This window comes from Bradyrhizobium sp. CER78 (assembly GCF_029846235.1).
Taxonomy (GTDB): Bacteria; Pseudomonadota; Alphaproteobacteria; order Rhizobiales; family Xanthobacteraceae; genus Bradyrhizobium.
On the sequence record NZ_JARVWP010000007.1, the window covers coordinates 109861 to 221269 of the forward strand.

Annotated in this window: 109 protein-coding genes (1 of these 109 cut by a window edge); 38 read left to right on the forward strand and 71 right to left on the reverse strand. The window is 64.8% G+C overall.

Features of this window, described 5'->3' with window-relative positions; translation table 11 throughout:
* The 6 genes in view from QDT69_RS17060 to QDT69_RS17085 are tightly spaced (at most 53 nt apart) and all read right to left on the reverse strand, a layout consistent with a single transcriptional unit that may run on beyond the window.
* A protein-coding gene (locus tag QDT69_RS17060) for a branched-chain amino acid ABC transporter permease (protein ID WP_279707632.1) crosses the window boundary here: on the reverse strand, positions 1-100 show its 5' portion. 824 nt of this gene lie to the left of the window's left edge; the window shows 100 of its 924 coding nt (coding positions 1-100); the start codon lies at positions 98-100; its stop codon lies off the left edge, out of view.
* Positions 100-999 carry a branched-chain amino acid ABC transporter permease gene (locus QDT69_RS17065; protein ID WP_279707633.1) on the reverse strand — a complete coding sequence of 300 codons (900 nt, stop codon included), beginning with the start codon at positions 997-999 and terminating at the stop codon, positions 100-102. Before QDT69_RS17065 ends, QDT69_RS17060 begins: the two co-directional genes overlap by 1 nt.
* Positions 1000-1035: 36 nt before the next feature.
* Positions 1036-2436 carry an ABC transporter substrate-binding protein gene (locus tag QDT69_RS17070; protein ID WP_279707634.1) on the reverse strand — a complete coding sequence of 467 codons (1401 nt, stop codon included), beginning with the start codon at positions 2434-2436 and terminating at the stop codon, positions 1036-1038.
* Between the two features lie 53 nt (positions 2437-2489).
* A complete protein-coding gene (locus tag QDT69_RS17075; protein WP_279707636.1) occupies positions 2490-2870 on the reverse strand; it encodes a cupin in 381 nt (126 codons plus the stop codon).
* 17 nt (positions 2871-2887) lie between these two features.
* Complete coding sequence (locus tag QDT69_RS17080) at positions 2888-4357, reverse strand: 4-hydroxyphenylacetate 3-hydroxylase N-terminal domain-containing protein (RefSeq protein ID WP_279707637.1); 1470 nt, start codon at positions 4355-4357, stop codon at positions 2888-2890.
* A gap of 20 nt (positions 4358-4377) precedes the next feature.
* A complete protein-coding gene (locus QDT69_RS17085; RefSeq protein ID WP_279707898.1) occupies positions 4378-4896 on the reverse strand; it encodes a flavin reductase family protein in 519 nt (172 codons plus the stop codon).
* A gap of 153 nt (positions 4897-5049) precedes the next feature.
* Between QDT69_RS17085 and QDT69_RS17090 the strand changes: the two genes are divergently transcribed.
* The 3 genes from QDT69_RS17090 to QDT69_RS17100 all read left to right on the forward strand — a co-directional run bounded on the left by QDT69_RS17090 (position 5050) and on the right by QDT69_RS17100 (position 7632).
* Positions 5050-5655: a MarR family transcriptional regulator gene (locus QDT69_RS17090; protein ID WP_279707638.1), complete on the forward strand. Its 606-nt coding sequence runs from the start codon at positions 5050-5052 to the stop codon at positions 5653-5655.
* Positions 5656-5778: 123 nt separating this feature from the next.
* Entirely contained in the window at positions 5779-6774 is a 996-nt protein-coding gene (locus QDT69_RS17095; RefSeq protein ID WP_279707639.1) for a helix-turn-helix domain-containing protein, read from the forward strand.
* Between the two features lie 135 nt (positions 6775-6909).
* Positions 6910-7632 carry an alpha/beta hydrolase gene (locus QDT69_RS17100; protein ID WP_279707641.1) on the forward strand — a complete coding sequence of 241 codons (723 nt, stop codon included), beginning with the start codon at positions 6910-6912 and terminating at the stop codon, positions 7630-7632.
* A 153-nt stretch (positions 7633-7785) separates the two neighbouring features.
* On the opposite strand, the gene dhaK is transcribed toward QDT69_RS17100, so the two are convergent.
* The 12 genes from dhaK to QDT69_RS17160 all read right to left on the reverse strand — a co-directional run bounded on the left by dhaK (position 7786) and on the right by QDT69_RS17160 (position 17889).
* Positions 7786-8769 carry a dihydroxyacetone kinase subunit DhaK gene (gene dhaK, locus QDT69_RS17105; RefSeq protein WP_279707643.1) on the reverse strand — a complete coding sequence of 328 codons (984 nt, stop codon included), beginning with the start codon at positions 8767-8769 and terminating at the stop codon, positions 7786-7788.
* A 36-nt stretch (positions 8770-8805) separates the two neighbouring features.
* A complete protein-coding gene (locus tag QDT69_RS17110) occupies positions 8806-9228 on the reverse strand; it encodes a hypothetical protein (RefSeq protein ID WP_279707645.1) in 423 nt (140 codons plus the stop codon).
* Positions 9221-10840 carry a phosphoenolpyruvate--protein phosphotransferase gene (gene ptsP / locus QDT69_RS17115; RefSeq protein ID WP_279707646.1) on the reverse strand — a complete coding sequence of 540 codons (1620 nt, stop codon included), beginning with the start codon at positions 10838-10840 and terminating at the stop codon, positions 9221-9223. The genes QDT69_RS17110 and ptsP overlap by 8 nt, the downstream gene beginning before the upstream one ends.
* Positions 10841-11152, reverse strand: coding sequence for an HPr family phosphocarrier protein (locus tag QDT69_RS17120; protein WP_194458348.1), 312 nt, complete (start codon positions 11150-11152; stop codon positions 10841-10843).
* 23 nt (positions 11153-11175) lie between these two features.
* Positions 11176-11568: a dihydroxyacetone kinase phosphoryl donor subunit DhaM gene (dhaM, locus tag QDT69_RS17125; protein ID WP_050419392.1), complete on the reverse strand. Its 393-nt coding sequence runs from the start codon at positions 11566-11568 to the stop codon at positions 11176-11178.
* Positions 11565-12188, reverse strand: a complete 624-nt coding sequence (gene dhaL, locus QDT69_RS17130; RefSeq protein WP_279707647.1) for a dihydroxyacetone kinase subunit DhaL — start codon at positions 12186-12188, stop codon at positions 11565-11567. The genes dhaM and dhaL overlap by 4 nt, the downstream gene beginning before the upstream one ends.
* 21 nt (positions 12189-12209) lie before the next feature.
* Positions 12210-13235 carry an ABC transporter ATP-binding protein gene (locus tag QDT69_RS17135; RefSeq protein ID WP_279707649.1) on the reverse strand — a complete coding sequence of 342 codons (1026 nt, stop codon included), beginning with the start codon at positions 13233-13235 and terminating at the stop codon, positions 12210-12212.
* Positions 13228-14325, reverse strand: coding sequence for an ABC transporter ATP-binding protein (locus QDT69_RS17140; protein ID WP_279707651.1), 1098 nt, complete (start codon positions 14323-14325; stop codon positions 13228-13230). The genes QDT69_RS17135 and QDT69_RS17140 overlap by 8 nt, the downstream gene beginning before the upstream one ends.
* Before the next feature lie 4 nt (positions 14326-14329).
* Positions 14330-14530, reverse strand: a complete 201-nt coding sequence (locus QDT69_RS17145; RefSeq protein WP_279707652.1) for a hypothetical protein — start codon at positions 14528-14530, stop codon at positions 14330-14332.
* The gene (locus QDT69_RS17150; protein WP_021076440.1) at positions 14527-15489 is read right to left on the reverse strand and encodes a carbohydrate ABC transporter permease; all 963 of its coding nucleotides are present in this window, start codon (positions 15487-15489) and stop codon (positions 14527-14529) included. The genes QDT69_RS17145 and QDT69_RS17150 overlap by 4 nt, the downstream gene beginning before the upstream one ends.
* Entirely contained in the window at positions 15486-16418 is a 933-nt protein-coding gene (locus QDT69_RS17155) for a sugar ABC transporter permease (protein WP_279707899.1), read from the reverse strand. The genes QDT69_RS17150 and QDT69_RS17155 overlap by 4 nt, the downstream gene beginning before the upstream one ends.
* A 112-nt stretch (positions 16419-16530) precedes the next feature.
* Entirely contained in the window at positions 16531-17889 is a 1359-nt protein-coding gene (locus tag QDT69_RS17160; RefSeq protein WP_279707653.1) for an extracellular solute-binding protein, read from the reverse strand.
* 1058 nt (positions 17890-18947) lie between these two features.
* On the opposite strand from QDT69_RS17160, the gene QDT69_RS17165 reads away from it, so the two are divergent.
* On the forward strand, positions 18948-19199 hold the full coding sequence (locus tag QDT69_RS17165; protein WP_279707654.1) for a hypothetical protein: 252 nt from the start codon (positions 18948-18950) through the stop codon (positions 19197-19199).
* A gap of 318 nt (positions 19200-19517) precedes the next feature.
* Here the strand turns inward: QDT69_RS17165 and QDT69_RS17170 are convergent, their stop codons facing one another.
* Positions 19518-20150 (reverse strand): TetR family transcriptional regulator, encoded by a 633-nt coding sequence (locus tag QDT69_RS17170; RefSeq protein ID WP_279707655.1) that lies wholly within the window; start codon positions 20148-20150, stop codon positions 19518-19520.
* A 106-nt stretch (positions 20151-20256) separates the two neighbouring features.
* Here QDT69_RS17170 and QDT69_RS17175 point away from each other — a divergent pair, with 106 nt between their 5' ends.
* Positions 20257-20922 (forward strand): class I SAM-dependent methyltransferase, encoded by a 666-nt coding sequence (locus QDT69_RS17175; protein WP_279707656.1) that lies wholly within the window; start codon positions 20257-20259, stop codon positions 20920-20922.
* A gap of 24 nt (positions 20923-20946) precedes the next feature.
* Here QDT69_RS17175 and QDT69_RS17180 read toward each other — a convergent pair whose 3' ends face one another.
* The 3 genes from QDT69_RS17180 to QDT69_RS17190 all read right to left on the reverse strand — a co-directional run bounded on the left by QDT69_RS17180 (position 20947) and on the right by QDT69_RS17190 (position 24132).
* Positions 20947-22284: a tetratricopeptide repeat-containing protein gene (locus QDT69_RS17180; RefSeq protein ID WP_279707659.1), complete on the reverse strand. Its 1338-nt coding sequence runs from the start codon at positions 22282-22284 to the stop codon at positions 20947-20949.
* Between the two features lie 12 nt (positions 22285-22296).
* Complete coding sequence (locus tag QDT69_RS17185; protein ID WP_279707661.1) at positions 22297-22824, reverse strand: hypothetical protein; 528 nt, start codon at positions 22822-22824, stop codon at positions 22297-22299.
* A 168-nt stretch (positions 22825-22992) separates the two neighbouring features.
* Positions 22993-24132: a patatin-like phospholipase family protein gene (locus QDT69_RS17190; protein ID WP_279707663.1), complete on the reverse strand. Its 1140-nt coding sequence runs from the start codon at positions 24130-24132 to the stop codon at positions 22993-22995.
* Positions 24133-24533: 401 nt separating this feature from the next.
* On the opposite strand from QDT69_RS17190, the gene QDT69_RS17195 reads away from it, so the two are divergent.
* Positions 24534-25958 carry a toll/interleukin-1 receptor domain-containing protein gene (locus QDT69_RS17195; RefSeq protein ID WP_279707664.1) on the forward strand — a complete coding sequence of 475 codons (1425 nt, stop codon included), beginning with the start codon at positions 24534-24536 and terminating at the stop codon, positions 25956-25958.
* A 40-nt stretch (positions 25959-25998) separates the two neighbouring features.
* Here the strand turns inward: QDT69_RS17195 and QDT69_RS17200 are convergent, their stop codons facing one another.
* The 3 genes from QDT69_RS17200 to QDT69_RS17210 form a co-directional block, all read right to left on the reverse strand.
* Entirely contained in the window at positions 25999-26736 is a 738-nt protein-coding gene (locus tag QDT69_RS17200; protein ID WP_279707665.1) for a hypothetical protein, read from the reverse strand.
* A 110-nt stretch (positions 26737-26846) separates the two neighbouring features.
* Positions 26847-27089: a hypothetical protein gene (locus QDT69_RS17205; protein WP_074125931.1), complete on the reverse strand. Its 243-nt coding sequence runs from the start codon at positions 27087-27089 to the stop codon at positions 26847-26849.
* 114 nt (positions 27090-27203) lie between these two features.
* Positions 27204-28181 (reverse strand): nitronate monooxygenase, encoded by a 978-nt coding sequence (locus QDT69_RS17210; protein WP_279707666.1) that lies wholly within the window; start codon positions 28179-28181, stop codon positions 27204-27206.
* Positions 28182-28267: 86 nt separating this feature from the next.
* On the opposite strand from QDT69_RS17210, the gene QDT69_RS17215 reads away from it, so the two are divergent.
* Positions 28268-29830, forward strand: coding sequence for an AMP-binding protein (locus QDT69_RS17215; RefSeq protein WP_279707667.1), 1563 nt, complete (start codon positions 28268-28270; stop codon positions 29828-29830).
* A 152-nt stretch (positions 29831-29982) separates the two neighbouring features.
* Here QDT69_RS17215 and QDT69_RS17220 read toward each other — a convergent pair whose 3' ends face one another.
* From QDT69_RS17220 to QDT69_RS17255, 8 genes are all read right to left on the reverse strand, one after another.
* Positions 29983-32115 (reverse strand): hybrid sensor histidine kinase/response regulator, encoded by a 2133-nt coding sequence (locus tag QDT69_RS17220; protein WP_279707668.1) that lies wholly within the window; start codon positions 32113-32115, stop codon positions 29983-29985.
* A 365-nt stretch (positions 32116-32480) separates the two neighbouring features.
* Complete coding sequence (locus tag QDT69_RS17225) at positions 32481-33254, reverse strand: thioesterase family protein (protein WP_279707669.1); 774 nt, start codon at positions 33252-33254, stop codon at positions 32481-32483.
* Positions 33254-34222, reverse strand: a complete 969-nt coding sequence (locus QDT69_RS17230) for a nitronate monooxygenase family protein (RefSeq protein WP_024579091.1) — start codon at positions 34220-34222, stop codon at positions 33254-33256. The genes QDT69_RS17225 and QDT69_RS17230 overlap by 1 nt, the downstream gene beginning before the upstream one ends.
* 299 nt (positions 34223-34521) lie before the next feature.
* Positions 34522-35058, reverse strand: coding sequence for a hypothetical protein (locus QDT69_RS17235; RefSeq protein WP_279707670.1), 537 nt, complete (start codon positions 35056-35058; stop codon positions 34522-34524).
* 42 nt (positions 35059-35100) lie between these two features.
* Entirely contained in the window at positions 35101-35421 is a 321-nt protein-coding gene (locus tag QDT69_RS17240; protein WP_279707671.1) for a hypothetical protein, read from the reverse strand.
* A gap of 110 nt (positions 35422-35531) precedes the next feature.
* A complete protein-coding gene (locus tag QDT69_RS17245) occupies positions 35532-36113 on the reverse strand; it encodes a DedA family protein (protein WP_279707672.1) in 582 nt (193 codons plus the stop codon).
* A 245-nt stretch (positions 36114-36358) separates the two neighbouring features.
* Entirely contained in the window at positions 36359-36760 is a 402-nt protein-coding gene (gene hisE, locus QDT69_RS17250) for a phosphoribosyl-ATP diphosphatase (RefSeq protein WP_279707673.1), read from the reverse strand.
* A gap of 122 nt (positions 36761-36882) precedes the next feature.
* On the reverse strand, positions 36883-37323 hold the full coding sequence (locus QDT69_RS17255; protein ID WP_279707674.1) for a hypothetical protein: 441 nt from the start codon (positions 37321-37323) through the stop codon (positions 36883-36885).
* Between the two features lie 265 nt (positions 37324-37588).
* Between QDT69_RS17255 and QDT69_RS17260 the strand changes: the two genes are divergently transcribed.
* The 6 genes from QDT69_RS17260 (at position 37589) to QDT69_RS17285 (ending at position 45500) form a co-directional block, all read left to right on the forward strand.
* Positions 37589-38644, forward strand: a complete 1056-nt coding sequence (locus QDT69_RS17260; RefSeq protein ID WP_279707675.1) for an ABC transporter substrate-binding protein — start codon at positions 37589-37591, stop codon at positions 38642-38644.
* Positions 38645-38933: 289 nt separating this feature from the next.
* A complete protein-coding gene (locus QDT69_RS17265; protein WP_279707676.1) occupies positions 38934-40712 on the forward strand; it encodes a glucan ABC transporter ATP-binding protein/ permease in 1779 nt (592 codons plus the stop codon).
* Positions 40713-40914: 202 nt separating this feature from the next.
* Positions 40915-42357, forward strand: coding sequence for a D-alanyl-D-alanine carboxypeptidase (locus tag QDT69_RS17270; protein ID WP_279707677.1), 1443 nt, complete (start codon positions 40915-40917; stop codon positions 42355-42357).
* A gap of 179 nt (positions 42358-42536) precedes the next feature.
* Positions 42537-44219 (forward strand): long-chain fatty acid--CoA ligase, encoded by a 1683-nt coding sequence (locus tag QDT69_RS17275; RefSeq protein WP_279707678.1) that lies wholly within the window; start codon positions 42537-42539, stop codon positions 44217-44219.
* Between the two features lie 28 nt (positions 44220-44247).
* Positions 44248-44805, forward strand: coding sequence for a DUF924 domain-containing protein (locus QDT69_RS17280; protein ID WP_279707679.1), 558 nt, complete (start codon positions 44248-44250; stop codon positions 44803-44805).
* 209 nt (positions 44806-45014) lie between these two features.
* Positions 45015-45500: a peroxiredoxin gene (locus tag QDT69_RS17285; protein ID WP_018269652.1), complete on the forward strand. Its 486-nt coding sequence runs from the start codon at positions 45015-45017 to the stop codon at positions 45498-45500.
* Positions 45501-45711: 211 nt separating this feature from the next.
* Here the strand turns inward: QDT69_RS17285 and QDT69_RS17290 are convergent, their stop codons facing one another.
* Positions 45712-47292 (reverse strand): MFS transporter, encoded by a 1581-nt coding sequence (locus QDT69_RS17290; RefSeq protein ID WP_279707680.1) that lies wholly within the window; start codon positions 47290-47292, stop codon positions 45712-45714.
* Between the two features lie 250 nt (positions 47293-47542).
* On the opposite strand from QDT69_RS17290, the gene QDT69_RS17295 reads away from it, so the two are divergent.
* A complete protein-coding gene (locus QDT69_RS17295) occupies positions 47543-48301 on the forward strand; it encodes an IclR family transcriptional regulator (RefSeq protein ID WP_279707681.1) in 759 nt (252 codons plus the stop codon).
* A gap of 214 nt (positions 48302-48515) precedes the next feature.
* On the opposite strand, the gene rnhA is transcribed toward QDT69_RS17295, so the two are convergent.
* Genes rnhA through ispH form a run of 3 tightly spaced genes read right to left on the reverse strand, consistent with a single transcriptional unit; the run spans position 48516 to position 50925 of the window.
* Complete coding sequence (gene rnhA / locus QDT69_RS17300) at positions 48516-48977, reverse strand: ribonuclease HI (RefSeq protein ID WP_279707682.1); 462 nt, start codon at positions 48975-48977, stop codon at positions 48516-48518.
* The gene (locus QDT69_RS17305; RefSeq protein ID WP_279707683.1) at positions 48965-49945 is read right to left on the reverse strand and encodes a homoserine kinase; all 981 of its coding nucleotides are present in this window, start codon (positions 49943-49945) and stop codon (positions 48965-48967) included. The genes rnhA and QDT69_RS17305 overlap by 13 nt, the downstream gene beginning before the upstream one ends.
* Positions 49946-49950: 5 nt before the next feature.
* On the reverse strand, positions 49951-50925 hold the full coding sequence (gene ispH, locus QDT69_RS17310; RefSeq protein WP_146989183.1) for a 4-hydroxy-3-methylbut-2-enyl diphosphate reductase: 975 nt from the start codon (positions 50923-50925) through the stop codon (positions 49951-49953).
* Between the two features lie 241 nt (positions 50926-51166).
* Between ispH and QDT69_RS17315 the strand changes: the two genes are divergently transcribed.
* Positions 51167-51859, forward strand: a complete 693-nt coding sequence (locus QDT69_RS17315; protein ID WP_279707684.1) for a cell cycle transcriptional regulator TrcR — start codon at positions 51167-51169, stop codon at positions 51857-51859.
* A 105-nt stretch (positions 51860-51964) separates the two neighbouring features.
* Here QDT69_RS17315 and QDT69_RS17320 read toward each other — a convergent pair whose 3' ends face one another.
* From QDT69_RS17320 to QDT69_RS17335, 4 genes are all read right to left on the reverse strand, one after another.
* Positions 51965-53056 (reverse strand): acyltransferase, encoded by a 1092-nt coding sequence (locus QDT69_RS17320; protein WP_279707685.1) that lies wholly within the window; start codon positions 53054-53056, stop codon positions 51965-51967.
* Positions 53057-53060: 4 nt separating this feature from the next.
* The gene (locus tag QDT69_RS17325) at positions 53061-53333 is read right to left on the reverse strand and encodes a hypothetical protein (RefSeq protein ID WP_050419358.1); all 273 of its coding nucleotides are present in this window, start codon (positions 53331-53333) and stop codon (positions 53061-53063) included.
* A 356-nt stretch (positions 53334-53689) separates the two neighbouring features.
* Positions 53690-55597, reverse strand: a complete 1908-nt coding sequence (locus tag QDT69_RS17330; RefSeq protein ID WP_279707686.1) for a propionyl-CoA synthetase — start codon at positions 55595-55597, stop codon at positions 53690-53692.
* Between the two features lie 92 nt (positions 55598-55689).
* Complete coding sequence (locus QDT69_RS17335) at positions 55690-56460, reverse strand: hypothetical protein (RefSeq protein ID WP_279707687.1); 771 nt, start codon at positions 56458-56460, stop codon at positions 55690-55692.
* Between the two features lie 147 nt (positions 56461-56607).
* On the opposite strand from QDT69_RS17335, the gene QDT69_RS17340 reads away from it, so the two are divergent.
* Positions 56608-58152 carry a sodium:proton antiporter gene (locus QDT69_RS17340; RefSeq protein ID WP_279707688.1) on the forward strand — a complete coding sequence of 515 codons (1545 nt, stop codon included), beginning with the start codon at positions 56608-56610 and terminating at the stop codon, positions 58150-58152.
* Positions 58153-58332: 180 nt separating this feature from the next.
* Here QDT69_RS17340 and QDT69_RS17345 read toward each other — a convergent pair whose 3' ends face one another.
* The 4 genes from QDT69_RS17345 to QDT69_RS17360 form a co-directional block, all read right to left on the reverse strand.
* A complete protein-coding gene (locus tag QDT69_RS17345) occupies positions 58333-59139 on the reverse strand; it encodes a glucose 1-dehydrogenase (protein WP_279707689.1) in 807 nt (268 codons plus the stop codon).
* A 101-nt stretch (positions 59140-59240) separates the two neighbouring features.
* Positions 59241-59618: a DUF1850 domain-containing protein gene (locus QDT69_RS17350; protein ID WP_279707690.1), complete on the reverse strand. Its 378-nt coding sequence runs from the start codon at positions 59616-59618 to the stop codon at positions 59241-59243.
* Positions 59615-61723: a TRAP transporter permease gene (locus QDT69_RS17355; RefSeq protein ID WP_279707691.1), complete on the reverse strand. Its 2109-nt coding sequence runs from the start codon at positions 61721-61723 to the stop codon at positions 59615-59617. Before QDT69_RS17355 ends, QDT69_RS17350 begins: the two co-directional genes overlap by 4 nt.
* 187 nt (positions 61724-61910) lie before the next feature.
* On the reverse strand, positions 61911-62858 hold the full coding sequence (locus QDT69_RS17360) for a TAXI family TRAP transporter solute-binding subunit (protein ID WP_279707692.1): 948 nt from the start codon (positions 62856-62858) through the stop codon (positions 61911-61913).
* Between the two features lie 147 nt (positions 62859-63005).
* Here QDT69_RS17360 and QDT69_RS17365 point away from each other — a divergent pair, with 147 nt between their 5' ends.
* A complete protein-coding gene (locus QDT69_RS17365) occupies positions 63006-64295 on the forward strand; it encodes an MFS transporter (protein ID WP_279707693.1) in 1290 nt (429 codons plus the stop codon).
* A gap of 363 nt (positions 64296-64658) precedes the next feature.
* Positions 64659-65873, forward strand: a complete 1215-nt coding sequence (locus QDT69_RS17370; RefSeq protein ID WP_279707694.1) for an EAL domain-containing response regulator — start codon at positions 64659-64661, stop codon at positions 65871-65873.
* Between the two features lie 14 nt (positions 65874-65887).
* Here the strand turns inward: QDT69_RS17370 and QDT69_RS17375 are convergent, their stop codons facing one another.
* Positions 65888-66790, reverse strand: coding sequence for a CoA ester lyase (locus QDT69_RS17375; RefSeq protein ID WP_279707695.1), 903 nt, complete (start codon positions 66788-66790; stop codon positions 65888-65890).
* Positions 66791-66809: 19 nt separating this feature from the next.
* On the reverse strand, positions 66810-67289 hold the full coding sequence (locus QDT69_RS17380) for a hypothetical protein (protein WP_279707696.1): 480 nt from the start codon (positions 67287-67289) through the stop codon (positions 66810-66812).
* 206 nt (positions 67290-67495) lie between these two features.
* Between QDT69_RS17380 and QDT69_RS17385 the strand changes: the two genes are divergently transcribed.
* Positions 67496-67795: a hypothetical protein gene (locus QDT69_RS17385; RefSeq protein WP_050419584.1), complete on the forward strand. Its 300-nt coding sequence runs from the start codon at positions 67496-67498 to the stop codon at positions 67793-67795.
* Between the two features lie 120 nt (positions 67796-67915).
* On the opposite strand, the gene QDT69_RS17390 is transcribed toward QDT69_RS17385, so the two are convergent.
* Together QDT69_RS17390 and QDT69_RS17395 are read right to left on the reverse strand one after the other, a co-directional pair.
* Positions 67916-69112 carry a hypothetical protein gene (locus QDT69_RS17390; protein WP_279707697.1) on the reverse strand — a complete coding sequence of 399 codons (1197 nt, stop codon included), beginning with the start codon at positions 69110-69112 and terminating at the stop codon, positions 67916-67918.
* Between the two features lie 145 nt (positions 69113-69257).
* Positions 69258-69887, reverse strand: coding sequence for a CoA pyrophosphatase (locus QDT69_RS17395; RefSeq protein WP_279707699.1), 630 nt, complete (start codon positions 69885-69887; stop codon positions 69258-69260).
* A gap of 94 nt (positions 69888-69981) precedes the next feature.
* Between QDT69_RS17395 and QDT69_RS17400 the strand changes: the two genes are divergently transcribed.
* From QDT69_RS17400 to QDT69_RS17415, 4 genes are all read left to right on the forward strand, one after another.
* A complete protein-coding gene (locus QDT69_RS17400) occupies positions 69982-70407 on the forward strand; it encodes a PaaI family thioesterase (protein ID WP_279707701.1) in 426 nt (141 codons plus the stop codon).
* A gap of 25 nt (positions 70408-70432) precedes the next feature.
* On the forward strand, positions 70433-71443 hold the full coding sequence (locus tag QDT69_RS17405; protein WP_279707702.1) for an aldo/keto reductase: 1011 nt from the start codon (positions 70433-70435) through the stop codon (positions 71441-71443).
* A gap of 114 nt (positions 71444-71557) precedes the next feature.
* Positions 71558-71698, forward strand: a complete 141-nt coding sequence (locus QDT69_RS17410; RefSeq protein WP_279707703.1) for a hypothetical protein — start codon at positions 71558-71560, stop codon at positions 71696-71698.
* Positions 71695-71895: a hypothetical protein gene (locus QDT69_RS17415; protein WP_279707704.1), complete on the forward strand. Its 201-nt coding sequence runs from the start codon at positions 71695-71697 to the stop codon at positions 71893-71895. Before QDT69_RS17410 ends, QDT69_RS17415 begins: the two co-directional genes overlap by 4 nt.
* 101 nt (positions 71896-71996) lie before the next feature.
* On the opposite strand, the gene katG is transcribed toward QDT69_RS17415, so the two are convergent.
* Positions 71997-74162, reverse strand: coding sequence for a catalase/peroxidase HPI (katG, locus tag QDT69_RS17420; protein ID WP_279707705.1), 2166 nt, complete (start codon positions 74160-74162; stop codon positions 71997-71999).
* A 118-nt stretch (positions 74163-74280) separates the two neighbouring features.
* Here katG and QDT69_RS17425 point away from each other — a divergent pair, with 118 nt between their 5' ends.
* Positions 74281-75237: a hydrogen peroxide-inducible genes activator gene (locus QDT69_RS17425; protein WP_279707706.1), complete on the forward strand. Its 957-nt coding sequence runs from the start codon at positions 74281-74283 to the stop codon at positions 75235-75237.
* Positions 75238-75494: 257 nt separating this feature from the next.
* On the opposite strand, the gene galU is transcribed toward QDT69_RS17425, so the two are convergent.
* Complete coding sequence (galU, locus tag QDT69_RS17430; RefSeq protein WP_279707707.1) at positions 75495-76370, reverse strand: UTP--glucose-1-phosphate uridylyltransferase GalU; 876 nt, start codon at positions 76368-76370, stop codon at positions 75495-75497.
* 224 nt (positions 76371-76594) lie between these two features.
* Between galU and QDT69_RS17435 the strand changes: the two genes are divergently transcribed.
* Together QDT69_RS17435 and QDT69_RS17440 are read left to right on the forward strand one after the other, a co-directional pair.
* Positions 76595-77977 carry a lytic murein transglycosylase gene (locus QDT69_RS17435; protein WP_279707708.1) on the forward strand — a complete coding sequence of 461 codons (1383 nt, stop codon included), beginning with the start codon at positions 76595-76597 and terminating at the stop codon, positions 77975-77977.
* A gap of 339 nt (positions 77978-78316) precedes the next feature.
* A complete protein-coding gene (locus QDT69_RS17440; RefSeq protein ID WP_279707709.1) occupies positions 78317-80041 on the forward strand; it encodes a DUF459 domain-containing protein in 1725 nt (574 codons plus the stop codon).
* A 140-nt stretch (positions 80042-80181) separates the two neighbouring features.
* Here QDT69_RS17440 and QDT69_RS17445 read toward each other — a convergent pair whose 3' ends face one another.
* Both QDT69_RS17445 and QDT69_RS17450 read right to left on the reverse strand, forming a co-directional pair.
* The gene (locus QDT69_RS17445) at positions 80182-80559 is read right to left on the reverse strand and encodes a CsbD family protein (RefSeq protein WP_279707710.1); all 378 of its coding nucleotides are present in this window, start codon (positions 80557-80559) and stop codon (positions 80182-80184) included.
* A gap of 282 nt (positions 80560-80841) precedes the next feature.
* A complete protein-coding gene (locus tag QDT69_RS17450) occupies positions 80842-81576 on the reverse strand; it encodes an SDR family oxidoreductase (RefSeq protein WP_279707711.1) in 735 nt (244 codons plus the stop codon).
* Positions 81577-81765: 189 nt separating this feature from the next.
* Here QDT69_RS17450 and QDT69_RS17455 point away from each other — a divergent pair, with 189 nt between their 5' ends.
* Positions 81766-82545 carry an SDR family NAD(P)-dependent oxidoreductase gene (locus tag QDT69_RS17455; RefSeq protein ID WP_279707712.1) on the forward strand — a complete coding sequence of 260 codons (780 nt, stop codon included), beginning with the start codon at positions 81766-81768 and terminating at the stop codon, positions 82543-82545.
* 102 nt (positions 82546-82647) lie between these two features.
* On the forward strand, positions 82648-83535 hold the full coding sequence (locus QDT69_RS17460) for a TauD/TfdA family dioxygenase (protein WP_279707713.1): 888 nt from the start codon (positions 82648-82650) through the stop codon (positions 83533-83535).
* A 171-nt stretch (positions 83536-83706) separates the two neighbouring features.
* Here the strand turns inward: QDT69_RS17460 and QDT69_RS17465 are convergent, their stop codons facing one another.
* Positions 83707-84366 carry a YqgE/AlgH family protein gene (locus tag QDT69_RS17465; RefSeq protein WP_279707714.1) on the reverse strand — a complete coding sequence of 220 codons (660 nt, stop codon included), beginning with the start codon at positions 84364-84366 and terminating at the stop codon, positions 83707-83709.
* 136 nt (positions 84367-84502) lie between these two features.
* On the opposite strand from QDT69_RS17465, the gene QDT69_RS17470 reads away from it, so the two are divergent.
* From QDT69_RS17470 to QDT69_RS17480, 3 genes are all read left to right on the forward strand, one after another.
* Entirely contained in the window at positions 84503-85339 is an 837-nt protein-coding gene (locus QDT69_RS17470; protein ID WP_279707715.1) for a protein-disulfide reductase DsbD domain-containing protein, read from the forward strand.
* Positions 85340-85571: 232 nt separating this feature from the next.
* Entirely contained in the window at positions 85572-86978 is a 1407-nt protein-coding gene (locus tag QDT69_RS17475; RefSeq protein ID WP_279707900.1) for an oligosaccharide flippase family protein, read from the forward strand.
* Between the two features lie 32 nt (positions 86979-87010).
* A complete protein-coding gene (locus QDT69_RS17480; RefSeq protein ID WP_279707716.1) occupies positions 87011-87295 on the forward strand; it encodes a hypothetical protein in 285 nt (94 codons plus the stop codon).
* 94 nt (positions 87296-87389) lie between these two features.
* On the opposite strand, the gene QDT69_RS17485 is transcribed toward QDT69_RS17480, so the two are convergent.
* From QDT69_RS17485 to cysG, 12 genes are all read right to left on the reverse strand, one after another.
* Positions 87390-88178, reverse strand: coding sequence for a 3-hydroxybutyrate dehydrogenase (locus tag QDT69_RS17485; protein WP_279707717.1), 789 nt, complete (start codon positions 88176-88178; stop codon positions 87390-87392).
* A gap of 12 nt (positions 88179-88190) precedes the next feature.
* Positions 88191-89375: a DUF3734 domain-containing protein gene (locus QDT69_RS17490; protein WP_279707718.1), complete on the reverse strand. Its 1185-nt coding sequence runs from the start codon at positions 89373-89375 to the stop codon at positions 88191-88193.
* Positions 89376-89579: 204 nt separating this feature from the next.
* Positions 89580-90077, reverse strand: a complete 498-nt coding sequence (locus QDT69_RS17495) for a CAP domain-containing protein (RefSeq protein WP_074131350.1) — start codon at positions 90075-90077, stop codon at positions 89580-89582.
* 232 nt (positions 90078-90309) lie between these two features.
* Entirely contained in the window at positions 90310-91359 is a 1050-nt protein-coding gene (locus tag QDT69_RS17500; protein ID WP_279707719.1) for a sulfate ABC transporter ATP-binding protein, read from the reverse strand.
* Positions 91349-92311, reverse strand: a complete 963-nt coding sequence (gene cysW / locus QDT69_RS17505; RefSeq protein ID WP_279707720.1) for a sulfate ABC transporter permease subunit CysW — start codon at positions 92309-92311, stop codon at positions 91349-91351. The genes QDT69_RS17500 and cysW overlap by 11 nt, the downstream gene beginning before the upstream one ends.
* An 8-nt stretch (positions 92312-92319) precedes the next feature.
* On the reverse strand, positions 92320-93156 hold the full coding sequence (gene cysT, locus QDT69_RS17510) for a sulfate ABC transporter permease subunit CysT (protein ID WP_279707721.1): 837 nt from the start codon (positions 93154-93156) through the stop codon (positions 92320-92322).
* 32 nt (positions 93157-93188) lie between these two features.
* A complete protein-coding gene (locus QDT69_RS17515; protein ID WP_279707722.1) occupies positions 93189-94178 on the reverse strand; it encodes a sulfate ABC transporter substrate-binding protein in 990 nt (329 codons plus the stop codon).
* Between the two features lie 196 nt (positions 94179-94374).
* Positions 94375-95103 (reverse strand): phosphoadenylyl-sulfate reductase, encoded by a 729-nt coding sequence (locus tag QDT69_RS17520; protein ID WP_279707723.1) that lies wholly within the window; start codon positions 95101-95103, stop codon positions 94375-94377.
* Complete coding sequence (locus QDT69_RS17525; RefSeq protein WP_279707724.1) at positions 95100-95615, reverse strand: DUF934 domain-containing protein; 516 nt, start codon at positions 95613-95615, stop codon at positions 95100-95102. Before QDT69_RS17525 ends, QDT69_RS17520 begins: the two co-directional genes overlap by 4 nt.
* Positions 95602-97257, reverse strand: a complete 1656-nt coding sequence (locus QDT69_RS17530; RefSeq protein ID WP_050425814.1) for a nitrite/sulfite reductase — start codon at positions 97255-97257, stop codon at positions 95602-95604. The genes QDT69_RS17525 and QDT69_RS17530 overlap by 14 nt, the downstream gene beginning before the upstream one ends.
* Positions 97258-97296: 39 nt before the next feature.
* Positions 97297-97614 carry a DUF2849 domain-containing protein gene (locus QDT69_RS17535; RefSeq protein WP_074131355.1) on the reverse strand — a complete coding sequence of 106 codons (318 nt, stop codon included), beginning with the start codon at positions 97612-97614 and terminating at the stop codon, positions 97297-97299.
* Complete coding sequence (gene cysG / locus QDT69_RS17540) at positions 97611-99062, reverse strand: siroheme synthase CysG (protein ID WP_279707725.1); 1452 nt, start codon at positions 99060-99062, stop codon at positions 97611-97613. The genes QDT69_RS17535 and cysG overlap by 4 nt, the downstream gene beginning before the upstream one ends.
* A gap of 244 nt (positions 99063-99306) precedes the next feature.
* On the opposite strand from cysG, the gene cysD reads away from it, so the two are divergent.
* Both cysD and cysC read left to right on the forward strand, forming a co-directional pair.
* The gene (gene cysD / locus QDT69_RS17545; RefSeq protein WP_050425832.1) at positions 99307-100101 is read left to right on the forward strand and encodes a sulfate adenylyltransferase subunit CysD; all 795 of its coding nucleotides are present in this window, start codon (positions 99307-99309) and stop codon (positions 100099-100101) included.
* A 49-nt stretch (positions 100102-100150) separates the two neighbouring features.
* Positions 100151-102070 carry an adenylyl-sulfate kinase gene (gene cysC / locus QDT69_RS17550; protein WP_279707726.1) on the forward strand — a complete coding sequence of 640 codons (1920 nt, stop codon included), beginning with the start codon at positions 100151-100153 and terminating at the stop codon, positions 102068-102070.
* A 161-nt stretch (positions 102071-102231) separates the two neighbouring features.
* On the opposite strand, the gene QDT69_RS17555 is transcribed toward cysC, so the two are convergent.
* Entirely contained in the window at positions 102232-103224 is a 993-nt protein-coding gene (locus QDT69_RS17555; protein WP_279707727.1) for an AraC family transcriptional regulator, read from the reverse strand.
* A gap of 79 nt (positions 103225-103303) precedes the next feature.
* Between QDT69_RS17555 and QDT69_RS17560 the strand changes: the two genes are divergently transcribed.
* On the forward strand, positions 103304-104533 hold the full coding sequence (locus QDT69_RS17560; RefSeq protein WP_279707728.1) for an MFS transporter: 1230 nt from the start codon (positions 103304-103306) through the stop codon (positions 104531-104533).
* Positions 104534-104815: 282 nt separating this feature from the next.
* Positions 104816-106978, forward strand: coding sequence for a malate synthase G (locus QDT69_RS17565; RefSeq protein ID WP_279707729.1), 2163 nt, complete (start codon positions 104816-104818; stop codon positions 106976-106978).
* 199 nt (positions 106979-107177) lie between these two features.
* Here the strand turns inward: QDT69_RS17565 and QDT69_RS17570 are convergent, their stop codons facing one another.
* The 3 genes from QDT69_RS17570 to QDT69_RS17580 all read right to left on the reverse strand — a co-directional run bounded on the left by QDT69_RS17570 (position 107178) and on the right by QDT69_RS17580 (position 108906).
* Positions 107178-107333: a Thivi_2564 family membrane protein gene (locus tag QDT69_RS17570; protein WP_279707730.1), complete on the reverse strand. Its 156-nt coding sequence runs from the start codon at positions 107331-107333 to the stop codon at positions 107178-107180.
* Between the two features lie 109 nt (positions 107334-107442).
* Positions 107443-108072: a DUF2865 domain-containing protein gene (locus QDT69_RS17575; protein WP_279707731.1), complete on the reverse strand. Its 630-nt coding sequence runs from the start codon at positions 108070-108072 to the stop codon at positions 107443-107445.
* A gap of 27 nt (positions 108073-108099) precedes the next feature.
* Positions 108100-108906: a L,D-transpeptidase gene (locus QDT69_RS17580; protein ID WP_279707732.1), complete on the reverse strand. Its 807-nt coding sequence runs from the start codon at positions 108904-108906 to the stop codon at positions 108100-108102.
* 223 nt (positions 108907-109129) lie between these two features.
* Here QDT69_RS17580 and QDT69_RS17585 point away from each other — a divergent pair, with 223 nt between their 5' ends.
* Positions 109130-110242: an AI-2E family transporter gene (locus tag QDT69_RS17585; RefSeq protein WP_279707734.1), complete on the forward strand. Its 1113-nt coding sequence runs from the start codon at positions 109130-109132 to the stop codon at positions 110240-110242.
* Positions 110243-110381: 139 nt separating this feature from the next.
* The gene (locus QDT69_RS17590; protein ID WP_279707735.1) at positions 110382-110753 is read left to right on the forward strand and encodes a DUF883 family protein; all 372 of its coding nucleotides are present in this window, start codon (positions 110382-110384) and stop codon (positions 110751-110753) included.
* A gap of 7 nt (positions 110754-110760) precedes the next feature.
* On the opposite strand, the gene QDT69_RS17595 is transcribed toward QDT69_RS17590, so the two are convergent.
* A complete protein-coding gene (locus QDT69_RS17595; protein WP_279707736.1) occupies positions 110761-110895 on the reverse strand; it encodes a hypothetical protein in 135 nt (44 codons plus the stop codon).
* Between QDT69_RS17595 and QDT69_RS17600 the strand changes: the two genes are divergently transcribed.
* The gene (locus tag QDT69_RS17600; RefSeq protein WP_279707737.1) at positions 110895-111344 is read left to right on the forward strand and encodes a hypothetical protein; all 450 of its coding nucleotides are present in this window, start codon (positions 110895-110897) and stop codon (positions 111342-111344) included. The two genes, QDT69_RS17595 and QDT69_RS17600, sit on opposite strands and share 1 nt — an antisense overlap.
* Positions 111345-111409: the final 65 nt, after the last annotated feature.

A 111409-nucleotide genomic window follows, 5' to 3' on the forward strand; every position in this document is an offset into this window, starting at 1 on the left:
CCTTGGCGATCGCGAGCGTCAACACGAACTGCAGCCACGGCGCGGCGACGGGAAGGACGGCGAGCGTGAGAACCGCGGCGGCGGTCAGGATGATCCGCATCATATCCTCCGCGCCGTGACCGATCCGAACAGGCCGTAGGGGCGGATCAGAAGCACGACCAGCATGGCCGCATATGGCGCAACGGCGTCCAGCGAAGGCGCGAGATAGATCGCGAGCACGCGCGCCAGACCGACGATCAGCGAGGCGACCGCGGCGCCCTCGATCTGCCCGAGCCCTCCGATCGCCGCCACCGCAAAGGCAAGCACCATGGTGTCGGCCCCAAGCCCCGGTGCAATGCCCGATGTCGGCGTCGACAGGGCTCCTCCGAGCGCGGCGAGGAACACGCCGAGTGAGAACGCCAGGACGAAGATCCGGTTGGTATCGATACCGATCGACTGCGCCATTTCACGGTCGGTCACGACGGCGGTGATCAGGCGCCCGAGCCGCGTGTGGTTGATCAGGAGCCGCAGCCCGACGACGACCAGGACCGCCATGCCGACCAGCAGGATCTGGTAGTTGAGATAAACCACGCCGCCGATGCTCGACGTGCCAAGCAATCGCATCGGCGCGTCCTCGTAGAGGGATTGCACGCCGAAGACCAGCCGCTGCAAGTCCTCCAGGATGAGGAACAGTCCGAACGTGATCAGGATCTGGACCGCCTCGGACTTGCCGTATGTCCATCGGACCAGGCTGCGCTCGATCAGCGGACCGAAGATGGCGGCGACGAAGACCGCACTGAACAGCAACGCGGCAAACGATAAATAAGAGTTGAGCTGCCGGCTCGCGATGAACAGGCAGGCCGACGCTGCCGCATAGCCACCGATCGAGTAGAGACTGCCGTGAGCCACGTTGAGGACGCGCAGCACGCTGAACACCAGCGTCAGGCCCACCGCCGCGAAGAAGATCAACGCGGCGCTGGCCAGGCTATCCAGCAGCAGGGGAATGATTGCATTCGACATCGGCTTAACGCCTGCGTGATGGGTTGCGAGTGGACGCTATCGTTCGCCGATCTTGTAGCTCCCCGGCTTCGGAAGGCTTTTGGCGAATTCGGGCTTGAGCGTCGAAATCCAGGCCAGCGGATCCTGACCGGCCTGCGGCATCAGGCTGTCGCCCTTGTAGCGGACCATGTCGCCGATCACGGGAAACGGCTGCGCCGACGTCTTCATGGTCACTCCGACGATCTGGTCGACGAGACCGTCATTGTCGGCCCGCGTCTGCGTGATGCCGGTCAAGGTGGCGACCTTGCTCCCCTTCATGGCGGCCGCGAGCTCGGCACGGGTCGGCCACTTTCCGCCATTCTTCTGCATGGCGCCCTCGTAGGCGGCCTTCACGTAGATCAGCGCATTGGCCATCTTGATGGACGGAAACACCGGGTACTCGCCGAAGCGCGACTTGTAGGCCTCGGCGAACTTCACCGTCTCGGGATTGACCTTTGCGTCCGGCGACATCCACCAGCCATCACCCAGGACCCCAACGATCACGCCATCCGGCAACGGTACGCGCTGCAGCACGGTTTCGCCGAGCGCGAGGACCACCTGACTGGATGTGAACAGCGCGCGCGGCGTCGCCTGGCGAACGAAGTTTTCGAGGTCGGCGCCCCAGAGATTGGAGAAGACGACGTCCGGGCGCGCGGTGGTGAGGCGTGAAATCTCGGTCTGGTAATTCGGCGAGCCGAGCTTCGGATAGAGCTCGGCGACGATCTCGACGTCCGGCTTAAGCGCCTTGAGCGCCGCGGTGAATATCTTGGCAGCATCATGGCCGAACGCATAATCCGGATTGATGATCGCCACCGTCTTCACGTCCGGCTTGCGATCCAGAAGATAGATCGCGTAGGCGATGAACTCGGGCACGGTGTTGCCGTTGGGACGGAACACATACTTGCTCTTGCCGTCCATGAGCAGCTGGTGGGTATCGCAGTTCCAGCCGACGGTCGGAACCTCCAGCTGCTCGGCGATCGGCGCCAGCGCAAGACAGGTGGCGCTCGACAAGGCAGCGACCATCACCTGGTTCTTCGCATCTCCGGCCAGCCGGCGATATTCCGCGATCACGCCTTGCGCGCCCTGCGCCTCGTCGACGAAGGTCGCGGTGACCGGAACGCCTCCGATCCCGCCCTTGGCGTTAATCTCGTCAATCATGAGATCGGCGGCGTTCTTGCCGGGCATGCCATAGGCCGCGGCGGGACCGGACGTGAACGTGAAGATGCCAAGTCCCACCGAGCCCGGCTTGTCCTGCGCAGCGACCGGAGTTGCCGCCACGACGCAAATCGCAAGAGCGCCCGCAAGGCCATCGACCACCACGCGGAGATTGGCGCGGGGCAATTCCCAATTCAACCGGAAGCGCGGTTGAAGCGAGGACAGGCAACGCGCGAATGCGAGCGAGATATTCTTGAACGCCATATTTTCCCCCTTGGAGCGGTCGAACGATGTTTGTCGGTGCTGGCGGACCGGCCTCAAACCGGATCGAAATAATGCATTTCGAGAAGCAGGCAGCCGTTGACGGACTTGAACGGACCGTGCGGCGCGTGTGGCGGCCGGCAGGCATAGGTGTTGGGCGGGAAGCTCTTGCCGCCCTCGCCCTTCTCGTCATTGCCGACGATCAGGTCGCCGGAGACGAGATAGACCTCTTCCCAATACTCGTGCGAAAACGGTGCGGTCGTGTAGACGCCCGGTGCAAAGCGCAACAGCCGGGTTCGCGTCCCGCGCCGGTTCTCCTCGTCGAGCGCGCCCGCGAGGATCTTCTGCTGGATGCCGGCAGGATAGCCTGCGGGCGTTTCCCAACCGGTGCTCATGTCGAGCGTATAGAATTCGTCGTGCTTCTTGTTGACGGGCATATGTCGTCTCCGTTGGTTCAGGCGGCTTTGCTGGCGATCGAGATGCCGTTGAGGTCGTAGGAATCGAGCATCGTCTGGACCAGACGATCGGCGCCGGACCAGTCGTAGGTGCGATAGGAGTGCCCCTTGGTGACGAAGGTCGCGCCGGCGTAGAACATCTCGTACTGCTGATGGCGAGACCCGAACTCGGATCCGACCGCATCCCAGGCGAGCTTGTAGAACTTCACCCGGTCGTGCGAATTGGCCTTCGGCGACTGCTGGGTCTTGCCGATCAGGGCCGCAATCTCGGGGTTATCGAAGTCGGCGACCGACGACGGAAGCATGATCATGCCGCCGCCGGCGAGTTCGCGCAGCGTATTGATGATGTGCGCGTAGAGCTGCTGCGTCAGCACCTGCGCGGAATAGAGCGTATGCCGGTCCGGGATGAAATAGGGACCGACCTGCGCGCCCTTCGCCTCCATCGCTGCCACCAGGGCGTCGACCATGCCGGTCTCGGCTGCAAGCTGACCGAGCATCTCGCGCACCTGCGGGAACTGGGTGACGCCGTTCATTTCAGCGGTGCGATGCGCGAGGCCGGCCAGGAACTTGAGCTTCACGCTCAGCCGCACCATCGCCTGGTAGTTCTGATAGACGTGGCAGGGCGTAGCGTGAAACTGTTTCTGGCACATTTCGACGTTGCCCTCGATGAAGACGCGATCCCAGGGAACCTTCACATCGTCGAAGTAGAGGACCGAGTCGTTCTCGTCGAAGCGGCTCGACAACGGATTGTCGAACACCGCGCCGGCTGCATCCTCATAGGACTTGCGCGACAGCATCTTGAGGCCCTTTGCGTTCATCGGGATCGCAAAGGACATCGCATAGCGCTCTTCGCCCGGACGCATCGGCTGGATGGTCGTGACGAAAACCTCGTCGGCGACCACGCCTCCGGTGGCGAGCATCTTGGCGCCGCGGATCGTGATCCCTTCTGCATCGCGATCGACGACGCCGGCGGTGAGGAACGGATCCGCCTGCTCGGCGGCCCCCTTCGAACGATCGGCCTGCGGATTGATGATCACGTAGGTCAGGTAGAGGTCGTTGTCGCGCGCATAGCGGTAGTAGCTCTCCAGTGCGCCCGCTCGGGCCGGATCGTACGCCTTGAAGACGTCGAGCCCCATGTAGAGACCTGAGATGCACGAGGCGACATGGTCCGGGGCCCGGCCCATGAAGCCGGCATGCAGCGCAGCCCATGCTTCCAGTGCCTTCCGCCGCTGGACGAGATCGGCGTAGGACGTCGGCAGCTGCCAGATCCGGTTGGCACGTCCGGCGTCGGTCTCGAACGTCATGAGATCGACGTTCTCCCTGGCGCTCGCGAAGTCGAACAGACCGGCCATCGAGCCGGCGAGATTTCGATAGGCATGATGAGCGGTCACGTCGCCGACCGCAGCCCCGTTGATGTAGATGGTCCGTCCGTCCTTCAGGCCAGACAGATATTCCTTTGCGCTACGCATCGCGGTTCTCCGGTTCGAAGCTAGTAATGAATGGGAAGCGGCCAGGTCGGCTCGCGCTCGGTTTCGTCGACGAGGTCGCGATAGCGGCCCCGGAAGAAGATCAACGGCGCGGCCGGCTCGCTGCGCGCGGAGTGACGGACGACGCGGACCACGAAAATCACGTGATCGCCACCGTCGTAGCTTGCAAATGGGGCGCACTCGAAATGAGCCAGGGCACCCGATATCAGCGGGGCTTCGGCGTGGCCGACCGACGTCTTGACCTGATCCCACTTGTTGGAAAGGGCGCGCGCGAACTGATTGGAAATCTGTTCCTGATCGCGGGCGAGGATGTTGACCGCGAATCCCTTGGCATCGAGCATCGCGGGCAGGCTTTTTGCCTTGCGGTCGACGCTGAACAGGACCAGCGGCGGATCGAGCGAGACGGAGTTGAACGAGCTCATGGTCATGCCGATGAGCTCTTCGCCCTGGCCGCGCGCGGTGACCACCGCAACGCCCGTTGCGAACTCACCCAACACTCGCCTGAATGCACGGTCCTCCATGGGACGCCTGCCTCGCTGCTTCGACCCCGATTTATAATTTTCAGATAGCTTTCTGACAAAGCTATTTAGGAATGTCAAGCCCTCTTGATGGGCACGCGCATGCGTGCTTCTTAGGCAAATTCGCAAGCCTATGATTTCGCGGGGAGAACGACCGTGACCGAAGCGCTTTTGACGGCGTCGAAGCCCGAACTGCTCGACAAGGAGGGGGACCGAACGCTTCGCGGCGTCCTCTACGACTATTTCGCCTTCGGACGCAGCCTTGAAGCCTGCCGTGAGATATTCGCGAACTTCGTCGACCTGTCGACCACTCAGTATCTGATCCTGATCGCAATCAAGAATTCGACGGCGGAAGAGCCGATGGGAGTCAATCAGGTCGCCGAACGGCTGTATCTGAGCGGCGCCTTTGTCACCAACGAGATCAACAAGCTGGTCTCCGACGGCCTTCTCGAGAAGAGCCCGCATCCGGACGACCGGCGGCGCGTGCAACTCACGCTCACCCAGCACGGCCTCGGTCTATTGACCCGTCTTGCCGCCCTGCAACGCCCCGTCAACGATGCGCTGTTCGGGATGCTGACGCGCGATGAGTTCAAGGTACTGTCTCAATTGCTATCGCGTCTAGCGTCGAACGCGGACAGCGCGCTGAAACTTGCGGAGCATGTCAAGGCGACGCTCAAGTTTGAGGAGGATCAGCGGGCCTCCGCAGCAACGTCACCGGAGTCTCGCAAGAAACGGCGCGCGACGATTCGAAAGGCTCGGTGACGCCAGCAGGCGGCTGCCTCACGTCTCAGAGGCTGCCCGATGGGCAACCTTCAAGAACAAAGGGCGTGCAAAGGCCGGGGGAGAACCGGTAGTCTACCGGCACGGGGTTACACGAGGTGACCGATGGCGATGCCCACAGTGCAACTGGCTGACAGGCTTTTCCAACGAGAGTCGCTCGTCCTGAGCAGCGACGATCTCGATGAGGTCGTCGACGGCTGCACCCGGGCACTGCGACCGCACCAGCTCCGCATCATGGACCGGAGGGCGACACTCTCGACAACACTTCATCATCTCCCGATCGGCACGTTCTCGCTCAATCGGCTGCACTACGGCGCCGATGTGATTGTTGCTCCGGCGGTGCCGGAGGAAGACAATTTCCTGATCACACTGCCCTTGCGAGGCAATGCGCGGTTCGCATACGGATCGGAGGATGCGTCGGTCTCGCCGGGGCATGGCGCCATTGTCAGCCCCTATCGTCAATTTCGCTTCGAGATCGGTGCTGCATTCGACCAGGTCGTGCTGAGACTGAATCGTCGCCGCGTCGAAACGATTTGCGCCGCGATGATCGGCGCTGCGAAGCCTCAATCTGTCGACTTCCAACTCCCGGTCACCGGTATGCCAGCCTTCTGGCTGTACCTCCTCGAAGCAGCCGCGAGCCTTTCGATAGCGGGCTCGGCGCTTGATCGCGCAAGGCTGTCCGTCCAGCTTGAAGAACTGATCATTCAATCCCTGCTGCTTTCGCTGCCGAACAATTTCACCAATTCGATCTTGGCCGCCAGCCGCCACGCATCGACCGCGCAGGTGCGCCGCGCCATCGAGTATATGCGGGATCATATCGAGGAGCCTATCCGGCTCACGGATGTCGCGCGGCACGCCGGCCTGAGCTTGCGGAGCCTGCAACTCGCCTTCCAGCGCGAATTCGGCACCTCGCCCGGCCGTTGGCTGCGGACCGAGCGGTTGGACAGGGTTCATGCGATCCTGTCGTCAGCCGCGCCCGGGAGCGTTTCTGTCACCGACGTCGCGTTGCGCTGGGGCTTCCTCCACCTCGGAGAATTCGCCGCACACTACAAGACGCGCTATGGCCGAAGGCCATCCGACGTTTTGGCAAAGCGGACGTGAACGACCGCAGCGTCAGCACAAATTGCGCGTTTCCGATTTCGAAATTCGTAAAGCCGCTAGCGACGTTGCCTCGATCGACGGAGCATCTGCCGACCCGACGCCGTGATCAGGACGGCGGCAACGATGGAGCGGCTCATGCGGTTTGTGCTTGTTCATGGCGCCTGGCATTACGGCGAACTCTGGGATCCGGTACGCAGCCACCTGGAAAAGGCCGGCCACGAGGTTCACACTCCAACCGCCGGAGGGCTAGGCCCGCATGACGACAAGCAAGTCGGTCTGCACGGCGCATCGGCGCCGATCATCGACTACATCAGAAAGCACGACCTGCGCGACTATGTGCTGGTCGGACATAGTTGGGGCGGCTATCTGATATCGCGTGTGGCGATCGAAATGCCAGAGCGCGTCCGCCGCCTTGTTTTCTTCGCCGCGTTCGTGCCGGGGCACGGGCGCGCGCTCGTGGACGAAATCCCGCCGCACCTGCGCGCGGCGCTGCAGGCAAGCGCCGACGAGCGTAGAGATGGCTCCGTCGTGCTGCCGTTCATGGTTTGGCGCGATGCGTTTTTCAATGACGGAACGGCCGAACACGCCCGGGAGGTCTACGACGTGCTCCGGCCGCAACCGTTCGGAGCGTTCACCGACAAGGCCGACATGACCGGCTGGGACAAGGTGCCGCCGGCGTTCAGCTATCTCGCGCCCTACGAGGACAACGATATTTCGCAAGGCGAATGGGGCCGTCACCCGCGCTTGTCCAATCGGCTTGGTGTCTTCCGTCTGGTCGGCATGGCGGGGAGTCACGAAGTGCTCCTGACAAATCCCGAGCTGACGGCGGACAAGTTCATTGAGGCCGGCCGGGACTAGAGCATGATCCGGAAAAGTGCGAAGCGGTTTTCCGAAAAGATCATGCGCAAACAAAAGGCTAAAGCGCGATGACGATTCAACCCAATCTCATCGCGCTTTAGGCCGCTCGCTAAAGCGCGGCGGGCGTGAAGGCGCTTCTCGTCGCAGCGACGATCACCATTTCAATGCTGGGGTACGCACTGGGGCGTCCCACAGCGCGGCCGTCTCGGCATCGAGCAGGCTCACCGTGAGCGAGCAGCCGGCCATATCCAGCGAGGTGACGTAGCTGCCGACCAGCGAGCGCGCGATGCGCAGGCCGCGCTGCTCGAGCATGCGGCGGGCCGCATTGTACATCAGATAGAGCTCGATCGTCGGCGTGCCGCCGAAGCCGTTGACCAACAGCAGGGCCTCGGAGCCCGTGGGGGCCGCGAGATCGTCGGCGATGGCGGTCGTCATTTCCGAAGCGATCGCGTCGGCCTGTGCGAGCTTGACACGGCGACGGCCCGGCTCGCCGTGGATGCCGACGCCCATCTCCATCTCGTCCTCGCCGAGCGCGAAGGTCGGCGTGCCCGCGGCAGGCACCGTGCAGCTGGTCAGCGCCACGCCCATCGAACGCGTCCGCGCGTTGACGCGCTCGCCGAGCGCGACGCAAGTCGCAAGATCGGCGCCCTTCTCGGCGGCGGCGCCGACGATCTTCTCGACGATCAAGGTGCCTGCGACGCCGCGGCGCCCGATGCTGTGGGTCGATTTCTCGACCGCGACGTCGTCGTCGGTCACGATGGTGGCAGTTTTGCCTTCCGCGATCTCGGCCGCCATCTCGAAGTTCATGCGGTCGCCGGCATAGTTCTTGACGATGAACAGCACCCCGGCATCGCCCGCGACCGCCTGCGCGGCCTCGACGATCTGGTCCGGCGTCGGCGAGGTGAACACCTGTCCGGGACAGGCGGCATCCAGCATGCCGTGGCCGACGAAGCCGGCATGCAGCGGCTCATGCCCGCTGCCGCCGCCCGAGACCAGCGCGACCTTGTTGCGGTTCAGCTCGCGGCGGCGAACGAATTTGCGCTCGGCGCCCAGCGTGACCAGATCGGCATGTGCCGCCGCGAAGCCGTCGAGGCTTTCGCTGAGCACGTTGTCGACTGCATTGATGAACTTCTTCATGGTGTCCTCCCCGCTTCGTCGGTCCGGCGTTTTCGCCTATTTTTCCCGCATGATGCCGATCAGGCGCCGCGTGAATTCCTGCAGCAGCGCGTCGAGCTCGGCATTGCGCTTGGCGCTGCCGAGATCCGGCAGATGCAGCGTCAGCGTCCGCTCGTGCGAGCTCTCGCTGAGCCGACCGACGCGCCGCGGATGCGCCCGCGCATAGGCGCGAAGAAAGGCGGCCTTCGCCTGCGGCGGGAAGTGGCAGACATCGAAGATCGTGTTGAGATGCTGCACCGGGATCGGCACCGGATAGGCCGGATTGCTGATCTGGCTGACGAAGCTGCGGTTCTTGCCCATGGCATGGGCGAGGCGCAGCCGCATCCCCGACGGGCGGCTCTCCAGCACCTCCTTGAAGATGCGCTTGTAGGCCGCAACCGCGCCGGCTTCGGGCGCTTCATCGGCCGCCGTGTCAGCCAACACCGCCTCCGCTGCTCAGCCGGTCGATGGTCTGCTTGATCTGCGCTAGCGCCGATGCGTTCACCGACAATTCGCGCAGGCCGCAGTTCAGCAGCGCGGGAAGACAGCGCGGATCGCCGGCCATGTCGCCGCACAGGCTGACACTGACGCCGGCGCGGCGGCCGTGCTCCGCGGTCCGCGAAATCAGTTCGAGCACTGCAGGATGCAGGGGGTCCATCAGAGGGGCGAGAGCTCCGTTGGAACGATCGCAAGCCAAAACATATTGCGCGAGATCGTTCGAGCCGATCGAGAAGAAGGAGGCCTTGAAGCTCGAGACCGCCAAGGCCGCCGCGGGGACTTCGACCATGATTCCCAGCTCGGGAAGCATCGCGGCAATGCCGTCCGCCTGCAAGCGCTGCACGACGTCGGCGAACAGCTTCCGCCCCGCCTCGAGCTCGTCGGCTGAGGTCACCATCGGGAACATGACCTTGAGATTGCCGCGCACCGCGGCGCGGGCGAGCGCGCGGAGCTGGACGGCAAAAATCTCGGGCCGGGCGAGGCAAAGCCGCAAGCCGCGCACGCCGAGGAACGGATTGGCTTCGCCGTCGAAGGTAAAGCCGGGCACCGGCTTGTCGCCGCCGGCATCGAAGGTGCGGATCGTCACGGGCCGCTGGCCGGCCCAGCGCAACACCGCATCATAGGCCTGGAATTGGGTCTCCTCATCCGGCAGCTCGCTGTGCCCGGCGAGCAGGAATTCGGTCCGCATCAGGCCGATGCCGTCGGCATATTGCGCATCCGCATGCTCGAGATCGTCGACCCGCTGGATGTTGATCAGGAGCTTGATGTGCTCGCCGCGCCACGAGGCGGTCGGTCGCCGCAGGATCGCGCGGGCGGATGCCCGGCTCTTGCGATGGCTCTCACGCCGCTTCTCGAAGATGCGCACCTGCTCGGCGCTGGGATCGAGCTCCAGCGTCGCGCCTTCGCCGTCGAGCAACGCCGTCGCGCCGGCATCCGGAATGGCGCCGAGCTGCACCACCATCGGGATGCCGCGCGCGCGTGCCAGCATCGCGACATGGCTGGTCGGACTGCCGTGCAGCAGCGCCAGGCCGCCGCCGCCGGACCAGTCGATCTCCAGAAAGCGCGACGGCGGCAGGTCGTCGGCACAGACGACGCCGCCGCTCGGAATCTTCAGCGGCTCGCCCTCGTCGCCGCGCAGGATGTGGACCACGCGGTCGCGCAAGTCCGCAAGGTCCGACGAGCGGGCCTGCAGATACTCATCCGCCGCCGCATTGTACTCCGCGATCTGCTCGTCGAGCGTCGAACGCCATGCGACGTCGGCCGGACGCCCTTCGCCGATCGACGCGAAGATCTGTTCGATCAGATCCTCGTCCTCCAGCAATGCGACCTGGAATTCGAGGATCTGCGCGGCTTCACCGCCGGCGCTGGCGGCAAGATCGGCGATCTGCCCGCTGGCGAGATCGATCGCCTTGCGCAGAGCGAGCGCCTCCTCGACCAGCGTGCCGGCCACCCGCTCGCCGCCCGCGCCGGCATCAACGCGAACCAGCGGGCCATGGGCAAAGCCGATCGAGGCGGTCCTGCCGCGGTAAGCCGATCCTGCAGCGCCGCCCTGCATCTAGCCTGCTCCATCCGGGAAATCGCTGGCGACCAGATCGACCAGGGCCGCGACGGCGGCCTCGGCGTCGCTGCCGGAGGCCTTGATCTCGATCGTGCTGCCGTGCGCGGCGCGCATCGCCATGATCTTGGCCACGCTCTTGGCATTGATCCACTCGGGCGCACCCGCGACGCGCACCGAGATCTGGGCCTGGAACTTCTTGGCGAGCTTGGTCAGCTTGACCGCCGGGCGCGCGTGCATGCCGACCGCATGCACCAGCCGCACATTGCCGGTGAAGATCTGTCCGTCCGCTCTATCAAGCATGCTCATCATCCATTCATCGCATCGCCGACATTTCAGTCGGCAGAGAGTTCCTCGGCCACCGCCTTGACCTGGGCCAGCGAGCTACCGCCTGCCGCCTCGGTCGCCGCCATCACGGCGCCCTCGACGATCGGCGCGTTGCAGACGACAACGAGATCGCGCCGCGCCGGCTCCAGCATCTCGACCGCCATTTCGCTGTTGGTCTCGGCACCGCCGAGATCGACCAGCACCGCGACGCCCTTCGGCGACCAGGCGGCATTGATGGCGTCGATGATCAGCGGCACGCTGGTGCCCAATCCGCCGTCGGGATTGCCGCCGCAGAACGCCACCTTGACCTCGCTGCCGACCATCTGCCGCACCATGTCGGCGGTTCCCTTGGCGATGTCGCTGGAGTGCGAGACGATCACGATCCCCACGGTGTCGGTCATGCTCGTGCCTCCAGGCCCGCGCACACCGCCTGCACCAGCACGCAGCTCGACCGCGCGCCGGGATCGACATGTCCGACGCTGCGCGCACCGAGGAACGACGCCCGCCCCTTGGTGGCCTGCATCGGCGCGGTCCGTTCGACCGCCTCGGTCGCGGTGGTGCGCACCCGCGCGATCAGATCCGGCTGGCCGGCCGCCGACTTCAATGTCTCGAGTACGGGAACCAGCACATCCAGCATCGTCTTTTCGCCGACATGCGAGCGGCCGCGCGCGCTCACCGCGTTCACCGCGCTGCCGAACACATCGGCAAGATCCTCGGGCAGGTGCTTGTCGTGCGACAGTGCCTCGCCCGCGGCCAGGAAGAAGCTGCCATAGAGCGGCCCGGAGGCGCCGCCGACCGTCATCACCAGGGTCTTGCCGATCATCTTGAACGCTTCGTCGAGCGGCTGCGCCGAGATCGCATCGAGCTTGCCGAGCACGGCCTCGCAACCGCGCTTCATGTTGGTCCCGTGGTCGCCGTCGCCGATCGCCTGATCGAGGCTCGTCAGCTCCGGCGCGCTGGCGATGACCTGCTCTGCGGCCGCCTTGACCAACGATTTGAATGTCTCTGATGGCACCGACATCTATTCGATCCTCTCGCCCCTCTAATGAACCGCCGCAGCTATGCGCTGCCCTTCACGGTCGAAACACAACGGACGCACCAGATGCAAGTCGACCTCCTGGCCGGCCTGCAGCGGCTGATGCGGATCCGCCAGCGTCACCAGCGTCTCGCCCTTATAGTCCAGATGAATATGATTCTGCTCGCCGAGGTGCTCGACCCGGTGCACGCGGCCGACCATCTGCCCGCCATTGCGCGCGGCGAGCTGAAGATGCTCGGTGCGGATGCCGACCGTCTCGGTTCCCGGCGGCACCGCGACATCGGCGAGCAGGCGCGCCGGCAGGAAGTTGATCTGAGGCGTCCCGAGCCGCGAGGCGACGTAGCTGCTGGACGGGCTCTCGTAGATCTCCCGCGGCGTGCCCAGCTGGAGCAATTGGCCGTCTCTGATCACGCCGATGCGCGAGGCCATCGTCATCGCTTCGACCTGATCGTGCGTGACATAGAGGATGGTCGCGCCGAGCTCGATCTGGATCCGCTTGAGCTCGAGCCGCAGCTCGCTGCGAAGCTTTGCGTCCAGCGAGGACAGCGGCTCGTCCATCAGATAGATCGAGGGATCGCGGACCAGGGCGCGGCCGATGGCCACGCGCTGCATCTCGCCACCGGAGAGGCGGGTGGCGCGGTTGTTCAGCTTGCTTGCGATATGTAATAGCTCCGCGGTCTGCTCGACGCGCTTGCGGATGATCGGCTCGGCCACCCGCCGCGCCGGCGAGCGCAGCGGAAACGCCAGATTGTCGTAGACCGTGAGATGCGGGTACAGCGAATATTGCTGGAACACGAAAGCAATGTCTCGCGAGCCGGGCGGATCGTGGGTCACATCGCGCCCGTCGATCACGACGGAGCCTGCATCAGGGCTCTCCAGTCCGGTGACCAGCCGCAGCGTCGTGGTCTTGCCGGCGCCGCTCGGTCCGAGCAGCACCAGGAATTCGCCGTCGCTCACGGTCAGCGAGAGGTCGCGGACCGCTTCGACTGCACCGAAGCGCTTGGTGACGTTGCGCAGGGTGACGTCAGCCATGGCGTGGGCCCTCCTCGCTGGCGGTCCGGATCGCAAGGCCGCTGCCGATGTCGAACAGCGCCAGCCGGTCGGCGTTGAATTCGAGACCGATGGTCTCGCCGATCTGAACCGATGCACTGGACGGCAGCCGCGCGGCGACCCGACCATAGGCGGTGTCGACGGTGACGATCTGGGTGGTGCCGAGATATTCCGCCCCGAACACCTCGCCGCGCACGGCGCCCGCGTCGGCGAACCGGATATGCTCCGGACGGACGCCGAGCGCCAGCGGCGCGCTGGCGCGGTCCTCGCGGATCTCCGGCACCACCAGCCTGGTGTCATGGAAGCTGACGGCGCGATCGCCGGATCGCACGCCGCCCTCGAAGCGCAAGAAGTTCATCGGCGGTGAGCCGATGAAGTCGGCGACGAACATACTGGCGGGCCGGTCATAGACCTCCTGCGGCGTGCCGATCTGCTCGACGCGCCCCTTGTTCATGACGGCGATCTGGTCGGCCATCGACATCGCCTCGAGCTGGTCGTGCGTGACATAGACCGTCGTCGCCTTGATGCGATCGTGCAGGTCGCGCAGCTCGCCGCACATCAAATGACGAAACTCGGCGTCGAGTGCGCCCAGCGGCTCGTCCATCAGGAACGCCTTCGGCCGCCGCACCATGGCGCGCCCGAGCGCGACGCGCTGCCGGTCGCCGCCGGAGAGCTTCGAGGTCTTGCTCGACAGCAGATGCTCGATCCGTAGCATCCGCGCGGTCTCCTGCACCCGCTCGCGGATCTCGCGCCTCGCCATGCCCTGGCATTTCAGGGGAAAGCCGATGTTCTCCCCGACATTCATGTGCGGGTAGAGCGCGAACAGCTGGAACACGAACGCGATATCGCGCGCGGCCGCGCGGTGGAAGGTGACGTCCTCGCCGTCGAGCAGGATCTTACCTTCGGTCGGCAGCTCGAGGCCGGCGATCATGCGCAAGGTCGTGGTCTTGCCGCAGCCGGAGGGCCCGAGCATCGCGAAGAACGTGCCGTCGTCGATCGTAAACGTCGAGCCTTCCACCGCGGTGAACCGATCGAACGACTTGCGCAGGTTTTCGATGCGGATCTGTGCCATGGCCCTATTCCGGAAAATGGCTGACGATGACGAAGCCGACCGTGCCGGCCAGGATCGTCACGAAGGAGTAGCTGTAGAGATCGATCGACCAGGGCTGCACCAGCATGATGATGCCGCCGCCGATCAGGGTCATCGCGGCGGCCTCCCACGGCCCCCGGCGAAACCAGCGCGCTGCGCCACCTTTGGCAACCACAGAGCCGCTCATTTGCGCACCGCTCCGAAGGTGATGCCGCGCAGCAGATGCTTGCGGAGCAGCACGGTGAACATGACGATCGGGACGACGAACAGCGTGGTCGCGGCGGCAACCGCCGGCCAATCCTGCCCACCCTCGCCGATGATGAAGGGGATGAACGGCGGCATGGTCTGCGCCTCGCCGCTGGTCAGCAGCACGGCGAAGGCATACTCGTTCCAGGAGAAGATCAGGCAGAAGATCGCGGTCGCAGCGATGCCGGTGACGGCCTGCGGCAACACCACCTTGCGCAGCGCCTGCAGCCGCGTATAGCCGTCGACCAGCGCCGCCTCCTCATATTCGCGCGGGATCTCGTCGATGAAGCCCTTGAGCAGCCAGACCGCAAGCGAGACGTTCACCGCGGTGTAGAGCAGGATCATGCCGAGCCGCGTGTCGGTCAGGTTGAGCTGCCGGTACATCAGATAGATCGGAATCGCCACCGCGACCGGCGGCATCATGCGCGTCGAGAGGATGAAGAACAGCAGATCGTCCGCCAGCGGAATGCGGAAGCGCGAGAATGCGTAGGCCGCGAGCGTGCCGAGGAAGACCGCAAGGAAGGTCGAGCCGAAGCCGATGATCAGCGAGTTGACGAAGCGCGGCACCACCTTGGACGGCCCGGCGATCACCATGTCCCGCTTCCGCACCAGCTGGTCGTACCAGGTCTCCGGTGGCGGCAGCTTGGCGATGAAGTCAGGCGTCTGGCGCGTCCGCACGGTGAACAGGTTGACATAGCCTTCGAGCGTCGGCTCGAAGATCACCTTGGGCGGATAGGCGATGGCGTCGCTCTGCGACTTGAAGGCGGTGGCGACGATCCACAGCAGCGGCAGGATCGTGATCACTGCATAGAGGATGACGAGGCCGCCGGCGAACGCCTTGGTGCGCGGCGAGGCTTCGACGATGGAATGCGCGGTGGATCTGGTGGCGGCAGCGGTCATCGTTGCTTCACCTTGTTGAGCGTCTTGACATAGATGTTGGCGGCGCCGAACACGGTCACGAACAGGATGATGGCGAGCGCCGAGGAATAGCCGGTGCGCCACTTCTCGAACGCCGCGCGCTTCAGCGAGATTGACACCAGCTCGGTGGTCGAGCCCGGCCCGCCCGAGGTCAAGAGATTGACCATGTCGAACATCTTGAAGTTCTCGATAGCGCGGAACAGCACCGCGAGCATCAGGAACGGCACCGTCATCGGCAGCGTAATCGACCAGAACTGCCGCCATGCCGAGGCGCGATCGACTTCCGCGGCCTCATAGATGTAATCGGGGATCGAGCGCAGCCCGGCGAGGCAGATCAGCATGACGTAAGGCGCCCACATCCAGGTATCGACCAGCACGATGGTCCACGGCGCCAGCGCCACCTGCCCGGTCATGCTGAACGAGCTCGGCGGCACGCCGGTGAACAGGCTGATCAGATGGTTGAACGGCCCGATCTGCGGCTGCAGCAGCAGCGTCCAGAAATTGCCGACCACCGCCGGCGACAGCATCATCGGCAGCAAGATGATCGTGGTCCAGAAACTGTGGCCGCGAAACTGACGGTTGATCAGGAGCGCGAGACCGAACCCGACAACCACCTGCAACACGACCGACGAGATCACGAACTGCGCCGTGGTCTGCAGCCGGACCCAGACATCCTCGTCGGTGAGGATGTCCCTGAAATTGTCGAGGCCAACGAACCGCAGCGGCAGATAGGACATGCTGAGGTTGAGGTTGGTGAAGGACAGCCTGATCATCCAGATCAGCGGAAAGATGTTGATCGCAAGCAGCAGCGCGATCGTCGGCGCGACGAACAGCCAGGCAATGGCCCGGTCCGACAGGCCGCGGACGCGCCGGGCGTCGCGGGATTTGGCAGGCGTGCTCACGCCTGGCATCGTAGCATGATCGGGTTGCAGGATCGTCGTCATCGTGTCCATCGGCTGGGCTGGTTCGGCTTCCCCGGGGCGGCCCTCGGGGAAGCCGGTTCAGGTGGAGTGTGGGCGCCTGCTATTGCGAGGCGACTTCCTTGCCCTGCTCCTTGAACACCTTGGTCCAGTCCTTGACCAGGAGATCCAGTGCCTGCTGCGCCGTGCCCTTGTCGGCGACGACGTAGTCATGCACCCGCTTCTGCATGTCGAGCAGCAACTGCGCGTAGGACGGCTCGGCCCAGAAGTCCTTGACGATCCCCATCGACTCCAGGAATTGCGGCGCGAACGCCGCGCTCTTGGGGAAGTCGGGCGCGTCGACCACCGCCTTCAGCGCCGAGTAGCCGCCGATCTGCCACCATTTCTGCTGCACGGCAGGCTGCGCGAACCACTTGATGTAGGCGAGCGCGTCGTCCTTGCGGTCGGAGGTCGCCACCACCGAGATGCCCTGTCCGCCGAGCTGGGTGAAATGCCCCTTCGGACCGGCCGGATTGACGAAGAAGCCGATCTTGTCGCCGCCGACATTCGGATCCTTGTAGAGGCCGGGGAAGAACGCGAACCAGTTCATCTGCATCGCGACCTGGCCGGACTTGAAGGCATCGAGGCCTTCCTGCATGTAGGCGTTGGTCATGCCCGGCGCGGTGCAGCACTTGTAGAGCTCCTTGTAGAACTCGAGCCCCTTGGCCGCGTCGGCGGAATTGACGATGCCCTGCATCTGGTACGGCTTCTTCGGATTGTCGTAGGCGAAGCCGTAATTGTAGAGCACGTTGGTCACGCCCATCGTGATGCCTTCCGAGCCGCGCTCGGTGAAGATGTAGGCGCCGTAGACCTTCTTGCCGTCGATCTCGCGGCCCTGGAAGAACTCGGCGATCTGCTTCAGCTCGTCATAGGTCTTCGGCGGCGCTAGGTCGCGGCCGTACTTGGCCTTGAACGCGGATTGGATCTCGGGCCGCGAGAACCAGTCCATGCGATAGGTCCAGCCCACCGCATCGGCCATCGCCGGCAGCGCCCAGTAGTTCGGCGTGTTCTTCGGCCACTGCGAGTAGCCGACCACGGTCGCCGGGACGAAATCGTCCATCGAGATCTTCTCCTTGTCGAAGAAGTCGTTGAGCTTGACGTACCACTTGTTCTCGGCGGCGCCGCCGATCCACTGGCTGTCGCCGATGATCAGGTCGCAGAGCTTGCCGTGGGAGTTGAGCTCGTTGAGGAAGCGATCAGCGTAGCTCGTCCAGGGGACGAACTCGTATTTCATCTCGATGCCGGATTGCTTGGTGAAGTCCTTGCCCAGCTCGACCAGCGCGTTGGCCGGATCCCATGCCGCCCAGCACAGCGTGAGTTGCTTGCCTTGTGCCGCGGCTTGCCCGCCGCCGAGAACTCCGAGTGCAGCAACCGCAACGACCGCGGACGCCGCCGTACTACGCAACCATCTCAATGTTCGCATAATCCATTTCCTCCCTATCGTTGAAGCACCTGACCCGCTCGGCGCATCCTGCCGGATTGACGCCGACACTCCGAAACCGAGTTGATGAGCGATGATGGAGAGCGAGACGAAACGCGCCCGGAAATCGAGATCCGGACGACTGGGCTCCTCCCACACATCGGCTCGATGCGCGATGTTTATCGTTCTTGTAATACTAAACGTATTACTAAATTCAGGAGCCCGTCAAGCCGGTTTCTTGGGAGCCGCGAAGAAGGGCCGATTGAGTGTATCTGCCCGGGCGTTCGCTCGCACTGCAGCAACGCCGGATGATGGAAGACACCAGAGCAGGCTCGGTTCAATGTTTAGTACCACGTTTTACTGAACGTTCAGCGCGAGAATAGAACGCCTTGCCCCCGGCGCATTGCGCCATCTGAAACGAGCGATGGCCGACACCCACACGCGTCTCGCGTCAGTTCGTCAAAGCGAGGCTCCGCGATCGACCCCAACCGATCGCGGAGCCTGCTCGACAGTTGTGTCTCAACAGTTGTCTGCTGTGTCGCGTGGCGCCGCCACGCCTTGGCTGCGAGCGCGAAGCGCGTCCGGCGAAGCCAAATCAGCGTGGGATTTGAGGCAATGCGATCACGCATTGTTACGCGCGGTGCAAATTGCACCGACGGCCTCAGCGCTGCGCGAGACTGTTGAGATGGGCGCAGAACATCGCGGCCGTCGCATGCCCCCATCTGACGTCTTCAGCAGTATCGCGACCGCCGGACGGAAATTGCCGTCATATTTTGGCCATAGCCCGTTTCTTAAAGGCCCGGGCGGGCCATGTCCCGCCTCTGTTTTGCGTCGTCCGGCCGATGCGGCCGCTTCGCAACCAAATCGCAGATCATCGCTGCGCCTCCCCCACAACACGGATGGTCTGCCAACAACAAGAGGACTTTGTAATGCGTAAAACTCTCGCGGCTGTCGCCGTGCTTTTGGCCTTCGCCTCGTCCGCTGCTGAAGCGCGCGGTCGTCATCACCATCATCGGCATTATGCACATTCCGGTCGCCCCGCTGCGTGGTGCGGATGGTTCATGCGCACGCAGGTCGGCAGCGATCCGGGTCCGCAATACAATCTGGCGCGATCCTGGGCGCGATACGGCAGCAATGCCGGCGGCCCTTCGATCGGCGCGATCGTCGTCTGGCGTCATCACGTCGGCAAGATCGTGGGCCACGAGAACGGCCAGTGGATCGTGCAGAGCGGCAACGATGGACACGCCGTGCGCACGCGGCCGCGCTCACTGGCCGGCGCCATCGCGTTCCGCAACGCCTACGCCCAGTTTTAGGGAACTTCGCTTCAGCGCTGACATCCATGCGTGCGACACCGAGCGGTATACGAACCGTTCATCATCCCGGCCTACGCTGAGTTAGGGTTTCGCCCTGAAGCCCTCAGACGGGCGCCGTCACCTGTGTTGACCAGGTGGCGGCGCTTTTTCAGGAATGCACCAGCTTGCCTCAGAAACCGAAAAAAGCCGCGGCGGTCTCCACGACTGCTTCCTATTGGTCAGCCGCTTACGTCAGTTTCCGCAATGGCGTGACCGTGTTCGCTGTGACAGGTGGCGTTCTCGGGTTTCTGCTGGTCGCCAGGCACTATCTCTGAACCGTCAGCGCTTTCCGAGACTCTTCAGATACGCGCAGAACATGTCGGCCATGGCCCCGGCATAGCTCTCGATCTCGGCCTGACTTCGCGGGCTCTCCGAAAAATCCTTGCCCACCGTGCTGAGCGTCGTCGTGATCAGATCGCCCGCCATCGCGCGCACCGCATCAGACGCCTTCGGTAAAGCCTCGCGCATGAACATCTCGACGATGCGCTCGCCGGAGGCCCGCACCTCGCGAGCTTCGGGCGCGTCGCGATAGAGCGGCGCGGCGTCGTTGAGTGCAACGCGCACCGCAGCCTCCTCGCATTCGGAGCGGATGAAGGCGTGCACCAGCGCGCGCAGCCGGTCCAATGGCGGCCGCGCGGCGTCCTCGAGGATGTCGCGCAGCAGGCTGATGTTCTGCCGCCACTCGTCGCTCTGCAGCCGGAACAGGATCGAGGCCTTGTTCGGAAAATACTGATACAGCGAGCCGACGCTGACGCCGGCCTTCTCGGCCACACGCGCCGTCGTGAAGCGCTGCGCGCCTTCCTTCGTCAAAACCTGAACAGCAGCATCGAGAATAGCCGCGACGAGCTCCGTCGAGCGGGCTTGTTGCGGCTGTTTTCGTGAGGAAATTGAAGAGGCTCGCCGTTCAGTCATGGACGCCTGATGGTCCCCTCGGGGAATGCGATTAGCGAATGCGAATAATTATTCGTATTTATGGCGAGGCGCAAGGACGCGCCGTTTTTTTTGACCGGAGACTTACATGACGACCCTCACCTCACCCCAACTCGCAGGCCTGCTCGACCGCTTGTTCGCGCAAGCTTCCGCCGCGGTGGAGGAAACCCAACTCGCAGTGGCCGACCTTTCCGACGAGGAACGTACGCGCCTGATGCGGAGCAGGACCGACTACCGCGCACTGTACGGCCGCTTCAACAATGTGCCGCTCGCGGTCTCGCGCGAGACCGGTGCGCTGCTCTACATGCTGGCGCGCGGCACGCGGGCACGGAGCATCGTCGAGTTCGGGACTTCGTTCGGCATCTCAACGCTGCACCTGGCCGCGGCGCTGCGCGACAATGGCGGCGGCCGGCTGATCACCAGCGAGTTCGAATCGTCAAAGGTGGTGCGCGCCCGGGACAATCTCGTCGCCGGCGGCCTCAATGATCTGGTCGAGATCCGCGAAGGCGATGCGCTGGAGACGCTGCGCACGGGTCTGCCCGATGCGATCGATCTCGTGCTGCTCGACGGCGCCAAGGCGCTCTATCCCGACATCCTCGATCTCGTGGAGAGCCGCCTGAAGCCGGGTGCCTTCATCGTCGCCGACAATGCCGACCACAGCCCCGGCTATCTGGCGCGGGTGCGTTCGCCGGCGAACGGCTACATCTCGACGCCGTTCGGCGGCGACGTCGAACTGTCGATGCGCCTGGGCTGAAGCCGACGTGCAAGAAGCGCGCGATCAGGCCGCCTTGATCTTGTCGATGACGGCGGACAATCGCGCGCGCTTTGCGGCGTCGGTGACCTGCGTGACGCTGGCCTCGAGATCACCGAGAACGCTGTCGATCTTCCAAGCTGCGGGGCCTTCATCGATCACCGCGTCGGCCAGTTCGTCGGCCTTGTCAGGATCGCCGAGGTCGAAGGCCGCAGCGAGCAACGTCTGACGCGTCCATTCGTCGCCGACCTGAAGCCGCCTGGCGCGCTCGCAGGCGGCGATCGTCAGCCGCAACGCGGTCAGCGCGCGCTCCTCGTCGCCTGCCCGGGCACGCGCGCGATAAAGACGCGGCAGGTTGCTCGAGCAATAATAGGCATTGAGGTCGATCTGCATACCTTGCTCATAATATTCGATCGCCTTCGCCTGGGCTTGCCGCTTGTCTGCGGCCAATGTGGCTGCTCTCGCCAGGCGCTTGTAGCGACCGCCCATCAGACCGAGGCGTTCCGGTGTCGGCCCCGCCGTCCTGATCAGCGTCTCAAGCGCCGCAATGGCCTGGAGATTATTGCCGGCATAGGCGGCGGCGAACTCACGGATCTCCTGGATTTCAGGGACGTCCTTGAACTTCTTCGGAAGGCCCGCCGCAAAGTCGAGGACGCAGCTCCAGTCCGCGGTCTTGTCCACGCTGTCGCGCAGCAGCAGCAGCAATGCGAGCGCAATCGGATAGGTCGCGGGCGGCGTGCCTTCGCCGGCGATCAGCGCCTGCGCGCGCTGCATGCGCTCGGCGTGCGGTGCGGCACGCACCTCGCGCACCTTGGTCTGGAACGCCGCGAGTTCGGCAAGCTGCTCCTTGGTCGTCGTCGCCTTCGTCGGATCGACATCCTCGGGATAGCCGGGGATCGATTGGGGCATCGGCGAGAGCCCGTCGCGGAGCGACACGATGCCCTCCTTGATCCTGGGGCGGAGACCGGCTGCGGTGTCGTCGGAGATGTTGCCCTCGGGGAGCGGGTAGCGGACTGTGCGCATCTGCACGACGTCGAACAATTGCTTCGACCAGTCGGCGGCAAGCAGAACACAGCCGGTCTTCTGCGCCGCATGACGGATGCCGACCTCGTAATAGACGTTGCCGTTCGGGATCGTCATATCCGCCAATACGAGGTCGGCGAAATAGAGTCGCTCCAGCATCTGGCCGACGATCAGCGCACCGGTGTCCTGGTCGGCGCGAACCGGTTCATAGCCCAGCTCCTTGATCACCGGAACGTAGCCGCGGTCCCACAGCGCGTTAAAATCGATTTCGGCCGGACCAAGCTTGGACTCGGCCTGGGTCGGCTTGCGGCCGTAGGGCATGATCATGAAACACGACGGCATATTGCAATCCCTTCAGTCCCATAATTTTCGCGTATCCAGCCAGTAGACCCACGTCGTCCTGCGCCCCGCTTCATCCATCAGGTGCTTGGCGCCGCCGGGACCATCGCCGCCTTCGCCGTTCCACAGGCAGACAAAGGCGAGCTTCTCGTCGCCAAACCGGGCGGCCCGCTCCAGCATCCATTGATTGTCGCGCTCATAGGCGTTTTCGCCGGCCGACAGCGGGCCGAGTTCGTCCGGCATGACATGGAGCGTCGCGCGCGATTTCGCGGCGAGATAGCGCGCGCGCCAATTGCCGCCGGCGAAATCGACCGAGCCGGCGAGAAAGGTCGGCTCGTCGAATGGAATGTAGATCTCAAGCTGCATACCCTTCGCGAGTGCAGCTTCCGCAAACAGCAGGTCGCCGCCGCAAGCGCCGCCGCATATCGCGAGGTCGCCTTTGGCGACGCCGATCTTCGCAAGCGCGTCGGCGATCGCAGCGGCCGCGACAGGCTCCTTGTCCGGCGGAAAGCGAGGCGTTTTTCGATCTGGCGCATCGATCATGTGACCGCTGAAGAGAACCACTATGTTAGGTGATCCGGCGCGTTGGTCCGTGGTCATCGTGACACCCGACTGATGATTGGATCATTGTGTCTCGATGACAAACTTAGCTGAAGGCGAATCTCCTGTCGAAGCCGGGACCCGAGTGTCAGGACACCGCGCTGCGCGGCATCAATTGATATCGAAGGCCGGCGGGAAATGTTCCGGCTTGACCTGCACCTTCGCGGCGAGCGCTCCGATCGCGGCGAGCTCGTCCATGTTGGACGGGTCGTCCATCGCGGCGATCTTTGCCAGCGCCTCCGGCGTACGGTCGATGGCAACCGTCGTCTTCAACCAGCCCGTCTCCAGCAGCACGTTGTAGCGCGCATAGGTCGCAAGTTGCGGCCCGCCCTGGCTGTCCGCCGCCATGTCTTCCACCGCGCGATCGATCGGCCATGGCGTCAGGCAGTTTGTCAGCCATTGCAGCATGCCGTGATTGAGCCGTCCGCAATCGTCCATGAGCGATTGCAGCGACCGCACGCCCTGCTCCGCCGCCGGCATGTGGACGATCTGGTCAGTCGAAAATGTCGACTTGAACACGCCGGTCCCTGCCGAGACCAGCAGGAGCTTGTCCTTGCCGCTATGCCACCGGAAACCATGGCCATGAAGTGAAGCGAGCATTAGCAGCTGCAGCGCCGGATCGTTGAACGGGCTGACGCCGCCGTCGACGAAGGCGCCGCTGACGGTGTGACCGTCGCGCGCGGAGATCTTGATCTCCTCGGGCTTGAAATAGGTTGGGGCCGCAGTGCTGGCGCGAACCACTTGCGTCAGCCGCAACGCGCCGTCCTGCCTGGCGTAGGGCGCGTCCGGATGATTGTGCAGCGGCCAGGGACTGCCGGTATCGAGCCGCTTGGTCATGATCATCAGGCCGGTGCGGACGTGATCGCCGCCGAGCGCCGTGTCGGCGCCGAGTTGCGCATCGAGCGCGTGCTGCAAGGCGTCGGAATTGAATTTCGGCGCCAGCAGTCCCCGCCGCCAGAACGATTCCTGAAAGATGTCGGTGCCAATCCCACGATAGAGCTTCTTCAAAGCGTCCGCGGTCATCCCGCAGGCAAGCCCGGCCGCGATGATCGATCCCGTGGAGGTGCCGCCGATCAGATCGAAATAGTCGCAGAGCAGCAGGTCATCCTTGCCGAACCGCTTGCGCAGCATCGCCTCGATGGCGCCGACATATTCGAGCGTCAGAATGCCGCGAATGCCACCGCCGTCGAGCGCCAATATCCGCTTCGGCCCGGCGTCACGATCGAGATGCTGCTGCTTCGTCTTCGGCACGGCTGGCCCTCCGACTATGACTGTTGCTGATCTCGATACGGCCGACCGATCACGGCCGAAGGCTCAATTGGTCGCGCCCTCGCGCGTACGGCGCCGGGGGCATGAAATGAAGCAATGTGCCCACGTCAACACATCGGCTGATGTTTTTCGAAAAATTTTAGTCAGTGCGTTCCGGAGCAGGACAAGCACCGCGCGCCGGCTCCCTGCACATGTTGCACATGATACACCCTAAGGTATAGTGAGATAGTTCACTGGCAGGCGGTTTTTCTTTTTCGCGGCCGGCGATCGCAATTTTCAGAGACGCGCTATCATCGGTCCGCGGCGAGACGTGCAGCCGCGGCATCCGGCCGACCAGTCACGGCCAGCCGTCGCATTAGATTCATGCAGATCGGATTTTTGCCATGCCGAACGATTTCTCAGTCTTTATCAGCCATCGTGCCGAAGACAGGTTCCTCGCGCGGCTTTTGAAAGCACGGCTCGAATATCTCAGCAGCCTGGACGGACAACGTTCGGTGGAATGCTTTGTGTGCGAGGAAATTCCCGGCGGCGCGGAGTGGCGCCAATGGATGATCGACAACACGGCGAAGGCCGACTGCCTGATCTTCATCCACACCAACGCCGAACATAACTGGACGTGGTGCGCGTCCGAGATTTCCCAGTTCGACGGCTACAAGCGCGCGCTGAAGCTCACGTCAAAGGTGCTGTGGTTCTCGGTCGACAGTTCGCCCTCGTTTCCGATGCTGGCGGAGAACGAGTTCTACGGGATCGGCGACGACGAGGTGCGGCGGTTTCTCGAGGATCTGTTCGTCCGGCCGACCTTCGGTCCCGTCCCGCTGCGGCCGAAACTGAACGCCAACCATGCCCGCGACTTCAACGAAGCGGTGAAGGATCTGCACGCGCAGTTCATGCAGATCACCCGCCCGGAAGAGCTGTTCCGCCTTCGGCTTCGCGTCGTGTTCAGCGACGAGCTGTCGTTCCGGCAGAAGGCCGATGCGCTGAAGGCATTGCCGCCTGCGGAGCGTGCACGCGGATTCCTGACGGATGCCAGGCTGGAGGCGGATCCCGCCACCACCACGCTGCTGTCAGGTCCCGATGCGGCTGATCTCGACTGGGAGGACCTGCTCCGCGCCCAGAACCGCTACGACAGCGGCGCCTGGCTCGACGAACTGACGAGCTATGTCGCGAACTCGTTCTCCGACGTGGATATCGCCAGCCGGCGAAGCCGCGAGCAGGTCCTCAGCCCGATCTTCCGCGATCTGAAGCTGTATCAACCGGTGATCGCCCGGCTCGAATATCTCGACAACACGCCGTTCTCGGTCGTCATCATCTTCGTGCCGATGCCGCCGTTCAGCGAAGATCCAAGGCTGATGGTCGCGCAGAACATGCCGAAGGACATCGTGTTCCTGTCGATCCTGCTGCGACTGGCACGGCGCTTCCGATGGTCGTTTCTCGAGCCGCTCTACAACGCGGTCGAGGACCTCGACGATGACTTCAGCGCCAAGCGATGGGACGACCTGCTGCAGCGCTACCACGAATGCCTGGAAAACCTCGATTCGATCCTGCGACAGGGCAACATGCGCGAGCTCGAAACCGTCGGCGACATCAAGTCGACGATCAACATCTCCGACGATGCGCTTCTAAAGGAGATGTTCAAGGATTGGGGAACGTTTCAGAGCCGGCTCGCGCAGGCCATCGAGAAAAAGTCGCCGGGCGACGTGCGGCAAACGCTGGAGCCCTGGCTGAAGCGCAACAAGGACTTCATGAAGCAGCTGCTCGTCGAAACCCAGGGCAAGGTGGAGAAGCTGCGTCCGCTGGAGGCCCGCTGATGCCCGCCGAGGGCAGGCTCGGCCCGGCCGCCGCCTGCGCTCAGATCATCGACGCGACGCGCTCGAGGCCGATCAGGCGCGCCAGCGAACGGACCTCATTCTTCTGGTCCTCGCGAAGCTGGAACAGCAGCGGCATCGCCGCCGACTTCAGCTGCTGCACCTCCTCGGAATCCGGATCGATCGGCATGGTACCCGCCGCCGGATCGCCCTGGCGCTTGGCGTGGATCTTGCGGGCGACGGCGCGCAGCGCGGTCTCGACCGCCGGCCAGTAGTATTCCTGCGATGACGACAGCTTGAGCCGGTCCTTAATGCCGGCGATCTGCGCATCGCTGAGCAGGGCGTAGGTCTTCTGCGGCGCCGGTTTGGCGGCCGCCTTGGGCTTCGGCGGCGCGACCGTGGCCGGCGCGGCGGCTGGAGCGGGCTCGGCGATCTTCGGCTGGGCCGCATCGACGGGATCATTGAGCTTCGGCAGGCCGATATCGGCGGGCTCGGCGGAGGCATAGGCCTGGCGAACGGTATCGGTCGCACCCGGGATAGCGGCTTGTGCCCGCAGCAGGAGCGGCGACGGACTGGCTGGAGGCTCCGCCGGCTGCGGCGCTTCAAAGGAGGCAGCGGCAAGCGTCGTAACCGCGAGCTTGTCCTGCTTGCTGGCGCGGTTGGCGACCGGGCCGATGTCGGCCTGCGCCGCCGGCAGGCTGTCGCGGCCCAAAATGGCGGTGATCGCGGCACCGGCGAGCAGGAAGCATGTCAGGGCGGCGAGGGTGATGGCTCTGGTCAAAAAGTTACTCCATTGCCGGCCGGTGTCACCGCAAACTGCGCGGCAAATGCGGCGTTAGCGTGCCATGACCGCGCCAAATAGGTGAAATCGTCCCGAAACGGCCCGAAAAATCAGGCCGCGGCGTCAAGCTCATAGGCTTCCTGGATGTCGGCCACGATCTCATGGGCCGTCCAGAGGGCCCCGGGCTGGACCGCATGCATGCTGACCGTCCAGTTGGTCCGGCGGGTGCGCGGCGTGCTGACGATGTCGAATTCGACCTGACGGCACAGCGGATGCCGCTGCAGGGCATAGAACACCCGGGTCCGGAGCTCATTGAGCGAGGCCGGGGTCTTGGAGAGCACCTCAAAAGCCATGTCGCATTCCCACAACTGCCGGGCGGCCCGCCGTGGCGGCGGACCATCCCGTGACGCATAGTTGGGACTGGCATGGTTAATGCCGCGTTAAGCGGACAGGCGGGGTTTGACCGATCAGCCGAGCCGCACCCGCGCGCTCGCCGCCTCGTATTCCGCCGCCGTCTGGGCCACGAGTTCGTCGACCGCGAGCACCCCCGTCACCCCCGACGTGGAATGACCGCCGCTCCAGATGTCGCGCCAACGTTTGGGGCGGCTTTCGCGGGCGCCGATGTCGATGTCCTTGCCGATGTCGATCGCGCCGCGTGCCGGCAGGTCGTCAGGATCGAGACCGGCGGCTTCGATCGAGGGCCGCAGCATGTTTGTCTGCAAACCCGTGAAGGCGGTCGTGAGCAGGATGTCGTCGGCGGTCGCCTCGACCAGCATCTGCTTGTACCTCGCATCCGCCATGCTCTCGCGCGTCGCGATGAACTTGGTGCCCATATAGGCGAGATCGCAGCCGAGCGCTTCCGCGGCGCGCAGCGCGTGGCCATCGCTGATGCCGCCGGCCAGCACGATCGGGCCATCGAAGAATGCGCGCACCGCGCGGACGAACACGAACGGATTGAGCCAGCCGGTCTGCCCGCCGGCGCCCGCGGTGAGCAGCACGAGCCCGTCGGCGCCGGCTGCAGCCGCGCGCTCTGCATGGCGGATCGAGGCAACGTCGGCGAACACAAGCGCGCCGGCATCGTGCAGAGGGCTCAGCACCGGCGCGGGCGAGCCGACCGAGGTGATCACGAGCTCAGGCTTGTGCCGCAGCAGGACCGCGAGATCCTGCTGCAGCCGCGTGTTGGAGCGATGCACGATCAGGTTCGGGCAGATCGGCGCCACCGCCCTGCCGTTTGCATCTTCATGGGTCTGCAGACGACGTGCGATGTCGCCGAGCCATGCATCGAGCTGTTCCGTCTCACGGCAATTCACCGTCGGAAACGAGCCGATCACGCCGTTGCGGCAGGCAGCTACCACCAGCTCGACGCCCGATACCAGAAACATCGGTGCTGCAATCAGCGGCAGCCGGAGGCGATCGCGAAATCGCGCGACAAGATCTGCGGACAAGTTGTTTCTTCCCATCATCATTGTGTTAGCGTTGCGCCAACATTGGCACGCAAGAGGCCAAACACAAAGCGGGAGGAGACCACCACATGAGCAATCCGCTCTATGCATTTCCGGCAACGTGCGAGCAGACCTTGCGGGCGCTGGCGCGTTATCCGACGCGCACCGCCTTCGCATGGCCGGGCGGCTCGCTCAGCTATCAGGGCGCAACCGATTTGATCGGGCGGATGCAGAGCGTGTTCATGCGGCTCGGCTTTGCGCCGGGCACCCGCGTCGCCTTCCTCACCGCCAACCGAGCCGACAGCTGGTGCGCCGGCGTCGCCGCGCAATTGTCGCGGCTCGCTATCACCTGGCTGCATCCGCTCGGCTCGCTCGACGACCAGCTGTTCCAGATCGAGGACTCCGAAGCGCAGATGCTGATCGTCGACGGCATCACGTTTCGTGACCGCGGCGGCGAGCTTGCGGCGAAGGCGCAGGACCTGAAGACCATCTTCACGCTCGGCCCGGCGGATTACGGCGCCGACCTGTTGCAGGTGGTAGAGGATGCCGGCAGCGCGACCGCGAAGAATTTTGCCCGCGAGGACGATATCTCGACCCTGAACTACACCGGCGGCACGACCGGCAAATCCAAGGGCGCGCTGCGCTACCATCGCGAATATGGCGGCTTCGCCGCCGCGATCCTCGCCGACTTCGAAATTCCGGAGACGCCGCGCTATCTCACCGTGGCCCCCATCAGCCATGTCGCGGGTACAAAAGTGCTGCCGACGCTGATGCGCGGCGGCACCGTGCACATGCTGAAAGGGTTCGATCCGGAGGCGGTGTTCAAGACCATCGAGCGCGAGAAGATCAACTTCACGCTGTTCGTGCCGACCATGATCTATGTGATGCTGGATCATCCCGCGCTGCCCAAGACCGACCTGTCCTCACTCGAACTGTTGCTGTACGGCGCATCCGCGATGTCGCCGAGCCGGCTGGTGGAAGGTATCGAGCGGATCGGTCCGGTGTTCTCGCAGCTCTACGGCCAGACCGAATGCTATCCGGTCTCGGTGCTGCGCAAGGCGGACCATGATCCGAAGACGCCGGAGCTGTTCCTGTCCTGCGGCTTCCCGATCGCCGCCTGCCAGGTGAAAATCCTCGATCAGGACGACCAGGAGGTCGCAACCGGCGAGGCCGGCGAGATCTGCGTGCGCGCGACGCATGTGATGGCCGAATACTGGAAGCGGCCCGACATCACCGCGGAGACGCTGAAGAGCGGCTGGCTGCACACCGGCGACATCGCGCGCAAGGACGAGCGCGGCTACATGTTCATCCTCGACCGCAAGAAGGACATGATCGTCTCCGGCGGCTTCAACATCTTCCCGCGCGAGGTCGAGGATGTCTTGTCGCAGCACGCCGATGTCGCGATGGTCGCCGTGGTCGGCGTGCCCGACGACAAATGGGGCGAGGCCGTCACCGCCGTCGTGGTGGCGCGCGAGGGCACAACGCCTGACGCCGACGAGCTGATCGGCCTCGTCAAGGCGAAGAAGGGCTCGGCGCACGCGCCAAAGCAGATCCAGTTCGTCAAGGAGCTGCCGATGACCGGCGTCGGCAAGGTCGACAAGAAAGTGCTGAAGGCAGGCTTCTGGACCGGCCGCGACCGCATGGTGGGGTGAGAGGCTCGCACAACCCATTGCCGGTCCCGTCATCCTGAGGTGCGCGCTCTTGCGCGCCTCGAAGGATGCACGGCCCGCATACTGCGGCACGCCCTGTCTCCGCTTGCGGCAACAGCCGGGCCGTGCCCTTCGAGACGCCGCTTCGCGGCTCCTCAGGGTGACGGGGAAAGGGTCGATGGCGCAGCAAGACTATCCGCACTGGCACTGCTAGCTGCAATCTGCCGTCCGTCACGCTGCCCCAGTAACTGATCGAGCCGCTCGCGAAGTTGATCCTGGTGATAGGGCTTGGCCAGCCGCGGCAGGTCGACGTGGGTCCCGTCGGGCAGTTCGGCATAGCCGGTGGCGAGCAGGACGACGAGCTGCGGCCGGACCTCGCGGGAGGCCGCGGCGAGCTCGATGCCGGTCATGCCGGGCATCACGTGATCGGTCATCATCAGGTCGATCTCCTGGTCGCTCCTGAGGATATCGAGCGCGTGCGGTCCGGAATTGGCGCCGATCACGCGATGACCGAGGTCTTCCAGCATCTCCATGGTCGACATTGCGATCAGCGGATCGTCGTCGACCAGCAGGATCACCGCCGAGCGCTTGACCGGCTGCGCCACGGGCACGGGACTTGCCGCTTCCGGCGCGGCGGTTGCGACCGGAAGCACCAGCACGGCCGTGGTACCCTTGCCGACCGCGCTCGACAGCTGCAGCGCGCCGCCGAGCTGCACCGCGAGCCCATGCACCATCGACAGGCCGAGCCCGGTGCCCTTGCCCACCGGCTTCGACGAGAAGAACGGCTCGATCGCGCGCTTCAGTACGTCCGGCGACATGCCGGTGCCGCTGTCGACCACCGACAGTTTCAGGTAGTTGCCCGGCCGCAGCGCCGGATCGTTCCTGGCCTGCCAGGCCGCGAGACGGATCTCGATCACGCCGCCATCCGGCATCGCATCGCGCGCATTGATCGCAAGATTGAGGATCGCGAGCTCGAGCTGGTTGGTATCGACGCAGGCCGGCGGCAACCCCTCGGGGATGTCGAGCCGGAGCACGATGCGCGGACCGAGCGAGCGCTCGAGCAATTCGCTCATGTCACGCACCAGCGCGCCAAGATCGACCGGCACCGCGCGCAGATCCTGCTGCCGCGCGAATGCCAATAGCCGCTGCGTCAGCGAAGCGCCGCGCTCGGCGCCCTGCAACGCGCCGTCGACCAGCCGTTGCAGCCGCGGGTCCTCCGGCATCCGCTTGCGCAGCAGATCGAGATTGCCCATCACCGCCATCAAGAGATTGTTGAAGTCGTGCGCCACGCCGCCGGTGAGCTGGCCGATCGCCTCCATCTTCTGCGCATGGCGGAGCTGCTCCTGCGCCCGCTCGCGCGCCGCGACCTCCTTCATCAAATCGGCGGTGCGCTGCTCGACCCGCTGCTCCAGCGTCGCGGTGAGTTCGGCAAGCGCGGAGCGCTCGGCGGCGAGCTGCGCCAGCAGCGCCTCGCGCTCGATCTCCGCGGTCTTGCGCGCGGTGATGTCTGAACAGACCCCGACCAGCGACCGGATGTTGCCGTCCGGCCCGCGCACCGCGCGGGCGCGCACGTCGACCCAGTGCTGGCTGCCGTCGGGCCAGATGTTGCGATACTCGATCTTGTAGTCGGCGCCGGTCTTGAGCGTGTGCTCGACGACCTCCTGCCGCCGCGCGCGATCGTCGGGATGAACCGCCTCGAGCAGCTCCTGATAGGTGAACGGCAGGCTCGCGGCGCGCCCGAAGAAGCGCTTGCAGGTCGCGGAGGCCTCCAGCTCGAAGCCCGGAACGTGCAGTTCGAGCGCGCCGAGATGACCGGCATTGAGCGCCGTCTGCAGCAGGCTTTCGCTCTCGGTGAGGTCCTCGAGAATCGCGCGGGTCTGGTATTGGCGGCGGCGGCCGCGCACGGCCGCCCCGACCAGGCTCACCAGCGTGGTCGGATGGAACGGGCGCTCGATGAAGGTCACATTGCCGAGCGCGCGGCCGAGCCGCGCCGCGTCGGGACTGCGTTCGGACCCACCGCCCTCGCTCATCAGCACGATGGGGAAATCCGACCATGACGGCTGCTCGTTCAGCCAGCGCGTCAGGCCGGCAAGGTCGGCGGCCCTGATCGCCTCGTCGGCAATGATGGCAAGGCCCGCCCCGCTCGCGACCTGGCGCTCCAGCTCGGCGAGGTCGCCGCAGATATTGGCGTAGTAGCCGGCTTCCTTGATGAGGTGGGCAGTCTTGACGGCATCCCGTTCGCTCGCGGCAAGGATGACCGCGCGTTCCGAGGACGGGCCGGGCTTCATCGCGTCTGTCCCTGCGACGGCCGGGCATCGGCAGCGGCTGAGACGGCACAATGCTGCCGGGTGGCCATGACCACAGTGCCGGCGGCGGGATCGATAGGCGTCATGGGGCCCCCTAACCGGAACGAAACTCGTTCGTGCGGCCACCGTTCCCGCAGCGCGAAGTTATTTTTACCGCAAGAGGCATGGCTCGCCGCGACCGCGCGGCAAAAATATCGAAAACAACCCCATGCAAAGGCGCCGGCGGCTGCCGGCCTTCACCACGGCAACTTGACACGTCGGGCAAATCGGGGATATATTTCTAATATTCCGAAATCGTGTAAGTACTGCCTCGCCCGACCCGAAAGGTGGGAGAGGAATAACCCTGGTCAGCGCTGCTCGATGACGAGGCTCTGCACCGCCCGGCCGAAATAGCCCTGCACGTCGGCGAGCCGCGACATCGCAAGCCCGGCGCCGTCAGGCCCGATCCAGGACTCGCCGTCGAGCAGAATCCAGTCGCCGACCGGCTCGCGCGCCAGGCTCACGGTGAGATCGGCGTTGATGAAGGTCCATTGGTTGAAATCGAGCGCCGGCGAGGTGCCGTTGGAGAAGTCGGAGGCGACCACGGCGCGCATCGCCTGCGAGACGGCGGCGCCCGCGATCAGCGGCTGGTTGACGCGGAACCAGATCGCGCCGGGTCCCATCACGCCGAAACGGCCGCGCGCCGCGCGCATCGAGATGCATTTGACGAACGGGCTGTTCGCAAGATTACCCGGCTCGACCAAACTTTCGTCGGGACCCGGCAGCTCGACCGGAAGCGCGGCGATGTCGGGCGGCAGTTCGGCCGGCTGCTCCTTGATCTTCAGCACAGTGGCCGAGACGACGAGGACGCCGTCGGCGAGCAGCCTGACGCCGCAGAGCTGGATCTTGCGGCCATCGCGCAGGATCTCGCTCGAGACCGTCAGCGGCGCCACCGGCACCGGGCGCATCAAGTCGATGGTGAGCCGCGCGATCCGCATCGGCGCCGGCGTCGGGATGGCCTCGGCGGCCCACACCACCAGCGCCGCCGGCGCGGAGCCGTGCTGCATCCGCGGGTCCCACGGACCCGCGGCATCAGGACTGGTGACGACGCGGTCGCCGTCAACGCGAAAGATCGGGTCCATCAAAGCGCCGGATCGACCGCTTCGTCGTATTCCTTCTTGAAGCGGCCGATCAGCTCGGCGGCAGGCACTACCTTGGAGATGCTGCCGACGCCCTGGCCGGAGCCCCAGATCTCCTTCCAGGCCTTCGGCTTGGCGCGCTCGCCGGATGAGTCAGTGCCGAAGCTCATCTTCGAGGGATCGGATGTCGGCAGATTTTCCGGATCCATGCCGGCCGCGACGATCGACGGCTTCAAATAGTTGCCGTGCACCCCGGTGAACAAATTGGAGTAGACGATGTCCTCGGCCGACGAATTGGTGATCATGCTCTTGTAGCCCTCGACCGCATTCGCCTCCTTGGTCGCGATGAAGGCGGAGCCGATATACGCGAAGTCGGCACCGATGATGCGCGCGGCGCGAATGGCGCGGCCGTTGGCGATGGTGCCCGACAGCGCGATCGGCCCGTCGAACCACTGCCGCGTCTCCGATACGAACGGGAATGGCGACAGCGTGCCGGCATGACCGCCGGCGCCGGCCGCGACCAGGATCAGGCCGTCGGCGCCCTTCTCGATCGCCTTGTGGGCGAACTTCTGGTTGATCACGTCGTGGAACACGATGCCGCCCCAGCCATGGACGGCCTGGTTGAGCTCCTCGCGTGCGCCGAGCGAGGAGATGATCATCGGCACCTTGTGCTTCTCGCAAAGCGCCATGTCGTGATCGAGCCGGTTGTTCGACTTGTGCACGATCTGATTCACCGCGAACGGCGCCGACGGCCGCTCCGGATGCGCCTTGTCATAGGCGGCGAGCTCTTCCTTGATCCGGTACAGCCATTCGTCGAGCAGTTCCGGCGGCCGCGCATTCAGCGCCGGAAACGAGCCGACCACGCCGGCCTTGCACTGGGCGATGACGAGGTCGGGCACGGAGATGATGAACAGCGGTGCCCCGATCACGGGAAGAGACAGGCGGCCCTTGAACAGAGCAGGCATGGACATTGGCGGCGGATCCTCAAAGGTTTGGTCGGTTGGTTTTAGCTCGAATGCTGACCGTCATACCAACAAGGCAATCTTTCCAGTGTCAAGTATTGCGTTTTGGCGCTGCAAAAAGATGACAAAACCTCATCTAAAGGGCGCATTTTCCGGGCGCATCTGGCATCCCAGACGCAAGATGAGTTTTGATTGAATCGGCTTGGCGCGGTCTTGGTTCACCTCTCCCCAGCGGGGAGAGATGAACCTCCGCCGTTAATCCAGTTCGACCCAATCGCATCACTCTCTACACGCAAGCTTCGCTGCTGCTATTGGCAGACGGCCCGTGTCACGAAATTTTCCGTCTTGCAGTCGTTCGGGCCGCGCTTGTGGCCCGGCAAATAGACCAGCGGCGAGCATTTTTCCGACGTGTCGATATCGATGCCCTTGCCTTCCTTGAATCCCTTGCTCTGGCACAGCCGGTCGGCGCCGACCTTGCAGTCGGGCGCACCGTTCGCGGCCACCACGCAGGCGGCGCGCCCGCTCACCATGCTCGAAGGGCGCGCCAGGTTCGACAGGTCGTCGAAGGTCTCGCTGGGGCTCTTCAGCTGTGGCAACACCGACTTCGACTTCTCGAACAGTTTTCCGATTTCGTCGATCAGCCCGGGATTCTCACGCTCGACCGGCGCCGGCGGCAGTTCGATCTGCTGCTGAGACTCAACGGGCTGCTGCGCCGGCGACTGCACGCCGAGCGTGGGTGGTGCAGATTGCGAAAGGGCGGGATCAAGACTGAAAGCCATCGTGAGACAGGTAGCGAGCCGTGCCGCGATGGTCGCTTTGGGGAACACCGGAAAAATGTTCAGCACTCGCGGTTGCACAGCCCGTCCAGTCTCAGTGAGCTTAGTCGATCAAAATCTCGGATACACAATCTTCCAACCGGTCGCCGCGTACAGCCGACCAAAGTTTTCGTCCAGGCCCGCCGTCATTCCATAGGAAGTTGCCGTGATCGACGGGACTGGCTGCCTCGCCTCGAAATAGAACTCGACCGATCCGCCCTTTCCGTTCTCGAAGTAACCCTGACGCCTCGGGTAGGAAGTATCCCTGCCGAAAAAGAAGAGCCATATTCGTAGCAGAATTGACATCTGTGCACGCGCCGCGACCGCTGCAGGAGGCTCCTCCGCCTCGTAATGGAAGCGGATGCCCGGAAACGCGTCGGACAGACGGAGCATAACCTCCTCTTCAGGTCCTAAAGGACCTCGATCAGGACGCTGTATAGTGCCGGTCAAAGCCATATACGTCAGCGTACCCGAAGCCTTGCCATCGGCAAAGCCGCGGGGAGCTAGATCAGCTTGAATGCGGCAACAAAGCCCAGCACCAGCACGATCGCGCCGATCGCAACCCACAGGCCGAGCCGCTTCTCGAGCTCGGCGCGGATGACATCGCCATAGCGATTGAGCAGCACCGCGACGAAGAAGAAGCGGCCGCCGCGTGCGACGATCGAGCACAGGATGAACAGCCAGATGTTGTAGCCGGCAAAACCCGAGGTGATCGTCACCAGCTTGTAGGGGATCGGCGTCAGTCCCTTCACCAGGATGATCACGGCGCCCCACTCGGCATAGGAGGCGCGGAACGCGTCGACCTTGTCGGAGAGGCCGTAGAGATGGATCAGCCACTGCCCGACCGAGTCGTAGAGCAGCGCGCCGATCGCATAGCCGAGCACGCCGCCGGCAACCGAGGCGATGGTGCAGACCGTCGCGAACCACCATGCCCGCTTCGGCCGCGCCAGCGACATCGGCAGCAGCATGATGTCGGGAGGGATCGGGAAGAAGGAGCTCTCCGCGAAGGCGACGGCCGCGAGAATCCAGAGTGCGTAGGGCTTGTCGGCCGCGTCGACGCACCACTCGTAAATCCGTTTCAACATGGGCGCGATGAACCATCATGGAGCCGATTTGTCCATGCCGGGATTGGGCCGAATAGGGTCGATTTTCAACGATATCGGATCGCCACAGCGAGCCAACCTCTCTGACCGTCATCCTGAGGAGCCGCGAAGCGGCGTCTCGAAGGGTGAATCGGCCACCAGCCGGGCCGTGCATCCTTCGAGACGCGCGCAAGAGCGCGCTCCTCAGGATGACGGGGCATCGGGCGTTCCAGCCTTTCTTGTTGGGTTTACGGCTGCCGTTTACGCAGCCGGCTCTCCAGCGCGACAATTCGACGCCGAACCACCGGGACCGGCGCGGTTTTGGAGACCTTGACCGGTGACTTCGGCAGCTTCTCGGCGATCCCGAGCAGCCGCTCGCGCCGCTCCATCTCGCGCCAGACATCCTCCGGCTTCACGCCGGCCGACGCCCACAGAACCGTGAGATTGTAGAGCAGGTCCGCGCTCTCGCGGACGACGGCATCCGGCTTGCCGCTGATGGCGTCGATCACGACCTCGACCGCTTCCTCGGCGAGCTTCTTGGCCATCTTGGCCGGCCCGCGCTGGAACAGCCGTGCCGTGCGCGACGTAGCCGGATCAAGATCCCTGGCCGCGATCACCGCCTGGTAAAGCCGTTCGATCGAATCACTCATCCTTCGAGCCTAATCGAAACGCGTCGCCAGCGTGTTAACGGCCGGACCGACAACGAAAAATCCACCGGCCTTGCGGCCGGTGGATCGATGCTTTGTGACAGTTCTGAGAACCGACGACGATGTCAGTACGGCGTATAGGGCAACGCCGAGCGGCGCCCGTAATAGCCGTGATAACCATAATACGGCCCGCCGCCGTAGTAGACCGGGCCACCACCATAATAGGTGGGACCACCGTAGTAGCCGGGGCCGTCATAGTAGCCGTAGGACTCGTAATAGTCGCGACGGTTCTGGGCCGCGGCGATCGCAAGGCCCGTGCCGACGATCCCGGCGAACACGGCCGCAGCAGCCGCACCACCACCGCCGCCACGATAGTAACGACGGCGCGCGCTGATGTCGGTCGCATCGCTCGTGCCGTGCGATGTGGTCACGGCGGCCGCCTTGCCCGCCGAAGCAGAGCCTGCGAACGCCATCGTCGGCTCAACGGCCGTCAACGCCACCGCGGCAACCGTTGCCAATGTGGCTGCGCGGCCAACAGACGAAAAAACACCTTTTCGCGCAAACATTGCAGTCATCCTTTGTGGAAGCCGGCCCCGTCGGGCCTTGGTAAGCTAACCACACTCTCCAGATTAGGTTCCCGAAACCGAATGCAAGCTGAACAACCCAAGGTGAAATCGAGGCAGTCATCGGCCGTTCACCTTGCCCGGGGCAGAATGCCTGCAGATCACGCCTGAAATTGCAGCTTGAAATGACGGTTGCCTTGGCGCATTCGATGTCATGTACAAGGCGCGCAGCCGGCGCGGCACTTTGTCTCGCCTCCCGGATGTCACGATGCAGGTAAGTCGCACCACCGTTCTCCGCTGGATACTGGCCGGCACGATCGGCCTTTTGGGCGGCGTGTGGCCGGCGTTGATGCCGCTGCACGCCGGCGATCAGCCGCAGCCGCTCACCACCCAGTTCACGCTCGACCGTCCGCTTGACGCCGCCGCCGCCCCATTCGTGATGGCGTCGGTCGGCGGCCTGTTCAGCGCCGAGGGCCTCGCGGTCGGCACCAACGTCGCCACCAGTTCGGCGGACGCGATCGCGCGCGTCGCCGACGGCTCGAGCGATTTCGCCCTCGTCGACATCAACGCGCTGATCCGCTTTCGCGACAAGCCTGGCGCAGCCCCCGTCAAGGCGGTGTTCGTGCTGTTCAACCAGGCGCCCTACGCGATCATTGCCCGCAAAAGCCGCGGCATCAACGCGCTGGCGGATATCGAGGGCAAGAGCCTCGGCGTTGCCGAGGGCGACCTCTCGATCCGGCTGTGGCCCGCGGTCGCCAAGCAGAACGGCATCAAGCTATCGAGCGTGAAGCAGAACACGATCAGCGCCGCGGTGCGCGAGCCGATGCTCTCCGCAGGCCAGGTCGATGCCGTGACCGGCTTCTCCTATCTCTCGGCGATCAATTTGCGCGATCGCGGCGTGCCCGCCGACGATCTTGCGGTGCTGCGCTTCGCCGACTATGGCTGCGAAGCCTATGGCTTTGCCGTGATCGTCAGCCCGCACCTTGCCGCAGCCAAGCCGGACGCGGTGAAAGGCTTCGTGCGCGCGGCGGTCGGCGGCACCAACCTCACGGTCAAGGACCCGGCCCGCGCCGCAAGCGAGGTGGTGAGCCGGATGGACGGCGGTTCGCGCGATCTGGAGCTCGAGCGGCTATCCGCCATCATCCGCGACAACATCCTGACCGGCGAGGTGAAGCGCAACGGCATCGGCGGCATCGAGCCGGAGCGCTTCGAGCGCGCGCTTGACCAGCTCGCGGAAGACGTCAAATTCCAGAAGCGGCCAAACGCCGCCGACATCTTCGACGACCAATTCCTGCCGCCGATCGACGGCCGCCTGGTGAATTGAGCCGCGTCCTCCGCCAAGAGATCGGCCCCTCCGCCGTCATTGCGAGCCACCCGGTCGGCGCAGAGCGCCGCCGGATGACAGGCTCCGCGAAGCAATCCATCTGTCCCCGTGCGTGGATGGATGGATTGCTTCGTCGCTGTCGCTCCTCGCAATGACGGGCTGCATTTGTTCACCAGCACCTCAGGACTGGGCGTCAGAGTGTGTGGACCGAACAAGGAAAGTGGGTAGTTCTCCGTTGTAATCCCGGCTTACAATGACCCGGCGTCCACCGCTTACGAGTCCCGCCGGCATGTCCATGCTCCGCCTTTATACCCGCGTCCTCGAACTGCTCGGCAAGGAGGCGCGGCTCGGCTGGATTCTCGCCGCCGCCAACATGCTGCTCGCCGGCGCGCAATTCGCCGAGCCGGTGCTGTTCGGCAAGATCGTCGACGTGCTTTCGGGCCGGCCGGTCACCGGATTGTTCGCGACGAATTCGGCATGGCCGCTGCTGGTGGCCTGGGCGGCGTTCGGCCTGTTCACGATCGGCTGCAGCGCGATCGTCGCATTGCAGGCCGACCGGCTGGCGCATCGCCAGCGCCAGGCGGTTCTGACCGATTATTTCGAGCACATCCTGCAGCTGCCGCTGACCTTCCATTCCGGCACCCATTCCGGACGGCTGATGAAGGTGATGCTGAACGGCACCGATGCGCTGTGGCGGCTCTGGCTCGGCTTCTTCCGCGAGCATTTCGCCGCGATCATGTCGCTGGTCGTGCTGCTGCCGCTCGCGCTCTACATCAATTGGCGGCTCGCCATCCTGCTGTTCGTGCTCTGCGTCGTGTTCACCGTGCTGACCACGATGGTGGTGCGCAAGACCTACGGCATGCAGAGCGAGGTCGAGGCCTATTACAGCGACCTCTCGGCGCGCGCTTCCGACGCGCTCGGCAACGTCGCGCTGGTGCAGAGCTTCGTGCGGATCGATTCCGAGGTGCAGGGCCTGCGCTACGTCGCCGACAAGCTGCTCGCGGTGCAGATGCCGGTGCTGTCATGGTGGGCGCTGGTCACCGTGATCACCCGCGCCTCGACCACCATCACGGTGCTCGCGATCTTCACCGTCGGCATCGCGCTCCACAATGAGGGGCTCACCACGGTCGGCGAGATCGTGATGTTCGTCTCGTTCGCCACCATGCTGATCCAGAAGCTCGAGCAGGTGGTGAGCTTCATCAACAACGTGTTCATGGAAGCGCCGCGGCTGCAGGAATTCTTCGACGTGCTCGATGCGGTGCCGGCGGTGCGCGACCGGCCCGGCGCGGTCGATCCCGGCCGGCTGTCGGGCCTCGTCGAATTCAACGACGTCTCGTTCTCCTATGACGGCAAGCGGCCGGCGATCGAGGACCTCAGCTTCACCGCGCTGCCCGGCCAGACCATCGCGCTGGTCGGCTCGACCGGTGCCGGCAAATCCACCGCGATCGCGCTGCTGCACCGCGCGTTCGATCCGCAATCCGGCATCATCAAGATCGACGGTATGGACATACGCGCGCTGAAGCTGACGGCGCTGCGGCGGAACATCGGCGTCGTGTTCCAGGAGGCGCTGCTGTTCAACCGTTCGCTCGCCGACAATCTGCGCGTCGGCAAGCCCGACGCGACCGACGAGGAACTGCGCACTGCCGCGGCGCGCGCGCAGGCACTGGATTTCATCGAGCGCAGCGAGAAGAAGTTCGACACCCATGCCGGCGAACGCGGCCGCATGCTGTCCGGCGGCGAACGCCAGCGGTTGTCGATTGCGCGTGCGCTGCTCAAGGACCCGCCGATCCTGATCCTCGACGAGGCGACCAGCGCGCTCGACGCCGTCACTGAGGCCAAGGTGAACGCTGCTCTCGACGAAGTGATGAAGGGCCGCACCACCTTCGTGATCGCACACCGTCTCTCGACCATCCGCCACGCCACCCGCATCCTGCTGTTCGACCAGGGACGGGTGATCGAAAGCGGAACTTTCGATGAACTGGTGGCGAAAGGCGGGCGTTTTGCCGAGCTGGCGCGGGCCCAGTTCATGGTCCAGGAACAGGCGCGCGCCGGCATCGAGGCACCATAATTCTCCCCTTTCCAATTGAGGCGGCTGCCGAAATTCAGCCGATTTCGTCCACGATATAATCGGCCGGCCTCTGTTCTCTGCTGGCAAGCCGGTATAGGGTTTGCATCGCCGCGACGCGGCGCCGGACACGCTTGAAACCCGTACGTCACATCGCAAGACCTCCTTTTCTGAAGGCGGGTCTCAAAGGACCGGAACCGGACTCGTGCATTTTCCTCGCCCGCTGCGCCCGTCGTTGAAATGGATTCTGGCCGTCGCGATGCTCGCCGTCGCAACGCCGCAGATGGCGCAGGCCGAAGCGCTGCTGGTGGTCGAGGCCGATACCGGCAAGGTGCTGCAGGCCGACAATGCGACGATGCCGTGGTATCCGGCTTCGCTCAGCAAGCTGATGACGGCCTATGTGACGCTGAAGGCGGTCAAGGACGGCCGCGTCTCGCTCGACACGCTGCTCACGGTGTCGCCGACCGCATCATCGCAGTCGCCCTCGAAGATGGGCTTCCGGCCCGGCACCCAGGTCACCGTCGACAACGCGCTGAAGATGATGCTGGTGAAGTCGGCCAACGACATGGCCGTGGTGCTGGCCGAGGGCATCGGCGGCTCGATCGACGGCTTTGCCGGCGAAATGAACCAGACCGCGCAAAAGCTCGGCATGACGCAAACGAGCTATGTCAACCCGAACGGCCTGCCCGCCGACGGCCAGATCACCTCGGCGCGCGACATGGCGATCCTGGCCCGCGCCATCATCCGCGACCTGCCGGAATACGAGTATTTCGTCCACATCCCGTCGATCCGCTTCGGCCACCGCATCACCCAGAACTTCAACAAGCTGATCGGCCGCTATCCGGGCGCCGACGGCTTCAAGACCGGCTTCATCTGCGCCTCCGGCTACAACCTCGTGGCTTCGGCGACGCGCGACGGCAAGCGGCTGATCGCCGTGGTGCTCGGCGCCTCCTCGGGCCGCATGCGCGCGATCCGCGCCGCGCAGCTGTTGGATCGCGGCTTTGCCAATAACGGGCTGGCGTGGCTGCGGCCCTCGCTCGGCACCGTCGACAATCTGGTGCCGATCGATTCCACCCCACCGAACCTGCGCGAGGAGATGTGCGGCGCCAAGCACAAGCGGCCCGCCAGCGACGAGGACGGCGAAGACACCGTCGCCAGCGCCGGCGCGAGCACCAACGGCGACAGCGGCGTGAGCTTCTTCGCCTCGGGCCTGCAGGCCGCGATGCCGACCAAGCCGGCCGACATGCTGGCGCAGCCGGCGGCGGCGTCCGAACCGGTCGTGGTTTATACCGGGCCGACCAAGACCGGCGCGGCGCTGATCGCCGCGGTCGAGGCCGACACCGAGAAGGTGCAGCCGGCCAAGCGCACCAAGGGCAAGCACACCCGCGTCGCGGGCAAGAAGTCCGATACGGCCGATGACGCGAAGGGCGACGCCAAGAGCACCGCAAAGAGCGCAGCCAAGCCGGACAGCAAGCCGGCGGCCAAGCCGGTGCGTCACGCCAACGCCAAGCCGGATGCCGCAGCTGCGAAGCCGGACAAGCCGGCCGCCGCAAAACCTGCCGGCAAGCCGGCTGCGGCAAAGCCGAAGGCTGCCGATAAGCCAAAGGCCGACGCCAAGCCCAAGGCCGACGCCAAGCCGGCCGGCTAGCGGGGCGCGTCACCCCCTCCGATCTCCCAATGCGTCGATAGCGCGCAGCGGCTTGCCATTGGCCGCGGCATCGCTCAATACTGCCTGAAATACCGCGTCCAAGAATAATACGACCAAGGGTCGAGAAACCCGGAAACAATCCGGGACGTCAGCCAAATTTGAGAGAGGGAAAGACCATTATGGAGCGCATCTGGCTCAAGCATTATCCGGCCGGCGTGCCCGCCGATATCGACGTCACGCAATATTCCTCGCTGGTCGAATTGCTGGAAGAGAGCTTCAAGAAGTTCGCCGATCGCAAAGCGTTCATCTGCATGGACAAGGCGATCACCTATCGCGAGCTCGACGAAATGTCGGCGGCGCTCGGCGCCTATCTGCAGAGCAAGGGCCTGCAGAAGGGCGCGCGGGTCGCATTGATGATGCCGAACGTGCTGCAATATCCGGTCGCGACCGCAGCCGTCTTGCGCGCCGGCTATGCCGTGGTCAACGTCAATCCGCTCTATACCCCGCGCGAGCTCGAGCATCAGCTGAAAGATTCCGGCGCGGAAGCGATCATCGTGCTGGAGAACTTTGCCACCACCGTGCAGAAGGTGTTGCCCAACACCGCGGTCAAGCACGTCATCGTCGGCAGCATGGGCGATCTGCTCGGCTTCAAGGGCGTGATCGTCAATCTGGTGGTGCGCCGGGTGAAGAAGATGGTGCCGGCCTGGTCGATCCCGGGCGCGGTCTCTTTCAACGACGCGCTGTCGGCCGGCCGCGCCGCCAGGCTCAACAAGCCGGCGCTGACGCTCGATGACGTCGCGTTCCTGCAATACACCGGCGGCACCACCGGCGTCTCCAAGGGCGCGACCCTGCTCCATCGCAACATCCTGGCCAACGTGCTGCAGAACGACGCCTGGCTGCAGCCGGCGCTGGCGAAGCCGCCGATCGTCGAGCAGATGGTCATCGTCTGCGCGCTGCCGCTCTATCACGTCTTCGCGCTCACCGCCTGCTATCTGCTCGGCATGCGGTGCGGCGGCACCAATCTGCTGATCCCGAATCCACGCGACATGGCGGGCTTCGTCAAGGAACTGTCGAAGTACCAGGTCAGCTTCTTCCCGGCGGTCAACACGCTCTACAATGGCCTGCTGAACACGCCCGGCTTCGACAAGCTCGACTTCTCCAAGCTGAAGATCGCCAATGGCGGCGGCATGGCGACGCAACGGCCGGTCGCCGAGAAGTGGCTGAAGGTCACGGGCGTCTCGTTGTCGGAAGGCTATGGCCTGTCGGAGACGTCGCCAACCCTGACCTGCAATCCCGCGACGATCGAGGAATTCTCCGGCACGATCGGCCTTCCCGTCCCGTCGACCTGGCTCTCGATCCGCGACGACGACGGCAATGAATTGCCGATCGGCGAGGCCGGCGAGATCTGCGCCAAGGGTCCGCAGGTGATGTCAGGCTACTGGAACAGGCCGGACGAGACCGCGCGCGTGATGACCGCCGACGGCTATTTCCGCACCGGCGACATCGGCGTGATGGACGAGAAGGGCTATACCAAGATCGTCGACCGCAAGAAGGACATGATCCTGGTCTCGGGCTTCAACGTCTATCCGAACGAGATCGAGGAAGTGATCGCGAGCCATCCGGGCGTGCTGGAATGCGCCGTGATCGGCGTGCCCGATGCGAAGTCCGGCGAGGCGGTGAAGGCCTTCGTGGTCAAGAAGGACCCGAACGTCACCGCCGAGGACATCATCAAGTTCAGCGCCACCCAGCTCACCGCCTACAAGGTGCCGAAGCAGATCGAGTTCAGGACCGATTTGCCGAAGACCAATGTCGGCAAAATTCTCCGTCGCGAATTGCGCGACGAGAAGAAGGCCGCAGCCTGAAACCACGCGATGCGAGTGCTAGACAGACATGACTGACGCTCGCATCGCGACGCCTGCCGACATCCTCGCGTTCTGGCTGAAGGCCGGCCGCGACCGCTGGTACAGTCACGACGAGGGCTTCGATGCCGAGATCCGCAACCGCTTCCTTGCCACCTGGCAGAAGGCGGCTGCCGGTGAATTGTCGTCGTGGGAGACGAGCGACGAGGGCGCGCTGGCGCTGACCATCGTGCTCGACCAGTTTCCGCGCAACCTGTTTCGAGGCGACGCCAAGACCTTCTCCAGCGATGCGCTGGCCCGTGGCGTGGCAAGCCGCGCCATCGGCCGTGGCGTCGATACGCGGACCGCCCCGGTGCTGCGCGAATTCCTCTATCTGCCTTTCGAGCATTCGGAGGATCTCGACGACCAGCAGCGTTGCGTGACGCTGTTCCGGCAATATGACTGCCATCCCGACAACCTCAGATATGCCGAGGACCACGCCGACATCATCCGCCGGTTCGGCCGCTTCCCGCACCGGAATCGCGTGCTGGGCCGGCAGACCACCGCCGAGGAGCAGACCTTCCTCGACGCCGGCGGGTTTTCCGGCTAAAGCGCGATGAGATCGGGCTGAATCGTCATCGCGCTTTAGATTCTTGTTTAAGCATGATCTTTTCGGAAAACCGCTTCGCACTTTTCCGGATCATGCTCTGATGACGGAACGGTGAATGCGCTCCGGCATTGCCGTTCTCGCAGCAGCTCGTATTGTGCGGTCCAACCGCCGGGTTTAAGACAATTCCGCTTCACCGAGGGAGAACACCGATGACGATCAATGTTGGCGACAAGCTGCCGGAAGCCAAGTTTCGCGTGATGACGGCCGAGGGGCCGCAGGTCAAAACCACAGACGACATTTTCAAGGGCAAGAAGGTCGCCCTGTTCGCAGTGCCCGGCGCCTACACCGGCACCTGCCACAAGATGCATCTGCCGAGCATCTTCCTCAACGCCTATGCCATGAAGAACAAGGGCGTCGACACCATCGCGATCGTCTCGGTCAACGACGCCTTCGTGATGAACGCCTGGAAGCGCGACACCGACCAGCGCGACGAAGCCGTGTTCCTCGCCGACGGCAATGCCGACTTCGCCAAGGCGATCGGCATGGAGCTCGACGCTTCCGGCAACGGCCTCGGCATCCGCTCCAAGCGCTACTCGATGCTGGTCGAGGACGGCGTGGTCAAGAAGCTCAATCTCGAGCCCGCCCCGGGCAAGGTCGAAGTCTCCGGCGGCGACACGCTGCTCGGGCAGCTCTGAGCTGGCACTTCCCTTCTCCCCCTGTGGGAGAAGGTGGCGCGGATGAAATCCGCGCCGGATGAGGGGTCTCTATCCGCGGAAACAGACCCCCAACCGTCCCATAACGATCAGGCCAGAACTGGCCTCGATTGCGGATATCACGATCCCCCTCCCCTCATGGGAGAGGGGGACGCGATGCGTATCGACGCAAATTGCCCCAGGGCGATATCTCCTAATCGATCGTGCGATCCTTGGTTTCCGGCAGGAAGATCAGGCCAACGACTGCGGTGGCGAGCGCAATGCCGACCGGGTACCAGAGCCCGGCGAATATGTTTCCCTGGTAGATGACGAGCGCCGAGGCTGCGAACGGCAGGAAGCCGCCGAGAATGCCAACGCCGAGATGATACGGCAGGGATAGCGACGTCGTGCGAATGCTGGCGGGGAACATCTCCACCAGGAAGGCGGCCATCGGGCCGTACACCATCCCGATCAACGCCGAGAGCCAGACCACGACCGCAACCGCGCCGGCCAGATTGATGGCCGCGGGTGCAGCCCTGAATCCGGCGTGATCGAGCGCCTTCTTGTAAGTCGCCTCGTCGAAGCCGATCAGCTGCGTATCCCCGATGCTGGTGACGACACCACTTCCCGGCACGGAGACATATGACAGGCCGTTGCGGCTGAAGAAATTGCGCGCCCGGTCGCAGTCCGACACCGGCTTGGCGAACAGCGAGAAGGTGCAGTCACCGCCGGCGATGGTGATTGGATTTTGTCGAGAGAAGGCCACCAGGCCCGGATTGGTGAAATCGGCGAGCGCATGGAAAGCAGGGACAAGGGTCACCGCGCCCAGCAGCATCCCGGCGACCATCACAGGTTTGCGGCCGATGCGATCGGACAGCGCGCCGCATATCACGATCAGGGGCATGCCGACGGTCAATCCGATCGCAAAGATGGCGTAGCTCGTCTTGTAGTCGACCTGGAGCACGCCCTGCATGAAGAACAGCGCATAGAACTGCGAGGTGTACCAGATCACCGTCATGCCTGTGGTGATGCCGAACAGCGTGATCAGCACGCGCTTGAGATTATTCCGATCGGCAAAACTATCCTTGATCGGCGCGCTGGAAATGCGCCCCTGCGATTTCATCCGTTCGAAGATGGGCGATTCCTCGAGCTTGAGTCGGATGTAGAGCGAGACGAGGAGCAGGACGGTCGACGTCAGGAACGGAAGCCGCCAGCCCCACGCCCTGAACGCGTCGTCGCCGAGTGCGACCCGGCAGACGAGGATCACGACAAGCGACATCAGCAAGCCGATCGTCGCCGTGGTCTGCAGCCAGCTCGTGGCATAGCCGCGCGATCCGGCAGGTGCATACTCCGCCACATAGGTTGCAGCGCCGCCATATTCGCCGCCCACCGCGAGGCCCTGTGCCAGTCGCGAGGCCACCAGCAGGATCGGCGCCCATAGCCCGACTTGTTCATAGGTCGGAAGCAGACCGACAATCAGGGTCGCAAGACCCATGATCACCATCGTGATCAGAAAGGACCGCTTGCGTCCGATGCGGTCGCCCAGCGCTCCGAACACCAACGCGCCGAGCGGCCGCACCGCGAAGCCCGCGCCGAACGTCGCAAGACTAGCCAGAAAGGCTGCGGTCTCATTGCCCGGCGGAAAGAACAAGGCGCTGAAGAAGACGGCAAGGCTGCCGTAGAGGAAGAAGTCATACCACTCAAAGACCGTTCCGAGAGACGCTGCGACCACCACGAGGCGCATCCGGCTGGCATCGTCACCACGACTTTCCTCGACCAGACCAGCGATGGTCATGTTCATCCTCCTGGCGTTCCCCCTGCGGCGCCGATGACGAGACCGGAGATCACGGTCTTTTCGCCGGTTGATCTAGCGCGCTGCACGCGCGCGGCAGGCCTTTGCCATTAAGCGCCGGCGCGAGGGACCGAGCGAGGAATTTTCGGGATAGCCGTTCCTCAATGCGGAACACCGCACTATGCTGCGCTGGCCGATTTCCAGGGAATGGTGCCGCAGCGTTTCGCATTGCGATATGCCGGAGGAGTGCTGGATGAAGGGCGAAGATCGTAGGGGAATCAAGGCGGTCGAGGTCGCCGGACATATCCTCGACCATCTTGCGCGCGCGCAGGCGCCGGTCGCCCTGCGCGAGCTCGCGGCGGCCGGCCACATGTCTCCCGGCAAAATCCATCGCTACCTGGCCAGCTTTCTCGTCACCGGTCTGGCGCGTCAGGATCCCGATACACGCCAGTACGCGCTTGGTCCGCTCGCCATGAAGCTTGGACTTGCGGCGCTCAACTCATATCAGCCGCTCCGCGATGCCATTGCGCTCCAGCGCGAGTTGCGCGACCGCATCGACGAAACCCTGGTCCTGTCAGTGTGGGGCGCACAAGGCCCGACCATCGTCCACATCGAGGAAAGCAGCCAGCCGATCATCATGACGATGCGGATCGGCGCGGTGCTGCCGATACTCGCGACCGCGACCGGGCTGGCCTTTGCTTCGTTCCTGCCGCGACATTTCAGCGAACCCCTGATCAGAACCGAACTCGAGGCCGTCGGCGGCTTGAACCTGTTTGCGCGCGATCCCGCTGCGATCGATCGGTTGATCACAGAGGTCCGTGACCAAGGTTACGCCTACAACGAGGGACACTTGATGCAAGGCGTGAGTGCTGCCGCGTTCCCCTTGTTCGATCGAACGGCAACACTGGTTGGGGTGCTCGCGGTGATGGGTCGGCAGGAGCGGGTCAATCCCCGCGACGGCGCGCAAATGATCGCGTGTCTAAAGAAGGAGACGCGAAACTTCAGCCACTGAACATCGACAGGTTTAACCAGCACGTCGCGGCCTCTCGTTTCAGTCACCACCGTCTCTGGAACACTGGATCGCTTTTTGCGGACGGCGATCACCGGATGGCGGCCCGTGATCTTGTAGGATGGCAAGAGCGCAGCGAAACCCATCGCCTTCGTGCCCGCGGATGGAGGTCGTGGGTTTCGCTTCGCCCCACGCTACACGGCCGGCAAGCGCGCCCCTACCCCTTCAGCCTCGCCATCGCCACGCCCTCGCGCGCCAGCTCATCGGCGCGTTCGTTCTCGGCGTGGCCGGCATGGCCCTTGATCCAGTGCCAGCGCACCTCGTGCGGCTTCAGCGCGGCGTCGAGGCGCTGCCATAGCTCGACATTCTTGACCGGCTTCTTGTCGGCGGTGCGCCAGCCGTTGCGCTTCCAGCCATGGATCCAGCCGGTGATGCCCTGGCGGACATATTGGCTGTCGGTGGTGAGGTCGACCACGCACGGCTTCTTCAGCGCTTCCAGCGCCGAGATCGCCGCCATCAGCTCCATGCGGTTGTTGGTGGTGTGCGCCTCGCCGCCCTTCAATTCCTTCTCGACCTCGCCGAACCGCAGGATCGCGCCCCAGCCGCCCGGTCCGGGATTTCCGGAGCAGGCACCATCGGTGAAGACCGTCACATGCGGCTTGTCGCTCACGCCGCGCATCCGGCCGGCGTGATGCCGTAGTCGTTCAGGCTCGCGACATTCTGCTGGAAGCGCAGCTTGCGGACGTATTCCAGCGGGTCCTTCGGCTGCACCAGCGCGCCCTCGGGCACGTTGAGGAAATCGACCAGCCGCGTCAGCAGGAAGCGCATCGCGGCGCCGCGCGCCAGCAGCGGCAGCGCGGCCTCTTCCGCCGCCGACAGCGGGCGCTCGCGGCCATAGGCGTTGAGCAGCGCGCGCGCCTTGGTGACGTTGAAGGAATGATCCGGCTCGAAGCACCAGGCGTTGAGGCAGATCGCGACGTCATAGGCCAGGATGTCGTTGCAGGCGAACGGGAAGTCGATCAGGCCCGACAGCTTGTCGCCGAGAAAGAACACGTTGTCCGGAAACAAATCGGCATGGATCACGCCGACCGGGAGATCGGACGGCCACGAGGCTTCGAGATGATCGAGCTCGCGCGCGATGAAGTCGTGCAAGCCCGCCTGCACGCTGTCGGCACGCGCGGCGGCGAGTGCGAACAGCGGCCGCCAGCCTGACACCGACAGCGGATTGTTGCGGACCAGCGGAAAGTCGCGGCCGGCCAGATGCATCTTGGCCAGCGCCTCGCCGACCCCGGAGCAATGCGCCACGTTCGGCCGCCGCGGCCACACGCCCTCGAGGAAGTTGATGATCGCCGCGGGCCGGCCGGCGAGCCGGCTGGTGACCTCGCCCTTGCGGTTGCGCGCCGGCTGCGGGCACGACACGCCGCGCTCGGCGAGATGCGCCATCAGCGACAGGAAATACGGCAGGTCGTCCTCCGCCACGCGCTTCTCATAGAGCGTGAGGATGTAGGCGCCCTGGCTGGTGTGCAGCAGGAAGTTCGAATTTTCGACACCCTCGGCGATGCCCTTGTAGGAGAGCAATTCGCCGATGTCGTAGCTTTTGAGGAATTCCGCGAGGTCTTCGGCGGCAACGTCGGTGTAGACCGCCATATGGTCTATTCCGCCGCGGCAGCGTCGGGCCGCAGCGAGCGCGGCAGCGGGAAGAACTCGTTCTCTTCCGCAGCCGAGACCGTCTCCACGTGCAGTTCGTAGCGCTCGGCGAAGGCGCCCATGATCTCCTCGACGATCACCTCCGGCGCCGAAGCGCCCGCGGTGATGCCGAGGCTCCTGATGCCTTCAAAGCGCGCCCAGTCGATGTCGCTGGCGCGTTGGGCAAGAATCGCAACCGGGCAGCCCTCGCGCTCGGCGACCTCGCGCAGGCGCTGCGAGTTCGAGGAGTTCGGCGCGCCGACCACGATCAGGGCATCGACCACCGGCGCCACCTTCTTCACCGCAAGCTGGCGGTTGGTGGTGGCGTAGCAGATGTCTTCCTTGTGCGGGCCGTTGACGTTCGGGAAGCGCTCCTTGAGCAGCGCCACGATCTCCGCGGTGTCGTCGATCGACAGCGTGGTCTGGGTCACAAAGGCGAGATTGTCGGGATCCTTCGGGACGAAGGTTTTGGCATCCTCGGCGGTCTCGATCAGGGTCACGGCGCCCTCCGGCAGCTGGCCCAGGGTGCCGACCACCTCGGGATGGTGGGAATGCCCGATCAGCAGGATCTCGCGGCCCCGCTTGAAATGGATCGCCGCCTCGCGGTGGACCTTGGTCACCAGCGGGCAGGTTGCGTCCAGCGAGAAGAAATTGCGGGATTTGGCCTCGGCCGGAACCGACTTGGGAACACCATGGGCCGAGAACACCACCGGGGCGTTGGTTTCGTCGGGAATTTCGGACAATTCCTCGACAAAAATGGCGCCTTTGGTCTTCAGGCTGTCCACCACGTACTTGTTATGGACGATCTCGTGCCGGACATAGACCGGGGCGCCATAGATGGTGAGGGCGCGCTCGACCGTGTCGATGGCGCGGACCACCCCGGCGCAAAAGCCGCGGGGGGAACAAAGCACGATTTTAAGATCGGGTTTTTTCGCTGACATCGGGCTGGTCTCGGGGCTGTCTCGGGGCAATTTCGGGACCGAATCACCCCTCGCCGGCGGGCGGGGAACGGCCAGTTAAGGTAAGGACTTGGGACTGCTTTCGGGCGCTGTCAAGGCGATTTTGCTGGCCCATTGCGCCATTCCCCCCGGAGGGCTTATATAGGCCGCATAATTCCCGTCATCGCCGATGACTACCAGCTTCGCCTCGACAGAGGTGGGCGAAGCACAAAGGAGATTTGCCATGAGCAACGCACCGCTGATGCCGAAGGCGACTGCCGTGTGGTTGGTCGATAATACCGCCCTGACCTTCGATCAGGTGGCCGATTTTACCAAGATGCACCCCCTGGAGGTCCGTGCCATCGCCGATGGCGACGCCGCCCAGGGCATCAAGGGCATGGACCCGATTTCCAACGGCCAGCTGACCCGCGAGGAGATCGAGCGCGGCGAGCGCGACCAGAACTACCGCCTCAGGCTCCAGGAGAGCAAGGTGGTGCTGCCGACCGCCGCCAAGAAGAAGGGCCCGCGCTACACCCCGGTGTCGCGCCGCCATGAGCGGCCGAGCGCGATCCTCTGGCTGGTGCGCAACCACCCCGAGCTGAAGGACGCCCAGATCATGCGGCTGGTCGGCACCACAAAGACCACGATCGCGAGCGTGCGCGACCGCACCCACTGGAACGCCTCGACCCTGACGCCGATGGACCCGGTGACGCTCGGCCTGTGCTCGCAGATCGAGCTCGATTTCGAGGTGCAGCGCGCCGCCAAGGAGAAGCCGACCACCACCGTGTACGGCGGCGCCACGCTGCTGCCGGCCTCCGAGACCACGCGCAAGGAAGAGGACGATCAGCCGATCGAGCGCCACGACGACCTCAACGTCGATGCCGTGTTCGCCAAGCTGAAGACGATCGGCGGCAAGAAGCCCGACGAGGAAGAATAAGCGGACGTCGCAACACGGCGAGCGGAATACCAAACGCGGCGGGCCAAACCCGCCGCGTTTCCATTTGGGGACACGAATAGCCTTGATCGCTGCGCGCGCTTTCGCTCAGTCGAACGAGAAGCGCCGATGGGCGAAATCGAGCAGCGGACGTTCGAAATATCGATAGCTCAGGGCACACAGCCCGAAGGTCAGCACGAGCGCGCCGAAGGTCAGCGAGATGCCGGCGAGGCTCTCGATCGTTCTCGGCTCATGGAGCACGGCGAACAGCAGGTACACGATGACGTGGTGGGTGAGATACGCCGCGTAGGAGGTTCTGGCGAAGAAGGTCGCGGCCGAACTGCGCAGCAGTGCGAGTCTTGGCGAACCGCGATTTTCCAGCACGACGAACAGCAGGGCACCGAAGAAAATCTCGACCTGGGTGTGCGAGAACGCCACCGACCAGCGCTTCCATCCGAACAGCCACAACAGCGGAAGCGAGAGGCTCGACCATTTGAGGATGTTGACGACAAGCCTGGAGATCTCGGCATCCGGCTTGCGGTAGAGGCGCCACCAGGCGATCAGCGCGCCGATCGCAAGCGAATCGATCCTGAACTGCGGCAGCACGTACCAGCCGTAGGCGTCCGGAAGCGCGCTATCGATCAGGCGTCCGATCGGGCAGATCAGGATCGGCACCAGCAGGATCGCGAACAGCTGCTCGGGCGGGATGTTCCGGACCAGCAGCGGAAACAGCAGATAGAACTGCTCTTCGATCGCAAGCGACCAGGTGACGGCGAGCCAGTAAGCGCCATCGGTCTGGGCCTTGGCCATCCCGAAATTCTGCAGGCCGAACAAATACAGCCAGCCGGGCACGCCCCTGGTGTCGAACAGATCGGGGCTTAGCGAGAAATACCAGCCGATCAGAGCGCCGCCGCACATCAGATAGTAAAGCGGCCAGATGCGGAACGCGCGCCTGCCGTAGAACGCCGAGTAGTAACGTTCGGCCGTGCGGTGGCGCAGCAGGATATCGGTGATGAGATAGCCGGACAGAATGAAGAACAGGTCGACGCCGAAGCGGCCGACATGCAGCAATTTCCACGGCAGGCCCTGCGGCCCGTCCGGCGCGCCGAAATAATGCCAGATGACGACGATCAGAATCGCGATCGCGCGCAGTCCGTCGAGCTCGCCGATCCTGTCACGTTCCGGCAGGGCCGCAATCACCGCGCTAGTGCCGGTCCGGATTGTTCATCATGTATTCGCCGAGATCGCGCTGCCGCCGGTCGCTACGGACTTCGGCGTTCTGGCGCTGGACGTCGCGGTCCTTGCGGCAGGCGACATATTCGGGCGAGCCGACCGCAACCTTGCCGCCCGCCTGGCAATACTGATCGTCGTCGCCCATGCTCTCCGCGATCGGCGATCGCCCGCGTTCGAGGCAACCTGCCAGCAGCGGCAGTGCGAGCAGCAATGCGAGAGGCGCGCGTGCGGAAATGGATCGCATCCGGTGGTCCGTATCTCGTGGTGGTATGTGCTGCCGGGGATGACCCGGCAATCCATCAAAATCAAGGCCATTTTGCTTCCGGATGCGTTTCGAGCGTGGCCCGATTGCGCGATGGCGCGCGTATCGGTGATCTCGCCCGGCGCCACCCCTCTCCCCACCCTCCCCCGCAAGGGGGGAGGGAGCCTGACCAGCGTGCTCGCCTCACATGGCGCAGCATCGACTGCACGCTGGCGCTCAACTCGTCCTGCGTGAGAGTGCCACCGGCGGAAGGGTTCCCTCCCCCCTTGCGGGGGAGGGTTAGGGAGAGGGGTGCCGCACGGGCGGTCTATCCGGAAGCGCGCAGAGCAACGTTCGCGCTACGCCTTGCCCTTCAGCGCGTCGCCGATCTCGTCGAGCACCTTCGGGTCCTCGATCGTCGCCGGCATGGTCCAGGGCTCACCGTCGGCGATCTTCTTGATGGTGCCGCGCAGGATCTTGCCGGAGCGGGTCTTCGGCAGCCGCGCCACCGTGATCGCGAGCTTGAAGGCGGCGACCGGGCCGAGCTTCTCGCGCACCAGCGCCACCACCTCCTTCTCGACCTGGTCCGGCGCCTTGGTGACGCCGGCCTTGAGCACCAGAAAGCCGCAGGGCACCTCGCCCTTGATCGCGTCCTTGACGCCGAGCACGGCGCATTCGGCGACATCGGGATGCGAGGCGAGGATCTCCTCCATGCCGCCGGTGGAGAGCCGGTGGCCGGCGACGTTGATGATGTCGTCGGTGCGGCCCATCACCCAGACATAGCCGCCCTCGTCCTTGTAGCCGGCGTCCGAGGTCTTGTAGTAGCCGGGGAATTCCGAGAGGTAGGCGTCGCGGAATCGATCGTCCTGCTGCCACAGCGTCGGCAGGCAGCCGGGCGGCATCGGCAGCTTGATCACGATCGAGCCCATCGTACCGACGGCGACCGGCTTTGCCGCCTCGTCGACGATGTCGACCTGATAGCCCGGCATCGGCACCGTCGGCGAACCATGCTTGACCGGCAGCATGCCGAGGCCAACCGGATTGCCGGCGATGCACCAGCCGGTCTCGGTCTGCCACCAGTGATCGATCACCGGCACCTTGAGCTGCTGCTCGGCCCACTCCACCGTCGGCGGATCGGCGCGCTCGCCGGCGAGGAACAAAGTGCGGAAGCTGGAGAGATCGTAGTTCTTGATGAACTTGCCCTCGGGATCTTCCTTCTTGATCGCGCGGAACGCGGTCGGCGCCGTGAAGAAGGCGACCGCCTTGTGCTCCGAGATAACCCGCCAGAATGCGCCGGCATCCGGCGTACCGACCGGCTTGCCCTCATACATGATCGTGGTCGCGCCGTGGATCAGCGGGCCATAGACGATGTAGGAGTGGCCGACCACCCAGCCGATGTCGGAGCCGCACCACCAGATCTCGCCGGGCTTCACGCCGTAGAGATTTTCCATCGACCATTTCAGCGCAACCAGATGGCCGCCATTGTCGCGCACCACGCCCTTCGGGATTCCGGTCGTGCCCGACGTGTAGAGGATGTAGAGCGGATCGGTCGCGGCGACCGGCACGCAGGGCGCGGCCTTGCCGGCATCGAGCGCGGCACGGCGGAGCGTCGCCCAGTCATGGTCGCGACCCGCGGCGAGCTCGCACGCCTGCTGCGGCCGCTGCAGGATGATGCAGGTCTCGGGCTTGGCGCCGGCGAGCCGGATCGCCTCGTCGAGCAGCGGCTTGTACTGCACGATGCGCCCGGGCTCGATGCCACAGCTCGCCGAGAAGATCAGCTTCGGCTTGGCGTCGTCGATGCGGGTCGCGAGCTCCTTGGCCGCAAAGCCGCCGAACACCACGCTGTGCACCGCGCCGATCCGCGCGCAGGCGAGCATCGCGACGACGGCCTCCGGCACCATCGGCATATAGAGGATGACGCGATCGCCCTTGGCGACGCCAAAATCCTGCATCACCGCAGCGAGCGCCTGCACTTCCTTCAGCAACTCGGAATAGGTGAATTTGGTGATTGTGTTGGTGAGCGGGGAATCGTGGATCAGCGCGACCTGGTCGGCTCTGCCGCCGGCGACGTGGCGATCCAGCGCGTTGTGGCAGGTGTTGACCACCGCGCCGGCGAACCAGCGTCCATAGGCACCCACGGAGGGATCGTAGATCTTCTTCGCCGGCTCGATCCAGTCGATCTCACGCGCCGCTTCCGCCCAAAAGCCCTCGGGGTCCCGAAGCGAGCGGGCATACACCTCATGATACCGGCCCTGCTGAATGTTCATCGCGTTTCTCCCTCGCGCGGTCGCGCGTCATTTGCCGACCATTGTCACGGGATGTGGCGCGGTTTCAAGCCGTAAACTGACCGACCTTGGCACTAGTAGCCATCGGCTCCGTTGATCTGCTGCAGCCGCTCGCGCATCGCCTTTTGCAGGTCGTAGCCCGGCTTGCCGAATTCGGCATTGCGGCGGGCAATGAAATCGTCCTGCGCGCGTTGCAGCTCGCGCGCCTGGCGCGGATCTTTTGCCTCGCGCACGGTGCGAAAGGTCGATGCGACGATCTCGCGATCGAGATCGGCGAGCGCGGGATTGTCACAGATCGCTTTCTCCACCGGCCGGCGCGCCTTGCGGCAATCGAAGCTCGGCTTGCCGGCGACCGCCATCATCGCGCCGATCCGCTCCAGCTCCAGCGACAGCGATTTGTAATTGGCCTTGGCAGCGGCGTGATCGGGGTTGAGCTTGACGGCGGCGCCGAAATCCATGATCGCCTTCGGCCGGTCGCCCTTGCGCCGCCACAGCTCGCCGCGCGCATTGTGCGCATCGGCAAGCTGTGGATCGAGCCGGAGCACGGTGTCGTAATCGGCGATCGCGCGGTCGATCATCTGCTTGCGGTCATAGGCGCTCGCACGCGCCAGCAGGGCCTTGACGCGGTCGGGCTTGGCGGCCTTCTCATTGTCGATCAGCGCGCCGCAGACCTCGATGATCTTGTCGTCATCCGTCGCCGCAGCGGCGGCAACGCAGGGTCCGGCATCGGCCTGCACATCCTTGCCGGGCTCGCTGCTGGTCGCGCGCGCACCGCCTGAGGTCAGCGCGACTGACAGGCAAGCGCACAGCAGCGCCACAGCCAGATTTCGAGAGTTGCGTCGCATTCCCATCACCGACAAGACATCCCGCGCCTGTACCACCCGATTTCGAGCGGTGCCATTTGCCGCAAAACCACACGCTGGATTATACGTCAATTGCGACGATCGGCTGCACTTCGAGCCGCATCTGAAGCCGCACCTTGGGGGGGCGCCTTGCTGACATTCGAATGGATCATCGGCCTGTTGCTCGCAGCGGTGGCGCTGTCGGCGCTGGCGCGGCGGATCAAGGTGCCCTACCCGACCTTCCTTGCGCTCGGCGGCGTGCTGCTGACCCTGCTGCCGTGGGCGCCGACCTGGGCACTGGAACCGAAACTGGCGCTGGCGCTGTTCGTGGCACCAGTGCTGCTCGATGCCGCCTTCGACACCTCGCTGCGCGATCTGCGCAACAACTGGCTGCCGGTCTCGACGCTGGTGGTGGTCGCGGTCGGCGTCACCACGACGGCGGTCGCCGTGGTCGCGCATTGGCTGCGCCCGGACATGCCCTGGGCGGTCGCGATCGCGCTCGGCGCCATCGTGGCGCCGCCGGACGCGGCTGCGGCCACCGCGATCCTGCGCCAGGTCAGCCTGCCCTACCGGATCCAGAAGATCCTCGAGGGCGAAAGCCTGCTCAACGATGCGACCTCGCTGTTGATCTATCGGGTCGCGGTCGGCCTCGTCGCCGCCGAGCACATGAAGATCCGCGAATTCGTGCCGTCGATCACGATCGCACTGGTCGGGAGCCTTGCCGCCGGCTATCTGTTCGCGCAGGTCTGGATGATGATCACCCGCCGCATCACCGAGGCGCCGAGCGCGATCATCACGCAATTCGGCGGCACCTTCATGGTGTGGATCGTCGCCGAGCATCTCGGCCTGTCCGGCATCCTCACCATCATCGCCTATGCGATCACCATCGCCCGCACCGCGCCGGCCAGCACCTCGGCGCGGCTGCGCGTGTCGTCCTATGCGGTGTGGGAGACCGTCGTGTTCGTGCTCAACGTGCTCGCCTTCATGCTGATCGGCCTGCAACTGCGCCCGATCTGGTCCGAGCTCGACGCCGAGGTGCGATGGAAATATTGCAGCTTTGCCGCCGCGATCCTCGCCGTCGTGATCCTCGCCCGCATCCTCTGGGTGATGCCCTACGGCGCGCTATTGCGCACGCTGAAGGCGCGGCATTGGCTGCCCGCCCATGTGGTGGACGCGGTGCCGACCCCGAAGCGCGGCTTCATCGTGTCGTGGTGCGGCATGCGCGGCATCGTCACGCTCGCGGCGGCGTTCGCGCTGCCCGAATGGTTTCCGTATCGCGACCTGATCCTGCTGACGGCGTTCGCCGTGGTGCTGGGCTCGCTGGTGATCCAGGGCCTGACCTTGCGGCCGCTGATCCTGGCGCTGAATTTCGCTGACGACGATCCGGTCGGACGCGAGGCCGCACACGCCCGCAGCGTCGCGTTTCGCGCCGCGCTCGACGAGATCGACGCGGATCCTTCGGAGGAAGCGGAAATCCTTCGGCTCGAATACCGCGCCGTGTTGCTGCGCGCCGAGAGCGACCCCGACGGCGGCCTGACCTCGCGCGAACTGCCGGCCGATCCGATACGCCGCCGCGCCATCGCGGCGGCGCGGCAGGCGCTGCTCAGTCTGCGCCGCACCGAGACCATCGGCGACGACGCCTTCCATCTGGTCGAGGAAGAGCTCGACCGCGCCGAGCTCAGCGTCGAGGCGTAGCGCGTGAAGAGGTTGGGTTGAACTGGATCGGCAGCGGAGGTTCACCTCTCCCTTGGGAGAGGTCGGCGCGTGGCGCCGGGTGAGGGGTAACGGTCTCTCGTTAGAGCTGCGCCCCTCACCCGATTTGCTTCGCAAATCGACCTCTCCCCAATGGGGCGAGGTGAAGCGAGCACTCGTTGCTCACGCACCCGACTTGGAGGTGATGCCGCCGTCGACCACGAGCTCGATGCCGGTGACGTATTTCGATTCGTCCGACGCCAGGAACAGCGCGGCATTGGCGACGTCCCAGGCGTCGCCCATGTGGCCCATCGGCACCTGCGCGTCGCGGGCGCGCCACATCGCCTCGACATCACCCTTGGCGTAGCTCTGCGCGAGCCCGGCCGAGTGCGCGACCATCGGCGTCTTCATCAGCCCGGGCAGGATCGCGTTGACGCGGACATGCTTGGAGGCGAACTCGACCGCGGTCGAGCGCGTCATCTGGTTCATCGCCGCCTTGCTGGCATTGTAGCTGACATAGGAGATGCCGACATGGCGGATCGAGGCGATCGAGGAGATGTTGATGATCGAGCCGCCGCCCTGCTTGATCATGATGGGAATGACGTGCTTCATCGACAGATAGGCGCTCTTGAGATTGACCGCGAAGACGCGGTCCCACTCGGCTTCCGCCACTTCCACCACGCTGCCGACCTCGGCGATGCCGACATTGTTGTCGAGCACGTCGATGCGGCCATAGGCCCTCAGGCAGGCCGCGACCATCGCCTCGACCTCGCTGGCGCGCGAGACATCGGCGGTGAAGGCGGCCGCCTTGCCGCCCTCCTCGGTGATGATCTTGACCGTCTCCTCCGCCGCCGCGCCGTTGCGATCGACGCAGAACACGCTGGCGCCCTCGCGCGCGAAGGTGACGGCGGTCGCCTTGCCATTGCCCCAGCCGGGCCCGATCGAGCCCGCCCCGACCACCATCGCAACCTTGCCCTTGAGCCGATCCATCGCCTGTTCTCCTTGTTGTTCTTGCAAGAGGACCGTAGCCCGGATGAAGCGCAGCGAAATCCGGGGTTACTGTTCCCGGATTTCGCTTCGCTCCATCCGGGCTACGGATCTCGGCAAACACTCATCGTGGTGACATTAGCACCGATCGGATGCCCGAAAATCTCCGATAGCGTCTGGCAGCGTCCCGCATGGCACAGATGCCATTCACCCGCAGCGCCGGAATTGCCGAGCACGACCTCCGGCCTGGGCACCGGTTGTGGCGTCCATTGAAACCAGCCGTCAACGAGGCGCGCCTCCGGCGGCGGCTCCATGCCGGCGCCGGTGCCCTTGATGCGCGCCTGTTGCAGCGTGAGCCCGGCCGACGTGACCAGCCAGTCTTCCTGCCAGGCGGTCTTCTCGATCGAATGCGTCCAGGCGAGCGTGAAGGCTGCGACCTGCAGCGCCTTCACGACACCCGCGGACGCAAGGCAGAGGCTCAAGCCGCAGCCACCGCATCACGCGGGCGCTGCCGCCATTGCCACAGCACGACGGCTGCGGCGAGTGTGAATCCCGCCGTATCCGAGAACTGGAAATCGCCGAGCAGACAGAGCGCGGCCCCGAACGCGACCGCGATCTCGATCAAGGTCAGCCGCGTGAACAGGAAGCCGATCGCGACGATGCCGAACAGCCCGATCGCCACCAGCGCCTTGAAGGTCGCCAGCGCCACCGCGCCGTAGAAGCCGAGCTGCGCGGCCATCGGGTCGTTGGTTTGCAGCATCAGCGCCGGCGAGTAGACGAAGATGAAGGGAATGACGTAACCGGCAAGCGCGATCCGCATCGCCTCCCAGCCGATCTTGTCCGGATTCTCCTTGGCGATCGGTGCCGCCGCGAGTGCTGCGAGCGCCACCGGCGGCGAGAGGTCGGCCATGATGCCGTAGTAGAACGCGAACATGTGGCTTGCGATCAAGGGCACGCCGAGCTTGGCGAGCGCAGGGGCTGCGAGTGCGGCGGTGATGATGTAGGTCGGGATCGTCGGGATGCCGGTGCCGAGCAGGATCGACAGCAGCATGGTCATGATCAGCGCCAGGAACAGGCTCTTGGCGCCGAGCCCGATGATCCAGCTGCCGAAGATGGTGCCGACGCCGGTCTGCGTCATCATGCCGATGATGGTGCCGACGATGGCGCAGGCCATGCCGACGGTCAGCGCCGACTTGGCGCTGTCGGCGAGCGAGTCGCGGCAGGCCCTGAGCGTGGCGCGGCCGCCGCGGGTGATCGCCGCGATCACGATCAGGCCGGCGACGACACCGGCCACCGGCACGATCTCGAGCCCGTGGCGCGAGACCGCGGCAACCACCAGCGCAAGCCCGATCCAGAAGATATAGCGCACGACGGTGTTGGAGAAACCGAGCGTGATGCTGGCGCCGAGGATCAGCGCCACGGTCAGCGCGAGCCCCATGCTGCCGGCATAGAGCGGCGTGAAGCCTTCGAACAGCATGTAGACCAAAGCTGCGAGCGGCAACACCAGGTACCAGCGCGCCACCAGCGCTTTCCAGGCGCTCGGGATCTCCGAGCGCTTCATGCCGACGAGGCCATGCTTGCCGGCTTCCAGATGCACCATCCAGAACGCCGAGGCGAAATACAGGATCGCCGGAATCACCGCCGCCTTGACGATCTCCGAATAGGCAACGCCGAGCGTCTCCGCCATGATGAAGGCAACCGCACCCATCACCGGCGGCATGATCTGGCCGCCCATCGAGGCGGTGGCCTCGACACCCGCGGCAAAGGCACGGCGATAGCCGAACTTGATCATCAGGGGAATCGTGAACTGGCCGACGGTCACGACATTGGCGACGCCGGAGCCCGAGATCGTGCCCATCATGCCCGAGGCGAACACCGCAACCTTGGCCGGGCCGCCGCGGGTGCGCCCGAACAGGCCGAGCGAGACGTCGGTGAACAGCTGGATCATGCCGGCACGCTCGAGGAACGAGCCGAACAGGATGAACAGGAAGATGTAGGTCGCCGAGACGTAGATCGGCACGCCGTAGAAGCCTTCGGTGCCGAACGAGAGATGGGTGACGATCTGGTCGAAGTCATAGCCGCGATGGTTGAACGGCGACGGCAGATACTGCCCGAAGAACCAATAGAGCAGACAGGCGCCGCACATCAACGGCAGCGCCGCGCCCATCAATCGCCGCGTGCCCTCGAAGATCAGGATCGCGAGCAGCGTGCCGACCGCAAGGTCCATGCCGGTCGGATCGCCGTCGCGGGCGATCAGATCGGCATAGAAGATCCACTGATAGAGCCCGCAGAGGAAACCGGCAGCGCCGACGATCCAGCTCACTGCGCGGCCGAAATCGGTTTTCGCGGTGAAATTGCCGATCAGGCCGAAGGTCAGGAGGATCAGGAAGCCGACATGGACGCCGCGCACCACCTGGCTCGGCAGATAGTTGAACGCCGCGACGTAGAGCTGGAACACCGCGAAGGCCAGGCCGATGGCGTAGGCCAGATGCCCCCAGGCGCCCGGGCCAAATCCTTCCGGAAAGCCATGCTCGAAATTGTCGAATTCAACCTTGATGGGCTCTTCGCCCGCAACCTGCTGCTGCATTGAATAAGTCCCCCGCCGTGCCCGCGACGCTTATATCTACTGAGTCCGCCCGCCGAAAGCCGCGTCAGGAAAAGCGGGTCCCGTCATTGCGAGGAGCGAAGCGACGAAGCAATCCATCTCTCCGCTTGCGGCGCGATGGATTGCTTCGCTTCGCTTGCAATGACGGTGGAAGCCGAATCTCGAGCCCCTACTTGATCAGGCCCTTTTCCTTGTAGAACCGGATCGCGCCGGGATGCAGCGGCACCGGGCTGCCGGTCGCGGCGGCCTCGAGCTTGATCTCCTTGCCCGCGGCATGGGCATTGGCGAGCTCCGGCAGCGATTCGTAGATCAGCTTGGTCATCTGATAGGCGAGATCGTCCGACACCGCGCTCGAGGTGACGAGGTAGTTCACGACCGCGGCGGTCGGCACGTCCTTGTCCTGGCCGGTATAGGTGTTGGCCGGGATGATCACGGAGACGAAGGGCGAACCGATCTTGTCGACGGTCTCCTTCGGCACGGCGACCACGGTGATGTCGCTTGAGGTCGAGAGGTCCTTCAGCGAGGCGACGCCGAGGCCCGCAGACTGCAGTGTGGCGTTGAGCTGACGGTTCTTCATCAGGTCGACCGATTCGGCGAACGGCAGATACTCGACCTTGCCGAGATCCTTGTAGCTCATGCCGGCGGCCGCGAGGATCGCGCGCGAGTTGAGCTCGGTGCCGGATTTCGGCGCGCCGACCGACAGGCTCTTGCCCTTGAGATCGGCGAGCGTCTTGATGCCGCTTTCGGCGGTCGCGACGATCTGGATGTAGTTCGGATAGATCGCGCCGATGGTGCGTAGCTTGTCGAGCTTGGTCTTGAAGCCGGCCTCGGCGTCGCCTTCCCAGGCCGCCTTCAGCGAATCGCCGAGCGTGAAGGCGATCTCGCCGCGACCCTGCTGCAGCAGCACCAGGTTCTCCACCGAGGCCTTGGTCGCCTGCACCTGGGTCTTCACGCCTGATATCTTGTCGCCGTAGATCTTCCCGATCGCGACGCCGAGCGGATAATAGACGCCAGAGGTGCCGCCGGTGAGCACGTTAATGAACTGCTCGGCCTGCGCGACGGGCGCAGCCAAAACACTGGCTGCCACGATCGCGGCAGCCATCAACCTCGAATTCATGAGCATTATTCTCCCCTAAGCCCGGCCGGAAATTGGCCGCACACCCCCGCCGGGTCAACCCATCCAATTGACGCATGCGTGGCCAAAATGCCTGATGGCAGCACCACTTTACCTGCGCGAGAACTCTGCGCGAGCAAGCGGGTTAAGATGCGCAATCTCGCCGCGAGGTATGACTTGCAGCCGTCCGGGACGACGACCGTTGAGCGCGCGCTTGATGCGTTGAACTTCTTCCTCGCCGACGTGCGGGACGGGCTCGGCCCCTATCTTGCGATCTACCTCCTGACCGAACGGAAGTGGGACGAGGCCTCGATCGGCTCGGTGATGTCGATCGCCGCGATCGCGGGGATCGTCGCACAGACACCGGCCGGTGCTCTGATCGACGGCAGCCGCGCCAAGCGCGCCCTGATGATATCAGCCGCGGTCGCCGTGACCGCCGCGTGCCTGCTGCTGCCTCTGCTCGACCGTTTCGCGTTGGTCGCCGCGACCCAGGCGGTTGCCGCCTCGAGCGGCTCGGTGTTCGCGCCGGCGATCGCCGCAGTGACGCTCGGCATTGTCGGCCCCAAGGCGTTCGCGGCGCGCACCGGCCGCAACGAGGCATTCAATCACGCCGGCAACGCCGTGGCCGCGGCGATCGCCGGCGGCACCGCCTACTGGTTCGGCCCTGTCGTCGTATTCTGGCTGCTGGCCGCGATGGCGCTCGCCAGCATCGCCGCGACGCTGTCGATCCCATCAGCCGCCATCGACCACCAGGTCGCGCGCGGGCTCGACGACACCGCCGAGGAGCACAGCACGGCGCATGACCGGCCAACCGGCTTTCGCGTGCTGCTGACCTGCAAGCCGCTGCTGATCTTCGCGGTCTCGACCGTGATCTTTCATTTTGCCAATGCAGCGATGCTGCCGCTGGTCGGCCAGAAGCTCGCATTGGTCAATCGCAACCTCGGCACATCGCTGATGTCGGTCTGCATCATCGCGGCCCAGATCGTGATGGTGCCGGTTGCGATGCTGGTCGGACGCAAGGCCGACGTCTGGGGCCGCAAGCCGATCTTCGCTGTCGCGCTCGCGGTGCTGGCTGTGCGCGGCGCGCTCTATCCATTGTCGGACAACCCGTATTGGCTGATGTCGGTGCAACTGCTCGACGGCATCGACGCCGGAATCTTCGGCGCGCTGTTCCCGCTCGTGGTTGCCGATCTCACGCACGGTACCGGGCATTTCAACATCAGCCAGGGCGCGATCGCCACGGCGACCGGTCTCGGCGGCGCGCTGAGCACGGCGGTTGCCGGATTCATCATTGTCCACGCCGGGTACAGCGCCGCATTCCTGTTCCTTGCAGCCGTCGCTTGTGCAGGGCTCATCGGCTACTGCGCGCTGATGCCGGAGACGTTGCGAACGGCAACGGCGACATCACACGCAGCTGCACTGGCATCACACAACGGATGATCCGTGATTCGCGGTTGGCGCATCGCGGATCAGCGCGCGTGAAGCGATCCGATGTCCGACAATGATCCAGTTCCGCATCTGCATCGACGCGACAACACAGTCATTAACGCCGTCTCTCGATGACACACGCGCGCAATGTTTCCGCGTACGTCCAAAGTCGAGCGCAATCGCGCTCATGAAGCTCAGATGACGCATTTGTTGCGCGTGTAACCGCGGCAAGACGCAGCGATTCCAGCATCATTTGATTCGAATTGAATCCTTTAAGGTTAGCGAGCCAATCAATGTATGAACCAGAAATTTCCATGATTGCCGGGGTTCTTAGATGTACGAGTCAAGCCGGGGTAATTACGGACAAGGCGGGGCATGAATCACATCAGCCACATCACACAAACACGAGCCGGATGGTTCGGACATCGCAAGCTGACCCCGCGCGCATGCATTGCGGACAGCAAAAAACATCTTCGAACCTTCCTTGCGGAGGCGCTGGACGACCTCGGCTTCATCACCAGCGAATGCGGCCAGGCGCTGGAACTCGACACTGTCCTGGACGCGGAACAACCCGATGTTCTGGTGCTCGGCGTGTCCGTGGACGGCATCGAAGTCAGTAAAATTCTCGAGACTTTGGTGAGAAAGGACTATCGCGGCAAGGTCCTCGTCATCGGGCAACCGGACTCGATCATCGTCAAAGCGGTCCGGCAGATCGGCGATGAGTACGGCATCGCCATGCTACCGGCCCTGTCCACCCCGTTCAGCGCCGGAACCCTTCGTGACAGCCTTGCCTCGTTGCTGCCGCTCGAGCCGGCGCCGAGCCCGGCGGTGGACGTGCCTGAAGCGCTGAAGGCCGGCTGGCTCGAGCTGTGGTATCAGCAGAAAATTCATCTCCGGACGCTGGTTCCGAGCGGAGCCGAGGCACTGATCCGCATGCGCCATCCCGCATGGGGGGTCGTGCCGCCGGCCTACTTCATCCCCGACGAAAGCGATCCGCATTTTCACGCGCTGTCCGAGTTCGTGATCGAGCGCGCGATCGAGGACTGGCGCTATCTCCTCGAACAGATCGGGCCGGTCAATCTCTCGATCAACCTGCCGATCTCGTTTCTCGCCGACGATCATGCGGTGCGCGAGCTGTGTTACCGGATTCCGGACCATGCGGCCTTCGCTGGCCTGCTGATCGAGATCGACAGCACCGAGGTGATCGACAATCTGGATCTCGCGATCGAGGTCGCGAGGCGCGTTCGCCTACACAACATCGGCATCTCGATCGACAATGTCGGCGCGAACTGGCCGTCTTTGCTCGGACTGCCGAACTTTCCGTTCGTCCAGCTCAAGGTCGATCATCAATACGTCACCGGCTGCGCCGATCAGCGCCTGAAGCAGACGGTGTGCCGGCGCATCGTCGAGCTCGCCCACGATGCCGGCGCGCAGGTCGTTGCCCAGGGTGTCGAGACGCGCGCGGATTTTCTCGCCGCGCATGAGATGAACTTCGATCAGGTCCAGGGCTACCTGTTCGGCAAGCCGATGGGCGTCAAGAAGTTCGCCCGTTCACGGATGCACTTCTCGGAGAAAGAGCCGGCCTCCTGAGGCATCGCCTCCGGTCAGGACCGAGCTTCGCGATCGATCGCGTACAGCGCCTCGCCGCGCGCGATCAACCGCTTTGCGTTGGAATAGGTCGGGACTTCCAGCAGCGAGCCGTCGAGCTCGACGCGCCCAAGGCCCTGCGTCCGCGCCGCTTCGAAGGCCGCAACGATCCTGCCCGCCTGGCGTAACTCGTCCTCGCTCGGCGTGAGGACGCCGTTGACGATGGCCGCATGCGCGGGATCGACCAGGCTCTTGGCGGTGTATCCCAGCCGTCGCGCCCAGATCGTGTCACGCGCGACGCCCGCGGCATCGCTCCAGGTGTAGGGACAGTCGACCGCGGCGACGCCAGCGGCGCGACATTCCACGATGAAGCGCTGCCGCGCGTAAGCGAGCTCCAGGCCGTCGCTGCCGCGCTCGGCACCAAGATCGGCGGCGAGATCCTCGGAGGCCATCAGGCAGCCGATGGTGCGCCGGCTCGCCGCCGCGATCGCGCCGGTCTGCACCAGGCCGCGTGCAAACTCGATGTTCGGCAGCAGTGACGTGGATCCCTCGGCGATGCCATAGTCGCGCTCGAACCGCGTCACCGCCTCGTCGAGCCTGACAACATGGTGCGGCTCGGCGACCTTCGGCAGCGCGACAATATCAGGACGGCCTCGCATCACGGCGGCAAGATCGTCCATGCCGTCCTGGTCCAACGGGTTGACGCGGACCGCGACCACCGCGCTCTGCTCGCGCCAGGTTGCGTAGAGCTCGGCCGCCAGCGCCCGCGCCTTCGGACGCAGCGACGGCGGGGTGAAATCCTCGAGCTCATGGATCAGCACGTCGGCGCCGCTGGCGGCCGCGTGCTGCAGCACCTGTTCGTTGGCGCCTTCGAGAAACAGCCAGGAGCGGCAGAGCGGGGCTGGGCGCAGCTTGCGCATCACACGGCCCGCACCGCCGTCACTGAAACGTCATGTCAAGGCACTTCGAAATGTCGGAGCCGAGGCCGGACGAGATGGTGATGCAGCCGCGGATCTTCTGGGTGGTGGTGTCGTTGGCCCAGATCGCATAGCCGCCGGTGCCGAAGAACGAGTTGGTGTTCGGCGGCTCGGTCTCGGTGGCATCGAACGTGTAATTGCCATCGGTCTCGAAGATGCGCGGCTTCTTGGTGCAGCTGCCGTCGGCCTGGACGTTGATGACCTCCTTGTTGTCCTGCGTCAGCGCCAGCGAGACCTGGCAGCGGAAGTATTCCGAGGTCTTGGCGTTGAACAGATAGGCGTAGGACTTGCAGGTTGACGTCTTGAGCTTGCCGGCGGACAGGCCGCGGCTGCAGGAGATGCGCTGGTTGTTGGAGAGCTTGAACTCGTCCGCCTGCGCGACTGACGCCAGCGCCATGAACGACAGAGCGACACCGATACCGATCTTCATGACGTGGTTCATCGCGATCACCCCCAGGTAGTGTTTCCGCCAATCAAAGCGTTTGTAAACGGAAACGCGAAGATAGTCGCCAAGCTTGATGCGGGAAATCACAAAGTCGCTGATCTCTGTGAGCGGCCGCGCCGATTGTCGTATTGACGCCCGAATACCGTTCGTGATTTGTTCAGAACCGTGGGGACGATGCCGTTTTTTTCGGCCGGAGGTGGATCATGACGCATTTTTTGACCAAGACCTTTATTGCGACCGCGACCCTTGCTGCGATGACGACATGCGCATTCGCGCAGGAGGCTGCGCCTTGGGAGTTGAAGTCCGACATGGGCTACGCCTATGACAAGGAGGGCAAGACCTGGGCCTACAAGATGGGGACCAGCAATGCCGGCACGCTGCTGAAGGGCGCCAAGAAAGTGCCGAAGGGGACGCTGTTCTTCATCGGACAGAACGGTCAGCTCTACATGCGCTCCGGACCCTATCTCGAGGGCGACGGCAAGTTCATGTTCGGTTCGAAATAGAGCGTTTTCGAGCGAAGTGGACGCCGGTGCGCGTGAAGAAAACGCGTCAAAAGAAGAGTTGAGCGCTCCGGTTCTGATTCAATCAGAACCGGAAATACCCTGACGTCATTTCGGCAGACCTCAGAACGCCCCGGCCAATTCCCTTGCGCCGGGCTTGTTGCTGTTGAAGTCCATCCGCTCGTTGGTGACGGCAAGCAGCCTGGCCACGGTGTTGTGGCGGATCGCGACCGGGTTGCGCTCATAGCCCGAGCGCTGGAAGAAGTTCGCGGTCGGCACCTGCTCGCGCATCGCCTGCGGCATGGTCACCATGTCGAGCCCGGTGCCGTCGCCGGTCAGATTCATCATCTCGAGTTCGGCCGCAGTCAGCGGCCTTGTGTAACCCTTGTTGCGGGCGAAGATCACCGAGGTCAGCAGCTTGTGGGTCTGCAGCATCGGGCCGACGTCGATGTCGAGCACCATGGCGTGACACGCCCAGCCTTGCGCGGTGTCGGCGAGGCGCTGATGCGCCGACCAGTCGTCGGGCACGGTACGGGTGAACGCGACCATCTTCTTCAGCACCGCGAGCTTGTGCTCCATGGCCTTGCGCGCCGGCCCCTGCGTCCGCGCAACGCGCTCGGTCAGATCCCGCACGAATTCATGGCCCTGCTCGGCCAATAGCTCTACGGTGTTGGTGGTGAGCAGCTGGTTGTAGCCCATCGCCGTGGAGATGGCGCGCTTGCCGCCATGCTCGATGCCGGCCTGCACGTCGTAATTGCCGGTGCCGCCGGTCTCGAATGAATAGACCCGCACCGCCTGCTCCGGGGTCAGGCCCGCCGCGCGCGCGTAGCGGGCATAGGCGCGCTTGAACTCCACCTCGCTCGACGGCCGTTGCGGCGCGAACTGGAATTGCTCGGCCGCCGCCCTGACGAGATCGGAGACCACCGGGATCGTCTTGGGTGGACGCGGCGGCTTGCCGCCCTCCTCTTCGGGAGCCGGATTGACCGGCCGCCTCGGCCCCTCATAGACCGGAGGCTGCTGCAGCACGTAATCGTCGAGCGTGATCTGCACGCGGTCGCGGCGCTTGGCGTTGCGGCCGCGCCGCTTGTCGGCGATCGCGCTCCAATAGGCACCCGCATCCTGCTCGAAGGCGGCGCGCGCCTCCTCGTACTCCTGCAGCTTGCGGCGATATTCCATGATCGCCTGCGGCGAGGCCTGCGCCATCGCGTTGGCGACGGACGGCGGCAGCGTATCGGCCTCACCGGCCGATACTGACGGCGCGCTGGCGACAAGCGCGAGCGCGACAAATCCTGACGAAAGGCGAATCAATTGCGGGCGCATGGCCTCGTTGTAGCAAGCACTGCTGCGAAGTCAGCCCGGAAATGTCCGGATCGAAGGCGGCCGGATGCCGCGATCAGGCCCAGAATTTTCGCCACAATGCGGTATTCTCCGCGCAAAAGCCGCGGAGACGACGGGGTGACGACAGTCACTTCCATGCGAACACCGGCTGCTCGAGATCGGCGACGCGGGTGTTGCGGCCGGCGAGCACCTCACGGAACTGATAGATCAGCGCGGCGGTCGGCGCATGGATCTGCTGGCCGCCGAGCCGGAAGCGGATCACCCGCCGCGCGCTCTCGGGAATCGTGACGAAGCTGAATGCGTCGTCGATCTCGATCGCATCGAGACCGATGCGGTGGACGGACGCCACCTCGTCCGGGTTCGGCGCGAGCGCCGCATGCGCGCCGGCCCAGACCACGACTGGCGTGATCAGGTAGCCGGAGCGCGTCGGATAGTCGTCGAGCATGCCGAGCACGTCGCGCGGGCCAAGCGCAAGGCCAAGCTCCTCGTGCAATTCGCGCAGCGCAGCCTGGGGCTGCGTCTCGCCGGCATCGCAGCGCCCGCCCGGCAATGCCCATTGCGCGCTGTGGGCGCGCAGGCGCGCGCTGCGCCGGGTCAGCAGGAACGCCGTGCCGTGGCCGTCATCACCTTCGGTCAGCGCGATCGCGACCGCGGCGCGCTTCAGCGCCGGCGCGGCATCGGCCGGCGCCAGGCGCGCAAACGCAGCACAGAGCTCTGCGATATTCCGCCGGGTGGCATCGTCAAATGTGCGGGCCATTGAGCTTGACTACAACACAACAGCGTTTGATGAAATGAGCTGAACGACATGCCTCCTGCGATCAATCATAGCTAAAGCAACGGATCCTCACCTCATGACGGCCAAGGCCGCGGACAGACTCAAATCCGACGGCTGGAAGGTCGCCGAAACCACGGGTTTCCTGACGCTGATCGGTCCCCTGTGGGAACGGTTGAAGGACGGCGCGCTCGAGCTCGCACTGATCACCGAGGACAAGCACCATAACCGCCGCGGCCTGGTGCAGGGCGGCGTGATCATGACCTTCGCCGACCGCGCCTGCGGCATGGCCGCGCGCTTCGTCTCGGGCAAGCCGACGCTTGCGACGGTGCAGCTCGACACCCATTTCGTCGAGGCCGGCAAGATCGGCGAGATCCTGACGACGCGGCCGCGCGTGGTACGCTCGACCCGCAGCCTGATCTTCATCACCGCCGAGGTGACCGTCGAGAAGCGCTGCATCGCGATGGCCAACGGCGTGTTCAAGATTCTGAAGAACGAGAGTTGATCCTGTCATTCGGGAGGAACGATCGATGCAATACCGCCAGCTCGGCCGCAGCGGCCTCAAGGTTTCGCCGATCTGCCTGGGCACCATGATGTTCGGCGGGCCGACCGATGAGGCGACCTCGTCGCGGATCGTGGCCAAGGCGCGCGAGGCCGGCATCAACTTCATCGACAGCGCCGACGCCTATAATGGCGGCAAATCCGAGGAGGTCGTCGGCCGCGCGATCTCCAACAGCCGATCGAACTGGGTGCTCGCGACCAAGCTCGCCAATCCGATCGGCGAGGATCCGAACCATGGCGGCCTGTCGCGACGCTGGGTGTTGCAGGCCGCCGACGAGAGCCTGAAGCGGCTCGGCACCGACTACATCGACATCTATTACCTGCACAAGGAAGACCACGCGACGCCGCTCGACGAGACGGTGCGCGCGATGGGCGACCTGATCCGCGCCGGCAAGGTGCGCTACTTCGGCGTCTCCAACTACCGCGCCTGGCGTGTCGCCGAGATCTGCAACATCTGCGACCGGCTCGGCATCGATCGTCCGGTCGCGAGCCAACCCTACTACAATGCGATGAACCGGATGCCGGAGGTCGAGCATTTCCCGGCCTGCGCCTATTACGGCCTCGGCATCGTGCCCTATAGCCCGCTGGCGCGCGGCGTCTTGACCGGCAAATATGCGCCCGATGCGGCGCCGCCCGCCGACACCCGTGCGGGGCGCAACGACAAGCGCATGATGCAGACCGAGTGGCGGCCGGAATCCTTGCAGCTCGCGCAGGAGATCAAGCGCCACGCCGAGAGCCGCGGCATCACCGCCGGGCAGTTCGCAGTGTCCTGGGTGCTGAACTCGTCGTTCGTCAGCGCCGTGATCGCCGGCCCGCGCACCGAGGCGCAATGGGACGACTACATCCGCGCGCTCGACTACCGCTTCACCGCCGAGGACGAAGCCCTGATCGATCGCCTCGTCGTGTCAGGCCATCCCTCGACGCCGGGGTTCAACGATCCGGCGTACCCGATCGAAGGGCGCCGGGCGCGGACTGGATAGCCGCAGCGACCGTACGACTAGAGTCTGACGCTCGCTGTCATTGCGAGAGGAGCGAAGCAATCCATTGTGCCGCAAGCGGAGAAATGGATTGCTTCGTCGCTATCGCTCCTCGCAATGACCGGTGTCCTGTATCAGTTCCGTACGGACAACCCGCTCGGTTTTGCCGAAGTCACGTTTCGTAGCTTCCGAATTGCGCAAGCCCCGCGCCGGCTGCACCATCGGCGCATGGAAATGCTGATGCCGGTGCTGCCATGACGGCAACCAATGTACTGGACTGGATCGTGGCGCTCTTCGTCTGCTGGGCGAGCCTGACTGCAATCCTCGAGCCCCGGCGCGACGCCTCGCAGTGCGATGTCCCCTACGCCATCAATAGCGCGCCGCAAGTCGCGTTGACTGCGTCGACGCAGGCGGAGTTCGACGAGATGATCCGCCACATGAAACTGCACGACTGAGCAAAACGCCGAAAGCCCTTCGTCTTCCAATTGCATCTCCCAAATGAAACAGGGCGGCGCCGAAGCGCCGCCCTGTCCTATCGATTGCCGTTGTCCGCCGCTTACTTCACGAGATCGAAGCGATCGGCGTTCATCACCTTCGCCCAGGCCGCGACGAAGTCGTTCACGAACTGCTCCTTGGCATCCGACGCGCCGTAGACTTCGGCGAACGCGCGCAGCTGCGAGTGCGAGCCGAAGATCAAGTCGACGCGGGTGCCGGTCCACTTCACCGCGTTGGTTTTGCGGTCACGGCCCTCATAGAGGCCCTCGCCGACATCGCTCCACACCGTGCCCATGTCGAGCAGGTTGAGGAAGAAGTCGTTGGTCAGCGTTCCCGGCTTGCCGGTGAAGACGCCGTGCTTCGACTTCTTGGCATTGGCGCCGAGCACACGCAGTCCGCCGACCAGGACCGTCAATTCCGGTCCGGTGAGCCGCAACAACTGCGCGCGATCGACCAACGCCTCCTCGGGCAGCATGGCCTGGGGCTTGCCGCTGATGTAGTTGCGGAAGCCGTCAGCCCGCGGCTCGAGCGGGGCGAAGGAAGCGGCGTCGGTCTGCTCCTGCGAGGCGTCGGTACGGCCCGGCGTGAAGGGGACCTTCACATTGGTGCCGCCGTCCTTCGCCGCCTTCTCGATCGCAGCCGCGCCGCCGAGCACGATCAGATCGGCCAGCGAGACCTTCTTGCCGAACTCCTTCTGGATGGCTTCGAGCTTGGACAGCACAGTCTTGAGCTGCGCCGGCTCGTTGACCTCCCAGTCCTTCTGCGGGGCGAGACGGATGCGCGCACCGTTGGCGCCGCCGCGCTTGTCGGAGCCGCGGAACGTGGAGGCCGAAGCCCAGGCGGTCGATACCAGTTCGGACACCGACAGACCCGAGGCGAGGATCTTCGCCTTGAGCGCCTCGATATCCTTGTCGTCGATCACGGCGTGATCGAGCGCCGGCACCGGGTCCTGCCAGATCAGGGTCTCCTTCGGCACCAGCGGGCCGAGGTAGCGCTGGATCGGGCCCATGTCGCGATGCGTGAGCTTGAACCAGGCGCGGGCGAAGGCGTCCGCGAACTGATCCGGATTCTCATAGAACCGGCGCGAGATCTTCTCATAGGCCGGGTCGAAGCGCAGCGAGAGGTCGGTGGTCAGCATGGTCGGGACATGCTTCTTCGACGGGTCGTACGCGTCCGGAATGTCGGCCGCCGCGCCCTTCGCCTTCCACTGCTTCGCGCCTGCGGGGCTCTTCGTCAGCTCCCATTCATACTTGAACAGGTTGTCGAAGAAGTGGTTGCTCCACTTGGTGGGCGTCTGGGTCCAGGTGACCTCGGGGCCGCCGGTGATCGCGTCGGCGCCGACGCCGGTGCCGAACTTGCTCTTCCAGCCGAGGCCCTGCTCCTCGAGCGCGCCGCCTTCCGGCTCCGGCCCGATCAGCGACGGATCACCCGCGCCGTGGGTCTTGCCGAAGGTGTGGCCGCCGGCGATCAGCGCAACGGTCTCCTCGTCGTTCATCGCCATGCGGAAGAACGTCTCGCGGATGTCCTTCGCGGCAGCGACCGGATCGGGGTTGCCGTTCGGGCCTTCCGGGTTGACGTAGATCAGGCCCATCTGCACCGCACCGAGCGGCTCGGAGAGCTGACGCTCGCCGCTGTAGCGCTCGTCGCCGAGCCAAGTGCCTTCCGGACCCCAATACAGCTCTTCCGGCTCCCACACGTCGGCGCGGCCGCCCGCAAATCCGAACGTCTTGAAGCCCATCGATTCCAGCGCGACGTTGCCGGCGAGGACATAGAGGTCGGCCCACGAGATCTTGCGGCCGTATTTCTGCTTGATTGGCCAGAGCAGCCGGCGCGCCTTGTCGAGGTTGGCGTTGTCAGGCCAGCTGTTGAGCGGGGCGAAACGCTGCTGACCGGCACCCGCGCCGCCGCGGCCGTCGCTGATGCGGTAGGTGCCCGCCGAGTGCCAGGCCATGCGGATCATCAGGCCGCCGTAATGGCCGAAGTCCGCCGGCCACCAATCCTGCGACGTCGTCATCAGGGCCGTCAGGTCCTTGATCACGGCGTTGAGGTCGAGGGTCTTGAATTCCTTGGCGTAGTCGAACCCCTTGCCCATCGGATCGGACAGGCTGGAGTTGTGATGCAAGACCTGAACGTCCAGCGACTTCGGCCACCAGTCACGATTCGTGTGTCCGCGAGGGGCTGCCGTGAATGGGCATTTGCCCGCGCCTTCGTCGGTTTTTGCGTCCATGTTTCTTCTCCGAGGTGATGGATTCTGGAATGTGCTGGAGCTCTTCCAAGAACGATTCTACGCGCCTCAATCCATCAGGTGAAATTGACTTTAATGATCGCGGCAATAAGATAATCTGATGATAAATGTCACATTCCGGCAATTGAGGTATTTCGATGCGCTGGCCCGCCACGGCCATTTCGGGCGCGCCGCGGATGCCTGCGCGGTGTCGCAGCCGGCGCTGTCGATGCAGATCCGCGAGATGGAACAGGCGGTCGGCGGCGTGCTGATCGAACGCAGCGCGCGCCAGGTCACCCTGACGGCGTTCGGCGAGGAACTCTTGCATCGCGTGCGCGACATCCTGCGCTCGGTCGACGAGCTCGGTGACTTCGCGCGCGCTTCGCGCGACAAGCTCGCCGGACGGCTGCGCGTCGGCATGATCCCGACCATTGCGCCCTATCTGCTGCCGAAGGTGATCGAGACCCTGGCGCGGCTGCATCCCGAGCTCGACATCCATGTCCGCGAGACGCTGACGCCGAAGCTGATCAAGGAAGTCGCCGAGGGCCGGCTCGACACCGCGATCGTGGCGCTACCGGTGTCGGAACCGTCGCTGACCGAGGTCGCGCTGTTCTCCGAGAATTTCCTGCTGGTGCGGCCGGGCGAGGATGCCAAGACGCCGGTGCCGAGCGCCGAGATGCTGCGCGAGATGCGGCTGTTGCTGCTCGAGGAAGGCCATTGCTTCCGCGACCAGGCGCTGTCGTTCTGCAACATGCAGTCCTCGCCGCCGCGCGAGGTGCTGGATGCGAGCTCGCTGTCGACGCTGGTGCAGATGGTCGGCGCCGGCATCGGCGTCACCCTGATTCCGGAGATGGCGGTGACGGTGGAGACGCGCTCGGCACCGGTCACGGTGTCGCGCTTCAAGCACCCGCAGCCCTCGCGCACCATCGGCATGGTCTGGCGCAAGACCTCTCCGCTCGCCTCGCAGCTCCAACAGATCGCCGACGTTGTCAGCCTCGCCGCCCGTGAGTTGCGCGCGCCGAAGCAGGATGGCGCGAAGGAGCCGGCTAAGCGTGCGGGGCGACGGAAAGCTGGGTGATTGCGATTGCGTTGCTGAAGGCTCGTGCTGAGTTTGACCGCGCCACACTCACCACTGTCGTCCCTGCGAAAGCAGGGACCCATACTCCGCGGCGGATGTTGTGAACGGAACTCGTCGTTCCAGCGTCGCTCACCAATAACCATTCGTGGTTATGGGTCCCTGCTTTCGCAGGGACGACAGAGAATATGTGGCGCGCGCACGAGGCTTATTCAGTGTCATCGCCCGCGCATGCGCATGCGAGTGACCTGCCCGCCCCCTCACTTCTCCAGATACTTCTTCATCTCGGCGATCAGGCCGTCGCGCAGCTCGGGGCGCTTGAGGCCGAAGGCGATGTTGGCGCGGAGGAAGCCGGGCTTGGAGCCGCAATCGTGGCGCTCGCCCTCGAACTCGACGCCGTAGAATTTCTGCGTCTTGGCAAGCCCGATCATCGCGTCGGTGAGCTGGATCTCGCCGCCGGCGCCGCGCTCCTGCGTCGCCAGGATGTTGAAGATCTCCGGCTGCAGGATGTAGCGGCCGGTGATCGACAAATTGGACGGCGCGGTGCCCTGCGGCGGCTTCTCTACCATGCGGTCGACCTCGAAGATGTTGCCGGTGCGCTTGCCGACACTGCAGATGCCGTATTGATGGGTGACCTCGTCGGGCACCGCCTCGACCGCGATCACGTTCGACTTCTCGCCGAGCTTGTTGGCGGCGTCGATCATCTGCTTCAGGCAGCCCGGCGTGTTCAGCACCAGCTCATCCGGCAGCACCACCGCGAACGGCTCGTTGCCGACGATGTCGCGCGCGCACCACACCGCGTGGCCGAGCCCGAGCGGCGCCTGCTGCCGGGTGAAGCTCATCGCGCCGGCCTCCGGCTGGTTCTGCGCCAGGATGTCCTGCTCGGTCTTCTTGCCGCGCTGCGCGAGCGTGGTGTCGAGCTCGAACATGCGGTCGAAGTGATCCTCGATGACGCCCTTGTTGCGGCCGGTGACGAACACGAAGTGCTCGATGCCGGCTTCCCTCGCTTCGTCGACCACGTACTGGATCAGGGGCTTGTCGACGATCGTCAGCATCTCCTTCGGCATCGCCTTGGTGGCAGGCAGCACGCGGGTACCGAGACCGGCGACGGGAAAGACGGCTTTGCGGATCTTCATGGGATTATCGGGAGCCCTTGAAATGGGTGGGACGACGGCGCGAAATGAATCGCACCTTGGTACCTCGTTTTGCAGCCGCCAACAAAGGCGGATGTGTGGTGCGGCTTAATTCCGCCGTTCCCGTCAGCCAATGCGGGCCACGACGAAATCTCGCCCATGTTAAGTTATTGGAAACCGTCCCGGGTCCTTCTGGAACAGCACGTTTTTTGACAGGCACACGACAAATGCGCTCGATGGGAACATCACGGACCAGGCTTTTCAGCGCGAGCCTGATCGCGCTGGCGCTGCTGCTGCCCGGCAGCACGCAGGCTCAATCGGCGGGCAACGGCCTGACCAACCTGATCGACAGCATCTTTTCGGGACCTAACGCCACAACACCGCCGCAGGCCGCGACCGGGCAGGACGGCGCAGCGCCGCCCTGGAGCGGCGAAGACGGCGCCTCCGGCCATCCGCTGATGACCGCCGCCGCGATCCGCCAGGCGGCCTCGGACTTCCCGAATTGCGTCGCCGCGATGTGGCCAGATGCCGCACGGCGCAACATCACGCAGCAGAATTTCGAGCGCTTCACCGCGGGCCTGCAGCCCGATCTGCGCATCATGGACCTGTTGGATTCGCAGCCGGAATTCACCAAGGCGATCTGGGACTATCTCGACATCCTGGTGAGCGATGCGCGGCTCGCCAAGGGCCGCGAGATCCTTGCCAAATACAAGCCGCAGTTCGACGCGACCGAGAAGGCCTATGGCGTCGATCGCTATATCATCGCGGCGATCTGGGGCATCGAGTCGAACTACTCGACCCAGATGGGCGATCGCAGCGTGGTACAGTCGACCGCGACGCTTGCCTGCATCGGACGGCGCCAGGCCTATTTCAAGGACGAATTCCTGTCGGCGCTGGAGATCCTCAACCGCGGCGATCTCAGACCCGAGCAGATGCGCGGCTCCTGGGCCGGCGCGTTCGGCCCGACTCAGTTCATGCCGACCGCGTTCAAGCGCTACGCCGTCGACGGCGATGGCGACGGCCGCCGCGACGTCGTCGACAATCCCAGCGATTTGATCGCCTCGACCGCCAACAATCTGAAGAAGGACGGCTGGCAGCCCGGCGCGAGCTGGGGCTACGAGGTCGTGCTGCCGCAAGGCCTGAATTACATGCTGGCCGACCGCGCCAAGGTGATGCCGCTGTCGCAATGGGAGCAGCTCGGTGTCAAGCGGCCGAACGGCCAGCCGTTCCCGCGGCCGTCCGACAAGGCCTATCTGCTGGCGCCGGCAGGCGCCGAGGGTCCGGGCTTCCTGATGCTGCAGAACTTCCGGGTGATCATGAAGTACAACCCGGCCGAGGCCTATGCGCTCGCGATCGGCCATTTCGCCGATCGCCTGCGCGGCGGGGCGCCCTTCGTGCAGCCCTGGCCGCGCCAGGAGCGGGTGCTGTCTCGCGCCGAGCGGCTGGAACTGCAGCAGTTGCTGGCCCAGCGCGGCTTCTACAAGGGCACGCCCGACGGCCAGTTCGGCGGCCAGACCCGCGAGGCGCTGCGCGGCTTCCAGGTCTCGATCGGCGCCCCGGCCGACGGTTTTGCCACGTCAGAGGTACTGGAACGGCTGCGGGGGCGGTAGAGCAGCGGGTTACGGCTCTTGCTCCCACCTCTCCCGCTTGCGGGGAGGTCGGATTGCATGGAAGATGCAATCCGGGTGGGGGCTTTCTCGGCAGAATGACTGGTCCCATCGCGGTGAGACGCCCACCCCGGCCCTCCCCCGCGAGCGGGAGAGGGAGTGCAGTTCCGTCGCGGCAACCGCCCTGTACCCCCTCCCCCGAAAGTAACCGTGAAATCCGATATTTGCCGCCCGCCTTGACGGCGGCCGGAGGCACCCGATTTATGGTGGAAAAGCTGCCCGCTTGCGGCCCGATTCCGCTAATATGCTCACGTACTTCCAGATCATTTGCGACCGAACCCGATGCGAGAGCCGAAGTCCTTCCTGCGCGTATTCACAGAAGCCGGGCCGCTGGTCGCGCTGGCGGTGGCGCTCGCGCTGTTGATCGGCATCGCGCAGCCGGCCTCGGCGCAGTTCTTCGGCTTCCCCGGCTTCGGCGGCGGACCACCGCAGCCGCAGCGCCGCGCGCCGCCGCAGCATGGCGGTGGCGGCGGCTGGTTCGGGGGCGATTTCTTCGCGCCGTTCCAGCAGCAGCAGCCGCAATCACAGCCGCAGCGGCCGCGCGAGGATTTCTCCCGTGCGCCGCCGCCGGCCAAGCGCGAAGCCGCAGCCGAGCGCAACGTGCTCGTGATCGGCGACGCGATGGCCGACTGGCTCGCCTACGGCCTGGAGGATGCCTATTCCGACCAGCCCGACATGGGCGTGATCCGCAAGCACAAGACGGTCTCCGGCCTGATCCGCTATCAGCCGAAGGGTGACCCGGCGGACTGGGCGGCCGCCGCCAAGGGCATTCTCGCCACCGAGAACCCCGACGCCATCGTCGTGATGCTCGGCCTCAACGACCGCACCTCGATCCGCGAACCGGTCGTGGAGAAGAAGGTCGACAAGAAGGACGAGAAAAAGGACGCGCGCGGCAAGCCGGACGCAAAGCCTGGCGACAAGCCCGATGCCGCTGCCAAGACTGACGGCAAGACCGACAGCAAGGCCGACAATAAGCCCGCCGAGACCGAGCCGCCGGCCGACGACGCCGACACGGACTCGCAGGCAGCGCCGGAGAAGACCGCGCGCTCACCCAACGGCCTCTATGACTTCCGCGACGACCGCTGGGTCGAGCTCTACGGCAAGAAGATCGAAGAGCTGATCAACGTGCTGAAAAGCAAGGGCGTGCCGGTGCTGTGGGTCGGCCTGCCCGCGATCCGCGGCCAGAAGGGCACATCGGACATGCTGTTCCTCGACGCGCTCTACCGCGACGGCGCCGGCAAGGCCGGCATCACCTATGTCGACGTCTGGGACGGCTTCGTCGACGAGGCCGGCCGCTTCATGCAGAAGGGCCCGGACTTCGAAGGCCAGCCGCGCAAGCTGCGCTCCGATGACGGCGTGTTCTTCACCAAGGCCGGCGCGCGCAAGCTCGCGCATTACGTCGAGCGCGAGGTGACCCGGCTGCTTGCGGTGCGCAGCGGCCCGATCGCGCTGCCAAGCGAGCCGGCGGCGCCCGAGACCAGCACCGAGCCCGGCAAGCCGCCGCCGCGGCCGCTGGCAGGCCCCGTGCTGCCGCTGGTCGCCTCCACAGTCGGCACCGATCAATTGCTCGGCGGCCCCGGCTCGCGGCCCGCCGCGGTCGATGCGCTCGCCGCGCGCACGCTGGTGAAGGGCGAGGCCTTGGCGCCGCCCGCCGGCCGCGCCGATGATTTCGCCTGGCCGCGCCGCGAGATCGGCCGCGAGCAGGCCAAGGGCGACGTGCCGGTTGCTGCGGTGGCGCCGGCTGCACCCGCGGCGGGGGGACCTGCGAACCCGCCGCCCTCGACCACGGCGATCGCGCCCGACGGTTCGATCATCACCGCGCCGAAGCCGCAGAAGCGTGTATTCCGTCCGGCGCAGGCCCAGCCGCAACAGCAGCAGCCGCAGCCCTGGCTGCGCGACTTCTTCGGCTTCGGCGCGCCGCAGCAGCGTCCGCTGGTGGCTCCGCCACCGCGTCCGCCGCGCAATGTCGGACAACGGGCCGCAGCGCCGGGGAATCCCTGGCAGTAAGCGGCGCGTGAGAACGCGATCCTGAACAATGGCTAGAAATTTGTAGGGCGGGTTAGGCGAAGCCGTAACCCGCCGATGTCTTGCGCGGCAAGATGGCGGGTTACGCTTCGCTAACGCGCCCTACGGGTTTATCGCGGATCTCAGCCGTAATAGCGCCAGCGTGACGGCGGCGGGCGGCGCGGCTGGCGCGTCATCAACAGCGCCAGCGCAAAGCCGATACCGCCGGCGATCAGGAGCGCGCCGAGCGGATTGTCCTGCACCGATCTTGCCATCGCCTTCTGCCCGCCGCGGATGGTCTCGCCGCGATGCTCAAAGGCGTCCTTGGCGTAATTGACCGCGGTGTCGGCTGCATCCCGCGCGGCATCCTTGGCCTGGCCGTAGAGATCCTGCACGGTGCCGGCGGCTTCGCGCGCGCGGCCCGAGGCCTGCGTCTGCTCGTCGCCGGTCGCATCGCCGACGGCACCTTCGGCCTTGCCCGCAAACTCCTTCGCCGTTCCGAAAATCCGATCCTTGTCCATCACGATTGCTCCCTGAAACTGTCAGGGAGCCAACCGCGGAACCTTGCGCAGGTTCCTGGAGCTAAGAGCGGGGTGAAGTAAGGTTGAATCGGTCGAGCCGCAGACTAGCTCACCTCTCCCGCTTGCGGGGGAGGTCGCATCGCATCGAAGATGCGATGCGGGTGGGGGCTCTCTCAACGATGCGGCTCGTGGAGAAAGCCCCCACCCCAACCCTCCCCCGCAAGCGGGAGAGGGAGCACAGTTCCTTCGCGGTTGCCTTCAAACCTCAATTCATCATGCTCTCTAGAGAATGAGCCCGCCGTCGACCACGATGGTCTGGCCGACGATGTAGGACGCAAGCGGCGAGGCGAGGAACAGCGCGGCGCCGGCCATGTCGGCGGGCGTACCGAGACGCTTCAGCGGAATGCGCCCGAGCGCGCCTTCGAGCCGCTTTGGATTCGCGGTCGTCGCCTTGGTCATCTTGGTGTCGACGAGGCCGGGCGCGATGCCGTTGACGCGGATGCCGTTCTCCGCCCAGGCCTCACCGAGCGTGCGCGTCAGCCCGACGGCGCCGGTCTTCGAGGCGTTGTAGGCCGGATTGCCCATGGTGGAATGATACGCCGCGGTCGAGCTCACGATGATCAGCGATCCCTGACTCGCGCTGAGCATCGCGTGGAATTTGGTGGCGCAGGCCATCAGGCTCATCAGGTTGACCTCGAGCACCTTGCGAAAGCCCTCCATCTCGAATTCCCCGCGGCGGTAAATCACCGCGCCCTGCGCCAGCACCAGGACGTCCAGGCGATCGAACGACGGCTCGAGGTGATCGATCGCCTGCGGATCAGAGACATCGAGCTGCGCATAGGCAAGGCCCTCGAGATCCGAGCCTTCCTCTTTCGAATAGTCGCTCGCCTGCGCGCGGGTGCCGTACACGGCGACGCGCGCGCCCTTGGCGCGGAAAGCCTGCGCGATGCCATTGCCGATGCCGCTGGAGCCGCCGACCACCAGTACCTGCTTGCCGCCGAAATCGAGCTCGTTCATCGCGTTTCCTCTCTTGCTGTTTTCTTGATTGAGCACGATCCTTTGCGAAAAGCCAACGCAAAAGCCCACGCAAAACTTGCGTTAACGCGCTGCGCGCGTGCCGATCAGGGATCGCCGGTTTGACGTCTCGGCGGATCGGTGCCAGCGTTGCAGCTCGCACAACGCAAAAAAATCAACGGGAGGTCCGTCGTGTCCGAATTCAAACAGCTCAGCCGTTCGGTGAAGGGCCTCACCGTTCTCGTCACGGGAGCCGCCAGCGGCATGGGTCGCGCCACCGCACGCGTGTTCGCCGATGAAGGCGCCAATGTCGCGGTCACCGACCTCACTGAAGAAGGCACGCAAGCGGTGGCGAAAGAGATTTCAGCGAGCGGCGGCTCGGCAAAGGCCTGGACGCTCGACGTCAGCGATCGCGACGCCATCACCAGGGTCGTCAACGACGTCGCCGCGCATTTCGGCGGGCTCGACATCATCGTCAACAATGCCGGCATCTCGGTGCGGGTGCCGATCGACGATCCCGGTTATGAGGACGCCTGGGCCAAGGGCATCGCCGTGATGCTGACGGCGCATCCGCGCATCATCCGCGCCGCGCTGCCATACCTGCGCAAGTCGCGCTCGCCGCGCATCGTCAACATCGCCTCAACTGAAGCTCTGGGTGCAACAGGCCTGCATAGCCCCTACTCCGCGGCCAAGGGCGGCGTCACCAGCCTGACCCGCTCGCTCGCGGTGGAACTGGGGCGCGAAGGCATCACCGTCAACTGCATCTGCCCGGGCCCGATCCGCACAGCGATCACCGATCGCATCTCCGAGGAGCACAAGACGATCTACGCCAAGCGCCGCACCGCGCTGGCGCGCTACGGCAATCCGGAGGAGGTCGCGCACATGACGCTCAGCCTGTGCCTGCCCGCGGCATCCTTCCTGACCGGCGCCGTGATCCCTGTCGACGGCGGGTTGATGGCGCGGAATGCCTGACCCGCGCATCACTGCGAAGCGTTGACAGCGCGCACGTCGGGAGTAGCCTTCTCGTCAAAGGAAGCGGGACAACCGCCCGCAAAGCACGGGGAGATTTACGCCATGACGGTCCTGATCCGGCAGCTTCACAAGCATTTCGTCGGCGAGGTCTCCGGCGTCGATCTGCGCAAGCCGCTGACGAAGCAGGAAGCGACCGACATCGAAGCCGGCATGGACAAATACGCCGTGCTCGTCTTCCACGGCCAAGACATTAACGACGAGCAGCAGATGGCGTTCGCGCTGAACTTCGGCGAGCGCGAGAGCTCACGCGGCGGCACGGTGACCAAGAAGGAAGACTACCGCCTCTCCTCCGGGCTCAACGATGTCGGCAACCTCGGCAAGGACGGCAAGCCGCTGCCGAAGGATCACCGCACCCATCTGTTCAATCTCGGCAACTGCCTGTGGCATTCCGACAGCTCGTTCCGGCCGATCCCGGCGAAATTCTCGCTGCTGTCGGCGCGCGTGGTGAACCCGAAGGGCGGCAACACCGAATTCGCCGACATGCGCGCCGCCTATGACGCGCTCGACGACGAGACCAAGGCCGAGATCGAGGACATGATCTGCGAGCACTCGCTGATGTATTCGCGCGGCTCGCTCGGCTTCCTCGATTACACCGAGGAAGAGAAGCAGATGTTCAAGCCGGTGCTGCAGCGTCTGGTGCGCACCCATCCGGTGCACGGCCGCAAATCGCTGTATCTGTCCTCGCATGCCGGCGGCATCAGGGGCATGAGCATGCCGGAAGCGCGGGTGCTGCTGCGCGACCTCACCGAGCACGCGACGCAACCGGAGTTCGTCTATGTCCACAAATGGACGCTGCATGACCTCGTGATGTGGGACAACCGCCAGACCGTGCACCGCGTCCGCCGCTACGACCAGTCGCAGCCCCGCGACATGCGCCGCGCCACGGTGGCGGGAACGCAGCCGACGGTGGCGCAGGAAGCGGCGGAGTAAGCCAACCGACCGCTGTCGTCCCGGCGAAAGCCGGGACCCATTACCGCGACTGCTCATGATTGCACGATGCTGTGGCCCCAGCGCGGCCAACCACGCCCTGTGGTTATGGGTCCCTGCTTTCGCAGGGACGACACCGGTGATGTGGGAAGGCCGTTCTACCGCGGCGGCAGGTTAAGCGTGCCCGGCGTCGTTCGACAGCATGCCGGCCTCGATGCCGATCTTGCGCAGGGCGCGGGCGTATTTCTCGTCGACGTCGGTGCCGAAGATCAGCTCCGGATCGGCGTCGCAATGCAGCCAGCCATTGTGCTGGATCTCGTTCTCGAGCTGGCCCGGCGCCCAGCCGGCATAGCCGAGCGCGAGGATGGCGTGCTTGGGCCCGGCGCCCTTGGCGATCGCCTTGAGGATATCGACGGTCGCGGTCAGCGAGATGCCGTCGTCGATGTTGAGCGTCGCGTCCTGAATGTAGAAGTCGCTGGAATGCAGCACGAAGCCGCGGCCGGTGTCGACCGGGCCGCCCTTCATCACCTTCATCATCTCGGCATTCTCGGGCAGCTGGATCTGGTCCGACTTCTCGATGATGTCGAGCTGCACCAACAGCCCCGGGAAATCGATGCTGCCGGCCGGGCGATTGACGATGATGCCCATCGCGCCCTCGGATGAATGCGCGCACATGTAGATCACGGAGCGCTCGAAGCGCGGGTCGTTCATCACAGGCATCGCGATCAGCATCTGGCCATCGAGATAGCCATCATCGCCGGCATCGGGACCGACGGCCGGGTTTCTGCCGGCGGCGGTCTTGCGAGTCTTGCCTGTTTTGCCTTCAGGGCGCATCCGCAAAGGCCTTTCCTGCTGATTTGGCATCCTGATATTGGGTGGCGGTTCTGTCAATCAACCATCGGCCGCAGTGCGGCGATGCATCACAAGCAATTCAATGGTTTGCAACCAAAGTTGCAGGTAAAGACGTCTCATGATCGTCACAGTTCCCATGCGTGCCGCATTTGGCGTTGCCGCCTTGATTTCCGTCGCATCTGCAGCCGCGGAGGTTCGCGCCGACGACGCCTCGCCGTGGCAGCAGGACACTCATTCCGCGGTGCGGTTGCTGGCGGGATCGCGCAGCGGCGCAGTGCTGCTCGGCGGCATCGCTTTCCAGTTGCAGGACGGCTGGAAAACCTACTGGAGGACGCCGGGCGATTCCGGCGTGCCGCCGCGGTTCGACTTCTCCAAGTCGGACAATGTCGACGCGGTCACGGTGATGTGGCCGGCGCCACGCCGGTTCGACGACGGCGCAGGCGGCACCTCACTCGGCTACAAGCACCAAGTGGTGCTGCCGCTGCGCATCGTCGCGAAGAACCCCGACAAGCCCTTGGTGCTGCGCGCCGACATCAGCTACGCGGTGTGCGAGAAGCTGTGCGTGCCGGTGGAGGCGAAGGCCGAGCTTGCGTTCGCGAGCGTCGCCTCGACCGAGGACGCCGCGCTGTCGGAAGCGCTCAACGCAGTGCCGAAGCCCGCCAATATCGGCGATCCTGCCCCGTTCACGATCCGCGACGTCAAGCGCGACGGCAACAACGTGCTGGTCGATGTCACCGCGCCGGAGAGTAAGGACCTCTGCCTGTTCGTCGAGGGGCCGACGCCGGACTGGGCACTCCCCGTGCCCAAGCTCGTCGAGCACGCGCCGCCGGGCGTGAAGCGCTTCACCTTCGAGCTCGATGGCCTGCCGCCCGGCGCCAAGGCTGACGGCGCCGCGCTGAAGCTGACCCTGGTCGGCGGCGACAAGAGCTACGAATTCAATATCAATTTGAACTGACGCCCGCCCCTCCAATCGTCGTCCTGGCGAAAGCCAGGACCCTTACTCCGCGGCCGCAGTGCGAGGCAGGCTGGGGCCACAGCGTGCTCCCAAACAGACATTTGTGGTTGGGTCCTGGCCTTCGCCAGGACGACGGGAACAGCGGCCACCCAACCCAATCTTAACGTTTCGTTGATAGATCGGGGGCCATTGCCGCCTTGCGGCGCTTTGGGAATTTTCCGCCTTGGCTGTGATGGAGACACGATCCGGATCCTCTGCCGAATCCTCTGCCGCAACCTCTGCGCCATTGGGCGCGGTCGCACGCCTGCGCGGGATTGTTGCGGACCTGCTCGGCGGCACCAGGGAGGCGTCGGTCACCAAGCGCCTCGCGGGCATGATCTTCATCATCCGCGTCATCAGCGCCGCCATCGCCTATCTCGCGCAGATCCTGCTGGCGCGCTGGATGAGCGGTTCGGACTACGGCATCTATGTCTATGTCTGGACCTGGGTGCTGCTGCTCGGCAGCACGATGGATTTCGGCATCGCGCCGTCCTCGCAGAAGATCATCCCGGAATATCGCGCGCGCGGCGACCTCGCCGCGCTGCGCGGCTTCCTCTCCGGCGGCCGCTGGGTGGTGCTTGCCACGTCGAGTGCGGTGGCGCTGCTGCTCGCCGGCGTGATCCATGTCGCCTCGCCCTGGATCGATCCCAATGCGGTGGTGCCGCTCTATATCGGCTGCCTGACCTTGCCGCCCTTCGTCGTCGCCAACACCCAGGACGGCATCTCGCGCGCGCATGACTGGATGCAGCTCGGCCTGATGCCGCAGTTCATCGTGCGGCAGGGACTGATCATCGCGCTCACCGCCGGCGCGCTGGCGCTTGGCCTCAATCTCGGCGCCACCGCTGCGATGATCGCGAGCGCCGCCGCCGTCTACATCGCGGCGATCGGCCAGATGATCGTGCTGAACCGCCGCCTCAAAGCCCATCTGGGGCCAGGCGAGAAGACCTACGACGTCAGGGGCTGGTTTGCGATCTCGCTGCCGATCATGCTGGTCGAGAGCTTCTATCTCCTGCTCGGCTATACCGACGTGCTGATGCTGCAGCAATTCCGCTCCTCCGAGGAGGTCGGCATCTATTTCGCCGTGGTGAAGACGCTGGCGCTGGTGTCGTTCGTGCACTACGCGATGGCGGCGACGACCGCGCACCGCTTCGCCGAATACAATGCGCTCGGCGACAAGGACCGGCTGTCGGCCTATGTCGCGCATGCGATCAGCTGGACGTTCTGGCCCTCGCTGCTCGCAACCATCGCGCTGCTCGCCTTCGGCAAGCCGCTGCTGTGGCTGTTCGGCCCGAAATTCGTCGACGGCTACAGCATCATGTTCGTCGCCGCGATCGGCCTCGTGGTGCGCTCGGCGATCGGGCCGGTGGAGCGGCTGTTGAACATGCTCGGCCACCAGAGCATCTGCGCCACCGCCTACGCGGTGTCGTTCCTGATGAATGTCGGGCTCTGCATGACGCTGGTGCCGCGCTACGGCGGCATGGGTGCGGCGGCCTCGACCTCGCTGTCGCTGATCTTCGAGACGATCCTGTTGTTCTACGTCGTGCGCTCGCGGCTCGGCCTGCACGTGCTGGCATTCGGGAAGCGGCGGGCGACGGCATAGCTTTCTGCCGGACGCTGTATATAATTGCCGCCATGAGCGCCACCGAGCTGAAAGACCTGTTTGATCGCATCCTATCCTGGCCGAAGCCGGCGCAGGACGAATTGCTATCGACGGCGAGCGCGATCGAAAACGCATTGCGGGGCCACCAGCACGTCGCTTCCGAAGTTGAGCTGCAGATCAACGAAGCCGCGATTACTTCCATCGAAGTCACCCCCGACGCGAGCTCCAGTGCGGACGAGGTTGATATCCTGGCGAGCATGGAGCGCCTGGTAGCCGCGAAACAAAAGCCGGCGAAAGAGAGTGGATCGGACGCCTGACGGCAAGCCTGCCGATCATCCCATAGAAAAACAAAAGCCGGCCCTGATCCAGTCAAGGCCGGCTTGTTCTTAACCGCCAACTCGCGGAGGCGAATTACTCCGCGGTCCAGCCGCCGTCGATCGAGAGGTTGGCGCCGGTGATCTGCGCGGCATCGTCGCCGCACAGGAACAGCGCGAGCGCTGCGACCTGCTCCGAGGTCACGAACTCCTTGGTCGGCTGGGCTGCGAGCAGCACGTCCTTGATGACCTGCTCCTTGGTCATGTTGCGCGCCTTCATGGTCTCCGGAATCTGGTGCTCGACCAGCGGCGTCCAGACATAGCCCGGGCTGATGCAGTTGCAGGTGATCTTGAACTGCGCGAGCTCCAGCGCCGCCGTCTTGGTGAGGCCGGCGATGCCGTGCTTGGCCGAGACATAGGCCGACTTGAACGGCGAGGCGACCAGCGAGTGCGCCGAGGCGGTGTTGATGATGCGGCCCCAGCCGCGCTTCTTCATGCCGGGCACCGCAGCGCGGATGCCGTAGAACGCCGACGACAGATTGATCGCGATGATCGCTTCCCACTTCTCCGGCGGGAATTCCTCGATCGGCGACACGAACTGGATGCCGGCATTGTTGACCAGGATATCGACCGAACCGAAGGTCTTCTCACCGAGCGCGATCATGTCGGCGATCTCGGCCGGCTTGGTCATGTCGGCCGGCGAATGCACCGCCTTGACCTTGAAGTCGGTCTCGATGCCGGAACGCTCCTTCTCGATGTCGGCCGGAACGCCCATGCCATTGAGAACGATGTTGGCGCCGGCGCTCGCGAAGGCGCGCGCGTAAGCCAATCCGATGCCGCTGGTCGAGCCGGTCACAACGGCGGTCTTGCCTGTCAACGTACCCATTATCGGTCGCTCCTATTTTGCTTGCGGGGGGCTCGATTCAGGGGCCTTGGGTTCGTCCCCCGTGAGATCGTAAGTCACCATGGTTTCCCCGGACTGGGGCCGTTCTAGCCATTCTTTGTGACGCATCGACAAATGCACGTCGCGGACGCCCGCGCTCCAGTGCTCGACCATCGCAACATGGGAGAAGTCGTAGTCCTTCGAGGAGCTCTCGTAGTTCTTGCTCTTGTAGATCAGGTGAACCACCGTGACGGTGTTCTCCTTGGAGGCCTTGCGCAGCAGTTCGACCGACGGATCGTTCTTCAGGTAATCAGGCAGCTTGCCGATCAGGTCGCGCACCGCCATGCGGGCGTTGTGGATCTGCCTGTTCTTGTCGGTGTTCATCCGCGTCCGGCTGGAATAGCGGATGTCCTTCTCGCGCTCGGCGGCCTCCAGCAGCGTCTCCGGCAACGGCCCGCGCGCGCTGAACAGGTCGACCTGGAAGATCAGGAGATCGCGGCTGGTCTCCTCGTCGAGCACGAAGTCGAGCGGGGTGTTGGAGGCGATGCCGCCGTCCCAGTAATGCTCGCCCTCGATCACGACCGCGGGAAAGCCCGGCGGCAGCGCGCCCGAGGCCATGATGTGCTCGGGGCCGATCTTCTTGCCGCGCTTCTTGAACTCGTAATTGTCGAAATAGCAGAAGTTGCCCGAGGTGACGCCGACCGCGCCGACCGAGAGCCGCGTCTTCAGATCGTTGATGCGATCGAAGTCGACGAGACGCTCCAGCGTCTTCTTCAGCGGCGCGGTGTCGTAATAGCTCAGCGATTGCGAGCTGCCGGGCGGCCACAGCGGCGCCGGCGGGATCCGCGGCGTGAAGAAGCCGGGCACCCCGAAGGTCGCGATGATCGCGGCAGAGGTCTCGTTGAACAGCGAGCGGGCGCGCTCATGCTTCGACACCGGATTCCACGGCACCGGCGCCGACACCATCTCCCAGAATTCCTTCAGCTTCGGCACGCGCTTGTCCGGATCGTTGCCGGCGATGATCGCGGCATTGATGGCGCCGATCGAGATGCCGGCGATCCATTCCGGCTCGAAGCCCGCGTGACAGAGCGCCTGAAAGGCGCCGGCCTGGTAGGAGCCGAGCGCGCCGCCGCCCTGGAGAACCAGCACCCGCTGCGCTTGCGCGGGCGTCGAGGCCGGCGCGGAATCCGAAGTATCCATTCGTAACCGTTCGGTTCGAAAATAAACTGAGCACGATGCGATCGGACAAGATCGCATCCCGATCCAACCTCATTGCGCGAGCACGGTCTTTCCCAAAAGCGGCGTCCGCTTTTCCGATCGTGCCCTCGACCGCACGGTGGCCGCTGTTGGCCGCGGCGTCAATCAGCGAGATTTAGGAGGCAGATCACGCGGAATTTATCGAAATCAGGTTGCCGCCAGAATGAGCGTCCAGAACACCTTGTATTTGGTATTCGGAGCATAGACAGCCGCGATGCCCATTTTTGTGACACCGCTTTTGAGCATGTTGGCCTTGTGCGGCGGTGAATCGCGCCAGCCCGAGAAGGCTTCCGCGAGCGTGTGATAGCCCGCCGAGATGTTCTCGACCGCCACGGTTGCCGGGTAGCCGCCGGCCTCGAGCCGCTTGCCGAGCGGGGCCTTCACGTCATGGTCCATCTTGTTGCGGGCGGCCATCGCCTGCGACTGCTGCTCGGCGAGCCTGGTCAGGTCCGGGTCGACCACCACGATGCCGAGGCCATTATTCTGGCGGTACTGCGAAAACATGATCGCTGCGGCCTGGCTGTCCAGCACGGCACCGGGCTGCGCCATGTTGAGATACATCGCCGGTTCTTCCGGGATTTTGGTGTCCGTGCCGCAGCCGGCAAGCACCAGCAGCCCGAACAGGGCGACCGTCGTCCGTTTCACAGGTAAAAACCCCCAAGGTTGGCCGGTCGTTGTTGCATACCAACCGTGGCTGAATGGTGAACAGGGGCTAACTTTTGGCCAGCAATAGCCATCGATCTCCGGAGACCGTAGCCCGGATGGAGCAGGGCGTAATCCGGGGCCGGTCGATCCGCAGCACGAAGTCCCGGATTTCGCGGAGCCTGTCATCGGGCGCGCGTTCGCGCGACCCGTTGGCTTCATCCGGGCTACAGGGCTACTCCTGCGCGGCGAAGATCCGGTAGCGGCGCGGTTGCAGCGAGACGATTTCGCCGGCCTGCAGCTCGCGGTCGCGGGGGGCGTCGATCTCGATCACGGTCTTGCCTTCGCTGCCCGACAGGGCCACCTCGGCGCGCTGGATCGGACCGAACGAACGGACATGGCGGATGGCGCCTTCCAGCGCACCGGTTCCCGCCGGCCCGACCGCCATGTCGTGACGGCGCACGAACAGCTTTGCCGCGCCGGATGCCGCGCCCAGCGCCGGGATGTTCAGCGGCCGGCCGTCCAGCCGCACCGCATCGCCGGCCACATCGACCGGCAGCACGATGGATTCGCCGATGAAGCCGTGCACGAAGGCGGTCGCCGGATTGTCGTAGACGTCGCCGGGCGAACCGATCTGCTCGATCTTGCCCTTGTCCATCACCACGACGCGGTTGGCGACTTCGAGCGCCTCCTCCTGGTCGTGGGTGACGAAGATCGAGGTGACGTGGATCTCATTGTGCAGCGAGCGCAGCCATTGCCGCAGCTCCTTGCGCACCTTGGCATCGAGCGCGCCGAACGGCTCGTCGAGCAGCAGGATGCGCGGCTCGATCGCGAGCGCGCGCGCCAGCGCGATGCGCTGCCGCTGGCCGCCGGAGAGCTGGCTGGGATAGCGGTTGGCGAGCCAATCGAGCTGCACCAGATCGAGCAAATTCTTGACGCGGGCACGGATCGTCGCCTCGTCCTTGCGGATCGCACGCGGCTGCACGCGCAGGCCGAACGCGACGTTCTCGAACACCGTCATGTGGCGGAACAGCGCATAGTGCTGGAACACGAAGCCGACCTGGCGCTCGCTGGCGCCGCGCGAAAGCGCGTTCTCGCCGTCGATCGCGACCTCGCCTGAATCAGGCCAGTCCAGGCCTGCGATGATCCGCAGCAGCGTCGTCTTGCCGGAGCCGGAGGGCCCAAGCAGCGCCAGCAGCTCGCCGTCGGCGACCTTGAGATCGACATTGTCGAGCGCGGCAAAGCTGCCGAACCGCTTTACGATATTCTTGACTTCAATCGCCATCGGGCACCTCTGCCTCGTCGAGCCGCTGCTCGAGAATGGTTTTCGCCACCAGCGTGATCAGCGCCAGCATCGCGAGCAGCGATGCGATCGCGAACGACGCGACGAACTGGTATTCGTTGTAGAGAATCTCGACCAGCAGCGGCATCGTGTTGGTCTCGCCGCGGATATGGCCTGACACCACCGACACCGCGCCGAACTCGCCCATCGCGCGCGCATTGCAGAGCAGGACGCCGTAGAGCAGGCCCCATTTGATGTTCGGCAGCGTGACGCGGAAGAAGGTCTGCAGGCCTGAGGCGCCGAGCGAGATCGCCGCCTCCTCCTCCTGGGTGCCCTGCTCCTGCATCAAGGGGATCAGCGCACGCGCCACGAACGGGAAGGTGACGAAGATCGTCGCCAGCGCGATGCCCGGCACCGCGAACAGGATGTGGACGTCGTGCGCCTGCAGCCACGGCCCGAAATAGCCCTGCGCGCCGAACAGCAGCACGTAGACCAGGCCCGAGATCACAGGCGAGACCGAGAACGGCAGGTCGATCAGCGTGATCAGGAAGGTCTTGCCGGCGAATTCGAATTTCGAGATCGCCCAGGCCGCGACCACGCCGAACACCAGGTTGAGCGTGACCGAGATCGCGGCGATCAAGAGCGTCAGCTTGATCGCGGCGAGCGCCTCGGGCTCCGCCAGCGCCGCGAAATAGGCGACGACGCCTTTCGAGAACGCCGAGGCGAACACCACGACGAGCGGCAGCACGACGAAGACGCTGAGGAAGGTGATCGCCAGCGCGATGATGATGAAGCGGACCGGGCCCGGCTCGGTGCGCGGGTTACGGTGGGCCGTGACCGGCGTTGCGCGCGCGATCTCGAGCCGCGGCGCCGGCGCTGCCACGCTGACATCGGTCGCGGGCGCGTAGCTCCGCAGCCGCGTGGTCGAGGTCGCCAATCCCGTCTGCATCGACATCTCGGACCTCAATGCACGGGAATGCGGGCCTGCGCCCAGCGCTGCAGCCGGTTGATCAGCAGGATGATCAGGAATGAGGCCACCAGCATCACGACCGCGATCGCGGTGGCATCGGCATAGCGGAATTCTGACAGGCGGATCACGATCAGGAGCGGCGCGATCTCGGAGACGTTGGGCAGGTTGCCGGCGATGAAGATCACCGAGCCGTATTCACCGATGGCGCGGGCAAAGGCCAGCGCAAAGCCGGTGAGCAGCGCCGGAATCAAACTCGGCAGGATGACGCGGAACACGGTGTGCCAGCGGTTGGCGCCAAGGCTCGCCGCCGCTTCCTCGATCTCGGGATCGAGGTCGATCAGCACCGGCTGCACCGTGCGCACCACGAAGGGGATGCCGATGAAGATCATCGCGATGAAGATTCCGATCGGCGTGAAGGCGACCTTGATACCGAGCTCGGCAAGCGGCGCGCCGAGCCAGCCCTTCTGCGCGAACAGCTGGGTCAGCGCGACGCCGGCGACCGCGGTCGGCAAGGCAAAGGGGATGTCGACGACGGCATCGAACAGCCGCCGGCCGGGAAACCGATAGCGCACCAGCGCCCAGACGATGATCGTGCCCATCACCAGATTGACGCAGGCGGCCGCAAACGACAGCCCGAACGAAATCTTCAGCGCGTTCAGCGTGCGGCGGCTGGTAACGATGCCCCAGAACTGATCGAGGCTGAGCTCGAACGTCTTGAGGAACAGCGCGCCCAGCGGAATCAGGATGATGACGGAGAGCCATGTCAGGGTCAGTCCCATGGTGAGACCGAACCCCGGAAGGGTACTGCGCCGTGCGACCGCTGTGCTCACATATCCCCCTGCTCGACCGGGCTGCTCTCTGATCAGTTCTTGTAGATCTGATCGAAGATGCCGCCCTCGGCGAAGTGCTCCTTCTGCGCCTTGGTCCAACCACCGAAAACGTCATCGATGGTGAAAAGTTCAACCTTGGCGAAGGATTTTTCGTACTCCTTGGCGATCTCGGGATCGCGCGGGCGGTAAGAGTTGCGCGCGGCGATCTCCTGGCCTTCCCTAGTGTACCAGTACTTCAGATAGGCTTCGGCGACGGCGCGGGTGCCCTTCTTGTCGGCGACGGTGTCGACAACCGCGACCGGCGGCTCGGCGAGGATCGACTGCGGCGGCGCGACGATCTCGAACTTGTCCGCGCCGAATTCGCGCAGCGCCAGGAAGGCTTCATTCTCCCAGGCCAGCAGCACATCGCCGACACCGCGCTCGACGAACGTCACCGTCGAGCCGCGCGCGCCGGTGTCGAGCACCGGCACGTTCTGGTAGAGGTCGGCGACGAACTTCTTCGCCTTGTCGGCGGAGCCGAACTTCTTCTGCGCATAGCCCCAGGCGGCGAGATAGTTCCAGCGCGCACCGCCCGAGGTCTTCGGGTTCGGCGTGATGACGGCAACGCCGGGCTTGATCAGATCGTCCCAATCCTTGATGCCCTTGGGATTGCCCTTGCGCACCAGGAACACGATCGTCGAGGTATAGGGCGAGGCATTGAGCGCAAGGCGCTTCTGCCAGTCAGCGGCGATGAGGCCCTTGCCGGCGATCGCGTCGATGTCATAGGCGAGCGCCAGCGTAACGACATCGGCCTGCAATCCGTCGATCACCGAACGCGCCTGCGAGCCCGAGCCGCCATGCGACTGCTTGATCTCGACGCTCTTGCCGGTGTCCTTCTGATAGGCCGCGGCGAACGCCTTGTTGAAGTCGACATAGAGCTCGCGCGTCGGATCGTAGGACACGTTGAGCAGCGAATAGTCGGCCGCGAAGGCCGAGCTCGCCCACAACAACCCCGCAACCAGCGGCAGCACACGACGGATCATTTCGGTCTCCATTCAACCTGAGAATGTCAGGGAACACGTCAGACATAACTCACGGTGACGTGGCCTGAAGTCAACGAAACCGGTTTTCTTTGTTTTCAGCGGCGCAGCGCGCTTGTGCTACGAAGCCGCCGCGCTGCGAAGGCTTTGTCACGTCGCCAAAGCGCAATGAAACGTCATCGCAATCTGGCGCGGTGCCCTACGACATCTTCATCGTGTGGATGCCGCATTCGGTCTTCGCACGGCCACGCCAGCGGCCGTCGCGTGCATCCTCGCCGGTTGCGGTCCGGCTCGAGCAAGGCATACACCCGACCGACTGATATCCCGATGCGACAAGTGGATGCGGCGGCAGCTTGCCCAGCGCGTAGATCGCTTCGATCTCCTCGCGCGAGACATGGGCGAACGGATTGAATTTCAGCCTGGCGCCGTCGTCCTCGACGACAGGGATTTCAGTGCGGGCGCCGCCCTGGAACCGCTTGCGGCCGTTGATCCAGCCGGCGAACGGCTTCAGCGCGCGCGCCAGCGGCTCCACCTTGCGGATGCGGCAGCAGGCGTCGGGATCGGTGAACCACAGCTCGCGGTCCGGATCCTGGCGCGACAGCGCGTCTTCGTCAGGCTTGATCGAGCGCACGTCAGTGAGGCCAAGCGTCTTGATCAGCGTGTCGCGATAAGCCAGCGTCTCCTCGAACAGCCAGCCGGTGTCGAGGAACACCACCGGAATCGACGGATCGACATCCGCCATCACCTTGAGCAGCGCGGCGGACTCGGTGCCGAACGACGACACCAGCGCCAATTTCTCGCGGCCGACCGTCTGCAACGCGGCCGCGATCACCTCGGCGGGCGATGCGGTGCGCAGCGCACGGTCGAGCTCATCGGCCGCGGGCAATGCGACCGGCGCCGGCGGGAGCTGTCGTACGTGGGTGCTCACTGGCCGGCGCTCTCCGAATGACGCAGCTGCATGCGGCGGTTGAGCGCGGTGACGCGGCCGTCACCGGTCGGCTGGTAGAACACCGAATAGCGCTTCATGGTCTGCGCGAACGCATCGGCGTCGGCATCCTTCTTCACCTCGAAGGCGTCGAATCCGGCGCGGGTCATGAACACGAACTGGTCGCGCAGGATCTGCCCGGTGGCGCGCAGCTCGCCGTCATAGCCGTAGCGCTCGCGCAGCAGACGCGCCTGGCTGTAGGCGCGGCCGTCGCGGAAGGTCGGAAACACCAGCGCGACCGACGCCAGACGATCGAGATACGGCACCAGTTCGTCGAGGTTGCGGTTGTTCGGCCAGATCACGCCGACCTTGCCGGCGCGGCGCAGCAGCGCCTCTGGATCGGCGAGAAAACGCTCGGCTGTCACCAGCACCGCGCCATCACCCGGCAACTCGACGCCGTCGGCGACATGCACGAACAAATCGGTCGTTAGTCTTCCCTGCTTAACGAGTGGCATAGACGCGCTCCCTGATCGGCTCGACGCCCAGACGCTTCACCGTATCGACGAACAATTCCTCGGGACGGTCGCGCAGCGCGAGATAAGCTTCGACAATGTCTTCGATCACATCGGCGACTTCCGCGTAGGGAACGGCCGGGCCGATCAAGGTGCCCAATTGCGCGTTCTCGTCGGCGCGGCCGCCGATCGTGATCTGGTAGAATTCCTCACCGTTCTTCTCGACGCCGAGAATGCCGATGTGACCGACATGGTGATGGCCGCAGGCATTGATGCAGCCGGAGATGTTGATGTGCAGCCGGCCGATCAGGTCGGCGGTGTCGTGGTTGGCGAAGCGCCGCGTCAGCTCCTGCGCGATCGGGATCGAGCGCGCATTGGCCAGCGAGCAGTAATCCAGACCCGGGCAGGCGATGATGTCGGTGACCAGGTTGACGTTCGGCGTCGCGAGGCCGAGGCGATCGAGCGCCTTGAACAGAAGCGGCAGGTCGCGCTTGGCGACGTGCGGCAGCGCCAAATTCTGCTCATGGCCGACGCGGATCTCGCCGAACGAATATTTGTCGGCGAGGTCGGCGACCGCATCCATCTGCTCGGCAGTGGCGTCGCCGGGCGGGCCACCGACCGGCTTCAGCGACAGCGTCACGATCGAGTAGCCCTGCACCTTGTGCGCCGACACCGAGTTCTTGCGCCAGCGCTCGAACAGCGGATCGTGCGCGGCCTGCTTCAGCTCGTCCGGCATATGCGGCAGCTTTTCGTAAGCCGGATAGGAGAAGCGCGAGCGGACCTCCTCGATGGCGGCGTGATCGAGCGTCAGCCCGACATCGCCCATCGCCTTCCACTCCTCCTCGACCTCCTTGGCGAACTTCTCGATGCCGAGCTCATGCACCAGGATCTTGATGCGCGCCTTGTAGATGTTGTCGCGGCGGCCGTACTGGTTGTAGACGCGCAGGATCGCCTCGATGTAGCTCAGGATATCGCGGCCGGGCACGAACGGCTTGATGGTCTTGGCGATGAACGGGGTGCGGCCGAGGCCGCCGCCGACCAGCACCTCGAAGCCGGTCTCGCCGTCGGCGTTCTTGTGCAGGCGCAGCCCGATGTCGTGGATCTTGATCGCGGCGCGGTCGTGCTCGGCCGCGGTGATCGCGATCTTGAACTTGCGCGGCAGGAACGAGAATTCCGGATGCAGCGTGGTGTGCTGGCGGATCAGTTCCGACCAGATGCGCGGATCCTCGATCTCGCCGGGCGCAACGCCGGCCCACTGGTCCGAGGTGACGTTGCGCATGTTGTTGCCTGACGTCTGCATCGCATGGATGCCGACCTCGGCGAGATCGGACAGCGCGTCCGGCAGCTCGGCGAGCTTGATCCAGTTGAACTGGATGTTCTGCCGCGTGGTGAAGTGGCCATACCCGCGGTCGTAGCGGCGCGCGACATGGGCGAGCCGACGCAGCTGCTTCGACGACAGCGTGCCGTAGGGAATCGCGACCCGGAACATGTAGGCGTGCAGCTGCAGATACACGCCGTTCTGCAGGCGCAGGATCTTGAATTCGTCCTCGGTGAGCTCGCCGGAGAGGCGGCGCTTCACCTGGTCGCGGAATTCCGAAACACGCTCGTTGATCAGCGTGCGGTCGAGTTCGTCATAAGCATACATGTTCGATGAGCCTTACAACGCGTTTTGCGCCGGCGCGCCTTACGCGGGAACCTGGAGATCGATGGTGACGCCCTTGGCGCGGATATGTTCGCGGAGATTGCCCGGCTTGACCTTGCCGCCATCCTTGAGTTCGACCGGCGCGATATAGGGGCCGACCGCGCCGACGTCGTCGGCGGTGGCTTCGGCCAGCAGCGCGCGGGCCTCGTCGGACGTGGTCACGATCGCGGAGTCGGAGAGTTCGGTGGACCAGCCTTGCTTGGCCGTTCGGTACACTACGGCACCGTCCCAGGTCCGGTTGGCGGTGACCATCGAGGGGCCCGTGATCCTGATTTTCTTCTGTTCAAGCGGAGAGGTCATTCGGCAGCTTTCAGCAGTTCGGAGAACATCTGGTTGGAGAACAGTTGGGTGACGTTGGATCGGCTCCACGGCGCGGAATGCGCGACCACGTCGCCGATGATGAGAACAGCGGGACCGCCGTCGACCTGTTTGACCAGCTCGGGCAGCCGCGCCAGCGTGCCGACCGCGGCCTTGGCGTCCGGCCGCGTCACGCGCGCGAACACGCCGACCGGTGTTTCCGGCGAGCGGCCCGCGGCGAGCATGCCTTCATGGATCGCGGGCGCCGCGGTCATGCCCATGTAGACGACGACGGTCATCTTGGTGTCGGTCAGCACCGACCAGTCGACGACCTCGGCATCGCGCGCCTTGTGCGCGGTGAGGAAGGTGATGCGCAGCGCCTCATGCCGGAAGGTCAGCGGCACCTCGAATTGCGCAGCCGCGCCGAGACCGGCGGAGACGCCAGGAATAATGGAGTACGCGACGCCGGCGTCGCGCAGCGCTTCGACTTCCTCGCCGCCGCGGCCGAAGATGAAGGGATCGCCGCCCTTCAGCCGCACCGCGCGCTGGCCCGACTGCGCCGCCTCGATCATCAGGTGGTTGGTGGCATCCTGGCCGATGCCGGGCTTGCCGACGCGGCGGCCGACCGGAATCCGCGTCGCATCGCGCCGGATACGGTCGAGAATTTCAGGTGACACCAATTCGTCATAGAACACGACATCGGCATCCTGCAGCGCGCGCAGCGCTTTTACCGTGAGCAGATCCGGATCGCCGGGACCGGCGCCGACCAGCGTCACATGACCAACAGCCTTGCCTTGCGTATCAGCGCCGGCGAATGCGGCGGGATCGGTGATCGCGTTCAGCGCCTGCCCGGCTTCGTCCGTGCGGCCGGCCAGTACCAGCGCGCCGATCGGTCCGTCGATGATGCGTTCCCAGAAGCGGCGGCGCAGCGGAAACTCGTCGATGCGGGCATGCATCGCCTTGCGGAAATGGCCGATGAAGCCGGCGAGATCACCGATCCGGGCCGGCAGCACCGCCTCGATCTTCTCGCGGATGCGGCGCGCCACCACCGGCGACGTGCCGCCGGTGCCGACCGCGACCACGACATCGCCGCGATCGACGATCGCAGGCATGATGAAGGTGGAGTGCACGAGGTCATCCATCACGTTGACCGGCAGGCCAATCGCCTTGGCGCGCACCGACATCGCGACACCGACCTCGCCCGCGCCGGCGCAGAGCACGGCGATGACGTCTGAAAGGTCGGCGGCCAGCGGATCGCCCTCGGCACGCTCGATGCGCGCGGCGTCCTCCGCCGCGATACCGGCGAGCTCATGATCACCGTCGGTCGCGTACCAGCGAACCGCGGCGCCGGCGGCTGCGAGCAGCCGCAACTTGGCGCGCACGAGCTCGCCCGCTCCAACGAGCAGCACCTTGCCGCTTTGCAGATCCAGAAACACTGGCAGATATCGCATCAGACACTCGCTTCCCCAATTTGGGGGTTGACTGAAATTATTTTCTATTTATCTCTCGATCAAGCCCAGCAAAGAGAAAATTATTTCTTCTCTATTGCAGCGCAACTTTAGAATTTTCAACTCCACAGGCCAAGGCCAAGAGATGCATCTTCTCGACAACGAATCCGTCGCTGCCGGAACGCGGTCCGCAGCCCTTGCACAAGCATCTTCCGTGCCGGGAATTCCGGTCGCTCAGCCGCCGTCGATGGACCATCTCGACGAACTGGAGGCGCAGAGCATCTACATTTTGCGCGAGGCGTTCGCCCGGCTGAAGAAGCTCGCGCTGCTGTGGTCGCTCGGCAAAGATTCCAACGTGATGATCTGGCTGGCGCGCAAGGCGTTCTTCGGCCGCGTCCCGTTCCCGGCGCTGCATGTCGACACCGGCAAGAAGTTTCCGGAGATGTATGCGTTCCGCGACCGCTTCGGAAAGGAATGGGATCTCGACCTGCGTGTCGAGCCCTGCCCGCCGATCGACGCCGTCGACCCCACTCTGCCGCCGGCGGCGCGCTCGGCTGCGCGCAAGACGGAAGGGCTCAAATGGGCGCTCAACAAATACGGCTTTGACGGATTGATCGCCGGCATCCGGCGCGACGAAGAGGCGACCCGCGCCAAGGAGCGCGTGTTCTCGCCGCGCGGCCTCGAGGGCGAATGGGACGTCCGCGACCAGCCGCCGGAGTTCTGGGATCACTTCAACGCCTCGCCGCCGCAAGGCGCGCATTTGCGCATCCACCCGATCCTGCATTGGACCGAGGCCGACATCTGGGCCTACACCAAGCGCGAAGGCATTCCGATCATCCCGCTCTATCTCGCCAAGGACGGCAAGCGTTACCGCTCGCTGGGGGATCAGGACATCACCAACCCGGTCGCCTCCACCGCTTCCAACATCGACGAGATCCTCGCCGAGCTCGACGCCACCAAGATCCCGGAGCGCGCCGGCCGCGCGCTCGACCACGAGACCGAGGATGCGTTCGAGCGGCTTCGCGTCGCCGGCTATCTCTGATCACCCCCCGAAGCAATCAGTTGGCTTTCCACTTCGTGCGAGCGTTCCGATGAACATGATCCTTCCCACCGCCTCGATCTCGGCAACGCCCAACGGCACCACCCGGCCGCAGGTGCGCATCGTCATCGTCGGCCATGTCGACCACGGCAAGTCCACCCTGGTGGGCCGGCTGCTGCATGAGACCGGCAGCCTGCCGGACGGCAAGCTCGAGATGCTGAAGGCGGTCAGCGCACGGCGCGGCATGCCGTTCGAGTGGTCGTTCCTTCTCGACGCGCTGCAGACCGAGCGCGACCAGGGCATCACCATCGACACCACCCAGATCCGCTTCCGCACCCGCTCGCGCGACGTCGTGCTGATCGACGCGCCCGGCCACGCCGAGTTTTTGCGCAACATGATTACCGGCGCCTCGCAGGCCGACGGCGCGGTGTTGATCATCGACGCGCTCGAAGGCGTCCGCTCGCAGACGCGGCGGCACGGCTATCTGCTGCATCTGCTCGGCGTGAAGCAGGTCGCGGTGGTCGTCAACAAGATGGACCGGGTCGATTTCAGCGCGGCGCGATTCAACGAGATCAGCGCGGAAATCTCGGCACACCTGATTGGTCTCGGCGTGACGCCGACCGCGGTCGTGCCGATCTCCGCGCGCGATGGCGACGGCGTCGCCGAGCACACGCCGCGGATCGAATGGTACAAGGGACCGACCGTGGTCGAGGCGCTCGACGCGCTCGAGCCGGCAAAGCCGCTGGCGGAGCTGCCGCTGCGACTGCCGGTGCAGGCGATCTACAAGTTCGACGACCGCCGCATCGTGGCGGGTCGCGTCGAGTCCGGCAGCCTGAAGTCCGGCGACGAGATCGTCATCATGCCGACCGGCAAGATCGCGAAGATCAAGACGGTCGAGAGCTGGCCGGTAACGCCGGTTGGCGGCCCGCAGGGCGCCGGGCGCTCGGTCGGCATCACGCTCGACCGCGAGCTGTTCCTCGAGCGCGGCGACATCATCGGAAACAGCGGGGCGAGCCCGCGCGACACCCGCCGCATCCGTGCGCGGATCTTCTGGCTGCACGACAAGCCGCTGACCAAGGGCGAGCAGATCCTGATCCGGCTCGGCACCAAGGAAAGCCGCGCCACCGTGGTCGCGATCGAAAAGGCCATCGATCCCGGCGCGCTGTCCAACGAAGAGAACAGCGCGATCGCGCGCAACCATGTCGGCGAGATCGACATCTCGCTGGCGCAGCCGGTTGCGACCGATCCCTACACCGACAATCCGCGCACCGGCCGCCTCGTGATCGAGGTCAACGGCCGCATCGCCGGCGGCGGCCTCGTGCTGTCGGTCGACGCCGGCCGGCCCGCGGTGCCGATCGACATCGTGCCGGTGGAGTCCGCGCTGCGGCCCGACGAGCGCTCGGCGCGTTACCACCACAATGGCGCGGTGATCTGGCTGACCGGCCTACCCGGCTCGGGCAAGTCGACGCTGGCGCGGGCGCTGGAGCGGCGCCTGTTCAGCAACGGCGGCTCGCCGATCCTGCTCGATGGCGACACCTTCCGCGCCGGGCTCAACAGCGACCTCGGCTTCTCGCCGCAGGATCGCACCGAGAACATCCGCCGCCTCGCCGAGGTCGCGACCCATCTGGCGCGCAACGGCCATATCGCGATCGTCGCGGCGGTGTCGCCGTCGTCCGCCGATCGCGCGGCGGCACGGCGCATCGCCGACAGCGCGTTCCGCGAAATCTATGTCGCAACACCTGCAGAAGTCTGCGAGACCCGCGACCCCAAAGGCCATTACGCCAAGGCGCGCTCCGGCGCGCTGCAGGGCTTCACCGGCATCGGCAATGATTATCAGCCGCCGAGCGGCAACGAGCTGACCATCGACACCTCGAACCGCTCGGTCAGCGATGCCACCGACGAGATCGAGCGGATGCTGGCCACCACCGGTATCCTGTTCGACGAGCTGACCGACCTCGCGGCGAATATCTGATTCACCCGTCATCGCCCGGCTCGACCGGGCGATCGAGTATTCCAGAGACAGCAATTTCTGAGCCGATGAGCCGCGGCGCACTGGATGCCCCGCTTGAAGCGGGGCATGACGGCGGTGTGTGAAACGAGAGGTGCGTCGTCACGTGACCGCTTCGCGCGCAGCTACTCCGCCGCGCGGCGGCTGTGCCGCACCATCCCCGGCGATTGCCCGGTGATGCGCTTGAACGCGCGGCTGAAGGCGGCCTGCGACGCATAGCCAAGCCGCTGGGCAATCACATCGATCGGCTGGCGCTCATGCTCGATCCATTGTGTCGCGAGGCGCATGCGCAGTTCGGCAAGATAGCGCGCCGGCGATAGCCCGGTCATTGACTGGAAGCGCTCGGCGAACAGCGAGCGCGAGCAACCCGCCTCCGCCGCCAATTCGGCGACAGTCCAGTTGCGGCCAGGCGCGCGATGCAGCGCGCCGATCGCGCGGCCGAGACGCGGATCGCGCAAGGCTTCGAACCAGCCGATGGCGTTGTCGCCGCCGCATTCGACCCAGCCACGCACGATCGACGCGGCAAGAACATCGGCGAGCCGCGCCATCACACCGACCGAACCGGCCCGCGGCGTGCAGGTCTCCCGCTCCATCGCCTTCAGCATCGGCTCGATCTCCGGCTGGCGCGCAAGCAGCGTGTCGACCCGCATCACCTCCGGCATCAGGGCGATGAGCGGGCGCATGCCGCCAAGATCGAAATTCATGCAGGCGCTGAAGACCAGAACCTGATCGTCCTGCGGGCATCCTTCAGGGCACGCCGACGTCACATCGACATTGCCACAGAGCGTCTCGGTCGCGAAACGCTCGACGTCGCAACTCGGCTCATCCGGGGCCGAGACGAGATCATGCGCACCGCCGCGCGGCAGGAAAATCGCGTCACCGCATCCAAGGCGAAGCAACGTCGCATCGGCGTAGCGCAGCAGCGCCGTGCCATGGGCGACGAAGTGGAATTGCGCGCGTCCATACGGCGTGCCGAAGCGGAAACCGAACGGCGCCCGCGTCTCGACCCGACGGTAGTGAACGCCCTCGAGCCGCATGCCGAGCAGCAATTCGCTCACCAGATCGACGGCGGCATCGGTCGTATCGGCAGCGGACGATCTGGACGAATGATCAAACATTCGGGTGTTTATGGCATAGATTGTCCAAAACCTCCAGCCTATGTCTGCGGCAGTGCAACATAGATGGAAGTTTCGGTCGATGGATCAAGAACTGGACCCCGCTCTGGCACACGCCGATGCCGTTGCGCTGACGCCGGGCGCCGTCGCTCTCGAGGTCGGTGACAGGCCCGCCTGGGGCGCCGTCGTCGCAATGATGCTGGGCGTGACCGCACTTCTGACGGCGGAGTTCCTGCCGTCCGGCGTGTTGACACCGATGGCGAGGGACCTCGGTGTCAGTCCGGGCCTCGCCGGTCAGGCCGTGACCGCGACCTCGCTGGCCGGCCTGGTCGGAGCGTTGTTCACGCCGAGGCTGACGCGCAGCTTCAATCGAAAGCCGGTGCTGCTGAGCTTTTCGATTCTGCTTGTCATCTCCAACCTGCTGGTGGCGCTGGCGCCGAACATCACGTTCCTGCTCGCCGCGCGGATCGTGCTCGGCCTCGCCATTGGCGGCTTTTGGGCGATGGCGGCAGCGACGACGATCCGGCTGGTGCCGCCCTCGCTGGTTGCGCGGGCCCTGTCGATCGTGATGAGCGGCATTCCCGCCGCGATGATCATCGCCGTTCCGCTCGGCAGCTATCTCGGCGAGGTGGCGAGCTGGCGCATCGTGTTCCTGCTGGCAACTGCATTGGGCGCAGCGGTGTTCGTCATCCAGGCGCTGGCCTTGCCGCGTTTGGCCCCGAAAGGAGTAGCCGGGCTCGACACCCTGATCGACATCCTGACACGGCCGGGTATCGGTGCCGGCATATTGGCGGCAACGTTGGTCTTCACCGGACACTTCGGCTATTTCGGCTATATCCGTCCCTTCCTTGAAAGCGTGACCGGGCTTGGCGCTGCCGGCGTCGCAGCGACCTTGCTGGCTTTCGGCGTCGCCAACTATGTCGGCTCCTTCGTCAGCGGGCTGATGGCCGAGCGCAAGCTCAAGCTCACGCTGATCGCGATGCCGCTGGCGATCGGCGTGCTCGGTCTGTTGCTCTCGGTCTATGGCAAGGACCTCGTTCCCGCGCTGGCGCTGGTCGCACTCTGGGGATTTGCCTTCAGCGGCGTGCCGGTGGCGACGACGACCTGGATCACCCGCATGGTGCCCGATGAGACCGAAAGCGGCACCGGGCTCACGGTGGCCTCGATCTTCCTCGGCATCACCATGGGCGCGGCGGGCGGCGGGCTGGTGCTCGACATGATGGGCGCGGCGGCCGTGTTCGTGGCCGGCGCAATTCCCCTGGTGCTTGCTGCATTGCTGATCGCCGCCAAGGTGCGGACCAGGGCGCCCTGACCGACCTTGCGGCGAACATTTGACCTTGCTCGCCTGTCATCGCCCGGCTCGACCGGGCGATCCGGTATTCCAGAGACAGCAATTGTTGAGCCGATGGGCCGCGGCGTACTGGATGCCCCGCTTGAAGCGGGGCATGACACCAGAGGGCGTGGCAGCAGGGGGCCTTCTCAGAGGCGTAGCTTTAGGGCTAAAAGGGCCGTGAACGCGGCCCTTTGGCGCGTTTTTTGCTGATTTCTTGCGAAAGCAGCCCCTAAACGCCCCATTTCTTTGAGAAAGCCCATCATGACTCGTGTCGATGCCCATGGATTGAAGATCGCCCCTGTCCTGTTCGATTTCATCGCCAAGGAGGCGACACCGAAAACCGGGATCGCGCCGGACGCGTTCTGGGCAGGACTCGCCGCCATCATCCAGAAGCTCGGCCCGAAGAACCGCGAGTTGCTCGCGGTCCGCGACACCTTGCAGGCCAAGATCGACGACTGGCATCGCGCCAACAAGGGCAAGGCGTTCGACATCAACGCCTACACCGCGTTCCTCAGGGACATCGGCTATTTGCTGCCGGAGCCCGCGACCCACACGGTCGAGACCGCGAATGTCGATGAGGAAATCGGCAAGATCTGCGGCCCGCAGCTCGTGGTGCCGCTGACCAACGCGCGCTATGCGCTAAACGCCGCCAACGCGCGCTGGGGTTCGCTGTACGATGCCTTCTACGGCACCGACGCGATCCCGCATGATCCGAGCGAGAGCGGTAAGGGCTACAACAAGGCCCGCGGCGACAAGGTGATCGCGAAGGCCAAGGCATTCCTCGACGCCGCCGTGCCGCTTGCAACCGGAAGCCACACCGACGTGACGTCCTATGCCGTGATCGCGGGCCAGCTCTCGGTCAAGCTGAAGAGCGGCAACTCGACCGCACTGAAGAATGGCGCCCAGTTCGCCGGCTATTTGGGCAACGCCGCCCAGCCCAGCGCGATCCTGCTCGTCAACAACGGCATGCATGTCGAGGTCAAGATCGACCGCAACAACGTCATCGGCAAGGATGACCCGGCCGGCGTCGCCGACATGATCCTGGAATCGGCGGTCTCCACCATTCTCGACATGGAAGACTCGGTCGCCGCCGTCGACGCCGAGGACAAGGTGCTGGTCTATCGCAACACGCTCGGCCTGATGAACGGCACCCTGTCCGCTGACTTCGAGAAGGGCGGCAAGACGCTGACCCGCTCGCTCAATGCCGACCGCGTCTACAAGAAGCCCGACGGCAGCGAGCTGAAGCTGCACGGCCGCAGCCTGCTCCTGATGCGCAATGTCGGCCACCACATGTTCACCGACGCGGTGCTCGACGCCAAGGGCGAGGAGATCCCCGAAGGTCTGCTCGACGCCGCGGTTGCCGGCCTGCTCGCAATCCACGACCTCAAGGGCAATTCCAAGGTCAGGAACAGCCGCACCGGCTCGGCCTATATCGTCAAGCCGAAGATGCACGGTCCCGACGAGGTGACGCTGACCTGCGACCTGTTCGCCGAGGTCGAGAAGATGCTCTCGCTGCCGGAGAACACGCTGAAGGTCGGCATCATGGACGAGGAGCGCCGCACCACGGTCAACCTCAAGGCCTGCATCCAGCGCGCCTCCAAGCGCATCATGTTCATCAACACCGGCTTCCTCGACCGCACCGGCGACGAGATTCACACCTCGATGGAAGCGGGTCCGATGATCCGCAAGAACGACATGAAGGCGCAGCCGTGGATCAAGGCCTATGAGGACTGGAACGTCGACAACGGCCTGACCTGTGGCCTGCCCGGCCATGCCCAGATCGGCAAGGGCATGTGGGCCGCGCCCGACAAGATGGCCGACATGCTGGCGCAGAAGATCGGCCATCCGCAGGCCGGCGCCACCACGGCCTGGGTGCCGTCGCCGACCGCGGCGACGCTGCACGCCCTGCACTATCACCAGGTCAACGTCACAGCCCGGCAGCAGGAGCTCGCCAAGGGCGGGCCGCGCGCAAAGCTGTCCGACATCCTCACCATTCCGGTGTCGCAGTCGAACTGGGCGCCCGACGACGTCAAGCAGGAGATCGATAACAACTGCCAGGGCATCCTCGGCTACGTCGTGCGCTGGATCGACCAGGGCGTCGGCTGCTCCAAGGTGCCCGACATCCACGATGTCGGCCTGATGGAAGACCGCGCCACGCTGCGCATCTCGAGCCAGCATCTGGCCAACTGGCTGCATCAGGGCGTCATCACCAGGGATCAGGTGATGGAATCGCTGAAGCGGATGGCCGTCGTCGTCGACAAGCAGAACGCCGGCGATGCCCTCTACAAGCCGATGGCGCCGTCATTCGACGGTGTCGCGTTCAAGGCGGCCTGCGACCTCGTGTTCGAGGGCCGCACCCAGCCGAACGGCTACACCGAATACATCCTCACCGCACGCCGCCGCGAGGCCAAGGCCGCGGGCTGATCTCAGAATCGCGACGACAAGCAAAAGCCCCGGCCATGAGCCGGGGCTTTTTTGTTGGAATGCGTCATCGTCCCCACGTCATTGCGAGCGAAGCGAAGCAATCCATTTCGCCACTTGTGGAGACATGGATTGCTTCGTCGCGGAGCCTGTCATCGTGCCGCGCTTCGCGCGGGTCCGTAGGCTCCTCGCAATGACGAGTCTAGAACACGGTCAGAAATTTCAGCAGCGAGACGATGCCGATGATGATGACGACGAGGCGTGCGATCTGCTTGGCGCGGCCGTCGAGCGGAAGCATGTTGATGAGATAAAGAACGAGAATAACGACGAGGAAGGTGACGAGTACGCTGACGAGCATGCGGAGCCCCCTGAAGGCATCGGTGAATGCGCTATGCGCACCTTGCTAACGTGCGGGAAGGAGGCCGGTTCCGGCCAGGAACCGAAGGGGCCGCGTCGCGTGAGCGGCACTACTCGCGCGCCACCACCGGCGGCTGGCCGTATTTGGCGCGGATGCGCTCCGGCGCCGGCGTGAAGTTGAGCTGCGCACCACGCCGGTCCGGACGGCTCACCGACATCAACCCATCCTTGCCAGCGACGATGTCGCCCTTGCGCAAGGTGGGGTCGTCCTCGATCTTCACCGCGGCAAGCCCGACAGTATCCTTGCCGTTGCAGGTGCAGCCCGCGACGATCTCGTCGCGATAGCGGAACGCATTTGGCAGCTCGGAATAGGGTTGACCGTCTTCCGTCGCGGCGTTGTCGATGTTGCCGCCATACACCACCTCGGTCGCGCTCGCCGGGCAGAAGCTGTTGCAGCTCTCCGCCTTGCTCTGGTTGCCGGTCGCGGCCAGCGGGAAATAACGGCCATCGCAGGTGCGCACGCAATAGGCCTGGCCGCCGTCATAGCGCGCGCGTCGCTCGGCCCGCGGCACGGGCGCCGGGCCATCATCGAACGGCACCCGGATCATCGGCGGACGGCCATGCATAAAGCCGCCGAACAGTTGCGAGAAGAAATCCTGGGCTTGCGCCGCGGGCGCAAGGGACAGGCCGAGCAAGGCCGCCGTCCCGAACGCCCATCGCCTCACGTGCCGCTTTGCCATCACCGACCCTCAGTACAACGCTGCTGCTCAGTACAACGAGGAACCCGCCGGGATGTTCAACGCCTGACGGCCGGACGGCAGCGTCATCACTGCGGGGCGCGGCTGCACCGGCGCCGGCCGGACCGAAATCTGCGTCGTGGTCGGGCCGAGCTCGCGCGCGGCGAGATGCGACGCGTTCTTCGGCAGCACCACGACCTTGGTGCCGACATCGACGCGGCTGAACAGGTCGGAGACGTCTTCATTGGTCAGGCGGATGCAGCCCGACGACACGAACTTGCCGATCGTCGACGGATCGTTGGTGCCGTGGATGCGGTATTCGCTGGAGCCGAGATACATCGCGCGGGCACCGAGCGGGTTGCCTGGGCCGCCGGCCATGAAGCGCGGCAGATAGGGCTGGCGCTTGATCATCTCGGCCGGCGGATGCCAGTCCGGCCACTCCGCCTTGCGGCTGATCGTCTGAGTGCCGGCCCAGGTGAAGCCCTCGCGGCCGACGCCGACGCCGTAGCGGATCGCACGGCCGCCGCCGAGCACGTAATAGAGCGCGGTGTTGCCGGTATCGATGATGATCGTGCCGGGCGCTTCCGACGTGTTGAGCGCGACCGTGGTGCGGCGCAGCCGCTCCGGCAGCGCGCCGTCCTCGGTGGCCCCGCTCGAGGGATCGTTCATCACCTCGTCGGAGGGGAATGCGCCCGGTTGCGCCGACGCATAGCCGAGCACCTGCGCGCTGGCCGAGGTGGTGACGATGAATGGCGTCACGAGAAGGACGCTGGCGAAGGCAAAGGTGCGCGCGGCGCGCGACGCAAGCCGGCGGCTGGAAAGAGACTGCTGTGTCATGTGCTGCCCCTGGACGGGATGCGCATCGTCGTGATGCGATGCCAAGCCAACGCACGTGGCAGCCAGAGAGTTCCGGCGCGAATCGTCGCGAAGCCGCGATTGTCAACCCGCCACGTCTCACGAACCCGCGATGGAACTTCTGTCGCGGCGGGCCGTTGTCACGCGCAAGTTGTTACGCACAATTTGATACGAAATTCATTTGTCCTCGTGCAGGAGGAAACTGGTGCGCGCCTTTCCGGGTGAACGTATGCTTGGCAACGCGCCCGAAGGCACGCCCCTCCCCGACAGCAAGGCCGAACTGCCGCCAGTGATCAGCCGCGCCGAGGTCGTCGCCTTCGCGCTGGTCGCGCTGCTGGTGATCGTCGTTGTCGGGGTGCTGTATCTGGCGCGCGCGTTCTTCCTGCCGATCACCATGGCCTTCATCGTCGGCACCATGCTGTCGCCGGCGGCGAGCCTGCTCGAGCGCTACCGGATTCCGCGCGCGCTCGGCGCGGTGCTTATCGTGATCGCGGTCGGCGCCGCCGTGACCTTCATGGTCGGACTGATCGCCTCGCCCGTGATGGAATGGAGCTCGCGGCTGCCTGAGCTCAGCGCGATCCTGAAGCAGAAACTGCATATATTCGACCGGCCGCTTGCGCTGTGGCAGGAATTGCAGAGCATGGTCGGCGGGTCGGATCCCCTGGCCACCTTCCAGCTGCCGAAATTCGAATGGCTGCAGCCGACGCTGGAATTCCTGTCGCCGACCTTCGCCGAATTCCTGCTGTTCATCGCGACGCTCATCCTGTTCATCGCAAGCTGGAAGGATCTGCGCCGCGCGCTGGTGATGACCTTCAGCGATCGCGAAGCGCGGCTGCGCACGCTGCGCATCCTCAACGAGCTCGAGATCCATCTCGGCAATTATCTGCTGACGGTGACCATGATCAATATCGGCGTCGGCATCATCGCCGGCGTGATCTGCGCCGCGACGGGCATGCCCAATCCGGCCGGGCTCGGCGCGCTCGCCGCGGCGCTGAACTTCGTTCCGATCATCGGCCCGGTCGCGATGTTCGTGACGCTGGTCGTGGTCGGCATCATCTCCGCGCCGACCATCGGCGCCGGGCTGATCGCGCCGGCCTGCTTTGCCGTCGTGACCTTCATGGAAGGGCATTTCGTGACGCCGACGATCGTCGGCCGCAGGCTGTCGCTGAACGCGCTCGCGGTGTTTCTCGCGCTGGCGTTCTGGACCTGGCTATGGGGCCCGATGGGCGCCTTTCTGTCATCGCCGCTGCTGATCGTTGGATTGATCGTGAAAGAGCATTTGATGCCGGTCAATTCGCCGCAGCTGCCGGAAGGGTAACAAAGCGTTTTCAAGCGAAGTGGGGCATCGGTTCGCGTGAAGGAAACGCGTCAAACGACGAGGCTCGGTTTCGCAACTGGAACCTTTGGGTGGTGCGAAGCGTTTTTCTCCAAACACACACGTTCTCCGGGAGCTTTCGATGTCGAGCACGGACAGCGCATTTGGGATCAAGAACATGACGGACAAAGCGACCTACGAACGCCTCGAGAAGGATGTCATCGCCGTGAAGAACGATATCGCAGCCCTCACCGAGCAGATCACCGACGCGCTCAACTCGTTTGCGAGCAATGCCGGCAAGCAGGCCCGCCGCCACTACAAGGATGCGCGCGCCAACGCGGAATCGACCTTCGACGACATGTCGGAGCGCGGCAGCGCGATGATGGGCGCGGCGCAGGAGGCTGCATCCTCGATCGAGGAATCGCTGGAAGAGGTGATCGCGCAGCGGCCGCTGGCGACCGTCGGCCTGGCGCTCGGCCTCGGCTTCTTGATCGGCGTCACCTGGCGCCGCTAGACGCTGCTCAACTGCGGCGGATGAGGCCTGCGATGGCGATCATGCGCAAACCACCGTTCTGGACGAGATGGCAGCGCTGGCGCGCCGCCGCCTCGTTTGTCGATGCGCTTTTCACGGCAAGATCGAAAACAAGGCTGGTCAATGCTTCAGCGGCTGATCGATGACGTCAAGGAATCCACCGGCAGCGCGCTGCGGCTGACGTCGCTGGCCGCCGCCGCCGCGATCGCGCTGTTCATCACCCTCGCCTTTCTGTGCGCGGCCGCCTTCGTCTATGTGCTGCAGCACTACGGACCGGTGGAAGCGTGCCTCTCCGGCGCCGCGCTATTCCTGGTCGTCACGCTGATCGCCGTCGGCGTCTACACGGCCCGCAAGCGCGAAATGCGGAGGCGCGCCGAGAAAGCGGCGAAGGCGGCCAAATCGGCCGCGGCAACCATGCTCGCCGATCCCGCGTTGATCGCCACCGCGCTGCAGATCGTCCGCGCCGTCGGCGTCAAGCGGCTGATCCCGATCCTGGCAGTCGGCGGCCTCGCGCTCGGCCTGATGGCAAGCCGCGGCGCTGCGGGTCACAACGAGGCGGAGGAAGAGGAATAGCCTGCGTTATCCGGCAAACTGCCCACACCAAGCACGTCCATCGCCCGGCTCGACCGGGCGATCCA

What these genes read in the sequence shown, in the direction of transcription:
- QDT69_RS17065 (WP_279707633.1), bottom strand. Translation starts at nt 999, where the DNA reads ATGTCGAATGCAATCATTCCCCTGCTGCTGGATAGCCTGGCCAGCGCC.
- QDT69_RS17070 (WP_279707634.1), bottom strand. Translation starts at nt 2,436, where the DNA reads ATGGCGTTCAAGAATATCTCGCTCGCATTCGCGCGTTGCCTGTCCTCG.
- QDT69_RS17075 (WP_279707636.1), bottom strand. Translation starts at nt 2,870, where the DNA reads ATGCCCGTCAACAAGAAGCACGACGAATTCTATACGCTCGACATGAGC.
- QDT69_RS17080 (WP_279707637.1), bottom strand. Translation starts at nt 4,357, where the DNA reads ATGCGTAGCGCAAAGGAATATCTGTCTGGCCTGAAGGACGGACGGACC.
- QDT69_RS17085 (WP_279707898.1), bottom strand. Translation starts at nt 4,896, where the DNA reads ATGGAGGACCGTGCATTCAGGCGAGTGTTGGGTGAGTTCGCAACGGGC.
- QDT69_RS17095 (WP_279707639.1), top strand. Translation starts at nt 5,779, where the DNA reads ATGGCGATGCCCACAGTGCAACTGGCTGACAGGCTTTTCCAACGAGAG.
- QDT69_RS17100 (WP_279707641.1), top strand. Translation starts at nt 6,910, where the DNA reads ATGCGGTTTGTGCTTGTTCATGGCGCCTGGCATTACGGCGAACTCTGG.
- dhaK (WP_279707643.1), bottom strand. Translation starts at nt 8,769, where the DNA reads ATGAAGAAGTTCATCAATGCAGTCGACAACGTGCTCAGCGAAAGCCTC.
- ptsP (WP_279707646.1), bottom strand. Translation starts at nt 10,840, where the DNA reads ATGCAGGGCGGCGCTGCAGGATCGGCTTACCGCGGCAGGACCGCCTCG.
- QDT69_RS17120 (WP_194458348.1), bottom strand. Translation starts at nt 11,152, where the DNA reads ATGATGAGCATGCTTGATAGAGCGGACGGACAGATCTTCACCGGCAAT.
- dhaM (WP_050419392.1), bottom strand. Translation starts at nt 11,568, where the DNA reads ATGACCGACACCGTGGGGATCGTGATCGTCTCGCACTCCAGCGACATC.
- dhaL (WP_279707647.1), bottom strand. Translation starts at nt 12,188, where the DNA reads ATGTCGGTGCCATCAGAGACATTCAAATCGTTGGTCAAGGCGGCCGCA.
- QDT69_RS17135 (WP_279707649.1), bottom strand. Translation starts at nt 13,235, where the DNA reads ATGGCTGACGTCACCCTGCGCAACGTCACCAAGCGCTTCGGTGCAGTC.
- QDT69_RS17140 (WP_279707651.1), bottom strand. Translation starts at nt 14,325, where the DNA reads ATGGCACAGATCCGCATCGAAAACCTGCGCAAGTCGTTCGATCGGTTC.
- QDT69_RS17145 (WP_279707652.1), bottom strand. Translation starts at nt 14,530, where the DNA reads ATGAGCGGCTCTGTGGTTGCCAAAGGTGGCGCAGCGCGCTGGTTTCGC.
- QDT69_RS17150 (WP_021076440.1), bottom strand. Translation starts at nt 15,489, where the DNA reads ATGACCGCTGCCGCCACCAGATCCACCGCGCATTCCATCGTCGAAGCC.
- QDT69_RS17155 (WP_279707899.1), bottom strand. Translation starts at nt 16,418, where the DNA reads ATGCCAGGCGTGAGCACGCCTGCCAAATCCCGCGACGCCCGGCGCGTC.
- QDT69_RS17160 (WP_279707653.1), bottom strand. Translation starts at nt 17,889, where the DNA reads ATGCGAACATTGAGATGGTTGCGTAGTACGGCGGCGTCCGCGGTCGTT.
- QDT69_RS17165 (WP_279707654.1), top strand. Translation starts at nt 18,948, where the DNA reads ATGCGCACGCAGGTCGGCAGCGATCCGGGTCCGCAATACAATCTGGCG.
- QDT69_RS17170 (WP_279707655.1), bottom strand. Translation starts at nt 20,150, where the DNA reads ATGACTGAACGGCGAGCCTCTTCAATTTCCTCACGAAAACAGCCGCAA.
- QDT69_RS17175 (WP_279707656.1), top strand. Translation starts at nt 20,257, where the DNA reads ATGACGACCCTCACCTCACCCCAACTCGCAGGCCTGCTCGACCGCTTG.
- QDT69_RS17180 (WP_279707659.1), bottom strand. Translation starts at nt 22,284, where the DNA reads ATGCCGTCGTGTTTCATGATCATGCCCTACGGCCGCAAGCCGACCCAG.
- QDT69_RS17185 (WP_279707661.1), bottom strand. Translation starts at nt 22,824, where the DNA reads ATGATCGATGCGCCAGATCGAAAAACGCCTCGCTTTCCGCCGGACAAG.
- QDT69_RS17195 (WP_279707664.1), top strand. Translation starts at nt 24,534, where the DNA reads ATGCCGAACGATTTCTCAGTCTTTATCAGCCATCGTGCCGAAGACAGG.
- QDT69_RS17205 (WP_074125931.1), bottom strand. Translation starts at nt 27,089, where the DNA reads ATGGCTTTTGAGGTGCTCTCCAAGACCCCGGCCTCGCTCAATGAGCTC.
- QDT69_RS17215 (WP_279707667.1), top strand. Translation starts at nt 28,268, where the DNA reads ATGAGCAATCCGCTCTATGCATTTCCGGCAACGTGCGAGCAGACCTTG.
- QDT69_RS17220 (WP_279707668.1), bottom strand. Translation starts at nt 32,115, where the DNA reads ATGAAGCCCGGCCCGTCCTCGGAACGCGCGGTCATCCTTGCCGCGAGC.
- QDT69_RS17225 (WP_279707669.1), bottom strand. Translation starts at nt 33,254, where the DNA reads ATGGACCCGATCTTTCGCGTTGACGGCGACCGCGTCGTCACCAGTCCT.
- QDT69_RS17230 (WP_024579091.1), bottom strand. Translation starts at nt 34,222, where the DNA reads ATGTCCATGCCTGCTCTGTTCAAGGGCCGCCTGTCTCTTCCCGTGATC.
- QDT69_RS17240 (WP_279707671.1), bottom strand. Translation starts at nt 35,421, where the DNA reads ATGCTCCGTCTGTCCGACGCGTTTCCGGGCATCCGCTTCCATTACGAG.
- QDT69_RS17245 (WP_279707672.1), bottom strand. Translation starts at nt 36,113, where the DNA reads ATGTTGAAACGGATTTACGAGTGGTGCGTCGACGCGGCCGACAAGCCC.
- hisE (WP_279707673.1), bottom strand. Translation starts at nt 36,760, where the DNA reads ATGAGTGATTCGATCGAACGGCTTTACCAGGCGGTGATCGCGGCCAGG.
- QDT69_RS17255 (WP_279707674.1), bottom strand. Translation starts at nt 37,323, where the DNA reads ATGTTTGCGCGAAAAGGTGTTTTTTCGTCTGTTGGCCGCGCAGCCACA.
- QDT69_RS17260 (WP_279707675.1), top strand. Translation starts at nt 37,589, where the DNA reads ATGCAGGTAAGTCGCACCACCGTTCTCCGCTGGATACTGGCCGGCACG.
- QDT69_RS17265 (WP_279707676.1), top strand. Translation starts at nt 38,934, where the DNA reads ATGTCCATGCTCCGCCTTTATACCCGCGTCCTCGAACTGCTCGGCAAG.
- QDT69_RS17275 (WP_279707678.1), top strand. Translation starts at nt 42,537, where the DNA reads ATGGAGCGCATCTGGCTCAAGCATTATCCGGCCGGCGTGCCCGCCGAT.
- QDT69_RS17280 (WP_279707679.1), top strand. Translation starts at nt 44,248, where the DNA reads ATGACTGACGCTCGCATCGCGACGCCTGCCGACATCCTCGCGTTCTGG.
- QDT69_RS17285 (WP_018269652.1), top strand. Translation starts at nt 45,015, where the DNA reads ATGACGATCAATGTTGGCGACAAGCTGCCGGAAGCCAAGTTTCGCGTG.
- QDT69_RS17290 (WP_279707680.1), bottom strand. Translation starts at nt 47,292, where the DNA reads ATGACCATCGCTGGTCTGGTCGAGGAAAGTCGTGGTGACGATGCCAGC.
- QDT69_RS17295 (WP_279707681.1), top strand. Translation starts at nt 47,543, where the DNA reads ATGAAGGGCGAAGATCGTAGGGGAATCAAGGCGGTCGAGGTCGCCGGA.
- rnhA (WP_279707682.1), bottom strand. Translation starts at nt 48,977, where the DNA reads ATGCGCGGCGTGAGCGACAAGCCGCATGTGACGGTCTTCACCGATGGT.
- QDT69_RS17305 (WP_279707683.1), bottom strand. Translation starts at nt 49,945, where the DNA reads ATGGCGGTCTACACCGACGTTGCCGCCGAAGACCTCGCGGAATTCCTC.
- ispH (WP_146989183.1), bottom strand. Translation starts at nt 50,925, where the DNA reads ATGTCAGCGAAAAAACCCGATCTTAAAATCGTGCTTTGTTCCCCCCGC.
- QDT69_RS17315 (WP_279707684.1), top strand. Translation starts at nt 51,167, where the DNA reads ATGAGCAACGCACCGCTGATGCCGAAGGCGACTGCCGTGTGGTTGGTC.
- QDT69_RS17325 (WP_050419358.1), bottom strand. Translation starts at nt 53,333, where the DNA reads ATGCGATCCATTTCCGCACGCGCGCCTCTCGCATTGCTGCTCGCACTG.
- QDT69_RS17330 (WP_279707686.1), bottom strand. Translation starts at nt 55,597, where the DNA reads ATGAACATTCAGCAGGGCCGGTATCATGAGGTGTATGCCCGCTCGCTT.
- QDT69_RS17335 (WP_279707687.1), bottom strand. Translation starts at nt 56,460, where the DNA reads ATGCGACGCAACTCTCGAAATCTGGCTGTGGCGCTGCTGTGCGCTTGC.
- QDT69_RS17345 (WP_279707689.1), bottom strand. Translation starts at nt 59,139, where the DNA reads ATGGATCGGCTCAAGGGCAAGGTTGCGATGGTGGTCGGGGCGGGCTCG.
- QDT69_RS17355 (WP_279707691.1), bottom strand. Translation starts at nt 61,723, where the DNA reads ATGCAGCAGCAGGTTGCGGGCGAAGAGCCCATCAAGGTTGAATTCGAC.
- QDT69_RS17360 (WP_279707692.1), bottom strand. Translation starts at nt 62,858, where the DNA reads ATGAATTCGAGGTTGATGGCTGCCGCGATCGTGGCAGCCAGTGTTTTG.
- QDT69_RS17365 (WP_279707693.1), top strand. Translation starts at nt 63,006, where the DNA reads ATGCGCAATCTCGCCGCGAGGTATGACTTGCAGCCGTCCGGGACGACG.
- QDT69_RS17370 (WP_279707694.1), top strand. Translation starts at nt 64,659, where the DNA reads ATGAATCACATCAGCCACATCACACAAACACGAGCCGGATGGTTCGGA.
- QDT69_RS17375 (WP_279707695.1), bottom strand. Translation starts at nt 66,790, where the DNA reads ATGCGCAAGCTGCGCCCAGCCCCGCTCTGCCGCTCCTGGCTGTTTCTC.
- QDT69_RS17380 (WP_279707696.1), bottom strand. Translation starts at nt 67,289, where the DNA reads ATGAACCACGTCATGAAGATCGGTATCGGTGTCGCTCTGTCGTTCATG.
- QDT69_RS17385 (WP_050419584.1), top strand. Translation starts at nt 67,496, where the DNA reads ATGACGCATTTTTTGACCAAGACCTTTATTGCGACCGCGACCCTTGCT.
- QDT69_RS17390 (WP_279707697.1), bottom strand. Translation starts at nt 69,112, where the DNA reads ATGCGCCCGCAATTGATTCGCCTTTCGTCAGGATTTGTCGCGCTCGCG.
- QDT69_RS17395 (WP_279707699.1), bottom strand. Translation starts at nt 69,887, where the DNA reads ATGGCCCGCACATTTGACGATGCCACCCGGCGGAATATCGCAGAGCTC.
- QDT69_RS17400 (WP_279707701.1), top strand. Translation starts at nt 69,982, where the DNA reads ATGACGGCCAAGGCCGCGGACAGACTCAAATCCGACGGCTGGAAGGTC.
- QDT69_RS17405 (WP_279707702.1), top strand. Translation starts at nt 70,433, where the DNA reads ATGCAATACCGCCAGCTCGGCCGCAGCGGCCTCAAGGTTTCGCCGATC.
- QDT69_RS17410 (WP_279707703.1), top strand. Translation starts at nt 71,558, where the DNA reads ATGACCGGTGTCCTGTATCAGTTCCGTACGGACAACCCGCTCGGTTTT.
- QDT69_RS17415 (WP_279707704.1), top strand. Translation starts at nt 71,695, where the DNA reads ATGACGGCAACCAATGTACTGGACTGGATCGTGGCGCTCTTCGTCTGC.
- katG (WP_279707705.1), bottom strand. Translation starts at nt 74,162, where the DNA reads ATGGACGCAAAAACCGACGAAGGCGCGGGCAAATGCCCATTCACGGCA.
- QDT69_RS17425 (WP_279707706.1), top strand. Translation starts at nt 74,281, where the DNA reads ATGATAAATGTCACATTCCGGCAATTGAGGTATTTCGATGCGCTGGCC.
- galU (WP_279707707.1), bottom strand. Translation starts at nt 76,370, where the DNA reads ATGAAGATCCGCAAAGCCGTCTTTCCCGTCGCCGGTCTCGGTACCCGC.
- QDT69_RS17435 (WP_279707708.1), top strand. Translation starts at nt 76,595, where the DNA reads ATGCGCTCGATGGGAACATCACGGACCAGGCTTTTCAGCGCGAGCCTG.
- QDT69_RS17440 (WP_279707709.1), top strand. Translation starts at nt 78,317, where the DNA reads ATGCGAGAGCCGAAGTCCTTCCTGCGCGTATTCACAGAAGCCGGGCCG.
- QDT69_RS17445 (WP_279707710.1), bottom strand. Translation starts at nt 80,559, where the DNA reads ATGGACAAGGATCGGATTTTCGGAACGGCGAAGGAGTTTGCGGGCAAG.
- QDT69_RS17450 (WP_279707711.1), bottom strand. Translation starts at nt 81,576, where the DNA reads ATGAACGAGCTCGATTTCGGCGGCAAGCAGGTACTGGTGGTCGGCGGC.
- QDT69_RS17460 (WP_279707713.1), top strand. Translation starts at nt 82,648, where the DNA reads ATGACGGTCCTGATCCGGCAGCTTCACAAGCATTTCGTCGGCGAGGTC.
- QDT69_RS17465 (WP_279707714.1), bottom strand. Translation starts at nt 84,366, where the DNA reads ATGCGCCCTGAAGGCAAAACAGGCAAGACTCGCAAGACCGCCGCCGGC.
- QDT69_RS17470 (WP_279707715.1), top strand. Translation starts at nt 84,503, where the DNA reads ATGATCGTCACAGTTCCCATGCGTGCCGCATTTGGCGTTGCCGCCTTG.
- QDT69_RS17475 (WP_279707900.1), top strand. Translation starts at nt 85,572, where the DNA reads ATGGAGACACGATCCGGATCCTCTGCCGAATCCTCTGCCGCAACCTCT.
- QDT69_RS17480 (WP_279707716.1), top strand. Translation starts at nt 87,011, where the DNA reads ATGAGCGCCACCGAGCTGAAAGACCTGTTTGATCGCATCCTATCCTGG.
- QDT69_RS17485 (WP_279707717.1), bottom strand. Translation starts at nt 88,178, where the DNA reads ATGGGTACGTTGACAGGCAAGACCGCCGTTGTGACCGGCTCGACCAGC.
- QDT69_RS17490 (WP_279707718.1), bottom strand. Translation starts at nt 89,375, where the DNA reads ATGGATACTTCGGATTCCGCGCCGGCCTCGACGCCCGCGCAAGCGCAG.
- QDT69_RS17500 (WP_279707719.1), bottom strand. Translation starts at nt 91,359, where the DNA reads ATGGCGATTGAAGTCAAGAATATCGTAAAGCGGTTCGGCAGCTTTGCC.
- cysW (WP_279707720.1), bottom strand. Translation starts at nt 92,311, where the DNA reads ATGTCGATGCAGACGGGATTGGCGACCTCGACCACGCGGCTGCGGAGC.
- QDT69_RS17515 (WP_279707722.1), bottom strand. Translation starts at nt 94,178, where the DNA reads ATGATCCGTCGTGTGCTGCCGCTGGTTGCGGGGTTGTTGTGGGCGAGC.
- QDT69_RS17525 (WP_279707724.1), bottom strand. Translation starts at nt 95,615, where the DNA reads ATGCCACTCGTTAAGCAGGGAAGACTAACGACCGATTTGTTCGTGCAT.
- QDT69_RS17530 (WP_050425814.1), bottom strand. Translation starts at nt 97,257, where the DNA reads ATGTATGCTTATGACGAACTCGACCGCACGCTGATCAACGAGCGTGTT.
- QDT69_RS17535 (WP_074131355.1), bottom strand. Translation starts at nt 97,614, where the DNA reads ATGACCTCTCCGCTTGAACAGAAGAAAATCAGGATCACGGGCCCCTCG.
- cysG (WP_279707725.1), bottom strand. Translation starts at nt 99,062, where the DNA reads ATGCGATATCTGCCAGTGTTTCTGGATCTGCAAAGCGGCAAGGTGCTG.
- cysD (WP_050425832.1), top strand. Translation starts at nt 99,307, where the DNA reads ATGGACCATCTCGACGAACTGGAGGCGCAGAGCATCTACATTTTGCGC.
- cysC (WP_279707726.1), top strand. Translation starts at nt 100,151, where the DNA reads ATGAACATGATCCTTCCCACCGCCTCGATCTCGGCAACGCCCAACGGC.
- QDT69_RS17555 (WP_279707727.1), bottom strand. Translation starts at nt 103,224, where the DNA reads ATGTTTGATCATTCGTCCAGATCGTCCGCTGCCGATACGACCGATGCC.
- QDT69_RS17560 (WP_279707728.1), top strand. Translation starts at nt 103,304, where the DNA reads ATGGATCAAGAACTGGACCCCGCTCTGGCACACGCCGATGCCGTTGCG.
- QDT69_RS17565 (WP_279707729.1), top strand. Translation starts at nt 104,816, where the DNA reads ATGACTCGTGTCGATGCCCATGGATTGAAGATCGCCCCTGTCCTGTTC.
- QDT69_RS17570 (WP_279707730.1), bottom strand. Translation starts at nt 107,333, where the DNA reads ATGCTCGTCAGCGTACTCGTCACCTTCCTCGTCGTTATTCTCGTTCTT.
- QDT69_RS17575 (WP_279707731.1), bottom strand. Translation starts at nt 108,072, where the DNA reads ATGGCAAAGCGGCACGTGAGGCGATGGGCGTTCGGGACGGCGGCCTTG.
- QDT69_RS17580 (WP_279707732.1), bottom strand. Translation starts at nt 108,906, where the DNA reads ATGACACAGCAGTCTCTTTCCAGCCGCCGGCTTGCGTCGCGCGCCGCG.
- QDT69_RS17590 (WP_279707735.1), top strand. Translation starts at nt 110,382, where the DNA reads ATGTCGAGCACGGACAGCGCATTTGGGATCAAGAACATGACGGACAAA.
- QDT69_RS17600 (WP_279707737.1), top strand. Translation starts at nt 110,895, where the DNA reads ATGCTTCAGCGGCTGATCGATGACGTCAAGGAATCCACCGGCAGCGCG.